113 protein-coding genes, 1 tRNA gene and 1 pseudogene (2 of these 115 only partly in view) are annotated in these 110,852 nt (G+C 64.3%); 48 read left to right on the forward strand and 67 right to left on the reverse strand.

What is annotated here, in order from left to right; all coding sequences use genetic code 11:
• From RFM41_RS04140 to RFM41_RS04150, 3 genes are all read left to right on the forward strand, one after another.
• Positions 1 to 576, forward strand: partial view of an SDR family NAD(P)-dependent oxidoreductase gene (locus RFM41_RS04140; RefSeq protein ID WP_320246758.1) — the 3' portion only. The gene continues 168 nt to the left of window position 1, outside the view; 576 of the gene's 744 nt are visible here — the last part of the coding sequence; the start codon falls outside the window, past its left edge; it ends in the stop codon at positions 574 to 576.
• A 77-nt stretch (positions 577 to 653) separates the two neighbouring features.
• On the forward strand, positions 654 to 1,295 hold the full coding sequence (locus tag RFM41_RS04145; RefSeq protein ID WP_320246757.1) for a hypothetical protein: 642 nt from the start codon (positions 654 to 656) through the stop codon (positions 1,293 to 1,295).
• Between the two features lie 136 nt (positions 1,296 to 1,431).
• Positions 1,432 to 1,656, forward strand: coding sequence for a hypothetical protein (locus RFM41_RS04150; RefSeq protein ID WP_027165524.1), 225 nt, complete (start codon positions 1,432 to 1,434; stop codon positions 1,654 to 1,656).
• Positions 1,657 to 1,819: 163 nt separating this feature from the next.
• Here the strand turns inward: RFM41_RS04150 and RFM41_RS04155 are convergent, their stop codons facing one another.
• Positions 1,820 to 2,323 (reverse strand): OsmC family protein, encoded by a 504-nt coding sequence (locus tag RFM41_RS04155; protein ID WP_320246755.1) that lies wholly within the window; start codon positions 2,321 to 2,323, stop codon positions 1,820 to 1,822.
• Between the two features lie 254 nt (positions 2,324 to 2,577).
• On the opposite strand from RFM41_RS04155, the gene RFM41_RS04160 reads away from it, so the two are divergent.
• The 3 genes from RFM41_RS04160 (at position 2,578) to RFM41_RS04170 (ending at position 6,057) form a co-directional block, all read left to right on the forward strand.
• Complete coding sequence (locus tag RFM41_RS04160) at positions 2,578 to 4,074, forward strand: S10 family peptidase (RefSeq protein WP_320246753.1); 1,497 nt, start codon at positions 2,578 to 2,580, stop codon at positions 4,072 to 4,074.
• Positions 4,075 to 4,214: 140 nt separating this feature from the next.
• Positions 4,215 to 5,108, forward strand: coding sequence for a DMT family transporter (locus tag RFM41_RS04165; protein WP_320246751.1), 894 nt, complete (start codon positions 4,215 to 4,217; stop codon positions 5,106 to 5,108).
• 40 nt (positions 5,109 to 5,148) lie between these two features.
• Positions 5,149 to 6,057, forward strand: a complete 909-nt coding sequence (locus tag RFM41_RS04170; protein WP_430691505.1) for a DMT family transporter — start codon at positions 5,149 to 5,151, stop codon at positions 6,055 to 6,057.
• A gap of 242 nt (positions 6,058 to 6,299) precedes the next feature.
• Here RFM41_RS04170 and RFM41_RS04175 read toward each other — a convergent pair whose 3' ends face one another.
• Positions 6,300 to 6,806 (reverse strand): RES family NAD+ phosphorylase, encoded by a 507-nt coding sequence (locus RFM41_RS04175; RefSeq protein WP_320246749.1) that lies wholly within the window; start codon positions 6,804 to 6,806, stop codon positions 6,300 to 6,302.
• Positions 6,803 to 7,288, reverse strand: a complete 486-nt coding sequence (locus RFM41_RS04180; RefSeq protein ID WP_320246748.1) for an Xre family toxin-antitoxin system antitoxin — start codon at positions 7,286 to 7,288, stop codon at positions 6,803 to 6,805. The genes RFM41_RS04175 and RFM41_RS04180 overlap by 4 nt, the downstream gene beginning before the upstream one ends.
• A 173-nt stretch (positions 7,289 to 7,461) precedes the next feature.
• Here RFM41_RS04180 and RFM41_RS04185 point away from each other — a divergent pair, with 173 nt between their 5' ends.
• Positions 7,462 to 9,684, forward strand: coding sequence for an AMP-binding protein (locus tag RFM41_RS04185; protein WP_320246746.1), 2,223 nt, complete (start codon positions 7,462 to 7,464; stop codon positions 9,682 to 9,684).
• A 28-nt stretch (positions 9,685 to 9,712) separates the two neighbouring features.
• Here RFM41_RS04185 and RFM41_RS04190 read toward each other — a convergent pair whose 3' ends face one another.
• The 6 genes from RFM41_RS04190 to RFM41_RS04215 all read right to left on the reverse strand — a co-directional run bounded on the left by RFM41_RS04190 (position 9,713) and on the right by RFM41_RS04215 (position 15,851).
• Entirely contained in the window at positions 9,713 to 10,528 is an 816-nt protein-coding gene (locus tag RFM41_RS04190) for a CDP-alcohol phosphatidyltransferase family protein (RefSeq protein ID WP_430691504.1), read from the reverse strand.
• A 3-nt stretch (positions 10,529 to 10,531) separates the two neighbouring features.
• The gene (locus RFM41_RS04195) at positions 10,532 to 11,257 is read right to left on the reverse strand and encodes a phosphatidylserine decarboxylase (RefSeq protein ID WP_320246963.1); all 726 of its coding nucleotides are present in this window, start codon (positions 11,255 to 11,257) and stop codon (positions 10,532 to 10,534) included.
• Between the two features lie 188 nt (positions 11,258 to 11,445).
• Positions 11,446 to 11,787 carry an antibiotic biosynthesis monooxygenase family protein gene (locus RFM41_RS04200; protein WP_320246745.1) on the reverse strand — a complete coding sequence of 114 codons (342 nt, stop codon included), beginning with the start codon at positions 11,785 to 11,787 and terminating at the stop codon, positions 11,446 to 11,448.
• Positions 11,788 to 11,949: 162 nt separating this feature from the next.
• Positions 11,950 to 13,833: an ABCB family ABC transporter ATP-binding protein/permease gene (locus tag RFM41_RS04205; RefSeq protein WP_320246743.1), complete on the reverse strand. Its 1,884-nt coding sequence runs from the start codon at positions 13,831 to 13,833 to the stop codon at positions 11,950 to 11,952.
• Entirely contained in the window at positions 13,833 to 14,162 is a 330-nt protein-coding gene (locus tag RFM41_RS04210) for an ArsR/SmtB family transcription factor (RefSeq protein WP_320246741.1), read from the reverse strand. The genes RFM41_RS04205 and RFM41_RS04210 overlap by 1 nt, the downstream gene beginning before the upstream one ends.
• A gap of 144 nt (positions 14,163 to 14,306) precedes the next feature.
• Positions 14,307 to 15,851: a LysM peptidoglycan-binding domain-containing protein gene (locus RFM41_RS04215; protein WP_320246739.1), complete on the reverse strand. Its 1,545-nt coding sequence runs from the start codon at positions 15,849 to 15,851 to the stop codon at positions 14,307 to 14,309.
• 120 nt (positions 15,852 to 15,971) lie between these two features.
• Here RFM41_RS04215 and RFM41_RS04220 point away from each other — a divergent pair, with 120 nt between their 5' ends.
• A complete protein-coding gene (locus RFM41_RS04220) occupies positions 15,972 to 16,583 on the forward strand; it encodes an LOG family protein (RefSeq protein ID WP_320246738.1) in 612 nt (203 codons plus the stop codon).
• Positions 16,584 to 16,667: 84 nt separating this feature from the next.
• Here the strand turns inward: RFM41_RS04220 and RFM41_RS04225 are convergent, their stop codons facing one another.
• Entirely contained in the window at positions 16,668 to 17,552 is an 885-nt protein-coding gene (locus RFM41_RS04225) for a LysR family transcriptional regulator (protein ID WP_320246736.1), read from the reverse strand.
• A 111-nt stretch (positions 17,553 to 17,663) separates the two neighbouring features.
• Between RFM41_RS04225 and RFM41_RS04230 the strand changes: the two genes are divergently transcribed.
• The gene (locus tag RFM41_RS04230; protein WP_320246734.1) at positions 17,664 to 17,954 is read left to right on the forward strand and encodes a hypothetical protein; all 291 of its coding nucleotides are present in this window, start codon (positions 17,664 to 17,666) and stop codon (positions 17,952 to 17,954) included.
• 134 nt (positions 17,955 to 18,088) lie between these two features.
• Positions 18,089 to 18,859, forward strand: coding sequence for a pyrroline-5-carboxylate reductase (locus RFM41_RS04235; protein ID WP_320246733.1), 771 nt, complete (start codon positions 18,089 to 18,091; stop codon positions 18,857 to 18,859).
• A gap of 1 nt (position 18,860) precedes the next feature.
• On the opposite strand, the gene RFM41_RS04240 is transcribed toward RFM41_RS04235, so the two are convergent.
• From RFM41_RS04240 to RFM41_RS04255, 4 genes and pseudogenes are all read right to left on the reverse strand, one after another.
• Positions 18,861 to 22,079 (reverse strand): efflux RND transporter permease subunit, encoded by a 3,219-nt coding sequence (locus RFM41_RS04240; protein WP_320246732.1) that lies wholly within the window; start codon positions 22,077 to 22,079, stop codon positions 18,861 to 18,863.
• Entirely contained in the window at positions 22,076 to 25,177 is a 3,102-nt protein-coding gene (locus RFM41_RS04245) for a multidrug efflux RND transporter permease subunit (RefSeq protein WP_320246961.1), read from the reverse strand. Before RFM41_RS04245 ends, RFM41_RS04240 begins: the two co-directional genes overlap by 4 nt.
• A gap of 29 nt (positions 25,178 to 25,206) precedes the next feature.
• Positions 25,207 to 26,718 carry an efflux RND transporter periplasmic adaptor subunit gene (locus RFM41_RS04250; RefSeq protein WP_320246731.1) on the reverse strand — a complete coding sequence of 504 codons (1,512 nt, stop codon included), beginning with the start codon at positions 26,716 to 26,718 and terminating at the stop codon, positions 25,207 to 25,209.
• A gap of 398 nt (positions 26,719 to 27,116) precedes the next feature.
• Positions 27,117 to 28,347, reverse strand: a pseudogene (locus tag RFM41_RS04255) (FAD-binding oxidoreductase).
• Between RFM41_RS04255 and RFM41_RS34390 the strand changes: the two are divergent.
• The 3 genes from RFM41_RS34390 to RFM41_RS04270 all read left to right on the forward strand — a co-directional run bounded on the left by RFM41_RS34390 (position 28,268) and on the right by RFM41_RS04270 (position 30,988).
• Positions 28,268 to 28,600 carry a hypothetical protein gene (locus tag RFM41_RS34390; protein ID WP_320246729.1) on the forward strand — a complete coding sequence of 111 codons (333 nt, stop codon included), beginning with the start codon at positions 28,268 to 28,270 and terminating at the stop codon, positions 28,598 to 28,600. The pseudogene RFM41_RS04255 and the gene RFM41_RS34390 overlap by 80 nt on opposite strands.
• 379 nt (positions 28,601 to 28,979) lie before the next feature.
• A complete protein-coding gene (locus RFM41_RS04265) occupies positions 28,980 to 30,008 on the forward strand; it encodes an isopenicillin N synthase family dioxygenase (RefSeq protein ID WP_320246727.1) in 1,029 nt (342 codons plus the stop codon).
• A gap of 224 nt (positions 30,009 to 30,232) precedes the next feature.
• Positions 30,233 to 30,988 (forward strand): glucose 1-dehydrogenase, encoded by a 756-nt coding sequence (locus RFM41_RS04270; protein ID WP_320246957.1) that lies wholly within the window; start codon positions 30,233 to 30,235, stop codon positions 30,986 to 30,988.
• 33 nt (positions 30,989 to 31,021) lie between these two features.
• On the opposite strand, the gene RFM41_RS04275 is transcribed toward RFM41_RS04270, so the two are convergent.
• The 13 genes from RFM41_RS04275 to RFM41_RS04335 all read right to left on the reverse strand — a co-directional run bounded on the left by RFM41_RS04275 (position 31,022) and on the right by RFM41_RS04335 (position 41,930).
• The gene (locus RFM41_RS04275; protein WP_320246725.1) at positions 31,022 to 31,150 is read right to left on the reverse strand and encodes a hypothetical protein; all 129 of its coding nucleotides are present in this window, start codon (positions 31,148 to 31,150) and stop codon (positions 31,022 to 31,024) included.
• Positions 31,151 to 31,215: 65 nt separating this feature from the next.
• Positions 31,216 to 32,226, reverse strand: a complete 1,011-nt coding sequence (locus tag RFM41_RS04280; RefSeq protein ID WP_320246723.1) for a sugar-binding protein — start codon at positions 32,224 to 32,226, stop codon at positions 31,216 to 31,218.
• Positions 32,227 to 32,329: 103 nt separating this feature from the next.
• Positions 32,330 to 33,334, reverse strand: a complete 1,005-nt coding sequence (locus RFM41_RS04285; protein ID WP_052467914.1) for an ABC transporter permease — start codon at positions 33,332 to 33,334, stop codon at positions 32,330 to 32,332.
• 20 nt (positions 33,335 to 33,354) lie between these two features.
• On the reverse strand, positions 33,355 to 34,095 hold the full coding sequence (locus RFM41_RS04290; RefSeq protein WP_041008552.1) for an ATP-binding cassette domain-containing protein: 741 nt from the start codon (positions 34,093 to 34,095) through the stop codon (positions 33,355 to 33,357).
• Entirely contained in the window at positions 34,092 to 35,051 is a 960-nt protein-coding gene (locus tag RFM41_RS04295; RefSeq protein WP_320246719.1) for an ROK family protein, read from the reverse strand. Before RFM41_RS04295 ends, RFM41_RS04290 begins: the two co-directional genes overlap by 4 nt.
• Positions 35,048 to 35,866 carry an alpha/beta fold hydrolase gene (locus RFM41_RS04300; protein WP_320246717.1) on the reverse strand — a complete coding sequence of 273 codons (819 nt, stop codon included), beginning with the start codon at positions 35,864 to 35,866 and terminating at the stop codon, positions 35,048 to 35,050. The genes RFM41_RS04295 and RFM41_RS04300 overlap by 4 nt, the downstream gene beginning before the upstream one ends.
• Entirely contained in the window at positions 35,863 to 36,690 is an 828-nt protein-coding gene (locus RFM41_RS04305) for a sugar phosphate isomerase/epimerase family protein (protein ID WP_320246716.1), read from the reverse strand. Before RFM41_RS04305 ends, RFM41_RS04300 begins: the two co-directional genes overlap by 4 nt.
• Positions 36,690 to 37,769, reverse strand: a complete 1,080-nt coding sequence (locus RFM41_RS04310; RefSeq protein ID WP_320246714.1) for a Gfo/Idh/MocA family protein — start codon at positions 37,767 to 37,769, stop codon at positions 36,690 to 36,692. The genes RFM41_RS04305 and RFM41_RS04310 overlap by 1 nt, the downstream gene beginning before the upstream one ends.
• Positions 37,770 to 38,001: 232 nt before the next feature.
• Positions 38,002 to 39,075 (reverse strand): ROK family protein, encoded by a 1,074-nt coding sequence (locus tag RFM41_RS04315; protein ID WP_320246713.1) that lies wholly within the window; start codon positions 39,073 to 39,075, stop codon positions 38,002 to 38,004.
• Positions 39,076 to 39,272: 197 nt separating this feature from the next.
• On the reverse strand, positions 39,273 to 39,755 hold the full coding sequence (locus tag RFM41_RS04320; RefSeq protein ID WP_320246712.1) for a DoxX family protein: 483 nt from the start codon (positions 39,753 to 39,755) through the stop codon (positions 39,273 to 39,275).
• Between the two features lie 187 nt (positions 39,756 to 39,942).
• Positions 39,943 to 40,404 carry a tetratricopeptide repeat protein gene (locus tag RFM41_RS04325; RefSeq protein ID WP_320246711.1) on the reverse strand — a complete coding sequence of 154 codons (462 nt, stop codon included), beginning with the start codon at positions 40,402 to 40,404 and terminating at the stop codon, positions 39,943 to 39,945.
• 36 nt (positions 40,405 to 40,440) lie between these two features.
• Positions 40,441 to 41,412, reverse strand: coding sequence for an MBL fold metallo-hydrolase (locus tag RFM41_RS04330; protein ID WP_320246710.1), 972 nt, complete (start codon positions 41,410 to 41,412; stop codon positions 40,441 to 40,443).
• A gap of 296 nt (positions 41,413 to 41,708) precedes the next feature.
• Positions 41,709 to 41,930, reverse strand: a complete 222-nt coding sequence (locus RFM41_RS04335) for a DUF680 domain-containing protein (protein ID WP_320246708.1) — start codon at positions 41,928 to 41,930, stop codon at positions 41,709 to 41,711.
• Positions 41,931 to 42,176: 246 nt separating this feature from the next.
• On the opposite strand from RFM41_RS04335, the gene RFM41_RS04340 reads away from it, so the two are divergent.
• The gene (locus RFM41_RS04340) at positions 42,177 to 43,172 is read left to right on the forward strand and encodes a transporter (protein WP_320246707.1); all 996 of its coding nucleotides are present in this window, start codon (positions 42,177 to 42,179) and stop codon (positions 43,170 to 43,172) included.
• A gap of 11 nt (positions 43,173 to 43,183) precedes the next feature.
• On the opposite strand, the gene rarD is transcribed toward RFM41_RS04340, so the two are convergent.
• The 7 genes from rarD to cysS all read right to left on the reverse strand — a co-directional run bounded on the left by rarD (position 43,184) and on the right by cysS (position 50,247).
• Positions 43,184 to 44,113 carry an EamA family transporter RarD gene (gene rarD, locus RFM41_RS04345; protein ID WP_320246705.1) on the reverse strand — a complete coding sequence of 310 codons (930 nt, stop codon included), beginning with the start codon at positions 44,111 to 44,113 and terminating at the stop codon, positions 43,184 to 43,186.
• Between the two features lie 306 nt (positions 44,114 to 44,419).
• Positions 44,420 to 46,036 carry a citramalate synthase gene (gene cimA / locus RFM41_RS04350; protein ID WP_320246703.1) on the reverse strand — a complete coding sequence of 539 codons (1,617 nt, stop codon included), beginning with the start codon at positions 46,034 to 46,036 and terminating at the stop codon, positions 44,420 to 44,422.
• 52 nt (positions 46,037 to 46,088) lie between these two features.
• The gene (pip, locus tag RFM41_RS04355) at positions 46,089 to 47,084 is read right to left on the reverse strand and encodes a prolyl aminopeptidase (protein WP_320246702.1); all 996 of its coding nucleotides are present in this window, start codon (positions 47,082 to 47,084) and stop codon (positions 46,089 to 46,091) included.
• Positions 47,081 to 47,557, reverse strand: a complete 477-nt coding sequence (locus RFM41_RS04360; protein ID WP_320246701.1) for a GFA family protein — start codon at positions 47,555 to 47,557, stop codon at positions 47,081 to 47,083. The genes pip and RFM41_RS04360 overlap by 4 nt, the downstream gene beginning before the upstream one ends.
• On the reverse strand, positions 47,554 to 48,045 hold the full coding sequence (locus RFM41_RS04365) for a GFA family protein (RefSeq protein ID WP_320246700.1): 492 nt from the start codon (positions 48,043 to 48,045) through the stop codon (positions 47,554 to 47,556). Before RFM41_RS04365 ends, RFM41_RS04360 begins: the two co-directional genes overlap by 4 nt.
• A 38-nt stretch (positions 48,046 to 48,083) precedes the next feature.
• Positions 48,084 to 48,470 carry a VOC family protein gene (locus RFM41_RS04370; protein WP_320246699.1) on the reverse strand — a complete coding sequence of 129 codons (387 nt, stop codon included), beginning with the start codon at positions 48,468 to 48,470 and terminating at the stop codon, positions 48,084 to 48,086.
• Positions 48,471 to 48,801: 331 nt separating this feature from the next.
• Positions 48,802 to 50,247, reverse strand: coding sequence for a cysteine--tRNA ligase (gene cysS, locus RFM41_RS04375; protein ID WP_320246698.1), 1,446 nt, complete (start codon positions 50,245 to 50,247; stop codon positions 48,802 to 48,804).
• A 391-nt stretch (positions 50,248 to 50,638) separates the two neighbouring features.
• Here cysS and RFM41_RS04380 point away from each other — a divergent pair, with 391 nt between their 5' ends.
• Positions 50,639 to 50,794, forward strand: a complete 156-nt coding sequence (locus tag RFM41_RS04380; protein WP_140755187.1) for a hypothetical protein — start codon at positions 50,639 to 50,641, stop codon at positions 50,792 to 50,794.
• Positions 50,795 to 50,905: 111 nt separating this feature from the next.
• Here RFM41_RS04380 and RFM41_RS04385 read toward each other — a convergent pair whose 3' ends face one another.
• Positions 50,906 to 51,667 carry an SOS response-associated peptidase gene (locus RFM41_RS04385; protein ID WP_320246697.1) on the reverse strand — a complete coding sequence of 254 codons (762 nt, stop codon included), beginning with the start codon at positions 51,665 to 51,667 and terminating at the stop codon, positions 50,906 to 50,908.
• Between the two features lie 116 nt (positions 51,668 to 51,783).
• On the opposite strand from RFM41_RS04385, the gene RFM41_RS04390 reads away from it, so the two are divergent.
• The 4 genes from RFM41_RS04390 (at position 51,784) to RFM41_RS04405 (ending at position 54,197) form a co-directional block, all read left to right on the forward strand.
• Positions 51,784 to 52,209, forward strand: coding sequence for an NUDIX hydrolase (locus RFM41_RS04390; protein WP_320246696.1), 426 nt, complete (start codon positions 51,784 to 51,786; stop codon positions 52,207 to 52,209).
• 71 nt (positions 52,210 to 52,280) lie between these two features.
• Complete coding sequence (locus RFM41_RS04395) at positions 52,281 to 52,658, forward strand: TIGR02301 family protein (protein WP_320246695.1); 378 nt, start codon at positions 52,281 to 52,283, stop codon at positions 52,656 to 52,658.
• A 356-nt stretch (positions 52,659 to 53,014) separates the two neighbouring features.
• A complete protein-coding gene (locus RFM41_RS04400; protein WP_320246694.1) occupies positions 53,015 to 53,272 on the forward strand; it encodes a hypothetical protein in 258 nt (85 codons plus the stop codon).
• Between the two features lie 133 nt (positions 53,273 to 53,405).
• On the forward strand, positions 53,406 to 54,197 hold the full coding sequence (locus tag RFM41_RS04405; RefSeq protein ID WP_320246693.1) for a hypothetical protein: 792 nt from the start codon (positions 53,406 to 53,408) through the stop codon (positions 54,195 to 54,197).
• Positions 54,198 to 54,204: 7 nt separating this feature from the next.
• On the opposite strand, the gene RFM41_RS04410 is transcribed toward RFM41_RS04405, so the two are convergent.
• From RFM41_RS04410 to RFM41_RS04420, 3 genes are all read right to left on the reverse strand, one after another.
• Entirely contained in the window at positions 54,205 to 54,918 is a 714-nt protein-coding gene (locus tag RFM41_RS04410) for a nucleotidyl transferase AbiEii/AbiGii toxin family protein (RefSeq protein ID WP_320246692.1), read from the reverse strand.
• A 66-nt stretch (positions 54,919 to 54,984) separates the two neighbouring features.
• Positions 54,985 to 55,209: a hypothetical protein gene (locus tag RFM41_RS04415; protein ID WP_320246691.1), complete on the reverse strand. Its 225-nt coding sequence runs from the start codon at positions 55,207 to 55,209 to the stop codon at positions 54,985 to 54,987.
• A gap of 49 nt (positions 55,210 to 55,258) precedes the next feature.
• The gene (locus tag RFM41_RS04420) at positions 55,259 to 56,590 is read right to left on the reverse strand and encodes a dihydroorotase (protein ID WP_320246690.1); all 1,332 of its coding nucleotides are present in this window, start codon (positions 56,588 to 56,590) and stop codon (positions 55,259 to 55,261) included.
• A gap of 85 nt (positions 56,591 to 56,675) precedes the next feature.
• Here RFM41_RS04420 and ygfZ point away from each other — a divergent pair, with 85 nt between their 5' ends.
• The 3 genes from ygfZ (at position 56,676) to RFM41_RS04435 (ending at position 60,397) form a co-directional block, all read left to right on the forward strand.
• Entirely contained in the window at positions 56,676 to 57,554 is an 879-nt protein-coding gene (gene ygfZ / locus RFM41_RS04425) for a CAF17-like 4Fe-4S cluster assembly/insertion protein YgfZ (RefSeq protein WP_320246689.1), read from the forward strand.
• Positions 57,554 to 58,192 (forward strand): YfbR-like 5'-deoxynucleotidase, encoded by a 639-nt coding sequence (locus RFM41_RS04430; protein WP_320246688.1) that lies wholly within the window; start codon positions 57,554 to 57,556, stop codon positions 58,190 to 58,192. Before ygfZ ends, RFM41_RS04430 begins: the two co-directional genes overlap by 1 nt.
• 63 nt (positions 58,193 to 58,255) lie before the next feature.
• A complete protein-coding gene (locus tag RFM41_RS04435; protein WP_320246687.1) occupies positions 58,256 to 60,397 on the forward strand; it encodes a putative bifunctional diguanylate cyclase/phosphodiesterase in 2,142 nt (713 codons plus the stop codon).
• A gap of 97 nt (positions 60,398 to 60,494) precedes the next feature.
• Here RFM41_RS04435 and RFM41_RS04440 read toward each other — a convergent pair whose 3' ends face one another.
• Positions 60,495 to 61,412, reverse strand: a complete 918-nt coding sequence (locus RFM41_RS04440; protein ID WP_320246686.1) for a fatty acid desaturase family protein — start codon at positions 61,410 to 61,412, stop codon at positions 60,495 to 60,497.
• 84 nt (positions 61,413 to 61,496) lie between these two features.
• Here RFM41_RS04440 and RFM41_RS04445 point away from each other — a divergent pair, with 84 nt between their 5' ends.
• Complete coding sequence (locus RFM41_RS04445; RefSeq protein WP_320246685.1) at positions 61,497 to 62,417, forward strand: LysR substrate-binding domain-containing protein; 921 nt, start codon at positions 61,497 to 61,499, stop codon at positions 62,415 to 62,417.
• Positions 62,418 to 62,659: 242 nt separating this feature from the next.
• Positions 62,660 to 62,890, forward strand: a complete 231-nt coding sequence (locus RFM41_RS04450; RefSeq protein WP_320319252.1) for a RidA family protein — start codon at positions 62,660 to 62,662, stop codon at positions 62,888 to 62,890.
• A gap of 39 nt (positions 62,891 to 62,929) precedes the next feature.
• Here the strand turns inward: RFM41_RS04450 and RFM41_RS04455 are convergent, their stop codons facing one another.
• The 5 genes from RFM41_RS04455 to RFM41_RS04475 all read right to left on the reverse strand — a co-directional run bounded on the left by RFM41_RS04455 (position 62,930) and on the right by RFM41_RS04475 (position 67,438).
• Positions 62,930 to 63,202: a DUF3303 domain-containing protein gene (locus tag RFM41_RS04455; RefSeq protein WP_320246684.1), complete on the reverse strand. Its 273-nt coding sequence runs from the start codon at positions 63,200 to 63,202 to the stop codon at positions 62,930 to 62,932.
• 153 nt (positions 63,203 to 63,355) lie between these two features.
• A complete protein-coding gene (locus tag RFM41_RS04460) occupies positions 63,356 to 64,819 on the reverse strand; it encodes a RimK family ATP-grasp domain-containing protein (protein WP_320246682.1) in 1,464 nt (487 codons plus the stop codon).
• A 4-nt stretch (positions 64,820 to 64,823) separates the two neighbouring features.
• Positions 64,824 to 65,921, reverse strand: a complete 1,098-nt coding sequence (locus tag RFM41_RS04465) for a peptidase C39 family protein (protein WP_320246680.1) — start codon at positions 65,919 to 65,921, stop codon at positions 64,824 to 64,826.
• A 207-nt stretch (positions 65,922 to 66,128) separates the two neighbouring features.
• Complete coding sequence (locus RFM41_RS04470; protein ID WP_320246679.1) at positions 66,129 to 66,923, reverse strand: anti-sigma factor family protein; 795 nt, start codon at positions 66,921 to 66,923, stop codon at positions 66,129 to 66,131.
• Positions 66,920 to 67,438 carry an RNA polymerase sigma factor gene (locus tag RFM41_RS04475; RefSeq protein WP_040984221.1) on the reverse strand — a complete coding sequence of 173 codons (519 nt, stop codon included), beginning with the start codon at positions 67,436 to 67,438 and terminating at the stop codon, positions 66,920 to 66,922. The genes RFM41_RS04470 and RFM41_RS04475 overlap by 4 nt, the downstream gene beginning before the upstream one ends.
• A 213-nt stretch (positions 67,439 to 67,651) precedes the next feature.
• Between RFM41_RS04475 and RFM41_RS04480 the strand changes: the two genes are divergently transcribed.
• On the forward strand, positions 67,652 to 67,903 hold the full coding sequence (locus RFM41_RS04480; protein ID WP_320246678.1) for a type II toxin-antitoxin system Phd/YefM family antitoxin: 252 nt from the start codon (positions 67,652 to 67,654) through the stop codon (positions 67,901 to 67,903).
• The gene (locus RFM41_RS04485; protein ID WP_320246676.1) at positions 67,896 to 68,291 is read left to right on the forward strand and encodes a hypothetical protein; all 396 of its coding nucleotides are present in this window, start codon (positions 67,896 to 67,898) and stop codon (positions 68,289 to 68,291) included. The genes RFM41_RS04480 and RFM41_RS04485 overlap by 8 nt, the downstream gene beginning before the upstream one ends.
• Positions 68,292 to 68,319: 28 nt before the next feature.
• Here RFM41_RS04485 and RFM41_RS04490 read toward each other — a convergent pair whose 3' ends face one another.
• Entirely contained in the window at positions 68,320 to 71,094 is a 2,775-nt protein-coding gene (locus RFM41_RS04490; protein WP_320246674.1) for a DUF2339 domain-containing protein, read from the reverse strand.
• A gap of 245 nt (positions 71,095 to 71,339) precedes the next feature.
• Between RFM41_RS04490 and RFM41_RS04495 the strand changes: the two genes are divergently transcribed.
• Positions 71,340 to 71,804, forward strand: coding sequence for an NUDIX hydrolase (locus RFM41_RS04495; RefSeq protein ID WP_320246673.1), 465 nt, complete (start codon positions 71,340 to 71,342; stop codon positions 71,802 to 71,804).
• Between the two features lie 14 nt (positions 71,805 to 71,818).
• On the opposite strand, the gene recO is transcribed toward RFM41_RS04495, so the two are convergent.
• The 7 genes from recO to RFM41_RS04530 form a co-directional block, all read right to left on the reverse strand.
• Positions 71,819 to 72,577, reverse strand: a complete 759-nt coding sequence (recO, locus tag RFM41_RS04500) for a DNA repair protein RecO (protein WP_320246671.1) — start codon at positions 72,575 to 72,577, stop codon at positions 71,819 to 71,821.
• 81 nt (positions 72,578 to 72,658) lie between these two features.
• Entirely contained in the window at positions 72,659 to 73,552 is an 894-nt protein-coding gene (locus RFM41_RS04505; RefSeq protein WP_320246670.1) for an aminoglycoside phosphotransferase family protein, read from the reverse strand.
• A 42-nt stretch (positions 73,553 to 73,594) separates the two neighbouring features.
• Complete coding sequence (era, locus tag RFM41_RS04510) at positions 73,595 to 74,527, reverse strand: GTPase Era (protein ID WP_320246668.1); 933 nt, start codon at positions 74,525 to 74,527, stop codon at positions 73,595 to 73,597.
• Complete coding sequence (gene rnc / locus RFM41_RS04515; protein WP_430691508.1) at positions 74,512 to 75,246, reverse strand: ribonuclease III; 735 nt, start codon at positions 75,244 to 75,246, stop codon at positions 74,512 to 74,514. The genes era and rnc overlap by 16 nt, the downstream gene beginning before the upstream one ends.
• Positions 75,233 to 75,982: a signal peptidase I gene (gene lepB / locus RFM41_RS04520; RefSeq protein WP_320246665.1), complete on the reverse strand. Its 750-nt coding sequence runs from the start codon at positions 75,980 to 75,982 to the stop codon at positions 75,233 to 75,235. The genes rnc and lepB overlap by 14 nt, the downstream gene beginning before the upstream one ends.
• 79 nt (positions 75,983 to 76,061) lie before the next feature.
• A complete protein-coding gene (gene acpS / locus RFM41_RS04525; protein ID WP_320246663.1) occupies positions 76,062 to 76,475 on the reverse strand; it encodes a holo-ACP synthase in 414 nt (137 codons plus the stop codon).
• The gene (locus RFM41_RS04530) at positions 76,472 to 77,059 is read right to left on the reverse strand and encodes a DUF2062 domain-containing protein (RefSeq protein ID WP_320246661.1); all 588 of its coding nucleotides are present in this window, start codon (positions 77,057 to 77,059) and stop codon (positions 76,472 to 76,474) included. The genes acpS and RFM41_RS04530 overlap by 4 nt, the downstream gene beginning before the upstream one ends.
• Before the next feature lie 216 nt (positions 77,060 to 77,275).
• On the opposite strand from RFM41_RS04530, the gene RFM41_RS04535 reads away from it, so the two are divergent.
• Positions 77,276 to 77,806: a GNAT family N-acetyltransferase gene (locus RFM41_RS04535; RefSeq protein ID WP_320246659.1), complete on the forward strand. Its 531-nt coding sequence runs from the start codon at positions 77,276 to 77,278 to the stop codon at positions 77,804 to 77,806.
• Here the strand turns inward: RFM41_RS04535 and RFM41_RS04540 are convergent.
• From RFM41_RS04540 to rpoZ, 4 genes are all read right to left on the reverse strand, one after another.
• Positions 77,784 to 78,167: a VOC family protein gene (locus RFM41_RS04540; protein WP_320246658.1), complete on the reverse strand. Its 384-nt coding sequence runs from the start codon at positions 78,165 to 78,167 to the stop codon at positions 77,784 to 77,786. The two genes, RFM41_RS04535 and RFM41_RS04540, sit on opposite strands and share 23 nt — an antisense overlap.
• A 75-nt stretch (positions 78,168 to 78,242) precedes the next feature.
• The gene (gene pyrE / locus RFM41_RS04545) at positions 78,243 to 78,821 is read right to left on the reverse strand and encodes an orotate phosphoribosyltransferase (RefSeq protein ID WP_320246657.1); all 579 of its coding nucleotides are present in this window, start codon (positions 78,819 to 78,821) and stop codon (positions 78,243 to 78,245) included.
• A 23-nt stretch (positions 78,822 to 78,844) separates the two neighbouring features.
• Positions 78,845 to 81,076, reverse strand: coding sequence for a RelA/SpoT family protein (locus RFM41_RS04550; protein ID WP_320246655.1), 2,232 nt, complete (start codon positions 81,074 to 81,076; stop codon positions 78,845 to 78,847).
• Between the two features lie 172 nt (positions 81,077 to 81,248).
• The gene (rpoZ, locus tag RFM41_RS04555; protein ID WP_040984249.1) at positions 81,249 to 81,650 is read right to left on the reverse strand and encodes a DNA-directed RNA polymerase subunit omega; all 402 of its coding nucleotides are present in this window, start codon (positions 81,648 to 81,650) and stop codon (positions 81,249 to 81,251) included.
• A gap of 302 nt (positions 81,651 to 81,952) precedes the next feature.
• On the opposite strand from rpoZ, the gene RFM41_RS04560 reads away from it, so the two are divergent.
• Complete coding sequence (locus RFM41_RS04560) at positions 81,953 to 82,534, forward strand: LabA-like NYN domain-containing protein (RefSeq protein WP_320246652.1); 582 nt, start codon at positions 81,953 to 81,955, stop codon at positions 82,532 to 82,534.
• Positions 82,535 to 82,546: 12 nt separating this feature from the next.
• On the forward strand, positions 82,547 to 83,203 hold the full coding sequence (locus tag RFM41_RS04565; protein ID WP_320246650.1) for a uracil-DNA glycosylase: 657 nt from the start codon (positions 82,547 to 82,549) through the stop codon (positions 83,201 to 83,203).
• On the opposite strand, the gene RFM41_RS04570 is transcribed toward RFM41_RS04565, so the two are convergent.
• The 3 genes from RFM41_RS04570 to dapA all read right to left on the reverse strand — a co-directional run bounded on the left by RFM41_RS04570 (position 83,172) and on the right by dapA (position 85,406).
• On the reverse strand, positions 83,172 to 83,915 hold the full coding sequence (locus RFM41_RS04570) for a glycoside hydrolase family 25 protein (protein ID WP_430691503.1): 744 nt from the start codon (positions 83,913 to 83,915) through the stop codon (positions 83,172 to 83,174). The genes RFM41_RS04565 and RFM41_RS04570 overlap by 32 nt on opposite strands.
• Before the next feature lie 104 nt (positions 83,916 to 84,019).
• Positions 84,020 to 84,499: an SsrA-binding protein SmpB gene (gene smpB / locus RFM41_RS04575; RefSeq protein WP_041002108.1), complete on the reverse strand. Its 480-nt coding sequence runs from the start codon at positions 84,497 to 84,499 to the stop codon at positions 84,020 to 84,022.
• A 25-nt stretch (positions 84,500 to 84,524) separates the two neighbouring features.
• Positions 84,525 to 85,406: a 4-hydroxy-tetrahydrodipicolinate synthase gene (gene dapA, locus RFM41_RS04580; RefSeq protein WP_320246637.1), complete on the reverse strand. Its 882-nt coding sequence runs from the start codon at positions 85,404 to 85,406 to the stop codon at positions 84,525 to 84,527.
• Positions 85,407 to 85,697: 291 nt separating this feature from the next.
• Here dapA and RFM41_RS04585 point away from each other — a divergent pair, with 291 nt between their 5' ends.
• Both RFM41_RS04585 and RFM41_RS04590 read left to right on the forward strand, forming a co-directional pair.
• Positions 85,698 to 87,731: a lytic transglycosylase domain-containing protein gene (locus RFM41_RS04585; RefSeq protein WP_320246635.1), complete on the forward strand. Its 2,034-nt coding sequence runs from the start codon at positions 85,698 to 85,700 to the stop codon at positions 87,729 to 87,731.
• A 297-nt stretch (positions 87,732 to 88,028) separates the two neighbouring features.
• On the forward strand, positions 88,029 to 88,928 hold the full coding sequence (locus RFM41_RS04590) for an alpha/beta fold hydrolase (protein ID WP_320246634.1): 900 nt from the start codon (positions 88,029 to 88,031) through the stop codon (positions 88,926 to 88,928).
• Between the two features lie 77 nt (positions 88,929 to 89,005).
• Here RFM41_RS04590 and RFM41_RS04595 read toward each other — a convergent pair whose 3' ends face one another.
• Positions 89,006 to 90,082: a tyrosine-type recombinase/integrase gene (locus RFM41_RS04595; protein ID WP_320246633.1), complete on the reverse strand. Its 1,077-nt coding sequence runs from the start codon at positions 90,080 to 90,082 to the stop codon at positions 89,006 to 89,008.
• A 243-nt stretch (positions 90,083 to 90,325) separates the two neighbouring features.
• Entirely contained in the window at positions 90,326 to 91,498 is a 1,173-nt protein-coding gene (locus RFM41_RS04600) for a porin (RefSeq protein ID WP_320246632.1), read from the reverse strand.
• 449 nt (positions 91,499 to 91,947) lie between these two features.
• Between RFM41_RS04600 and RFM41_RS04605 the strand changes: the two genes are divergently transcribed.
• The 3 genes from RFM41_RS04605 to RFM41_RS04615 all read left to right on the forward strand — a co-directional run bounded on the left by RFM41_RS04605 (position 91,948) and on the right by RFM41_RS04615 (position 93,642).
• Positions 91,948 to 92,038 (forward strand) — tRNA-Ser (locus RFM41_RS04605).
• Between the two features lie 94 nt (positions 92,039 to 92,132).
• Positions 92,133 to 92,384 (forward strand): GIY-YIG nuclease family protein, encoded by a 252-nt coding sequence (locus RFM41_RS04610; RefSeq protein ID WP_041008868.1) that lies wholly within the window; start codon positions 92,133 to 92,135, stop codon positions 92,382 to 92,384.
• A gap of 97 nt (positions 92,385 to 92,481) precedes the next feature.
• The gene (locus RFM41_RS04615; RefSeq protein ID WP_320246631.1) at positions 92,482 to 93,642 is read left to right on the forward strand and encodes a porin; all 1,161 of its coding nucleotides are present in this window, start codon (positions 92,482 to 92,484) and stop codon (positions 93,640 to 93,642) included.
• A 475-nt stretch (positions 93,643 to 94,117) separates the two neighbouring features.
• Here RFM41_RS04615 and RFM41_RS04620 read toward each other — a convergent pair whose 3' ends face one another.
• A complete protein-coding gene (locus RFM41_RS04620) occupies positions 94,118 to 95,797 on the reverse strand; it encodes a tetratricopeptide repeat-containing sulfotransferase family protein (protein ID WP_320246630.1) in 1,680 nt (559 codons plus the stop codon).
• Positions 95,798 to 95,917: 120 nt separating this feature from the next.
• Here RFM41_RS04620 and RFM41_RS04625 point away from each other — a divergent pair, with 120 nt between their 5' ends.
• The 4 genes from RFM41_RS04625 to RFM41_RS04640 all read left to right on the forward strand — a co-directional run bounded on the left by RFM41_RS04625 (position 95,918) and on the right by RFM41_RS04640 (position 99,353).
• On the forward strand, positions 95,918 to 97,030 hold the full coding sequence (locus tag RFM41_RS04625; protein WP_320246629.1) for a pyridoxal phosphate-dependent aminotransferase: 1,113 nt from the start codon (positions 95,918 to 95,920) through the stop codon (positions 97,028 to 97,030).
• Between the two features lie 84 nt (positions 97,031 to 97,114).
• Positions 97,115 to 97,396 carry an acylphosphatase gene (locus RFM41_RS04630; protein ID WP_320246628.1) on the forward strand — a complete coding sequence of 94 codons (282 nt, stop codon included), beginning with the start codon at positions 97,115 to 97,117 and terminating at the stop codon, positions 97,394 to 97,396.
• 96 nt (positions 97,397 to 97,492) lie between these two features.
• The gene (locus RFM41_RS04635) at positions 97,493 to 98,140 is read left to right on the forward strand and encodes a TetR/AcrR family transcriptional regulator (protein ID WP_320246627.1); all 648 of its coding nucleotides are present in this window, start codon (positions 97,493 to 97,495) and stop codon (positions 98,138 to 98,140) included.
• Positions 98,141 to 98,189: 49 nt separating this feature from the next.
• Positions 98,190 to 99,353 carry an isovaleryl-CoA dehydrogenase gene (locus RFM41_RS04640; protein ID WP_320246626.1) on the forward strand — a complete coding sequence of 388 codons (1,164 nt, stop codon included), beginning with the start codon at positions 98,190 to 98,192 and terminating at the stop codon, positions 99,351 to 99,353.
• Here RFM41_RS04640 and RFM41_RS04645 read toward each other — a convergent pair.
• Positions 99,350 to 99,718, reverse strand: coding sequence for a type II toxin-antitoxin system HicB family antitoxin (locus RFM41_RS04645; RefSeq protein WP_140807565.1), 369 nt, complete (start codon positions 99,716 to 99,718; stop codon positions 99,350 to 99,352). The genes RFM41_RS04640 and RFM41_RS04645 overlap by 4 nt on opposite strands.
• Entirely contained in the window at positions 99,715 to 99,969 is a 255-nt protein-coding gene (locus RFM41_RS04650) for a type II toxin-antitoxin system HicA family toxin (protein ID WP_320246623.1), read from the reverse strand. Before RFM41_RS04650 ends, RFM41_RS04645 begins: the two co-directional genes overlap by 4 nt.
• Positions 99,970 to 100,072: 103 nt before the next feature.
• Here RFM41_RS04650 and RFM41_RS04655 point away from each other — a divergent pair, with 103 nt between their 5' ends.
• From RFM41_RS04655 to RFM41_RS04670, 4 genes are all read left to right on the forward strand, one after another.
• Positions 100,073 to 101,680 (forward strand): carboxyl transferase domain-containing protein, encoded by a 1,608-nt coding sequence (locus RFM41_RS04655; protein WP_320246621.1) that lies wholly within the window; start codon positions 100,073 to 100,075, stop codon positions 101,678 to 101,680.
• Positions 101,681 to 101,682: 2 nt separating this feature from the next.
• Positions 101,683 to 102,213, forward strand: a complete 531-nt coding sequence (locus RFM41_RS04660) for an O-acetyl-ADP-ribose deacetylase (protein ID WP_320246619.1) — start codon at positions 101,683 to 101,685, stop codon at positions 102,211 to 102,213.
• A gap of 119 nt (positions 102,214 to 102,332) precedes the next feature.
• Positions 102,333 to 102,710: a hypothetical protein gene (locus tag RFM41_RS04665; RefSeq protein ID WP_320246617.1), complete on the forward strand. Its 378-nt coding sequence runs from the start codon at positions 102,333 to 102,335 to the stop codon at positions 102,708 to 102,710.
• 48 nt (positions 102,711 to 102,758) lie between these two features.
• The gene (locus tag RFM41_RS04670) at positions 102,759 to 104,723 is read left to right on the forward strand and encodes an acetyl/propionyl/methylcrotonyl-CoA carboxylase subunit alpha (protein ID WP_320246615.1); all 1,965 of its coding nucleotides are present in this window, start codon (positions 102,759 to 102,761) and stop codon (positions 104,721 to 104,723) included.
• A gap of 152 nt (positions 104,724 to 104,875) precedes the next feature.
• Here RFM41_RS04670 and RFM41_RS04675 read toward each other — a convergent pair whose 3' ends face one another.
• From RFM41_RS04675 to RFM41_RS04685, 3 genes are all read right to left on the reverse strand, one after another.
• Positions 104,876 to 105,997, reverse strand: a complete 1,122-nt coding sequence (locus tag RFM41_RS04675; protein ID WP_320246614.1) for an ABC transporter substrate-binding protein — start codon at positions 105,995 to 105,997, stop codon at positions 104,876 to 104,878.
• A 425-nt stretch (positions 105,998 to 106,422) separates the two neighbouring features.
• Positions 106,423 to 106,689, reverse strand: coding sequence for an SEL1-like repeat protein (locus RFM41_RS04680; protein WP_320246613.1), 267 nt, complete (start codon positions 106,687 to 106,689; stop codon positions 106,423 to 106,425).
• Positions 106,690 to 106,813: 124 nt separating this feature from the next.
• Complete coding sequence (locus tag RFM41_RS04685) at positions 106,814 to 107,119, reverse strand: hypothetical protein (RefSeq protein ID WP_320319247.1); 306 nt, start codon at positions 107,117 to 107,119, stop codon at positions 106,814 to 106,816.
• Position 107,120: 1 nt separating this feature from the next.
• Here RFM41_RS04685 and RFM41_RS04690 point away from each other — a divergent pair, with 1 nt between their 5' ends.
• The 5 genes from RFM41_RS04690 to RFM41_RS04710 form a co-directional block, all read left to right on the forward strand.
• Complete coding sequence (locus tag RFM41_RS04690) at positions 107,121 to 107,462, forward strand: DUF2147 domain-containing protein (protein WP_320246953.1); 342 nt, start codon at positions 107,121 to 107,123, stop codon at positions 107,460 to 107,462.
• A 192-nt stretch (positions 107,463 to 107,654) separates the two neighbouring features.
• Positions 107,655 to 107,789, forward strand: coding sequence for a hypothetical protein (locus RFM41_RS04695; RefSeq protein ID WP_320246611.1), 135 nt, complete (start codon positions 107,655 to 107,657; stop codon positions 107,787 to 107,789).
• 66 nt (positions 107,790 to 107,855) lie between these two features.
• Positions 107,856 to 108,050 (forward strand): hypothetical protein, encoded by a 195-nt coding sequence (locus tag RFM41_RS04700; protein WP_320246609.1) that lies wholly within the window; start codon positions 107,856 to 107,858, stop codon positions 108,048 to 108,050.
• A 126-nt stretch (positions 108,051 to 108,176) separates the two neighbouring features.
• Positions 108,177 to 109,637 (forward strand): AMP nucleosidase, encoded by a 1,461-nt coding sequence (locus RFM41_RS04705; protein WP_320246608.1) that lies wholly within the window; start codon positions 108,177 to 108,179, stop codon positions 109,635 to 109,637.
• Between the two features lie 231 nt (positions 109,638 to 109,868).
• Positions 109,869 to 110,852 carry the 5' portion of an endonuclease/exonuclease/phosphatase family protein gene (locus RFM41_RS04710; RefSeq protein ID WP_320246607.1) on the forward strand. The gene runs 27 nt beyond the window's last position, so 984 of the gene's 1,011 nt are visible here — the first part of the coding sequence; the start codon lies at positions 109,869 to 109,871; the stop codon falls past the right edge of the window.

The raw sequence follows: 110,852 nt of genomic DNA on the forward strand, positions 1-110,852 counted from the left end.
GGACAGGCGACGCTGGTGCCGCTCGACCTGACCGACATGGCCGGAATCGACCGGCTGGGCGGCGCCATCCACGAGCGCTGGGGCAAGCTCGACATACTGGTGGCCAACGCCGGCGTGCTCGGCGTGATCTCGCCGATCGGCCATGTCGAGGCCAAGACCTTCGAGAAGGTGATGACCATCAACGTCACCTCGACCTGGCGGCTGATCCGTTCGGTCGACCCGCTGCTGAGGCTCTCCGACGCCGGCCGCGCCATCATCCTTACGTCCGGCGCGGCGCATTCGGCGCGCGCCTTCTGGGCACCCTATGCGGCTTCCAAGGCCGCTGTCGAGACGATGATGCGGTCCTGGGCACATGAGACCGAGAGCCTGCCGCTGAGGGTGAACGCCGCCGATCCGGGCGCGACCCGCACTGCGATGCGCGCCCAGGCCATGCCCGGCGAGGATCCGGAGACGCTGCCGCATCCGTCCGAGATCGCCAGGCGCATCGTGCCGCTGGCAAGTCCGGACCTGAAGGAGACGGGCCTGATCTTCAGGGCCAAGCACAACCGCTTCGTCTCCTACCGGCAGCCGGAATAAAAGAAAGCTCAGACCGGATTAAACCGGGCTCCGGCAACGTTCTTCGAATGCAAGGCATTCGAAACCGGAGGACCGACATGCGTAGACTTCTTCTCGTTGCCGCCGCCGCCATTGCCGCGGCACTTGCCGCATCTGCCGGCGTGGCCTTCTCGCAAGACAAGACCATGAGCTTCTTCGTCACCAGCGTCGGCTCCGGCAAGGGTGCCGATCTCGGCGGTCTGAAAGGCGCCGATGCCCATTGCGCGTCGCTGGCGGAAGCAGCCGGCGTCACCGGCAAGACCTGGCATGCCTATCTTTCCTCCGGCACCGAAGATGCGCGCGACCGCATCGGCAAGGGCCCGTGGTTCAACGCCAAGGGCGAGAAGATCGCCGACGACGTCGCCTCGCTGCACAGCGACGCCAACGGTATCACCAAACAGACGGCGCTGACCGAAAAGGGCGAGGTGATCAACGGCCGCGGCGACATGCCGAACCGGCACGACATGCTGACCGGCTCCAAGCCCGACGGCACGAAGATCGCCGACCAAACCTGCGGCGATTGGACAATGAGCGGGGCGGAAGGTGCCGCCATGATGGGACACCACGACCGCACGGGGCTTGACGATTCGACGGCGGCGAAGTCGTGGAATTCCTCGCATGCCTCGCGCGGCGGCTGCAGCCAGGAGGCGCTCAAGGGCACCGGCGGCGACGGCCTGTTCTACTGCTTCGCCGTCGAGTGAGCCGAAGCCTGATCGGTCCATTCACGGGTCTGTGAACGGGGCGGTGGAAGCGTGTGCGGCCGCCCTGCTTTCGCCATCCGCGGGGAGTTGCTAGGATCAATCCGACTCCGACATTTAAGCAAAGCGAGGAACTCCCATGGCTGCTACTCCCAGCGTAGCGTTGGTCTGGTATCTTGTGATCGCCGGCCCGCAAGGCGGCATGGTGGTGCTGCCTAGCACCTTCGACACCCGCGAACAGTGCACCAACGCCGTCACCGAATATCAGAAGCAGCCGACCCCGCAGGGCTGGGCCGTGCAGTGCGTCCCGAGCGCTTCGCCTTTCACCGATGAAGGGGATGCCGAGACGCCGTCGGCGCAGTAGCGCCAGTTAATCTCCCCCCTTGAGGGGGAGATGGCCGCGAAGCGGTCAGAGGGGGGCGTTGCGCGTGAAGCGCCGACTCCTTCCGCCGACAAACGACGCTGGCGCCCTACGTGAGACGACCCCCTCTGTCGCCTTCGGCGACATCTCCCCCTCGAGGGGGAGATTAGCTGGCGCTCACCGTCAACGCGGGCTTGTTGTTGATCGTCTGGAACACCACGCAATAGCGCTCGGTGAGCTTCATGAGCGAATCGATCCGCTCCTGCGGCTCGTCGGTATCGAGGTCGAATTTCAGCCTTATCTCGCGGAAGCCGACCGGGGCGTCGCGGGCGACGCCAAGCGTGCCGCGAAAATCGAGGTCGCCCTCGGCCTCGACGGTGGCGTTGCCGAGCTTGAACTCCAGCGCCGTCGCCACCGCTTTCAACGTCACGCCGGCGCAAGCGACCAGCGCCTCCAGCAGCATGTCGCCCGAGCACAGCTCAAGGCCCGAGCCCCCGGTGGCGGGATGAAGCCCGGCAACCGCAAGCGCCCTGCCCGTCTCCACCTTGCAGGCGATCGACTGGTCGTCGAGCGTTCCGCGGGCTCTCAGCGTGATCAGCGCCTTGGCGGCGTCGTCGCGGTAGGCGTCCTTCAGCGGAGCCTGCATGGCCTTGAGTGCGGTCGCGTCCATAGCTCGAGATTCCTTTCGGTGGTGTTGGGGGATTGATAGCACATAATTCCAGCTTGGGTTCCTCGCCCCCATGAAATGAGGGAAAGGTGGCTCGGCGAAGGAGAGGGAGCGCCCTACGAAGGTCCCCTCTCCGTCCGCTTCGCGGGCACCTCTCCCCCACCTTTGGCGGGGCGAGGAACCCAAGTCTTGAGACGGCCCCTTTGACTTCCCTCGCCCCGACCATATTTTGCGGATGCCATCCAAGCGGAGCCTTCATGCGATCCAAGCTCGTCCCCCTTATCTTCCTGGCGCTCGCCGCCTTCGCGCAGCCGGTCCTTGCCGAAACGCCCGAGCGTCCCGTCCCCCAAGGCGGCGTGCTGTCGCTGCTGCCGCCGCCGCAGGTGACCGAGCATTCGATCACGCTTGGCGGGCACAAGCTGGATTACCAGGCCAAGGCCGGCACGCTGTCGCTGCTTTCGGCCAAGGGCGAGGTCACGGCCGAGATCTTCTATGTCGCCTACACCCAGCAGTCGCCGGCGCCGGCGAAGGATCGGCCTATCACCTTCGTCTTCAACGGCGGACCGGGCGCGGCATCGGCCTATCTGCATATCGGCGCCATCGGACCGCGCATCGTCGAGACCGCCGCCGACGGCGAATTCCGGCGGCCGCCACAAAAGCTCATCGACAATCCCGACAGCTGGCTCGACATGAGCGATCTCGTCTTCGTCGATCCCGTCGGCACGGGTTACAGCCGCGAAGCGCCGGGGCACGAGCCGAAGGAATTCTGGAGCGTCGACGCCGACGCCAGCTCGGTCGGCGCCTTCATCCGGCTCTATCTGGCCCAGAACGGCCGCGCCGGATCGCCGCTGTTCCTCGCCGGCGAGAGCTATGGTGGCTTTCGCGCCGCGCTGCTTGCCCGCACGCTGCAGGAGGATGTGGGCCTCTCGCCCAGCGGCGTCGTGCTGATCTCGCCGGCGCTGGAGTTCATGCTGGTGCGGCCCGACCAGTTCGACCAATTGCACTGGGCGCTGGAATTGCCTTCGCTGGCGGCGACGCGGCTCAAGGCCGATGGCGTCAGCGGCGACGCGCTGCGCGACCGGCTGGCCGAAGTCGAGCATTATGCGCTCGGCGATTACCTGACGGCGCTGAACAGCGGACTGGAGCAAGGCGGCAAGCAGGCAAGCGGACGCGTGTCGGAGATCACCGGCCTGCCGCTCGAGCTTGTCCAACGCAATTTCGCCCGCATCCCCACCGGGCTTTTCGCCAAGGAATTCCAGCGCGCTACAGGCAAGGTGCTGAGCCCCTATGACGCCACCATCGGCACCGCCGACATCGCGCCGCAAAGCGCGCATGACGCCGGACCCGATCCGGTGCTCGACCGCAGCGTGCCGGTGCTGACCTCCGCCTTCGTCGCCTACGCCCGCGACGAGCTCAACTACCACACCGACGTCAGCTACCGGCTGCTCAATGGCGAGATCAGCCGCAGCTGGGATTACGGCACCTCGGGCCAGGGCTATGCCGGCGTGATGAACGACCTGCAGCGGGCACGCTCGCTCAACCCCGCCCTCGGTGTCGTCATCGTCAACGGCTATACCGACCTCGTCACGCCCTATCTCGCCTCGCGCTACCTGGTGAACCAGGTTCCTTCGCTATCAGACGCCAAGCCGATCCGCCTCGACGTCGTCGAGGGCGGTCATATGATGTATCTGCGGCCAGACGGGCGACGCGCGCTGAAGGATGCGGCATCGGAGCTTTATCAGGCGACGCAGTAGCCCCCAACCGGTCCCCCGCAAAAGACCTGCGCCAACGCAAGCGCCGCGCTGGAGCAGCGCCGTGCAAGCTTTCGCCCGTATAGCTGGAGCAACGGTCCCGACTGGGGCGGAACCGCCTCACGCAAGCACGCTGAAACCGCATGGCCGAAGTCGTCGTCCTCGAAAGCCGCGAAAGGGTGCTGGCCGGCATCCTGTTCACGGCCGCCGCCTATTTCCTGTTTTCGGCGCAGGATGCCTCGATCAAGCTTCTGGTCGTCGGCATGACGGTCTGGCAGATCATGTTCGTCCGCTCGATCACCGTGCTCCTCGCCTGCGCCGCGATCGGCGGCAAGCGACTGCTTGCCGACACGATCGATTCGCCGATCGTCAAGCCGATGCTGGTGCGCAGCGCCTTCACGCTGGCCGCCTGGCTTTGCTACTATAACGCCGCACGCTCGCTGCAGCTCGCCGAGCTCACCACCATCTATTACGCCGCGCCGATCATCGTCACCGTGCTGTCTGTGCTGATCCTGGGCGAGACGGTGCCGCTCTTACGCTGGCTGGCGGTGCTCATCGGTTTCGTCGGCGTCTTCATCGCCTGCGATCCGACGCGCCTCGGCCTCTCCGCGCCGGTGCTCCTGGTGCTGGCGGCTGCCGTGCTTTGGGGCATCGCCGTGGTGCTGTTGCGCAAGACGGCGCTGCAGGAGCGCACCCTGATCCAGCTCGTGCTCAACAATTTCTATTTCCTGCTCTTCTCGGCCGTGCCGGCGCTGCTCTGGTGGCGCATGCCCGATTGGCGGCAGCTTCTTTTGCTTGCCAGCGTCGGGGCACTCGGCGGGGTGGCGCAATATGTGCTGTTCGAAGGCATGAAGCGCGCGCCGGTGTCGATCATCGCGCCGTTCGAATACACCTCGCTGGTCTGGGCCTTCGCGCTGGGCTACGCCATCTGGGGCGACGTGCCGCGCACGGAAGTGTTCATGGGCGCGGCGCTGATCGTCGGCGCCGGCCTGCTCATCGTCGGCAATGAGCATTTCCGCAGGCGGGAGCAGACCTGATGACAGAAGGCTGTCAGGAGCGACCGGGTAGGCTGGCGCCATGACCGACACGCTCGACATGCCGGAAAAGCTTGCAGCCGACGTGGCGGCCGAGCGCACGCTCGGCATCATCCTGGTGTCGGCATCGGCCATCGCCTTCGCGCTCACCGGCGTGCTGACCAAGTCGATCCACGCTGATCCGCTGACCATCACCTGCTGGCGCGGTTTTTTCGGCTCGATCCTGATCACGCTCTATGTGCTGTGGCGCCGGCGCCGCTCGGGCGGGCGCGAGAGCCTGAGACTGGGCTGGCGCGGCTGGCTGCTGGCGGTCGAGGGTGCTGCCGCCAGCATCGCCTTCATCTCGGCCTTCAAATTCACCTATGTCGCCAATGTCGCGGTGATCTACGCGACCTCGCCCTTCATCGCCGCACTTCTTGCTTTCCTTCTGGTGCGGGAAAAATTCCGGCTGCAGACGATGGTCGCGGCCGCCGTATCGCTTTGCGGCGTCGCCATCATGGTGGGCGCCGGCCTCGGCAGCGGCCATCTTTTCGGCGACGGGCTGGCGCTGCTGATGACCGCCGGCAGCGCGCTCTACATGATCATGGTGCGCGCCTTCCGCGACTCGCCGGTCGTCTGGGCGGGCGCCGTCTCGGCTTTCCTGCTTTTCGTGCTCGGCTGGTTCGTCACCGACCCGCTGGCCGTTTCAGCCCGCGACGTGGCGCTGCTTGCCACATTCGGCTGCTCCTTCGCGCTGGCCTCGATCCTGTGGACGGAGGGTTCCCGGCTCATTCCGTCCGCCGAAGCCGGCCTGCTCGGCTCGGCTGAAGTGCCCTTCGCTATCCTGTTTGCCCTGCTGTTCCTCGACGAAATCCCGCCGCTGGCCAGCATCATCGGCGGCGCCATCGTGCTTTGCGCGGTCTTTGCCCATGCCGGGCGCGACTGGATGAAGGCGAAATCGGCGCGTTCCTAAAGCGCGTCGCGCTGAACGGATTCAAGCGACCCGCTTTTAGGTCTTTGTTTCATGCATGTCGCTTCCCCAAAAACCGCCGCGCACTTTTGGGCGACATGCATTAAATTATTTTCGCGGTCACGGAACCATCATCCGACTCAGGCATTGTTGGATCGACGGGTCACCCCCCAAGTCCCCCCAAACCCCTCGACCCGTCCGACTAGAAGCCGACCCGCAAAAAGGTCGGCTTTTTCTTTGGAAGGCTACCTCGAGGGAGGATGAAGCCTCGTATCGAGCGCGAAATCCTCCTGGAGGCGCAGCTTGTAAAGCCCGGCTGCCCTGACGGGGTCGAGCACCAGGTTCCAGCTATGCTGCGATACCGTGCTTGGAATGAGAAACAAGGGATGCTCCGCCAGCAGACTGTCGCCAAACTGCTGTTGTCCCGCGCTGGGAATGCCGGGGCGCAGCCAGTTTGCATTTGGAACGTCGCCCGTTTGCACGACATAAATCTTGGACGGATCGATGATGTCGAATGCCGTTAGCGCGTGAGGAACGGTATCGAGCGTGCGGAATCCCTTGTGGACCGCCACCTCGAGAATGGCGGTCGAGGGGTCGATGGACGCGTATACGGCCCTGACGCCTTTGCTGTTCCATCTTCCCCCGAGTTTGAAGGCTCCCTCGCCGCTGTCCCAATTTGTCTCAAAACGTTTGTGGTCAAGCCTCCAGCCGAGGACTTCTCCCGCCCCAAGAGAACCCGGCAAAGGCGTCACGCGTAGACACCGTAGTCGAGCCGCTCCAGAAACTCCTGTACAAGGATAGTGCCCGCCGCCGTGGCCAAGAGATCGATCGGCCGGCGGTTTTCCAGGCCCATAGCGGGCTCAATCATCCATTTTTCCGCCGCTTCCTGAGTCCCAAGAACGGACGTGGCCTTGGTGAGAACCCTGGCGAAATTCCAGGTCCTGGAGCCTTGCTCCCGATTAAGGGTCCTGGAGTGATCCGATTTGTGCCGCTGAAATGTCCGCTCGCTCATGCCGAAAGCCGCCTCGAAGGCATCTGCATCAATGACGGTCAGCTGCCCGACAAGGCTTTCCAAGGCCTGGCTTGGAATTCCATGCAGGATCATTTCATGGGCATCAAGCGGACTGGATATGGAAGACCCAAGGACCTTCGGCCCGCCAAACAGGTCAACCAGCCGTTCGAACTCCGGCTCTATGTGGGGTGCCTCTGCAAACCCCGTTGGAAAACTGGCCATGCTTACTTCTCCGTCACGTGTCACATTATTTACGACACGTGACGCGGCTTTTCAAGTAGGCTGGAACCGAAGCGCTGCATCACCCCACATTGACCTTGCCCCGACTTCCGCTACCCTCTGCCACCAAAGCGGCCGCTCAAGAGCCGCAGCGGAGGAGACTGGGAGAGAGCGGCATGATCCTGACCCTGGCGCTGCTGGCGGGCCTCGTCCTTGCCTGGCTGCTGATCGCGGTGATCGAACGGTTCCGGCTCGACCTGCGCTTCACCCAGGCGCTGCTTTATGTGCCGTTCAAGCTCGCTTACCGCATCGCCGATAACCGTATCCGCATTGCCCGCAGCGCCAAGACGCCGGTGATCTATGTGGTCTCGCACCAGTCGCGCATCGAGCCGGCGCTGATGCTGTCGCTGCTGCCCGATGACACGCTGCACATCCTGGACGAGGCCTCGGCGCGCTCGCCATGGCTCGAGCCATGGCGCGAGCTTGCGCGCACCATCGCCTTCAACGCCGAGCATGTCTTCGTCAGCCGCCGGCTGGTGCGCGTGCTCAAGGGCAAGGGGCGGCTCGCCGTCTATCTGCCGGATAATGTCGAGCCGGACGTCAAATCCTTCCGGCTGTTTCGCGCCATCACCCGGATCGCGATGCAGGCCGATGCCCGCATCGTGCCGATCTTCGTTGCCGGCACACGCGACCTGCCGGTGTCGCTGACGCCGGAGGACAAGGCGCCGCGCCACTGGTTTCCACGCCTGTCGCTGAGCCTGCTGGAGCCGATGACCATCGCCGAGCTGATGGCGCGCAACCCCGACATGGCCTCCAACACCAACGCGCTGTTCGACCGTTTCGCGGAGGCGCGGCTCTACGGCACCAATCTCGACCGCGGGCTCTTCCTTGCCATGCGCGACGCCGCCGATCGCATCGGCCCTTCGCGCCCGATCATCGAGGACGTGATCTCGGGTTCGCTCAGCTACCGCAAGCTGTTCATCGGCGCGCGCGTGCTTGGCCGCCATTTCGAGGCGGTGTCGGCGCCCGGCGAGGCGGTCGGCGTGCTGTTGCCCAACGCCAATGGCGTGGTGCTCACCTTCGTCGGCCTGATCTCGGCGGCCAGGGTCGCCGCGATGATCAACTACACCGCCGGCCCGGCGAGCGTGACCGCGGCAATCCGCACCGCCGTCATCAGGACGGTCGTTTCGTCCCGCGCCTTCATCGAAAAGGCCGCCATCGACGACGTTGTTGCCGCAGTCGAGGCGGGCGGCGCGAAGATGCTTTGGCTGGAGGATGTACGCGCCAGCGTGACGACTCTGGACAAGGTCGCCGCCGCGCTTCTGTGGGGTTTCCCGCTGCAGCGGCAGCAAGCCTCGAGGCCAGCCGTCATCCTGTTCACCTCCGGCTCGGAAGGCACGCCGAAGGCGGTGGTGCTGTCCAACCGCAACCTGCTTGCCAATGTCATGCAGGCCGAGGCGCGCGTCTCCGTCTCGCCTGCGGACATCCTGCTCAACGTGCTGCCGGTGTTCCATTCCTTCGGGCTGACCGGCGGCACCATCCTGCCGTTGGTGCTGGGGATAAAGCTGTTCCTCTATCCCTCCCCGCTGCACTACAAGATCATCCCCGAGATCGCCCGCAAAGTGAAGCCGACCGTGATGTTCGGCACCGACACGTTCCTCGCCAACTATGCGCGCACCGCCAAGGATGGCGACTTCTCCAGCCTGCGCTTCGTGGTGGCCGGCGCCGAAGCCGTGAAGCCGGAGACGCGGCGCACCTATCGCGACCGTTTCCAGGCCTCGATCGTCGAAGGTTTCGGGCTGACCGAGGCCGCGCCCGTCGTGGCGGTCAACACCGCCATCCACGGCCGCGACGGCACGGTCGGTCGGCCGCTGCCGGCCATCCGCATGAAGCTGGAGCCGGTCGAGGGCATCGCCGAGGGCGGCCGGCTATGGCTCGAAGGGCCGAACATGATGATGGGCTACATGACCGCCGACAGGCCGGGCGAATTGCAGCCGCTGGAAGGCTGGCACGACACCGGCGACATCGTCTCGATCGACCGCGAGGGCTTCATCACCATCCGCGGCCGGGCAAAGCGCTTTGCCAAGATCGCCGGCGAGATGGTGTCGCTGGGGGCCGTCGAGATGCTGGTGCAGTCGCTATGGCCGGAAGAGCGCCACGCGGCGGTGGCGGTGCCGGACAAGAGGCGGGGCGAGCGCATCGTGCTGGTCACCACCGCGGGCGATGCCAACCCGGAGGAACTTCGTCAGTTTGGCAAGAAGGCCGGCGCAGCGGAATTGATGGTGCCCAATGACATCATCAAGGTCGAAGAAATCCCGGTGCTGGGCTCGGGCAAGACGGACTACATCTCGGCCCGCAAGCTGGCGATCGACCGGTTGGGGTTGAGCGCGGCGGCTTAATCTCCCACCTTGAGGGAGAGAGTACCCGTTACCCGATATCCGACGGCGGCACCTTCTCGCCTTCGCGCATGGCCCGTTTCGAATAGGCGCGCACCGAGAACGGCAGGAAGAGCAGATAGCCGGCGACCGAAGCTGTCAGCGTGTACCAGGGATAGGTCATCAGCAGGAGGATATAGAGCACCACGCCAAGGATGACCGGCAGCACCCTGTCGCCCGGCACCTTGACGCTCTTGCCCGAATAGACCGGCAGGCGGCTGACCAAAAGGAAGGCGATGAGCACGGTGAAGCCCGTGGCGACGAAGGCTGCCGGCCGGGTGGGCTCCAGCCCCAGCCGCAGGAAATAGAGATAGAGCGGCAGCATCACCAGCACGGCGCCGGCCGGCGCCGGCACGCCGACGAAATATTCGGTCTGCCATGCGGGCTGGTCGTGGTCTTCGGCGAGCACGTTGAAACGGGCGAGCCGCATGCCACAGGCGATGGTGAACAGAAGCGCGGCGATCCAGCCCGGCGAGCCGGCGCGATCGAGCAGGAAGGCGTAGAGCACCAGGGCCGGCGCCACGCCGAAATTGACGATGTCGGCCAGCGAATCCATCTGCGCGCCGAATTTCGAAGTGGCCTTCAGCATGCGCGCCAGCCGCCCGTCGATGCCGTCGAGGAAGGCGGCGAGCAGCACCATGACCACCGCGATCTCGAAGCGGTTCTCGAAGGCGAAGCGGATGCCCGAAAGGCCGGCGCAGATGGCGAGCACCGTGACCAGATTGGGCAACACCATGCGCATCGGGATCTCGCGGATGCGCGGACCGCCGCTGGCATGGGCCTCGAATTTCTTGAACGGCGCGCCCAACGGTTAGGAAATCCTGACCAAGGGCGTGACCGCCGTGCCGCCGAATTCGGCAAGCACGGTCTCGCCGCCGACCGCCGTCTGGCCGACCGCAACGCGCGGCACGGCGCCCGACGGCAGGAAGACGTCGACACGCGAGCCGAAGCGGATCAGGCCGAAACGCTCGCCGATGGCGATCGAGCCGCCGGCCTCGGCCCAGCAGACGATGCGGCGCGCCACCAGGCCGGCGATCTGGACGGCGGCGATCGTGCCGTTCGGACTGTCGATGACCAGGCCGTTGCGTTCGTTCTCCGCGCTTGCCTTGTCGAGCTCGGCATTGAGGAATTTGCCCGGCTTGTGCTCGATGCGGGTGATCCTGCCCCGCACCGGAGCGCGGTTGATGTGGCAGGAAAACACGTTCATGAACACCGAGATGCGGGTCATCTCGCCCGAGCCCAGGCCAAGCTCGCTCGGCGGCACGGCCGGACCGACCGCGGAAATCACGCCATCGGCCGGGCTCACCACCAGCCGGTCGTCGACCGGCGTGACGCGCTCGGGATCGCGGTAGAAATAGACGCACCATGCGGTGAGGATCAGCCCGATCCAGAACAGGATCGAGGAGAAATAGCCGAGAAACAGCGTCGCCGCGGCGAAGGCCGCGATGAAGGGATAGCCTTCGCGATGGATCGGGACGAACGTATTCTTGACCGAGTCGAGAAGCGTCATAGGGCTTGGGGGCGATCCCTGTTTCAGGTTGCGCCTCAATAGCGGAAAGCCCCCCTCCCCGCAACGCAACAATATACCCCCGTGATCCCGATCACTGCTGACGCCGGCGGGACAGCGCCCCCCTCTGTCCTGCCGGACATCTCCCCCACTTGGGGGGAGATTGGGCTGTCACGTCCGCTTTCGCCAATCGTCAGCCTCGGCGGAATATCTGCGCCTTACACCTCCGGCACGCGCTGGTAGTTGGCGATGTCGGCTTTGACGCCGAGGCGCGCGATGGTTTCCTGGGCGCTGAAGGCGATGCGCTCATGCGCTGCCTTCACGATCGGCACCACCTTGTCGACAGCCGCCTGGCTTTCCCACTCGACCACGGTGACGATGTTGAACTCGCCCGGGCCTGAAAACTGTTCGAGCAGGAAGTCCTGCACGAAGCCTTCCTGTTGGCGCAGCAGCTCGTGCGTCATCCTGGCCTTGCTGAGGATTTCGTCGCGCGCTTGTGCCGGCACGACGAATTTGTCGACGCGGAACACGCTGCCGGTGCGGTGGTTTGTCTGGCTCATTTCGATCTGTCTCCATTTGGAAAGGTTGCCCGACAGGTGGCTCGGAGACGGTTTGCAAGCTCAAGATAGGTTGAGGTCAAGGGGGATTTTCGACTACCAAGGGGGTGCGGCGCCGATGCTGCTGATCTCCCCCCTTGTGGGGGAGATTAACGCTCGATCGCCTCAGCTCACCTCCGCCGTCCTTCTCCTCACGACCACCCCGAGCTCGTCGCTCTCGCGCGCGATGCGCAGGCGCTCTTCGGCTTCGGTCGCTTCGCGCTGGCGGTCCCACATCGAGGCGTAGAGGCCGTGCTTGGCGAGCAGCGCCGTATGGGTGCCGCGTTCGGCGATCTGGCCGTCCTTGAGCACAATGATCTCGTCGGCCGAGATCACCGTCGACAGGCGGTGGGCAATCACGATGGTGGTGCGGCCCTTGCTGACGAGGTCGAGGGCGGCCTGGATCTCCTGCTCGGTCTGGGTATCCAGCGCCGAGGTCGCCTCGTCCAGCATCAGGATCGGCGGGGCCTTGAGGATGGTGCGGGCGATCGCCACGCGCTGCTTCTCGCCTCCCGACAGTTTCAGCCCGCGCTCGCCGACCATCGCGCGATAGCCTTCGGGCAGCTTGTCGATGAACGGGCCGATCTGGGCGAGCTCGGCCGCCTTGCGCACCTCCTCCTCGCTGGCGCCGACGCGGCCATAGCGGATGTTGTAGGCGATGGTGTCGTTGAAGAGCACGGTGTCCTGCGGCACCATGCCGAGCACGGCGCGCAGGCTTTCCTGTGTGACGTCGCGAATGTCCTGGCCGTCGATCAGCACCTGGCCGCCCTGCACGTCGTAGAAGCGGAACAGGAGCCTGGAAATGGTCGACTTGCCGGCGCCGGAGGGGCCGACGATCGCCACCGTCCTGCCGGCCGGCACCTCGAAGGAGACGCCTTTCAGGATCTTGCGGTTCGGATCATAGGAGAAGTGCACGTCGCGGAACTCGACCTTGCCGGGGCCGACCTTCAGCGGCTTGGCGTCCGGCTTGTCGACGATCTCCTGCGGCACGTCGAGCAGGTCGAACATGTGCTCGATGTCGGTCAGCCCTTGCCGGATTTCGCGGTAGATGAAGCCGATGAAGTTGAGCGGCACCGAAAGCTGGATCAGCATGGCGTTGATGAAGACGAAGTCGCCTACGCTCTGGGTGCCAGCCTGTACTTCCAGCGCCGACATGCACATGACGACGACGGTTCCCAGGCCGAAGATGAGGCCTTGGCCGAAGTTCAGCCAGCCGAGCGAGGTCCAGGTCTTGGTCGCGGCGATCTCGTAGCGCGCCATCGAGCGGTCGAAGCGCTCGGCCTCCATGCGCTCATTGGTGAAGTATTTGACGGTCTCGAAATTGAGCAGCGAGTCGATCGCCTTGGTGTTGGCGTCGGTATCGCTGTCGTTCATGTCGCGGCGGATCGAGATGCGCCAGTCGCTGGCCTTCACCGTGAACCAGACATAGAGCCAGACCGTTACGGCGACCACCGCGACGTATTTCCAGCCATAGGTGAAGGCGAAGATGCCGGCCGTCAGCGCGAATTCGAGGATGGTCGGCGCCGTGTTCAGCATGATGAAGCGCACGATCGTCTCGATGCCCTTGGTGCCGCGCTCGATGATGCGCGACAGGCCGCCGGTGCGCCGCTCGAGGTGGAAGCGCAGCGACAACTGATGCATGTGAACGAAGGTGCGGAAGGCGAGCTGGCGCACCGCATATTGGCCGACACGGGCAAACAGCGCGTCGCGCAGCTGGTTGAAGCCGAGCTGTACCAGCCTCAGCACGTTATAGGCGACGACCAGCATCACCGGCGCAAGCATGAAGGCGGGCAGCGGCGGCGGCGTCTTGGCGGCGTGGGCCAGCGCATCCGTTGCCCATTTGAAGAAATACGGTCCGGCGACCAAGGTGACCTTGGCGACCACGAGAAGCAGCGTCGCCCAGGTGACGCGGGCTCTGAGATCGGCGCGCTCGGCCGGCCACATATAGGGCCAGAGGTTGCGCAGGGTCGTGAGGGTGCCGGCTTCGGCGGATACGGTCTTTTCGGCCACTAGTCTTGCCTTTTGGGTGGGGGGCAGCAGGAGTTGACGAGTTGGGTGAGCGAGGCCGACACACTGGCCAGCGCGGCGCGGTCAACCGCATAGCGCGAGCGCTGCCGATCGGCCTCGAAGCGGACCAGCCCCGCCTCGACCAGCACCTTCAGATGTTGCGAGACGGTCGACTGGGCGAGGTCGAGATGATCGACCACCTCACGGCAGGAGCAGCAGCGGCTGGCCGAAAGGCGCTTCAGGATCTCGATGCGCGCCGGATGCGAGAGCGCCGCCAGGCGGAGCGCCATGGCATGGCTGTCGCTGCAGCGGATTTCGGGGGATTCGGTCATCGTCCATCGGCGATAGACGATGGACGATGAGAGGGCAAGCTAGGCGGATGGGTAGAATGAGATGCTGGCGAGACAGCCACCCCCTCTGCCCTGCCGGACAGAGGGGGTGTGACGGAACGCGACGATGGCGACTACACTGCCGCTCTACTGCGTCTTCGTCGGAGTGGTCATCTGCTCGCCCATCGCCTTCATGTCGGCATCCTCGCCTTCCTTCGACTTGGACGGCACCTTGAAGACCTGGCCCGGCCAGATGCGGTCGGGATCGCGGATCTGGTCCTTGTTGGCGAGATAGATGGTCGAGAAGCGGGTGCCGTGACCGTAGACCCGGCGCGAGATGCGCCAGAGCGTGTCGTTGCGGCGGATGATGACGGCGCTGTCGGCATGTTCGAGCTTCGGCGCGACGGTTTCGGGCACGTCGGTGGAAGGCGTCGCCTCGGCAACCTTGGCGGGCGCCCCGGCAGCCGGGGCCGCAGACGTCTCAGCGGCCGGCTGCGTGGCGTCGGCGGTCTTGGTCTCCGCCGGCTTGGCCTCGCCGGTCTTTTTTTCATTCGGTGCAACGGCGGCGATCGACTCGCCAGGCTCGCGCTCGAACGGCACGGCGGCGCGGGCGACGACCTTGACGCCGTCATCGTCCAGCCCATCGACATGGATGGTGTAGCTGCCGACCGGAATGTCGCGCGTCGCCTCGATCAGGAAATGCCCGTCAGGCGAGGTTTTTGCATCGCCGAGCAGGATGGCATCGGCATAGGCGCGCACCTTGCGACCGGGGTCGGCCGTGCCGGCGACGAAGATCTTGCCGCCGTCGATCTCGACCGCTTCGACGGCGATCTTGGGCTCCGCCGCAGCAGCCGCAGCCGGCGCGGTCGCCTGGTCCGTGGCGGCCGGGGCGGTCGCAGCCGGCGCCGTGTTGGATGCAGCCTGCGCGGTCGTGGCTGGGGCCTGGGTCGCAGGCGCTGCCGCCTGATCGCTAGCGGCCGGCGCCGCCGGCTTGCTCTCGGCCTGCGGCACGGTGATCAACTGCGAGGCCTTGCCGGGCTCCTCGACCATGGCCAGAACCTGGCCCGTCGGGCTCTGCGGCACCGAGACGACGGCGGTCTGCGCCGAGGCGACGGCCGTGCCGCCAACCGTCTGACGCAGCGTGATCGTATAATCGCCGGGCTTCAGCGGGTTGTCGAGCACGATGGCGAAGGCGCCGTCAGGCCCGGAATCGGTCGAGCCGAGCACGGTGCCGCCACTCAGGATCTCGATCTTGGCATTGGGCGCGGCGCTGCCGGCGACGACGATCGAGCCATTGCCCTCGACGCGCACGACATCGAAGGTCGGCAGTGTCGGCCCTGCCGCAGCGGCGGGCGCCTGAGCGGGCGTTGTGGCGGCCGGAGCCGTCGCGCTGTTGGCCGGCGCCATGGCGTTGTTGGCCGGCGCCATCTTATTGGCGGGTGCCATGGTGTTGGCAGGCGCCATCGTGTTGGCCGGAGCCATTGTGTTCGCCGGAGCCTGGGGCACGCGCGCCTCTGTGCTCGTGGTCGAAGATTCAGCTGGTTTCGCATCACCCTGCGGCAGCGCCGCAACCTGCGCCGGCTTCCGGTCGTTGATGTAAGGATCGAGCGCGCCCGACCCGTAGGCGACCGCCGCGACGGCGACGACGCCGCCCGCCGCGAACAAAAACGCCTTAGAAGGATTGATAGCCATAATTCCGTGTTGCCCCCTTAGCCACCTAACGCCCGGTCTAGCGTGTTTTCTCCATGCTCACAAGAAAAAGCCCGTCGACGGGCTTGACCGCGCCAACTGTCCCCATCACCAATCATCGCCATGAACACGATTCGATCCGTCTGCGTCTATTGCGGCTCGTCTCCAGGCCGCGACGAGGCCTATATCAAGGCCGGCCACACATTCGGCCGCTCGCTTGCCAAATCCGGGTTGCGTTTGATCTATGGCGGCGGCACCAAGGGCATCATGGGCGCCGTCGCCGATGGCGCGCTCAAGGCCGGCGGCAAGGTCACCGGCATCATCCCGCGCTTCCTGATCAACAAGGAAGCGACCGAAACTGCGCTCGACAAGCTCGATGAACTTTTGATCACCGACAACATGCACGAACGCAAGCACAGCATGTTCGAAAAATCCGACGCCTTTGTGGCGCTGCCCGGCGGCATCGGCACGGTGGAGGAAATCGTCGAGATCATGACCTGGGCGCAGCTCGGCCATCACCGCAAGCCGATCGTCTTCGCCAACGTCAAGGGTTTCTGGGACCCGATGCTGGCGCTGATCGAGCATATGTCGGAGGAGGGCTTCATCCACACCGCGCACCGGGTCAAGCCGCTGGTGGTCAACGACCCGGAAGCGATCGTCGCCGCCATCATGGTGGCCGGCTCGTCGGTCGACGCACCGACCGAAGGGGTGCAGTCGGTGATCGACAAGATGTGAATTCAGGGGAGTAAGGCAATAGGGGAGTAAGGGAGTATGTTCGAGTGCCGCGAATGACGCGCGGGAAGCGCGTCGCCTACTCCCCTACTCCCCTACTGCCCTTCTCAAATCCCCGACCACCGCCCGCCGGTCATTCCGCCGCCAGGCGAGATGGATCGACACGCTGCGCTTGAACCAGGGCAGGTCGCGGAAGACCACGCCCGGGGGTGCAGCGCTTCGCAGGCTTTCCTGGACCGTGGCAAGGCCGAGGCCGGCGCTGACCAGGCCAAGCGAGGTCAAGGGATCGGCCGTCTCATAGGCGATGTCGGGCATGAAGCCGGATTCGGCGCAAGCCGCCAGAAACTGCGCGCGGTTGGTGTCGCCGGGCTGGCGCACGACGGTGATCCAGACGCGGCCGTCGAGCTGGCCGGGCGCGATGTCGGCGACATCGGCGAGCGGGTCGCCCTCAGGCATTGCGAGCACCAATGGCTCGCGCCGCACCAGCATGCTTTCAAGATCGGGGTCGCCCTCCGGCGCCGGCGCATAGACGAAACCGAGATCGAGCACGCGCTGCCGCAGATCCTCGAACTGCGCGGCCGTGCGGTGGCTGCGCAATTGCAGATGGAAATCCGGCCGGGCCCGGCGGAAATCCCGCAGCATCGCGGCGACCAGTCCGGAATGCACCGCGCCCTCGACATAACCGATGGTGAGGCTGCCGGCAGCGCCGCTGGCAAGGTTGCGGCCGAGCTCTTCCAGCCGCGCCGCATTGGCAAGTAAGGCGCGGGCTTCGGCAAGGAAAGCCCGGCCCTCGGCGTTGAGGTGGACGCGCTGCTTCGCCCGCTCGAACAGGGCGACGCCCAGTTGCTGCTCGAGCTGGATGATCTGCCGGCTCAAGGGCGACTGCGAGATGTGCAACTGCTCGGAGGCGCGGCCGACATTGCCGGCCTCGGCGACAGCGACGAAATATCTGATCTGGCGCAGGTCGAGCATTCTTTCGCCTCCAAGTCCTAAAAGGTCTGAACTTTAGCCTAATCAGTCTTGGACAGTCTGACCAGCGGGCGCGATATCTCCCCCGTCAAACCAGCCACGTAGGAGACCGCCATGCAGTTCTTTGCCCTGCTCACCCGCAACACCGAAAAGTTCAGCGACGCCGATTTCGCGCCGCTGCTCCCGCCTGAATCCGAACAGCGCAAGACGCTCTATGCGCAAGGCGCCGTGCGCCAGATCTGGAACCGCGGCGACGTTCCCGGCACGGGCATAATGTTCGAAGCGATCGACGGGAAGGAAGTGCGCGGACATCTCGCCACGCTGCCGCTGATCGAGGCCGGCATGATGGACATCGCGGCGATCGTGCCGCTCAACCCCTACCCCGGTTTCGGACCGAAGCGCTGAGCAGGCTTCAGGCGAGGCTGTCGCCTGTGCGGCAGCCTCATCGCCTCGGGTCGCCGTCGGCCCCACTCGCCCCTTGCCCGAGAAGAAGCCGTCGCTATTGTCGGCTGCAATCCGAACAAGGGGCGAAAACTTCCATGAAACTTGGCTTTGTCGGCACGGGCGCGCTGAGCTCGGCCATCGTCACCGGGCTGAAATCGCTGCCGGGCGAGACGACGCCGGTGGTGATCTCGCCGCGCAACGAGGAGATCGCCGCGGAACTTGCCGCGCGCTATCCGGACGTGCGCATTGCCGCCGACAACCAGGCCGTGCTCGACCAGTGCGACACGGTCATGCTGGCGGTGCGGCCACAGATCGCGCACGAGGTGCTGAGGGAACTGCGATTCCGCAAGGACCATCACGTCGTCAGCCTGATAGCCACGATATCGCGCGAGGAGATCGCCGGCCTCGTGGCGCTGGCGGCGCAGGTCGGCAAGGCCCTGCCCATGCTGATGATCGCCCGCCTGCAGGGCGCGACGATCATCTGCCCGCCCGACCCGATCGTGGCGGTGTTCTTCGGCAGGCTTGGCGGGGTGATCGAGGTCGAGGATCAGAACGAGTTCGACGCACTCAGCGTCGTCACCGCGACCTACGCCAGTTATTTCAGATATCTCGATACCATCGATGACTGGGTGCGCGGCCAGGGCGTGGCCGACGAAAAGAGCCGCGCGTATATCACCAGCATCTACAAGGCGCTGGCCAATGCGCCCGACACCGCGCCGGACGAAGATTTCATGCATCTTTCGCAGAACTATGCGACGCGCGGCGGCATCAATGAACAGATGCTGCGCGAACTGACCGAGCGCGGCACGTTCGAGGCTGTCACCGACAGCCTTCGCCGCGTGCACAGGCGGATTACCGGCCAATAGCTCACTCAGCCGGCGCAACCCGCAACGACGGTCGGCGGGCGCTCAGCCGGTCCAGATAGAGATAGACGACCGGCGTGGTGTAGAGCGTCAGCAACTGCGAGACGATGAGGCCGCCGACGATCGCCGCGCCGAGCGGTTGGCGGAGTTCGGCGCCGGTTCCGGTTTCGATCGCCAGCGGCAGCGCGCCAAGCAGCGCCGCGAAGGTCGTCATCATGATCGGACGGAAGCGTTGGACGCTGGCCTTGTGGATGGCCGCGCGGGCCGAGAGCCCTTCTTGTCGCTCGGCCTGCAAGGCCATGTCGATCATCATGATGGCGTTCTTCTTGACGATGCCGATCAACAGGATGATGCCGATCAGCGAGATCACGTCGAATTCCATGCCGGTGACGATGAGCGCGAGCAGCGCGCCGATGCCCGCCGAGGGTAGCGTCGACAGGATGGTGATCGGGTGGACGTAGCTTTCATAGAGCACGCCGAGCACGACATAGATGGTGGCAAGTGCCGCGGCGATCAGAAGCAGTTCGTTGAGCAGGTTGGTGCGGTAGGCGAGCGCGGTGCCGGCCAGGGAGCCGTGGATCGTGACCGGCATCTTCAACTCGGCCATGGCGCGGTCGATCGCGGACGAAGCGTCGCCGAGCGTCGCGCCGTCGGCAAGGTTGAACGAGATCGTCGTGGCGACGAAATGGCCCTGGTGGTTGACCGAGAGCGGCATGGTCGCCGGGCCATAGGTGCTGAAGGCGGCCAAAGGCACCATCTTCTCGGCCGAGGTGCTGACCGCCGCGCCGCTGGAGGCGCTGCCATGGCCGGTGACGGCAATGGCGTTGGTGGCCTGGTTCCGCAGCGAGCCCGTCAGGCTGCCGGCCAAGGCGTTGGTTGCCTGCGTGCCGCTGGCCGTGGCGCCGGAGGTGCTGACATAGATGCCGTTCAACGCGCTTGGGTCCTGCAAATAGCGTGGCGCCACCTCCATGACGACATGGTACTGGTTGCGGGCGTTGAAGATGGTCGACACCTGGCGCTGACCGAACGCGTCATAGAGCGTGGCGTCGATGCTGGCGGGCGTCAGGCCGAGGCGTGCCGCACTCTCGCGGTCGACCGTGATGTTGGTCTCGAGCCCGGCCTCGTCGCGGTCGGAATTGACGTCGGTTAGCTCGGGCGCCCGCTTGAGGAGATCGACCAGCTTCGGCGTCCATTCGTCGAGATCGGCGGTCGTGTCGGCCTGCAGCGTGTATTGATAGGTCGCCAGGCTCTGGCGGCCGCCGACCCTGATCTCCTGGCGCGGATTGAGGAAGAGCTGCGCGCCGGGCAGTTGCCCGAGCTGCGCGCGCAGGCGCGTCAGCACCTCTTGCAGCGGCGCCCGCTCGCCCTTCGGCTTCAGGGCGACCTGGACGAAGCCGGAATTGGTCTGACGGCCGCCGATAAAGCCGACGACGTTCTCGACCGCCGGGTCGCTCTTCAGGATCTGCTCCAGTTGCTCGAATTTCTGCCGCATCAGCTGGAAGGAGATGGCCTGGTCGGCGCGCAGTCCGCCCATCAGCTCGCCGGTGTCCTGCTGTGGGAAGAAGCCCTTCGGCACCACCGTGTAGAGATAGACGTTGAAGACGATGGCCGCGAAAAGCACCACCAGCATGATTTCCGAATTGTCGAGCGACCAGGCGAGCGAACGTCCATAGCCGGCGCGGACGCGCTCGAAGACACCCTCGCCGAAGCGGGCAAGGAACGAGCGCCGTGTCGATGCACTCGCGCCCGGGCGCAGGAAATGCGCGCACATCATCGGCGTCACGGTCAGCGACAGCACCAGCGAAATGGCGATCGACAGCGACAAGGTCAGGGCGAATTCCTGGAACAGCCGGCCGAGTATGCCGCCCATCAACAGGATCGGCAGGAACACAGCCACCAGCGAGGCGCTCATCGACAGCACGGTGAAGCCGACTTCCCTGGCGCCGACGAGTGCCGCCTTGCCGCGCGGCATGCCCTCCTCGATGTGGCGCGTGATGTTTTCCAAGACCACGATGGCATCGTCGACGACGAAGCCGGTGGCGATGGTGAGCGCCATCAGCGACAGATTGTCGAGCGTGAAGCCGAGCAGGTACATCGCCCCGAACGTGCCGAGGATTGAGACGACCAGCGCCACGCTCGGGATCAATGCCGCGCGCCAGTCGCGCAGGAAACAGAACACGACCAGGATGACCAGCAGCACCGCCAGCAGCAGTGTCAGCTCGGTATCGTGCAGCGAACCGCGGATGGTGGTCGAGCCATCGGTCGCAATGCTCAAACGCGCATCGGCCGGCACGGAGGCCTGCAGCGTCGGCAACAGCGCACGCACGCGGTCGACGGTGTCGATGATGTTGGCGTTAGGCTCGCGGTAGAGCACCAAGAGCACCGCCGGCTCGCCATTGGCGAGGCCGAGATTGCGCACGTCCTCGACGGAATCCTCGACATCGGCGATGTCGCGCAGCCTGACCGCCGCGTTGTTGCGCCAGGCAATCACCAGATCGCGAAAATCGGCGGCGTGGCTCGCCTGGTCGTTGGTGTAGAGCTGGTAGCGCTGCGCGCCGTCCTCCTCGAAGCCTTTCGGGCTGCGCGCATTGGCCGACGCAAGGGCCGCGCGCACGTCCTCCAGGCCAATGCCGTAATGGAACAGCGCGCCGGGATTGAGCTCGACCCTTACGGCCGGCAGCGACGAGCCGCCGAGATCGACATTGCCGATGCCCTCGACCTGCGACAGGCGCTGCTGCAGCACCGTCGCGGCCGCATCGTAGAGCTGGCCGGGGGTCAAGGTGCGCGAGGTCAGCGCCAGGATCATCACCGGCGAGTCAGCGGGATTGTATTTGCGATAGGTCGGGTTGCTGCGCAGGTCCGACGGCAGATCGGCGCGGGCGGCATTGATCGCCGCCTGGACGTCACGCGCCGCGCCGTTGATGTCGCGGTCGAGGTCGAATTGCAGCACGACATTGGTCGAGCCGGTGCCCGAGCGCGAGGTCATCTCGGAGACGCCGGCGATCTGGCCGAGATGGCGCTCCAGCGGAGCGGCGACATCGGTCGCCATCGTGTCCGGGCTGGCGCCCGCCATCGAGGCCTGCACCGAGATGGTGGGGAAATCGACCTTGGGCAGCGGCGCCACGGGCAGGTTGAAGTATGCGATCAGGCCGGCGGCGGCCAGGCCGATCGCGAGCAGCGTGGTGGCGACCGGCCGCGCGATGAACGGCGCAGAGAGGTTCACGGCGATGACCCGCCGGCGGAGGCTTCGGCAACGCCGGAGCCGCGCCGCGTCAGCCGGTCGAAGGCAAGGTAGATGACCGGCGTGGTGAAGAGCGTCAGCACCTGGCTGACGATCAGCCCGCCGACAATGGTGATGCCGAGCGGCTGATGCAACTCGGAGCCGGCAAGGCCGCCGACGAGAAGCGGCAGCGCGCCGAACAGCGCGGCAAAAGTCGTCATCAGGATCGGGCGGAGCCTGAGCAGGCACGCCTCGTAGATCGCCTCGCGCGGATCGAGCCCCTGGAGCCGCTCGGCCTGCAGCGCGAAGTCGATCATCATGATGGCGTTCTTCTTGACGATGCCGACGAGCAGCACGATGCCGATGATGCCGATGACATCGAGGTCATGGCCGGCGAGCATCAGCGCGACCAGCGCGCCGACGGTGGCCGAGGGCAGCGTCGACAGGATGGTCAGCGGGTGGATGAAGCTCTCATAGAGCACGCCCAGCACGACATAGACGGTGGCGACAGCCGCCAGCACCAGCAGCAGTTCGTTGGACAGCGAGCTCTGCAGCGCAAGGGCGGCGCCCTGGAAGCCGGTCGTCAGGCCGGCGGGCGGCTGCATGTTCCGCTCCGCGGCGGTGATCGCCGCCGTGGCGTCGCCGAGCGAGACGCCTGGAGCAAGGTTGAAAGAGATGGTCGCGGCCGGGAACTGCGCCAGATGGTTCACCAGCAACGGCGCCTGGCGGACATTGATGCTGGCGATCGCCGACAGCGGCACCTGGCCCGAGCCCGAGGACGGCAGATAGATCGAGCCGAGCGAGGCCGGCGTCTGGCCGACAGACGGATCGGCCTCGAGGATGACGCGGTATTCGTTCGACTGGGTGAAGATGGTCGAGATGATGCGCTGGCCGAAGGCATCGTAGAGCGCATTGTCGACCGTTGCCGGCGTGATGCCGAAGCGCGCGGCGGTAGCGCGGTCGATGGTGACGTCGACGGCGAGCCCGGTCTGCTGGCTGTCGCTCGCGACATCGGCAAGCTCCGGCAGCGCCGACAGCCTGTCGGTGAGCTTGGTCGTCCATGCCGCCAGCTCGACCGGATCGGAATCCTGCAGCACATACTGGTATTGCGAAGCGCTGATCGTGGAATCGACCGTCAGGTCCTGCACCGGCTGCATATGCAGCGCTATTCCCGTGACTTGCGCCGTCTCCTGCGTCAGCCGCCTGATGATAGCGCTGGCGTCGGCTTGGCGCTCGTCGCGCGGCTTCAGGTTGATCAGCATGTGGCCGCTGTTGGCGGTCATGTTCTGGCCGTCGACACCGATGAAAGACGACAGGCTGGCGACGTCCGGGTCCTTCAGGATCGCGTCGGCCAGCGCCTGCTGGTGCGCCGCCATGTCGGCATAGGAGGCCGAGCCCGCCGCTTCGGTGATCGCCGAGATGGCGCCGGTGTCCTGCACCGGGAAGAAGCCCTTCGGGATGACGTCGTAGAGATAGATGGTGAGCGCAAGAGTCGCGACCGCCACCAGCAATGTCAGCGCCTGGCGGTCGAGCACCCAGCGCAGCGCGGCCGCGTAACTATTGGCGATCGCATCGAAGGCGCCCTCGCTCCAGCGCGCCAGCGCGCCTGGCTTGCGCTCGGCCGGCGGCTTCAGGAGCCTGGCGCACATCATCGGCACCAGGGTCAGCGAGACGATGGCCGAGATGACGATGGCAATGGCCAGAGTGATGGCGAATTCGTGGAACAGGCGGCCGACCACGTCGCCCATGAACAGAAGCGGGATCAGCACCGCGATCAGCGAGACGGTGAGCGAGATGATGGTGAAGCCGATCTGGGCCGAGCCTTCGAGCGCGGCTGTCACCGGGTCGTCGCCATGCTCGATGAAGCGCGAGATGTTCTCGATCATGACGATGGCGTCGTCGATGACGAAGCCGGAAGCGATGGTCAGCGCCATCAGCGACAGATTGTCGAGGCTGAAGCCCCACAGATACATGACCGCGAACGTGCCGACCAGGGACAGCGGCACCGACAGGCTGGGGATGATCGTCGCCGGAATGTTTCGCAGGAATAGGAAGGTGACGAGCACGACCAGGAGCGCGGCCATCGCCAGTTCGAACTCGACGTCGTTGACTGAGGCGCGAATGGTGGTGGTACGGTCCGTCAGCGGCTCGACGGTGAGCGCCGCCGGCAGGCCAGCGCGCAGTTGCGGCAGCAGCGCCTTCACCCCGTCGACGACACGAATGACATTGGCGCCCGGTTGGCGCTGGATGTTGAGGATGATCGCGGGGGCGCGGTTTTCCCAGGCGCCCAGCCTGGAGTTCTCGGGCCCTTCGATGATGTCGGCCACCTCGCCCAGCCGCACCGGCGCGCCGTTGCGATAAGCGATGACCATATCGGCATAGGTCTTGGGATCGGCGACCTGGTCGTTGGCGTTGATGGTGTAGGAGCGCGCCGGCCCGTCGAAGCTGCCTTTCGGTGTGTTGACGTTGAGCGTGCCGATCGTGGTGCGCAGATCGTCGATGTTGAGGCCCATGGCGGCGAGCGCCTTGAGCTTGACCTGCACGCGCACGGCCGGCCGCTCGCCGCCGGAGATGTTGACCAGGCCGACGCCAGGAAGCTGCGAGATCTTCTGCGCCAACCGGGTCTCGGCATAGTTCTCGACCTGCGTCAGCGGCAGCGTCTTGGAGGTGATCGCCAGCGTCAGGATCGGCGCGTCGGCCGGGTTGACCTTGGCGTAGATCGGCGGCGCCGGCAGGTCGGCGGGCAGAAGGTTGCCCGACGCATTGATCGCTGCCTGCACCTCCTGCTCGGCGATGTCGAGGCTGATGTCGAGGCTGAAGCGCAGCGTGATGACGGAGGCGCCGGCGGAGGAGCCCGACGACATCTGCTCCAGCCCCGGCATCTGGCCAAACTGGCGCTCGAGCGGCGCGGTCACCGAGGTGGTCATCACCTCGGGGCTGGCGCCGGGATAAAAGGTCTGAACCTGGATCGTCGGATAATCGACCTCAGGCAGGGCCGAGAGCGGCAGGAACAGATAGGCGATCATGCCGACGATCAGGATGGTGGCCATGATCAGCGTGGTCGCCACCGGCCGCAGGATGAACGGCCGAGACGGGTTCAGCCAGCCGGCAACGAGACTGCTGGGCGCGTTCATTGGCCTTCGCCGGAAGCGCCGCTGCCGCCATTGTCGGCAGCGCCGGCACTGCCGTCGCGGCGATGGCCGTTGCCGTCATGGTGGCGGCGATGACCCTGCTTGCGGCCGAACGCGTCGGCCGCACCCGCGCCGCCGCCTGCCGAACCATTACCGGCCGAACCATTGCCCACCGCGCCGTTGCCCTGACCCGTCGACGTTGCCGGTGCGCCGCCGGAATTGACGGCCGGCGTGTTGTTGCCGGTGCCGGCGGCCGGAGTTCTGCCGCCCTCGCTGCCGGCAGCCTGCGGCTGCCCAGGCGCAGCGCCGGCGGCAGGCGCTGCTCCCGAGGCCGGCGCGGCATTGTCGGGCACCGTGACCTTGGCCCCATCCTTCAGCCGGTCGACGCCGTCGACCACCACCTTGGCGCCCGGCGCCAAACCGGAGAGAAGCTGCGTGACTGTTGCGTTGCCCGGGCCGAGCGTAACAGTCTTCACCGAGACCGTGTTGTCGTCATTGAGCTGGTAGACGAAGGTGCCCGGCGCGCCATGCTGGATGGCCGCGTTGGGCAGCACGCTGACGCCGGTCAGTGTGCGCACCAGGAGATGCACGTTGACGAACTGGTTGGGATAGAGCGCGCCGTCGGTGTTGGGGAAAACCGCGCGTAGCTTCACCGTGCCGGTGGTCGGATCGATCTGGTTGTCGATCGTCTGCAGCGTGCCTTCGGCGATCTGCTTGGTGTCGTTGCGGTCGAACAACGTGGCCTTGAGCCCGATATTGCCATGCGTCTGTTCCAGCACTTGCGCCAGGCTGTCCTCGGGCAGCGAGAACAGCACCGAGATCGGCTGCATCTGCGTGATCACCGCAATGCCGGTGCCGTCGCCGGGCGTGACATAATTGCCCTGGTCGACGAGGCGCAGGCCGATGCGGCCGTCGGCGGGCGCCGTGATATGGCTGTTGGCGATGTTGACCTGCACGGCCTCGATCTGCGCTTGGTCGGACATCACCGTACCCTCGTCGGACTGCACCGTGGCGCGCTGCAGGTCGACCGCCTGCTGGGTGACCGCGTTGTTGCTGACCTTCAGGTCGCGGTCGAGGTCGAGCTTGGCATCGGCAAGCAGCGCCTGGTCGCGCTGCAACTGCCCCTGCAACTGGTGCAGAGAAGCCGTCAGCGTGCGATCGTCGATCTGGGCGAGGAAGTCGCCCTTCTTCACCATCTGACCCTCGGAAAAGCCGATCCCGGTGATCTGGCCGCTGACCTGGGACCGCACGGTGACGGTCGATAGCGAGGTGACCGTGCCCAACGCCTCAAGCACGATCGGGATATCGGCCTGCGCCACGGGCGCCACGGCGACCGGCTGCGCAAGATCGCCGCCGCCACGGAAACGGCCGCCGCCACGGTGACCGCCCTGCTGCTGGACCTGAATGGGATGCAGCCAGAACGCGGCGCCCGCGGCAGCCAGGACGACGAGCAGCGCGACGATCCAGCCGCGCCGCGACCGGCGCACGACCACAGGCTGGACTTCGGTCATGGGCTCACTGCGGGTCGGGGGCTCACTGCGGGTCACGGGCTCTCTGGAGGGCACGCGATCGCTGCGTGGCTTGCGCCGGCTGACGACTTCGTCGTCCACTTCTCTCACCTATTCATCAAGCCGCATCCAGGAAGGTTCGCCGCGCGGAGCCGCCCGTGGAACCGTCGCCGATCGCGCTGTCGGGCATGCGCTGGTAGCCGTAGATAGCGTGACCTTGCCCGAAGCATAGGCGCGTGAATTTAGGCGCGCAATTCCGGCGCACATTAAATTCCGGTAATAAATTGAATGGGTTAGACGTCAAAAATAGACGAAAGAGCGAAGAAAAAGCATATGGTTTCTCAGCGCTTTTTGCCTGCCGACTGTCGGTAGAGGGCGGTGCTTGAACACCAGTGACAGGCCTATGCTTCCTTCTTGCGCCGCTTAGGCAGAGCCTCGATCTCTTCGGCGGACAAGTCCTTCACCTCGTTCCAGAAGCGCGATTTCGCCGCGTTGAGCAGGCCCTCCGGGTCGAGCCGCTTCTTCCACGCCAGATGCTTGAAATCCGGCTTCATGCTGCCGCCTTCGACATAGGGTACGTGCGGGCTCGAGGTGCCCAGTCCCTGCGCCTCGTAGACGGCTGTGATTTCCGCCAGGCGCGCGTCGGTGGTGTAGCGAACGATCGGCAGGTCAAAGGCGACAAGCCTGTCATCGAGCAGCGCGAATTCGTGATGCATCAGCACCTCGTCGCCGAAGATTTTTTGCAGCGGATCGATCAGGGCGCTGTCGGGCGGCGCCGGATAAGTCACCTGCAGGTTGGTCACTGTGCGGTCCTGTTTCAGCACCTGCAACGTGGTGTGGTTGTAGGAAAATTCAGAGAGCGCCGGCAGGCCGGAAGCCGCGATACCTTGATCGTCGAGATCGATATCGATCGTGCCGCCATGGTCGCGCAGCACATCGCGAACCGCTGCGGCATCCCCCTCGGCCACGATGACGATGGCGAGGTCGCGCCGGCGCTTTGCGAGCTCGCCGAGCTTGGTGATCGAAGCGGCGATGCGGCCGTCCACCGTGGTCAGCAGCTTCAGGTTCAGCGCACGCGCGTTGCCGAGCGCGATGCCAGCCTCGAAGGCCTGCTGGTAAGTGTCGAACGAGGCAATGATGTTGCGCCAGCGCGGCGAGGCGACGGTGCCGAGCGTGACTTCCGTGATGACGCCGTTCAGCCCCCAGGCATGATGGATGGCGAGGATTTCCAGGCCGGTGAAGACATGGCGTTGTGGTTGCCTCTCCATTGACAGCACGGCGATCGCCTGGATGTTCTTGCCGTCGCGCAGCATGCCGTGGCGGATCGAGCCGATGCCGCCCGAGCCGCCGGCAATGAAGCCGCCTATGGTGGCGATGGCTTCGGTCGAAGGCACGATCGGCAGCTCGCGACCATATTTGGAGAGCGCGGCGTTGATGTCGCCGATGCGGGCGCCTGCCTCGGCGCACGGTGTCCGGGCCGATCTCCAGGACGCGCGAGATGCCGGTCATGTCGATGATCAGCCCGCCATCCATCGGCACGGCCTGGCCGTAATTGCCGGTGCCGCCGCCACGGATCACGACCGGCACCCGCCATTCGACCGCGACCGACAGGCAGCGCGCCAGCTCGTCCACCGTGGCAGGTGCCGCGACGAGGTCGCCGAAACAGGACGACAGCTCGCGGCTGAGGATCGGGCTGTACCAGAAGAAATCGCGCGAGCGCTTCTTCACGATCGAGGGCGTGTCGAAGGTCTCGATGCCGTCAAGCGCTTTGGCGAAGGCCTGCCAGTCTATGTCGTTTTTGCCGGAGATGGACATGGACCGCCTCGCCTACCGTCGGCTCGTGGCGCAACGAGCAGGCACCAATGGGCGTCCGCGAAAATCATAGTTGGTAGGATGAGTCCGGCTTTCGTCGAGCATCTCGCTTCTCCGCTGGTCGCATCGCGACCGGTCGAATTTGCGGCTCGTTTCTTGAAAGCCCTGTGCCATGGGGTGGCGCGACTGTCGTCGAGCCTGGGTCATCTGTCAACCGCCAGTCCGCGCTTGACAAAGCCAACTGCCTGTCGGACGTTTCCCATCACCATGGCACCGGGTTCGAGCCGCTTTTCTCCGACCGGCAGGGCGTCGGAACGAAACGAACCCGCGATGCCAGCCAATCCAGAAATCCTTCCCGACAATGAGCAAAGCCCGCACCTCATGGCGTGCGCGCGTCCGTCGACGGATGCGATTGCGGCACGCCGGTTCCCAAGCATCGCAAGGATCGAGAAATGAGTGAGACCATCCCCGCCATCGACATCGCGCCGCTGTTCGACCCGCCCTCGCCCGCCCGCAACGAGGCCGACCGCCAGATCTTCGCTGCCGCCTCCGGCATCGGCTTCATGACCGCGCGCGGCTTTCCGGGCGCCGAGCTTCTGACGCGCGAGCGGCGCGGCGAGCTGCTGAAGATCTTCGAATTGCCGGATGCGGAAAAGCAGAAGCTGCTGCGCTGGAATTTCGATCCGTCGAAATCCAACTACTACCGCGGCTGGTTCCCGCTGCAGCCGACCGCGGTGTCCTACAAGGAAGGCATCGACATGGGGCCGGACATCGCCCATGCCGGCGCCGAGTTCGCGGCCGACGATCCGCTGCTCGAACGCACGCCGCTGCCGGCCGAGGGTGACGTTCCAGGCTGGAAGGCGGCAGCCGCGCATTACTACCGCTCGATGGAGAAGGTCGGCGCGGCGCTGATGGCCTCCATCGCGCGCAGCCTCGGGCTCGGGGACGACATTTTCGACGGCCACTTCCAGGGCGGCATCTCGACGCTCAGGCTGATCCGCTATCCGCTGCGCACCGAGGACGGCGCGGTCGACCTGTCGAAGCCTGAATATTCGGTCATGCACAAGGGCGAGCGACGCCTGGTCATCGGCCGCGAGCACGCCGATTCCGGCTTCGTGACGCTGCTTGCGCAAGACGGCGTCGAAGGCCTGCAGGCCAAGAACCATGCCGGCGAGTGGATCGACGTGCCGCCCGCGGATGGCACGCTGGCGGTGAATTTCGGCCAGTTGCTGGAGCGCTGGACAGGCGGTGTGGTGCAGGCGACGCGGCACCGGGTGATCGCGCCGAAGACGGCGCGCTACTCCATCCCCTTCTTCTATGAGCCGCGCGTCGACGCCGAGATCGCGCCGCTGCCGATCAAGGGCGCCAGCGACTTCGCACCCTTCCTCTATGGCGACTATCTGTGGGAGTCGGCGACCAACTTCGTCGAGATGGCCGGCGTCAAGACCCTGCGAAAGCCCAAGCGCCCGGCGGCCGCCTGATCCTCATCGACCAACAAGGGGGAGCGAACGATGAGCACCGACACGCGCAAGCTGCCTTCCATCCTCGGCGGATGGGAGACGGCCGTGAGACAAGGCAGGGTCGACCGCCGCTTCCTCGCGTGACAACGTCGAACGCCTTGCACTTCATCAAGCCGCGCGGCACGCTGGCGGCCGGTCGCAATCGATGAAGGTGCAAATTGCGTTCGACTGATTATCTCGGCCGCATGTTCGGCCTCGAAGGCAGGCATGCCTTCATCACCGGCGCCAGCCGCGGGCTGGGCCTTGCCTTGGCGGAAGCGCTGGCCGCCGCCGGCGCGCGCGTCACCATAGGCGGCCGCAAGGCCGACGAGCTCAAGGCCGCCGGCGAGCGCCTGCGCGCCGAAGGCTATACGGCGGCGGAAGCGGTGATCGACGTCACCGACACGCAGTCGGTCGACGAGGCAATCGCGGCGAGCGAAGCCGGTACCGGGCCGATCGATATCCTGGTCAACAATGCCGGCATCCAGCGCCGCGCGCCTCTCGAAACGTTCAGCGACGCCGACTGGGACGCGCTGATGGCGACCAATCTCGACGGAGTCTTCAAGGTAAGCCGAGCCGCGGTGAAGGGCATGATTTCGCGCCGCAAGGGCGTGATCATCAACGTCTCGTCGGTGCAAAGCGTGCTCGCCCGCCCCTCGATCGCGCCTTACGCCGCGAGCAAGGGCGCGATCACCATGCTGACCAAGTCGATGGCCGGCGAATGGGGCCAGCACGGCGTGCGCGTCAACGCGATCGCGCCCGGTTACTTCAAGACGGAGATGAATGCCGCTCTCGTCGCCGACGAGAAATTCTCAAGCTGGCTCACCGGCCGCACGCCGATGCGGCGCTGGGGCGATGTGGAGGAGTTGGCGGGTGCAGCGGTTTTCCTGGCGTCGGACGCCGCAAGCTTCGTGACGGGACAGACGCTGCTGGTGGATGGCGGGATCACCAGCGTGTTGTGACCAAAGTGGCGGAGGCTGTTTGCCGCTGCAGGGCTAGCCCATGCCGGACTGTCGGTAGACCGGGTCGATGCTCTCATGCACGGCCAGGGCGCTGTCGACGCGCGGCAGCGCACGCCGCACGATCATTCCGGTGCCGAGGACGGCAACCTTCAGCTTCTTCACTGCGCTATCCTGGAAAAGGGCCGGCGGATTCCCGCCGGCCTGTCTGACGATCGGTTCTTTGCGGATCAGTTCTTGCCGCAGGTGTCGGCCATGTCGGGCGTGCACTTGACGAAGCCGGTGTCGATATAGGGCGGCACCGTCTTGCCCTGCTTCAGGTCATGCAGGGCCTCGATCGACTTGTAGCCCATATTGTATGGGCTCTGGCCGACCAGGTAGTGGGCAAGCCCATCCTTGAGCAGCGGCAGCTGCGGCGCGAAGGCGTCGCCGAAGGAGATGACGAGGTCCTTGGAATCGACGCGGTCCTTCACCCGGCCAACTGCTTGGCGATAGGCCGACGGCGCGTACTGCGCCCAGCCGCCGACGGCGACGAAAGCGTCGAGCTTGGGATTGGCGACCAACACGTCGTTCATCTGCTGGGCAGCGAGGCTGATGTTGTCATTGTTGTAGATCGGGCAGCCGTCGACCTCGGTCCAGCCGTTCTCGCCGGCAAGACGCTTCACCGGCTTGTCCTTGGAGACGTTGGCCAGCGTGTCGCGAATGCCCTGGACGCGCAGGTCGAGATTGAGCGAGCCGGCCGTGCCGGTCTGGATGCAGACCGTGCCGCCCTTCGGCTTGTACTCGACGACCTTCTTCGCCAGCTCGACGCCGAAATTGTAATTGTCGGTGCCGATGAAGGTCGAACGCAGGCCGGCGTCTTCCTGCAGCAGATCGCCGTCGAAGGTGACGATCGGGATGCCGGCGGCCTTCGCCTTCTCCAGCAACCGGGCGGCGGACTTCGGATTGGTTGCGGAGACCGCGATGCCGTCGACGCCCTTGGTCAGCACGTCGTTGATGACCTGAAGCTGCTGGGCCTCGTTCACCTCCGAAGGACCGATATAGTAGCACTCGACGCCGAGGTCCTTGGCGGCCTTCTCGCAACCTTCCTTGACCGGGGCGCTGAAGACGTCGTTCACCGTCTTGACGATCACCGCATAAGTCTCGGCCGAAGCCGGAGCGACCGTCGTGCCGGCGGCAAGCGCTGCCGCGATTGCGGTCGCGGCCAGCCGCAAGGTCAGTCTGTTGATGATGCCTGTCATGATGTTTTCTCCTCTCTTTGATGTCTTGTCTGCACGAATTGCGCGATCCCTCCCGGACATGATCTGCGGACCGGGCGCATAGCCTGGTCTGTCCGGGACGGTGCTAGGCGCGGGTGGAGCGGAACCGTTCAAGCAGCACCGCGAACAGGATGAAGAGGCCGACGAAGGTGCCCTGCCAGAAGGGATTCACGCCGGCGAGCAGCAGGGCGTTGCGGATCACTTCGATCAGCACCGAGCCGATGACGGCGCCGAAGGAGGTGCCGAAACCGCCGAGCAGGTTGGCGCCGCCGATGACGGTCGCGGCGATAACCTGCAGCTCCTGGCCCTGGCCGAGCGCGTTGGTGGCGGCGCCCATCCAGCCGACGAGGAAGATGGCGGTCATGCCGGTCATGGCGCCGAGCAGCGCATAGGTCGAAACCTTGACGCGATCGACCGGGATGCCGGAGAGACGCGCGGCATTTTCATTGCCGCCGATGGCACGCACGTAGCGGCCCCACTTCGTCATCGATAGGAGCCACTGCATGACGACGGCCGAGACGATCACGGCCCAAAGCACGTTCGGCACGCCGAGGAAGGAGCCGCTGCCCAGCGCGAGCAGCGTGTCGCCGGCCTTGCCGAAATCGTAGACTACCTGGTTGTTGGTGACGACCAGCGTCTGCGAGCGCACCAGGCTCATCATGCCGAGCGTGACGATGAAGGGCGGCAGCTTCAGGTATGAGACCAGCGCGCCGTTGACGATGCCGACGAATGTGCCGACGAGAAGCACGAACAGCACGACGACGGCGAAAGGATAGCCGCTGGCGCAGAACAGGCCGAGCAGCACGCCGGTCAGGCCAAGCGTGGAACCGACCGAGATGTCGATGCCGCCGGTCATGATCACCGGCGTCATGCCGATCGCCATCAGCGCCGTGAAGCAGAAATTCTGCAGGATGTTGGCCATGTTGGCACTGGTCAGGAAGCGCGGCGCGATCATGCCCACCACGGCACCGATGATCAGCACCGCGACGACGATCCAGAATTCCTGGCTGCGCAGCATCTCGCCGAGCTTGCTGCGTTCCGACAGGCTGAAGACCGAATCCAAATTGCTGGCGTCTGGAGACTTGTTCATCTCATCCTCCCCTGTTGCCTTCAGGCCGCGGCCTTGGCGCCGACGATCAAGGCGGTGATTTCCTCGGGCGAGCTGGTCGAAGCGAGCTTGTTGGCGACCAGATGGCCGCGCCGCAGCACCATGATCCGCTCGCACACGCCGAACACGTCGGGCATGCGGTGCGAGATCAGGATGACGGCGACGCCGCGCTCCTTGAGGCGTTTGATGAGCGCCAGCACCTCGGCGACCTGGCGCACGGAGATCGCCGCGGTCGGCTCGTCCATCAGCACCAGCTTGGCGTCGGCCAGGCGGGTGCGGGCAATGGCGACCGCCTGGCGCTGGCCGCCCGACATGCGCTTGACCACGTCGCGCGGCCGCGTCTCGGACTGCAGCTCGCGGAACAGCTCTGCGGCGCGCTCGCGCATCTTGCGGTGGTCGAGGAATTTGAAAGGGCCGACCGAGCGCATGATCTCGCGGCCGAGGAAGACATTGGCGGCGGCGCTTAGATTGTCGCAGAGCGCCAGGTCCTGGTAGACGATCTCGATGCCGGCGCGGCGAGCGTCGGACGGCTGGCTGAACTGCACCTCCTTGCCGTCGAAGATCATCTTGCCGGACGAGGCCGGGAAGTTGCCGGCGATCATCTTGACCAGCGTCGACTTGCCGGCGCCGTTGTCGCCCATCAGGCCGACGATCTCGCCGGGCTCGATCTTGAACGACACGTCCTCGACAGCGTGGATGGCGCCGAACTGGCGCGAGATGTTCTTCAGCTCCAACAGGCTCATGGCAGGGACTCCCGTTCTTGCTTGGCTTGCGATGCCGGCATCGATCGCGCCGCGGCATAGTCGTAGGCGGCCTTGAGGCCGCCATAGAGGACGGCGCGCCAGCCGAGCCCGGCCCAGCGCAGATCCATCGGGCGACCCGTCTCGGCGAAAGGCGCCCGCAGCGCCACCAGCTCTTCCAACTGCCGGCGCGGGAATCCTTCGATCGCGCAAACCCCTCCCCCGAGCACGATCGTGGCCGGCGAAAAAAGCGCCACCGCCGTGCCGATCGCGAGCGCCTGATCGCGCACGAAGCGGTCGACATCCGCACGAAGCCCGGGGTTGCGCCGGGACTGGACAAAGACCTCGGTGACGGGGACGCTGTGCCTGGCGGCGATCACTTCCAGGGCGCGGCCAGAAACGTAGGTTTCCAGGCAGTCGGTGCGCAGCCCTTCCAGCGCCCTGCCCTCATTGCCGAAAGGCATATGGCCGATTTCCAGCGCCCAGCCGCCGCCGCGAAAGGCCTCTCCGCCCTGCAGGAAGGCGCCGCCGACGCCGGTGCCGAAGAACAGGCCGAGCACGCTGTCGGCGCCTTTGGCAGCACCCGCGATCGCCTCGCCCGCCAGCACCAGCACGGAGTCGCGCTCGATGATGACGGGGAAGCCAAGCAGCGCGCCGAGCTCGCTCGCCAGGCGATGGCCGTTGAGTTCGGGGACATTGCCGGCGAAGAGCACGCGGTCGCCATCGGTATCGATGAAGCCTGGAACGGTCGAGACCATCAGATCGGGGGTGAGGCCTGCCTCGACGCAGAACTCCCTGACGAGCTTCGCGAAGCTGCCGACGGGATCGGCGTTGCGCAGCAAGGCGGACGGGAAGAGCCGCTCGCCGGCCTGCGGAACACGGTCGACGACCATGCCGCATTTGACCGACGTGCCGCCGACATCGACGACCAGGATCGACCGGATCGAACCAAGCGTCATCGGTCGCCTCCGCTGTCCGGAAGGAAGCCTGCCAGGGCGTCGCGGAACTCGGCGACATAAGCGACGCGGTCGATCGTCTTCGACGTGATCTCGGTCAGCCGGGCGCCAGGGATGAGGCCTGCCAGCTCGCGCGCATAAGCGAGCGGATGGACGTAATCCTGGTCGTTGCCGATGACCAGCGCCGGCTGCCGGATCGTCGCGATTTGGGCGCGGCTGATGCCCGGCCAGTCGAGCGGGATGCGCGACAGAAGCGCGATCGTCGTGCCCGGCCGCGAGCGCTTGAAGAAACCGATGAGCGAGGCCGCATTGTCGGGCGAGGCCGCAAGGACCTCAAGGAACTCCGGCGAGGCGAGAAAACGCTCCGCACCTTCATCGGCGCCGTATTGTTCGAGATATTGCGCCGCGACGTGGTAGCCATGCTGGCGCGCGACTGAAGGACCGTCCACCCATGCCGGCCGTGCCAGCATCAGCTTCGCGACGCGCGCGGCATCGAGGCTTGCAAGCCTGAGCGCAATCGCCGCGCCCAGCGAGATGCCGCCGACCGCCGCCTGCTCGACGCCGAGATGGTCAAGCAGCGCCAGGGCATCGTCCGCGAATTGCGCGATCGAGAGGCGCGCCGGATCGCCAAGCGCGGATGCGCCATGGCCACGGCACATCAGCGTGATGCGCTGCAGGCCTGCCATGTCGGGGAACACCTCGACCGGCTGGTCGAGCGGCGCGCCGAGCCCGTGCTGCCATAGCACCGGCCGTCCTTTGCCCGCGACATCGAAGGTCAGCGCGCAGCCGTCGGCGGTGGTGAAGGTTCCGGCTGTCACGACACGTCCTTGAGAAGCGCGCGCAAGGCCACGCCCGAGGCGGCCGCATCCTTGTGCTCGAAGCCATGCGCGACGACCGCCTGGCCGTAGCCGCAGGAGCGCAAGAGCCGCAGGAAACGATGGAGGTCGACGGCACCGGCGCCGGTGGCAACAATCTTGCCGGCGCGGTCGATGTCCTTGGCGTGAGCCAGGATGATGTTCTCGCCGAGCAGGTCGACCGCCTCTTCCATGACGCGGGCCTGGTCGCTCAGCCTGTCGCCGACGAGATTGGCGGCGTCGAGGATGATGCCGAGGCGCGGGTTCCCGACCTCGTCGAGGATCCGCCGCGCGAGAACGGCATCGGCGACGACATTGCCGGGCTCCGGCTCGATGCCGAGCCGCACATCGTGCTTCTCGGCAAGCTCGAGCGCCGCATCGAGCTCGGCGCGCATGTCGGCCCAGGCGGACGGCGAGGCGTTGTCGGGGTGCGCTGCCCACATGTCGTCGGCATTGCGCGAGCCGGTGCACAGCGTCACGATCGGCGCACCGAGCAGCGGCGCGGCGGCCACGACATTGGCGAAGCGGGCGCGGGCGGCACGGCGCAAGACCTCGTCCGGGTGAGCCATGTTGTAGGTGCCGGAGAGGCCGGCAATCGCCAAGCCCTGTGCGCGGGAGGCCTCGGCAAATGCCTTCAGCTCGGCGGCGGGGACGGTGTCCGGAAGGCTGGGCAATCCCAGGCATGACAGGTTGAACTGCATGCCCTCATAGCCGTCCTGCCCGATCGCCGAGAGCAATTGGTCGACGGGGCCGAGCGGATAGGTCCGGGCAAAGATTGCGGGGTACATCAGACCGGACCCGAGGCGTCGGCCAGATCGACGGGCTTGCCGCTGCGGACCGATTGGCCGATCGCCACCATGGCGCGGACGGAAGCGACGCCATCCTCGATCGAGGCGCCGTTCATCGGCACGCCGGTGAGCACGACGTCGGCGAAGCCTTCGAGCTGACGGCGGTAGAAATGGCCGTCGGCGCCGAGCACGCGCTCGGAGGAGGCGCTGCTCTCGCGGAAGATGTCGACCTCGCTCGACTTATAGTACCAGGGATTGAAGATCTTGCCGGTGGCGCTGCCGTTCTCGCCATAGAGCTGGAAGCCCTCGTGCCAGTCCATCCGGATCGGCAGCGTCAGGTCGAGATGGCCGAGCGCGCCATTCTCGAATTCGGTGTCGACGAACCAGCAATGAGCGCCGAAGCGCTCGAGCAGCCGCGCCTGGACCGATTTGATCGGCCCCGCCAGATAGCGCGCGAGATCGACGAGGTGGCTGCCATGCGCCAGCATGAAATAGCGCTGGCGGTCGGCCTTCTGGTCCCCGGCCGGCTTCAGCGCCTTGGCGCCAGTCCTCGGCACGGGCTGTACCGCATCGGTCATGGTGTAGCGATGGGTGGAATCGCAATACCAGGCCTTCAGCGCCAGCAGCGAGCCCATCTCCTTCGTGACGAACTCGTGCGCCGCCTGGATGCCGGGATCGAAGCGCAGCATATGGCCGATCTGCAGCACCAGGCCGGTGCGCTCGACATGGGCCTTCAGTTCCTCCGCCTCCTCGACCGACATGGCGATCGGCTTTTCGCAGAGAACGTGCTTGCCGGCCGACAGAGCCTTGATCGCCGCCGGAACGTGGAAGGCATCGGAGATGCCGATGACGATCGCCTCGACCTGTGGATCGGCGAGCATGCGGTCATAGTCGTTGTAGATGCGGATCGCGTCGTAGAAGGAGCCGAAACGCTGAGCCAGATCGGCATCGACGTCGCACACGGCCTGCAGGATGACGTTCCTGCCCTTCTGCGCCGATTCCAGATGCGCGAATTGCGAAATCGGTCCGCAGCCGAGGATACCGACACGCAGACAACGGGCGTCTTTTTTTACGGGCACGAGCTCGCTCCCTGATATTTGTTTTTGTCTTATACAAAAACAAATATCACAAACCGCGCCGCGTCAAGGCGGTTGATCAGGATTTCTGCGATTGCTGCCTTGCAGGACGCGAAGATGGCGCGGCTTTACGTACCATCGCCCGCGCTAACCCTTTGATACGGCTTGCAAAAGTCGGCTGCCATGGCCGGATGCCACGCAGCGCAAAAATGGGCGAAAAACGCTGTGGACTGCGTTACATCGTGCCGGCTTCGAGGTCGGGCAGAGCGAAAAGCGTGTCGCGGATGGTGGCCGCCGCGCCGATCGCGGCGCCGTCGGCGCCGAACTGCGCCACCCTGATCTCGGGCATGGCGAAGCCCGCCAGAAGGCGCCGCTTGATGTCGGCCTGGATGCGCCGGCTGAGCTTTGGGTAGAGGCCGGCCAGCGGGCCGCCGAGCACGATGCGTCCCGGGTCGAGCAAATGGATGGCGTTGACGAGACCTGCGGAAAGGCCGCTCACCCAGGCGTCGAGCACCGCGTCCACGTCCTTGTCGCCGACATTGGCGAGCAGCATCTGGACGCCGTCGGCCACCGGCTGGCCCTCTTCGAACAGACGGGTGAAGAGCTTCGCGCCGGCCAGCATCTCGAACGTATCGACGCGCCCGCCGGCGGAAACGATGGTGTGGCCGATTTCGCCGGAATAGCCATGCCCGCCCATCACGACGCGGCCGTCATCGATGATGGCGCCGCCGATGCCCTCGGCCAGGAGAACGACAAGCATGCTGCCGGCCTTCGCCGTGGCGGAGGCAGCGAGCTCGGCATTGGCGAAGGCGAAGGCGTCGTTGCAGACCATGACCGACCAGTCGGCCGGGGACCTTGCCGTCAACTCCGCCTGCAGCGGATAGTTGCGCCATTCCAGGAATGGCGCGTGCACCACGCTGCCGTCGCGACCGACGAGGCCCGGCACCGAAATGCCGATGCCCTCCACCTTGTCCTGCAGAGCGGGATTTTCGTTGAGCAGCAACCTCTCGATCAGGGAAAGCAGCCTTGCCGCAATGTGTTCGGCGTCGCGGTAGCGTGGGCCGGTCGGCTCGACGATCCGGCTGACGACGTTCATCTGCAGGTCGAGCAGCACCCCGGTCAAGGACCGCGTGCCGACATCGGCGCCGACAAAATATGCGCCGGAAGGGTTGAGCGACACGCCGACGCCCGGACGGCCCTTGCGCGCTTCGGGCGACATTTCGGCGCTCTCGACGACAAGGCCGGCGTCGAGCAGGACACGCATGGCGTTGCCGATCGTGGCCCTCGTCAGGCCGAGTTGCCGGGCCATGTCGGCGCGCGAAAGCTGCCGGCCGTTTTGCAGCAGTCGAAGGCAACGCCTTGCATTGATGTGGCGCAGTAGGCTTGTCGTATTCAAGGCGACGTCTTCAGGTTAGGCCCCGAGCAAATAGCATCGGGTGCGAGCAATCCAAAGAAGTTTCCTTGTCGGCACCACTACCGGCGGTTTTGCGCGCCTGGCGCCCCGCCTCAAACAGGCAGGCTCGTCTCCCCCACCGACAGATGCTGTTCGATGGGCGGATCGATCTTGGTGTCCTTGGCTAGGCCGGACAGTACCCTGTCCACCGCCAACCTGCCGGGCCCGCTCAGCGCCAGGATGAACATGCCGCCGGCGATCGCCAGGTCCTTCTCGAAATGCAGCAATTCGTTCTGGCTGGCGAAATTGGTGTGGAAGAGGCTGGCCGTCATCAGGCAGAACAAGCCAAGGCCGATCGCGCCCAGCCGCGCCAGGATGCCGAGCGCCACCGACAGGCCGGCGCCGAGCTGCAGCGCGATGGTGGCGATAAGCAGCGGCGTGCCGACGCCAAGCGCGGCCATCGCCTTCTGAGCGCCCTCGAAATGCGTCGCCAGCTGCAGACCCTCATGCACGAAGATCAGGGACAGCAACAGCCGGCCGGCAAGCAGGACCACATCCCTGGCGTGCAGCTTTTCGGCAAGTTCGATCGGTGTCATGGTCGGCTCCAATCCTTGGGAACAGGCATCTTGGAAATGAGCGAGTGCGCCACGCATCCGGTCGACACGAGCCCGCGCGCTTGGGGTTAAAAGGTCGGAGCCGGCGCGAGGGAGAGGAACGCCGGCTCCGGTTTTCGGGCGCTACCCCGTGGCGCCTAAAAAAGCGAGCCTTACGGGCCGCGTCGGTCTACTTCGTCACCTTGGTGTCGATGGCCTGCTTGAGGTCGGAAAGCTCCTCGCAGCCCGACGGGCAGAGTTTTTGCAGCGAGGCGAGCTGCTCGTTGGCCTTGGCCATGTCGCCGGTCTCGACATAGAGCTCGCCCAGATATTCATGCGCGGCCTTGTGGTCGGGCTTAAGCTCCAGCGCCTTGGTGTAGTAGGTCAGCGAGGTCTGGTAGTCGCCGGTCTTGCGCAGCGTGAAGCCGAGCAGATTGTAGACGTCGGCCTGCTGGTTGTCCTGCGCCAGGTCGCGCAGGTCGGCCAGCGCGCCCTTGTAGTCCTTGGCCTCGATCTTGGCCTTCACGGCCGTCAGATCCGGCGCGTCGGCGCCTTCGATATCGTCCACGGCATAGGCCGGAACGGCGATGACGATCGGGGCCGCGGTCAGCACCGCAATGGCACCGAGCACCGCGAAAAGTGCGTGTTTCATTGGAGTTGTCGCTTTCTGTTCAGGATCCGATTCCGATCAGATCTGGGTTGGAGTGAAGGCGTAGGCGTTGCCGTCCTTGACGAAGCTGCCTGTGCCGGGGAACGGGAAGTGCGAGCCGCAGATGCGGACATTGTCGGCGATCACCTGGTCGATGATCTTGTGGCGCGTGGTGATCGCCATCGGCCCGTCCTGGTCGTAGCTGCCCTGCCATTCGGGATGCGGGGCGAGCAGCGCAGGCACGTACATGGTATCGGCCGAGACGAGGAACTGCTCGGAGCCGGCATCGACATGGTAGACAGAATGTCCAGGCGTGTGGCCGGGCGCAGCCATGAGGCGGATGCCGGGCACCACTTCCGCGCCGTCGTCGACCAGCTTCCAGTTCTTCCATTTCGGGAAGTTCTCGGCGATGCGCTTGCCGGCGGGCTTACGGCCCTCGGGCAGCTTGGCGAGACGGCTCGGATCCGTCCACCAATTGTACTCGGTGGCGTTGACGATCAGCTCGGCATTCGGGAACACCGGTGCGTTGGTGCCCTTCTCCATCAGGCCCCAGACATGGTCCGGATGGAAATGCGAGATCAGAATAGTGTCGATCGCCTTGTAGTCGATGCCGGCGGCCTTCATGTTGGCCGGCAGATGCGTGGCGTTGGCCTGCCACTGGCCAACGCCGGAGCCGGCATCCATCATGATGGTGCGGCCGTTCATCTGGAGCACCACGACGGTAAGGGGGATCGGCATGAACTCGGTGGTCAGCCCCGCCTTGGCGAGCGCTGCCTTGGTGTCGTCGACCGACACGTCCTTGATGAAGGCCGGGTCGTGGGGCTTGCGCCAGATGCCGTCATAGACGGCGGTGACCTCGAGCGAGCCGACCTTGTATTTGTAGAAGCCGACCAGCGGTTCGACCGGGGTTTCGGCGTAAGCCGCGGGCGCGAATTCCAGCTTGCCGGCAATGCCGAAGGCGGCAGCGGCGGCGGCGGAACCGAGCACCATGCGGCGTGTCATGTTGAACATCAGAAATCTCCTCTTGTGGCTGCAAATCTGCTTCAGGTTTCAGGCGGTATGAGAGAATGGCGGAGGGCCCGGTGCGACCCTCCGCCGGCTGCGGGACCGGAGCCGGCCGGTCTGACTGAAGACCGGTCGGCGCCGGGGAGATCGAGACTTCCGGTCGTTGATCCCTTTGAGGCGTGCCTTCCTCGCCGGGATCAGCACCTTTGGTTCCGAACTCCTGGATGAGGACCGTCGGTCCCACCGGGGATCAGGAGCCATGATCCTGGACTCCTGGGTGAGGACCTTTCGGTCCAACCGGCCTAATGACCCCAAATGCCCTGGCCGGGCTCTTCCGCAGCAATCCTGGCCGCCGGCTTCATGTCGTGGCGGTCCATGTCGGGCGTCGCGATGGAAGCGGTGGTGGTGGTATCGATGGCGGCGGCCTGCTGGCCGGCATTCGTCACGGAAAAGTGGTCGCTGCCGGCGAAGGCGCCGCCGGTGGCGACGAGAATGGCGGCTGCGGCAAAGACGATCTTGTTCATGTGCGTATTCCTTCCGGTTGGTTGCTGCGTGCCTTGGGAGGATGGCCTCGCTACAGCCAAGACCCGGAAGGCCCGGGCTTTATTCCCGGGGCGCCGAAGAATTTTTTGGCAAAGCACGAAATCAGGACGGAGGCAGTCTGACCGCAGCCGTCATCGAACCGTCACACCCGAACGGGTTACGCATGCTAGAAACGCTGCCTGGCCGCCCCCGCGACCCCGACCGCATCAAGAGCCGGCGAAGCCGCCATGAACATTGCCCTCCCCGCCGAAGGCACCGACCTCTCGCCCTATCTGCCGGACGAGCACGGGCTGTTTTTCATCTACCATTTCAAGGCCGATGGTTCCCGCACCAACGATCCCGCCGAGGCGCATTGGAGCTGGCGCAGCTACCAGATCACCGATATGCGCGCGCGCCAGGAGATCGGCGCCGAAGAGGCCCTGCCGGCGCCGGTGCGCGATGCCTTCCTGTCGCCCAGCCATGGCTGCCAGATCGATTTCGAGGATGACTTCCTCTATGGCGATCTGCCCGACCTCAGGCACGATTTCGCCGAGGCGCGCGGGCTCACGCATTTCCGCTTCGCCTTCAACGACAGGATGCTGGTCGGCGCCCGCAAGCAGCCGCTGGAATCGGTCGACAAGATCCGCAAGCTGGTGGAGAGCGGCACGCGCAAATTCCGCACGCCGGCCGAGCTGATCGAGGCGGTGATGGGCCAGTCGCTCGACGGCATGGCGGCCGAGCTCGACAAGATGGGCGATACGCTCGACGGCATCGAGGACCGTATCGTATGCGATGCATGGCACAATGAGCGCCAGGCGCTGGTCGACGCGCGCCGGCAGCTGGTGCTGATCCACCGGCAGATGGCGACGCTCACCAACCTCTTCCGCCATCTCGACCATTCGCATCGCAACGAGCTGCCCGACCCGATCAACGACATGGCGACGAGGCTGTCGCACCGGGCGCACACGCTGCATCACGACGGCGAGCAACTGCAGGCGCGCACGCGCCTATTGCAGGACGAACTGATGGCCAAGCTCACCGAGCAGTCGAACCAACTGCTCTACATCCTCTCCGTCATGACGGCGGTGCTGTTGCCGATGACCATCATCTCCGGCCTGTTCGGCATGAATGTCGGCGGGCTGCCGTTGGTCGACACGCCGCACGGCTTCTGGGTGGTGACGGCGATCTCGGTCGTCATCGCCGGCATTGTCTATAAGATCGTGCGGCGGCTGGGGCGCGTATAGCGCGCCGATCCCTATCTTGTCGCTGGTGCCGCCGGGCGGATCTCGCGGCCCCTGAACATTGACCAGCTATACATGGCCAGAGCTGCCCAGATCAGCGCGAAGGCGATTGCCTGCGTGGTGCCGAACGGCTCGTCGAAGATCAGCACGGCGATCAGGAACACCATGGTCGGCGCGATATATTGCATGATGCCGATCGTGGACAGGCGCAGCAGCCGGGCGCCGAAGGCAAACAGCAGCAGCGGCACCGCGGTGATCGGGCCACAGCCGATCAGCAGCGCGGTATCTTTTGCGTTGCTAGAGAAAAGATGGTCCTGCCCGGTGGCGATCAGGTAGACGATGTAGCAGAGCGCCGGCACCGACAGCAAAAGCACTTCGAGCAGGAAACCCTGGCTCGGGCCGATCGGCAGCGTCTTGCGGAAGAAGCCGTAGGCGGCGAAAGAGAAGGCGAGCGCCAGCGACACCCAGGGCAGCTTGCCGGCCTCGACGGTCAGCACCACCACGGCGATCGCAGCCAGCGCCACGGCGGCGATCTGCAGCCGGTCGAGCCGCTCGCCGAGCAGCACCGCGCCTACCACGACCACCACCAGCGGGTTGATGTAGTAGCCGAGCGCGGTCTCGACGGTGCGGTCGACGGCGATCGCCCAGACATAGATGCCCCAGTTGATCGAGATCAGCACCGCCGTCAGCGCCGCCATGGCAAGGCTCTTCGGCGAGCGGATCGCCGCCTTGAAGTCGGCGGTGCGGCCGGCCCAGATGAGCACCGCCGCCGCGATCGGCACCGACCAGACGACGCGATTGGCAATCACCTCGGCAAGCGGCAGGTGCGCCACCGCCTTCATGTAGAAGGGCAAGAGCCCCCACAGGAAATAGGCGCCAAGCGCTAGGAGGAAGCCGCGGCGGGCCTTGGCGTCCTGATCGAGATCGGCTGTAGCGGTGACCATGGCCCAACGCTATGGCCCAGTAGGCCGCCCAAGGCCATCACAAAATTATGATGGATCAACGGACTTTTTGTGATGGTTCAAGCGAGCGGGGCACAAGTTCCTCGCCCCACGCCGTGGGGAGAGGTGGCCCGGCGCGGCCGGGACGGAGAGGGGATTTCGTAAAGCGGGAGCGGGCTGCGATTGAGAGATTCCGATCGAGTCCTATCCTGCTCTGACTCTGGTTTCGTGGAGGGCGTCCCCCTCTCCGTCCCGGCTTCGCCGGGCCACCTCTCCCCCGCTTCGCGGGGGCGAGGAAGGGCGGCGGTGCTACTCCGCCGCCACCAGCCCCGCCATCTCGCGGTTCTTCATCAGCTTGTAGACGATGGAATCCATCAGCGCCTGGAAGGAAGCGTCAATGATGTTTTCCGACACGCCGACCGTCCACCAGCGGGCGCCGGTGGAATCGTGCGACTCGATGAGAACGCGGGTGATGGCTTCGGTGCCGCCATTGAGGATACGCACCTTGAAGTCGGCGAGCTCGAGGTCGACGATCTCGCTCTGGTATTTGCCGAGGTCCTTGCGCAGCGCGATGTCAAGCGCGTTGACCGGGCCGTGGCCTTCGGCCACCGACATCTTCTCCTCGCCGTCGACCAGCACCTTCACGATCGCTTCAGAGACCGTCTTCAACTGGCCGTTGGCGTCGAAGCGGCGCTCGACCATGCAGCGGAAGGAGGTGACGTTGAAGAATTCCGGCAGGCCGTGCAGCATCTTGCGCGCAAGCAGCTCGAAGGAGGCATCGGCGCCTTCATAGGCATAGCCTTCGGCTTCGCGTTCCTTGACCACCGCGATCAGCGAGTCGAGCCGGTGATCGTCCTTGGGCACCTCGATGCCCCGCCGCTTCAGCTCGGCAAGGAAATTGGCCTTGCCGCCCTGGTCGGAGACCATGACGCGGCGGCGGTTGCCGACGGCTTCCGGCGGGACATGCTCATAGGTCGCCGGCTCCTTGGCAAGTGCCGAGGCATGTATGCCGGCCTTGGTGGCGAATGCGGAGGCGCCGACATAGGGCGCCTGCGCTTCCGGGGCGCGGTTGAGCAGTTCGTCGAAGGCGCGGGAGAGCCTGGATATTCCAGTGAGCGCCTCGGCCGAAATGCCGGTTTCGAAGCGGTCGGCACAGGCAGGCTTCAGCGAAAGCGTCGGGATGATGGTGATCAGATTGGCGTTGCCGCAGCGCTCGCCGATGCCGTTAAGCGTGCCCTGTATCTGGCGCACACCAGCCTCGATCGCGGCGAGCGAATTCGCCACCGCCTGGCCGGTATCGTCATGGGCATGGATGCCGAGATGATCGCCGGGAATACCACCGGCGATCACTTTCGCAACAATGGCGCGCACTTCCGAAGGCTGCGTGCCGCCATTGGTGTCGCACAGCACCACCCAGCGCGCGCCGGCTTCATAGGCGGTTTTCGCGCAAGCCAGCGCGTAATCGGGATTGGCCTTGAAGCCGTCGAAGAAATGCTCGCAGTCGACCATCGCCTCCTTGCCGGCAGCGACGGCCGTCTCAACCGAGGTCTTGATCGACTCCAGGTTCTCCTCATTGGTGCAGCCGAGCGCCACGCGCACATGGTAATCCCAGCTCTTGGCGACGAAGCAGATGGCGTCGGATTTCGACTGCACCAGCGCCGCCAGCCCCGGATCGTTGGAAGCCGAGACCCCTGCCCGCTTGGTCATGCCAAAGGCGACGAATTTCGCGCTCTCAGTCCGCTTCTTCTGGAAGAAGGCGGTGTCGGTTGGGTTCGCCCCGGGATAGCCGCCCTCGACATAGTCGATGCCGAACTCATCGAGCAGTTTTGCGATCGCGATCTTGTCCTCGACGGAAAAGTCGATGCCCGGCGTCTGCTGACCGTCGCGCAGGGTGGTGTCGAAAAGGAAAAGTCTCTGTTTTGTCATGGCTATAGCTCGAAAGGCCGCGATCCTTCACGTAGAGCGCGAACGCGCATCACTATTTCCCCGCGAACCGATCCGTCGCCCGGAATTTCCCCGCGAACCGATCCGTCGCCCGGATCAGCCGGTCCAGAATCCCGGGCTCAGAATAGGCGTGGCCGGCGCCCTCAATGAGGTGGAAATCCGCCTTCGGCCAGGCCTTGTGCAGCGCCCAGGCATATTTCGCCGGGCACGGCATGTCGTAGCGGCCGTGGACGATGGTGCCGGGGATGTCCTTCAGCTTCCAGGCGTCGCGCAAAAGCTGCCCCTCTTCCAGCCAGCCGGCATGGACGAAATAATGGTTCTCGATGCGGGCGAAAGCGACCGCATAGTCATCCTGGGCGAACGGGTCGCTGGTCTCGGGCTCAGGCAGCAGCGTGATCGTCTCGCCTTCCCAGATGCTCCAGGCGCGGGCGGCCTCGACTTGGCGCGCGCGGTCGGAGCCGACAAGCCGCTTGCGGTAGGCGGCCATCATGTCGCCGCGCTCGGCCTCGGGGATCGGCGCCAGGAACCGCTCCCACTTGTCGGGAAACATCTCCGAGACGCCGAACTGATAGTACCATTCGAGCTCGGCGCGGGTGAGCGTGTAGATGCCGCGCACGACGAGCTCGCTGACGCGCTCGGGATGCGTCTCGGAGTAGGCGAGCGCCAGCGTCGAGCCCCAGGAACCGCCGAACACCAGCCATTTGTCGAAACCCGCCGTCTCGCGCAGGCGCTCGATGTCGGCGACGAGATGCCAGGTCGTGTTGGCCTCGAGCGAGGCGTTGGGGGTCGATTTCCCGCAACCGCGCTGGTCGAACAGGATGACATCGTAGAGTTTCGGGTCGAACAGGCGCCGGTGTTTTGGCGAGATGGTGCCGCCCGGACCGCCATGCAGGAACACCGCAGGCTTGGCACCCCTGGTGCCGCAGCGCTCCCAGTAGATGGTGTGGCCGTCGCCGACATCGAGCGTGCCGGTTTCGAACGGCTCGATCTCGGGATAGAGCGTGCGCAACGAACTGCTGTGGATCGTCATAGTTTCAAGCCCTGCTGCGGCCAGTTGGCCGTCTCGTGATCGGGATGCTGGAAGGAGATGATCTGCTCCTGCCGTCGATAGTAGTCGGGGTCGTCATGGATCGGCGCCTCGAAGATCTTCTCCACCCAAGGCAGGCGAACGGCGTAGTTGACCTGGATCTGCGGTGCCAGATCCGAGCGGTCGTCGAAGGCGCCGATGGCGATCTCCAGCGCGCCGGGCTGGCGGTAGGTCAGGGGCGTGCCGCAGCGAGGGCAGAACCCGCGGTCGATGTTGACCGAGGACTGGAAATAGCTCGGCTCCTCATGGGTCCATTCGACGCCGTCCTTCGGCACAGTGACGAGCGCCCCGAAGAAATTGCCGAACTGTTTCTGGCACATGCGGCAGTGGCAGATGGACGGGCGCCCAAGCTTGCCCTTTATGCGGAAGCGCACGGCGCCGCACTGGCAGCCGCCGGTTCGAACTTGATCGGTCATGGTTTTTCCTCCGGCGACCATTGGTCGGTGTCGTGGTCTGGATGCTGATAGGAGACGAGCTCGGCAAGGTAAGACGCCGACGAGACATCGGCCATCGTCTCCTCGGACGGCAGTTTCGAAATGCCGTCGACATAGGGAAGCTTCGCCTCGACGCCCCACTGGATGGTCGGCGCGATTCCGGCCGGATCGTCGAAGGCGGCGATCGCCAGCGCCACGCCGTCCGGCGCCTCGAAGGTCAGCGGCGTGCCGCATTCGGCGCAGAAGCCACGCCATGCGGCATTGGACGAGCGGAAGCGTTTCGGCTCGCCGCGCGTCCAGTCGAGCGTGGCGCCGCGCACCGAGACCAGCGGCAGGTAGAAATTGCCGCTCGCCTTCTGGCACATGCGGCAATGGCAGACCGAGGCATCGCCCAGCGCGCCTTCGACGCGGAAGCGCACCGCGCCGCACTGGCAGCCACCGGTGTAGACCGGCCGGTTATCGAGGCTCATCGTTTGCTCCAAAACACGGGCTCACTCCGCAACATGGCTCACTCTGGGTCATGGCAGACCGCCTCGACATTGTTGCCGTCGGGATCGAAGACGAAGGCGCCGTAATAGTTGGGATGATAATGCGGACGCAGGCCAGGTCCGCCATTGTCCTTGCCACCGGCGGCAAGCGCTGCCTGATAGAAAGCATCGACCTCGGCGCGGCTGCGCGCAGTGAAGGCGACATGTTGGGTGGATCTCGGCTTTTCCGTGCCGTCGCTCAGCCAGAACACCGGCCGGTCGCGGCCATAACCGCCGACCTTGGCGCCGCCGGTATATTCCTGCGGCACCATGTAGAGCAGCGAAGCGCCAAGCGGCGCCATCGCCTTGTCGTAGAAGGTTTTGGATGCGTCGAAATCGGAAACGGTGATGCCGAGATGATCGATCATGGAACGAGCTCCTGCGTTGGTGGCGCAAAAGGAACAAGCGGTGCGCTGCCCCTGTCGATATCGCGGATGGCGGCGCGGTGCCAGAAGCGCAGGGGGCTGCTTCTGACAGTCGAGGTCAGCGCTCTACGGCGCCCCCCTCTGTCCTGCCGGACATCTCCCCCACTTGGGGGGAGATTGGCAGCTTTGGCGCCATGCTCAATTCTGCAACGTCGGAGATTGGCGAAATCGCCGGTGACATCCAATCTCCCCCCTTGTGGGGGAGATGTCCGGCAGGACAGAGAGGGGCGCTGTCCCGCCAGCCTCTCCAATTTTACCTCGCAAGCATCCACCCTCACCTTTTGATCTCCCACGTCGTCACACGTTCGCCCGTCGCCGGATCCTTGCCGTCCTTCAACTGCACGCCCTGCGCCAGAAGCTCGTCGCGGATGCGGTCGCCTTCGGCCCAGTTCTTGGCGGCAATGAATTCCAAGCGTTTGGCGATCGCCTTGCCGATCGCATCCTCATCCACCTTGGCCGCGCCCGTGTCGAAGCCGAGGAAGGCCAGCGCCGCCTTCAATGAAGCCGCGGCTTTCTCGCCGGCGCCGGCATCGACCGCCTCGCCGGCAAGCTGCGTCAACCGCTGGAAGGCGGTGTAGGTAGCGAGATCGTCGGAGAGCGCTTCCACCACCTCGGCCGGCAATTCCTTTGCCGCCGCAGGCGCGAGGTCGGCGGCGCGCTTCCATTTGCGCAATGTGTTCTCCGCCTCCTCCAGCTTGCGCACGGAAAAGTCGATCGGCTCGCGGTAGTGCGTCATCAGCATCGCCAGCCTGAGCACCTCGCCCGGCCAGGTGCGGCCGCCGAAGGTGCTGGTCTCCAGCAGCTCATGGATCGAGAAAAAGTTGCCGAGGCTCTTCGACATCTTCTGGCCTTCGACCTGCAGGAAGCCGTTGTGCATCCAGACATTGGCCATGACCTTGGTGCCGTGGGCGCAGCGTGACTGGGCGATCTCGTTCTCGTGGTGCGGGAAGATCAGGTCCAGCCCGCCGCCATGGATGTCGAAGACCTCGCCGAGATAGGCGGCCGACATGGCCGAGCATTCGATGTGCCAGCCGGGCCGGCCCCTGCCCCATGGGCTCTCCCAGCCGGGCTCTTCGGGCGAAGACAACTTCCACAGCACGAAATCGCCAGGGTTCTTCTTGTGCGCGTCGACCGCGATGCGCGCGCCCGCCTGCTGCTCGTCGAGATTGCGCTTCGACAATTCGCCATAGTCCGGCATCGAGGCGGTGTCGAACAGCACTTCGCCGCCGGCGACATAAGCGTGGCCGCGCTCGATCAGCTGCCGGATCAGCGACAGCATGTCGGCCTTGCCGTCGGCCCGGGGCGCGACGAACTCGGTGGCGCGCGGCTCGTAGGTCGGCTCAAGGCAGCCGAGTGCCGCGACATCCTTGTGGTACTGGTCGGCGGTCTTTTCGGTGACCTTGCGGATCGCGTCGTTGAGCGACAGCTTTCCGGCCGCGATCTCCCCGCCGAAATCGCGCAAGGCACGTGCGTTTATCTTGTCGTCGACATCCGTGATGTTGCGCACATACGTGACGTGGCTTTCGCCGTAGAGATGGCGCAACAGGCGGAAAAGCACGTCGAAGACGATCGCCGGCCGCGCATTGCCGATATGGGCAAAGTCGTAGACGGTCGGGCCGCAGACATACATGCGCACATTGTGCGGATCGATCGGAACGAAACGCTCCTTCGTCCGCGTCAGCGTGTTGTAGAGGCTGAGGCCCTTCGATGCGTCAGACATGCGTGCCCTTCCGATCCCTTAGATTGGTCGGAGCCTTGTCTGCGCCGAGGGCACAAATCAGGCTCCAGCCTGCTGGCCGGGGCGTTTTTCCGATCTGGGGAAAGATGAGGCGAAAACGTCCGGACCAGCGCGAGGCTAGCGAATAATGCAAATGCCACAAATGGCGAAAGACGTTTTCATGGGCGGCTTTATCGCGCCGGCGGGTGTTGCCGTCAAGTCGCTCCACCAAGGAAAGATGTCGCTGGATCACAAGTAAAAACAGGCCGAAACATTTTATTAAACATGTCGGCACAGTGATGAAACATTCGCCGGCTAGACCGCCAGATGTCACGATTTGGTCGGAATCGGCCGCCAAACGCTGAACACGAAGCCGTTACCAGGGAAGAGAACAATGGCCCGCAGCAAGCAGGAACAGAACCGACAAACGCAGCCGGCTCTCGCCAGCCACTACCGCGCGATCGGCCCGGCGGCCATCGTCGCCGCCCTTCTTCACACCGCGAAGAAGAAGAAGCCCGCGCAGAAAATCGTCTCACCGCGCGCTGCCTGAAAAGGCACGACCGGCATGATCCCCGACGACGGGGACACCGGCGATGAGGGCGCCAGAGAGCGCCCTGGAGATGAAGGCCCCAGAGCCGCCTTTCGAGGCAGGCAGCCTTCGCTAGAATAAGCTCATCTGGTTTTCGTCCGCGCCGGGCTTCTGGCGCCTGGGCTTTTCGGCCCGCGGCGAAACGATGCCTCGCTCCTGTATCTCCGGCCCGGTGTTGGCGACCTTGTTGACCAGGTCGGAAACCGGGACAGCCTCGAAGAAATCGGGTCCCGCAGGCTTCAGCAGATCGAGCACGTCGCGCGGCTCCTGTGTGCGGCAATCGAGCCAGCGGGCGAAGTCGCGCTCCTCGATGACCACTGGCATGCGGTCGTGGATATGGGCGATGCCGGCATTGGCCTCAGTCGTGATGATCGCGCCGGTATCCATCTCGGAACCGCCAGGCTCGGCGTAAGTCTCGATCAGGCCGGCGAAGGCGATGACCCCGCCTTGCTTCGGCCGTATCCAGTAAGGCTGGCCCTTCCCGCCACCCGATTGCTGCCACTCGTAAAAGCCCGACGCCGGCACCAAAGCACGGCGGTGGCGCATGGCGGTCTTGAACGAGGCTTTTTGCAGCACGCCTTCGGAGCGGGCGTTGATGAGCAGCGGAAACGCCCTGGTGTCCTCGACCCAGGCCGGAATCAGGCCCCAACGCACCAGCATGGCCTGGCGGTCCGGCAGGTTCGAGCCGGGTTCCCGCTGCGGGCCGGCAAGCGCCATCAGCACCGGCTGCGTCGGCGCGATGTTGTAGCGGGCCGGAAATTCCTCCAGCTCGGCCAAGCCAAGGAAGGCGGCGGTCTGGTCGGGCGTGGCGGTCAGGGCAAAGCGTCCGCACATGGATCTGGCTCGTCGGTTGATATGCCATGAAAGTGGCGGTGGAACCGCCGCGCCGCAACGGGTAAAGCTGGATTCGCCCAATCGGTCCACAAAAGGCTGCAGGAAGATCGGCACGCATGGAACAGCGCAAGATCATACCGGCCGTTTCCGTCGCCGTCGTGCGCGACGGCACCGTGCTTCTGGTCAAGCGTGGGCGGGCGCCGTCGCAAGGGCTCTACGCCTATCCCGGCGGCAAGGTCGAGCCGGGCGAGACGCTGGCGGAGGCCGCCGCGCGCGAATTGCTGGAAGAAACCGGGCTAGAGGCGACCGGCTATCGCCCGCTGCGCGATATCCATATCGACGGCAACGAGGCGAATCACGCTGTCGACTACCTGCTGACGGTGTTCGGCGCCGCCTATGCCGGCGGCGAGCCCGCGGCAAATGACGATGCCGAGACCGCGGCGTTCTACACGCTGGCTGAAATGGCAGGGATGCCGCTTGCCGGCGATGTGTTCTCGGTCGCCGAGGAGTTGCTTGGCCCTGCGCAAGGCGCCAGGCGGTGAGCACCTAGAATGGCCTTGCGGGCGACAAAATGTTTCGCCACAAAGCCCTGCCCTTTCATCGCAAGGCTTTGATGACCCGCGCTTCCGCTTTTCTCGCCGCATGCCTCGCCGTCAGTGTCGCTGTCGCGGCACCGCCGGCGCTTGCCGCAGAGGCGCCTTTCGAGCCAGGGCTCATGCGATTGGCCGAAGTGCTCGGATCGCTGCATTTCCTGCGCAACCTCTGTGGCGAAAAAGGCGACCAGTGGCGGGTCGAGATGGAAAAGCTGCTCGAGTCGGAAAATCCCGATCCCGACCGGCGCGCCCGCTTCATCGCCTCGTTCAACCGCGGCTACCGCTCCTTCAGCGGCACCTATACCCAATGCACGCCTTCGGCGACTGAGGCCATTGCCCGCTACATGAAGGAAGGCGAGACGCTGTCGCGCGACATCGCCTCCCGCTACGGGAATTGAGCCCGGCTGGTCCGGCCGCAATGTTTTACGCAGTTTTTTTGCGGCAATCGGCGCCAATGTGACGTGCCTTATTGTCTCCTGTCCCGCTCTGGTGCAATCATGTGTTGCACTTGCGCAACAGCGTTAATGAAACGTTAGCGTGCAATTGCGGAATTAACTCAAACTGAAGGTTTTGATGCCGCAAGCCGGTCTAATCGGCTAAGCTCCGCATCGGTTAAGGGCAGTCTCGCCGACAATGTAGATTTCGACCGTAAAAATGTCGCATTTACAAAGACTTAAGTGAGATTGCGGACGAACTTGCAGACCAAGCCGGATCCATTCGGTCGGATCGCAGCTTGCAGAAGGTGGACATCGCAATGGAACATGGTGTCAGCGACATCGACGCGTTGGTCAGGGAAGAAAAGCGCCTGACCGCCGTGGAGAGCCACAGCGAAGCCTGGGCGGAAGGCCTGTCGGCTGGCATTGAACCGGAAATCATCGCCGAAGCAGCGCTGGAGACGGCTTTCGGCGAAATATTGCGCGCCAATGGCGAGACCTCGGCGCTGGCGCTGCTCGACCGCATGCGCGAGAAAGTGATCGCCGGCGCCTTCGAGCCGGAACGGCTGAAGCACTAGCCACCTGTTTTGACAGCGACTTTTTGACCACGAGTTTTTGACGGTGACACGCCATTTGGGCATCATGCCCATGCGCTCGGACACTCAGGGCGCCGACCTGCGGCCGAACCCGGGAATCATGGAGAGGCAAGCGGTGAGATTTTCGATGTCAGGCCGGCCACACGGGCTGGCCCTCAGCATCCTGATCGCCGCTTCCTGCCTGGTGCTGCCTCTATGCCTCGCCAGCACACCTTCCTACGCGCTGAGCGAGATCCAGCGCGAGGACCTGCCTTCGCCGGTCACCCCGCCCGCCAATGGCAACAGCGCCGCGCCCGGCACCGCCGTGCCGGTGCCGGAGGCGCCCGGCACCAAACCCGCGGACGGCGGTCAGCCGGCCGACGACACGGACAAGCAGGAGCCGGAAACGCCGCCAGCCAATGGCGGCATCACCAGCCCGCGCGCCGATCCGGACGCTCCGCCGCCCGCGGTCGTCTACGACCTCGACACGCTGCCCGAACCGGTCAAGCGCATGCATGGGCTGATCATCGAGGCCTGCCGGACCGGCGACATCGAGAAGCTGAGGCCGCTGATCGGCAAGGGTGATTCCATGACGCAACTGTCGCTGGGTGACATTGACGGCGATCCCGTCACCTTCCTGAAGGGCCTCTCGGGCGACGGCGACGGCCAGGAGATCCTCGCCATCCTCGAAGAGGTGCTTTCGGCCGGCTATGTGCATGTCGACACCGGCATGCCGCAGGAACTCTATGTCTGGCCGTATTTCTTCGCGCTGCCGCTCGACAAGCTCGATCCCAGGCAGCGCGTCGAATTGTTCAAGCTGGTCACGGCCAGCGACTATGACGACATGAAGCAGTTCGGCGCCTACATCTTCTACCGCGTCGGCATCACGCCGACGGGACAGTGGCTGTTTTTCGTCGCCGGGGATTAAGCCGGAACTATCGCTTGTCGGTCTCCGGCCATATCCGAGCCGCTTCGTTTGTCAGAGCCGAAATGGCGTCGGTTGCTACGACGGGGTCCATTTGCAAGGCTTCGGCGGCGGCGCGGAGTTCGTCTTTGTCCCGGAGTTTGGCCACTACCCAGACGAGTTTGCGTTCGATGTCGGGGCCATAGGCGGTTTGTGCCTTGTCGAGGGCCTCAGTCGGAATCTGCCCGTATGCCTTAACCAGCATCCCAAGGTCGAAGGCATCTCGATATGCGACAGCACGATCCTGGCATCGGTCGGCATTGGCCAGCAGCTTCTCGGCAAACATGTCCGCCGGAGCGAGCGCCGGTATCCCCAAATCCGCGTCGAAATGACCGCGCAAATCGATGCGCCCTTCCCGGACGACTTCGAACCGGATCGGTTGCCCTTTAAGGCTCACAACGGTCCTCAGGCCGTACTGGTCGATCTGGAAATCCCGAACGGCTTCGACGGGCTCAGGGAAAAAGGCTCGAACGCCGAGTTCCGACGCTCGTGTCCGCAGATCACGGTAACCGCTGGCGTCGGCGCAAAGGAAATCCAGATCCAGTGATCGACGATACTCTCCAAGCTTCATGACAATGGCCGTCCCGCCGCCAAACCAGCATCGAGTGGCCGTAAGAAAGTCGCGATCCATCAGTCCGAGGGCTTCGGCAATTATCTTGTGCTCCGGTTTTCCGAACGCCTTCATGATCTTTACCCGCAATATTCCCGTCGGGCACGTCGGCGGCGCGCGACCGGGATAGAAGATGGACTATCACGACGTGGTCAGAAGAATACCTTGGCCGAATTCGTCGGCCAATTTCGTAATAAGCAGCTTCTCACGCTCCGTAAGGCGCTTTTGATCGACAAAGCGCCAGTTGCGCTCATAAAGCGCAAACACTTCCTTGGCGGGGATGGGGCGCGTGATGTCGCGGTTCCAGGCGAGCGCCTGGAGTTCAGGAAACTCCGCGGGAATGATCGGCGCAATATTCGCGGTCATAGCACGCACAAGATAGTGCAGAGCGCTTAACAAATCCAATGTTGGCGGATCAGGCCGGCAGCGCCTCGGAAAACTCCACCGCCCTGCCCTGGCCGGGCGTCACGATCTCGCCCTCCCACATGACGCGCGTGCCGCGCAGGATGGTGCCGACCGGCCAGCCGGTTACCTCTTTGCCGTCATAGGGCGTCCAGCCGGCCTTGGAGCCGGCCTGGGCGTTGGTGATGGCCTCGCGCCGTTTCAGGTCGACGATTGTGAAGTCGGCATCATAGCCTGCGGCGATGCGGCCTTTCCTGGCCATGCCGAAAATGCGCTGCGGGCCATGGCTGGAAAGGTCGACGAAGCGCTGCAGCGTGAGACGGCCGGCATTCACATGGTCGAGCATGATCGGCACCAGCGTCTGCACGCCGGTCATGCCCGACGGCGAGGCCGGATAGGGCTTCGCCTTCTCGGCCAGCGTGTGCGGCGCATGATCGGACCCCAGCACATCGACGATGCCTTGGGAGATGCCGTGCCATACGCCGTCGCGGTGGCGGGCGGCGCGCACCGGCGGGTTCATCTGGATCAGCGTGCTCAGCCGGGCATAGTCGTCGGCGCTCAGCGTCAGATGGTGGGGCGTCGCCTCGCAGGTCGCGACATCCTTGTGCTGCTCAAGGAAGACGATCTCCTCGGCGGTCGAGATGTGCAGCACGTGGATGCGCGCCCGGCTCTGCCTGGCGATGCGCACCAGCCGCTCCGTGCAGCGCAGCGCCGCGACCTCGTCGCGCCAGACGGGATGAGACGACGGATCGCCCTCGATGCGTTCGCCGAGCCGTTCGCGCAGGCGGAACTCGTCCTCCGAATGGAAGGCGGAGCGGCGGCGGGTGTTCTTCAGGATCGAGGCGACGCCTTCGTCGTCCTCGACCAGAAGATCGCCGGTGGAAGACCCCATGAACACTTTTATGCCGGCCGCTCCCGGCAGCCGTTCCAGTTCGCCGACATCACGGGCATTGTCGCGCGTGCCGCCGACCCAGAAGGCGAAGTCGCAATGCATGCGGTTCGTGGCGCGCCGCACCTTGTCGGCCAGCGCTGCCTCGCTGGTGGTGAGCGGATTGGTGTTGGGCATTTCGAAGACGGCGGTGACGCCGCCAAGCACCGCGGCGCGAGAGCCGGTCTCCAGGTCTTCCTTGTGCTCCAGACCCGGTTCGCGGAAATGCACCTGGCTGTCGACGACGCCCGGCAGGATGTGCAGGCCTGTGCAGTCGATGGTTTCGCCGGCCGAAGCCTGGCCGAGATCGCCGATCCGCGCGATGCGGCCGGCCTTCACGCCGATGTCGCGCCTGCCCTCGCCGTCATGATTGACCACCGTGCCGCCTGTCAGGATGAGGTCGAATGTGGTTGCCATGGGCAGGTCCAATCTCTTGCGGGGGGAGTGTGGTCGGCTTACGTAATGGCCGAACGTTTTGCAAGATCAGGCCGATTTTACGCTCATGCCCTTTGCCCAACTCAAAGACCGCGCGCTCGTTTCCGTGTCAGGCCCCGACGCCGAGCATTTCCTGCAGAACATCCTCACCACCGATCTCGACATGCTGAAGCCCGGCGAGGCAAAGCCAGGCGCGCTGCTTTCACCGCAGGGCAAGATTCTGTTCGATTTTTTGATCTCGCGTGCCGGCGACAACGGCTTCCAACTGGAATGCCGGGCCGACATCGTCGACGATTTCGTGCGCCGGCTGATGCTTTACCGGCTACGGGCAAAGGCCGATATTGCCAAGCACGATCAAGTGCTTGTCACGGTCGCATGGGGCGAAGATTCAACCGCCTCGCATTTCGATTCAATCGGGGCTGATTCAAGGGCGCTGGCCGACCTTCGCTTCCGCGATGTGGCGGTGAGGCGCGCTTATGGAGGCGAGGCAAAGGACAGCGGCGATCCTGGCGCCTGGCTGGCGCTGCGCATTGGCCATGGCATCGCGGAGAGCGGTTCAGACTACCAGCTTGGCGACGCCTTCCCGCATGACGTGCTGCTCGACGAGACGGGCGGCGTCGGCTTCAAGAAGGGCTGCTATATCGGCCAGGAAGTGGTTTCGCGCATGCAGCATCGCGGCACCGCGCGGCGCCGCGTGCTGATCGCGTCGGCCGATCGCCCCCTGCCCGCCGCCGGGACCGAGCTCACCGTCGCCGGCCGGCCGGTGGGCGCGCTCGGATCTGCTGGCGGCCGAAACGGTCTTTCGATTGCCCGCATCGACCGCGTGAAGGCGGCGGTCGATGCCGGTGAAACCATCATGGCCGGCGACGTACCTGTGACACTTGCCATTCCCGCCTGGGCGAAATTCTCCCTGCCGCAGGATGCAATCAGCACGGAGGAGGCCTGATGGCGGCCGACCGGGCCGGCGCGCCGCCGCGCGCCTGGCAACGCATGCTGTCGGGCCGGCGGCTCGACCTGCTCGACCCCTCGCCGCTCGACATCGAGATCGCCGACATCGCGCATGGGCTTGCCCGCGTCGCCCGCTGGAACGGCCAGACCAGCGGCGACCATGCCTTTTCCGTCGCGCAGCATTCGCTGTTGGTCGAGGCGCTTTACGGCGAGCTGGCGCCGGAGGCCACGGCCGAAGCGCGGCTTGCGGCGCTGCTGCACGATGCGCCGGAATATGTCATCGGCGATATGATCTCGCCGTTCAAATCCGTGATGGGCGGCTCCTACAAGGACTGCGAGTTGCGCCTGCAGCGCGCCATCCATCTGCGTTTCTCGCTGCCGGCGGAACTCAACGCGGCCTTGCGCAAGGACATCAAGCGCGCCGACCAGATAGCCGCCTATTACGAGGCCACACTGCTGGCCGGCTTCTCGACGGCGGAGGCGACCGAGTATTTCGGCCGGCCGCGCGGCTTCTCCGCCGACCGTTTCGACTTCACGCCAAAATCCGTGACCTGGGCGCAAACGGCTTTGCTGAAGCGTTTCAAGACGCTGGAAGCCGAGCGTCAGTCTCCGCTTGTGGTAAATTCAGTCCCGTAAGAACGCTAAATTAACCGGCTGGCAGGACAGTATTGCGTTCGGTCACGATCCGAAGGCGTGCTCATGCCCGGCGCACATGTCAAGACTGGTTCGGTCTCCGGCAAGCGAAGAGCGACCAGCATTGGCCCGGCCCGACGAATAGCGGAAGAACTTCGTGCCCAGAACGAGCGCTTCGCGGCGGCTGTCGAGAACATGTCGCATGGGTTGTGCATGTTCGACGCCGACGAGCGGATGATCATCTGCAACCGCAATTACATCGACATCTTCCGCCTGGACGCCAAAGTGGTGAAGCCAGGCATTCGTTTCTTCGACATCCTGCAGCACAGCGTCGACATCGGCATCGCCGGGCAGACCGCCAGCGAGCTTTATGCCATCCGCAAGCCTTATATCGACGGCGCCAAGCCTTCGACCTATGAGGAAGTCCTGTCGGACGGGCGCATCGTCGTCATTTCGCACCGGCCGATCGCCGTCGGTGGCTGGGTGTCGATCTATGAGGATGTGACCGAGGAACGGCGTGCCGAGGCGGAGTTGAAGGAGCAGCACCGCCGCTTCGACGCTGCTTTGGCCAACATGTCGCAAGGCCTGCTGATGTACAGCGCCAGGGGCCGGCTCATCGTGCGCAACCAGCGCTTCCTGGACCTGTGCCACGCCAAGGCGTCGGACTTCCCGCTCGGCATGACGCATCGCCAGATGCTGGACAAGCTCATACGCCTCGGCATCTTCACACCGCTCGAAATCGATGTCGAAGTCGGCAAGACGAAGGCCAGCCTGGATGCCGGCCAGTCGCGATCGAGCTATCGCGAGCTGGTCGATGGCCGAACGCTGTTCGTTCTGCGGCGGCCGCTGGCCGGCGGCGGCTGGGTGGCGACTTTCGAGGATGTCACCGAGCGCCGACGCGCCGAGGAGCGCATGACGCATCTTGCGCATCACGACACGCTGACCAATCTGCCCAACCGCTCGATGTTTCGCGAGAAGCTGGATCAGGCGCTTGGCGAGGCCAAGGCCAAGCCGCTGGGAATCCTCTCGCTCGACCTCGACCGCTTCAAGACCGTCAACGACACGTTCGGCCACCCGGCCGGAGACTGGCTGCTGAAATGCGTCGCCAAGCGGCTGCAGCATGCGGTGCGCGGCAGCAAGGATGTGGTGGCGCGCTTCGGCGGCGACGAGTTCGCCATCATCCAGTCGGGCATCAAGAGCGCCGCCGACGCCGAAAAGCTCGCCAAGCGCATCGTCGAGATCGTCGGCAAGCCCTATCGCGACAAGGGGCGCGAAATGCATGTGGGCGTGAGCCTCGGCATCGCGCTCTATCCCGGCGACGGACACGATGCCGACACGCTGCTCACCAACGCCGACATGGCGCTCTACCGGGGCAAGAGCGAAGGGCGCAACGTCTATCGCTTCTTCGAGCCGGGCATGGATGCGCTGATGCGGGAGCGCCGGGCGCTCGAGGCCGACCTCCAAGCAGCACTCTCCAAACGTGAATTCGAGCTGGATTTCCAGCCGATCCTCGACATCGGCTCCGGCAAAATCGTCGGCGCGGAAGCCCTGATGCGCTGGCGCTCGCCATCGCGCGGCCTGGTATCGCCGGAAAACTTCATTGCCGCCGCCGAGGAGACCGGATTGATCGTGCAGCTCGGCGACTGGGCGCTGCGCAAGGCTTGCAACGTGGCCGCGACTTGGCCGCAGGACATGCGCATGGCTGTCAATGTCTCGGCCGCGCAGATCAAGAGCGGCGGCTGCGCCCGCAGCGTGATCTCGGCGCTCGCCTTTTCCGGTCTGCCGGCCGATCGCCTGGAGCTCGAAATCACCGAGACGGTCATGATGGACGAAAGCGACGCGGTGCTGAAGACGCTGAGCCAATTGCGCGGCCTTGGCGTGCGCATCGCGCTCGACGATTTCGGCACCGGCTATTCTTCGCTCGGCTATCTGCGACGCTTCCCCGTCGACAAGATCAAGATCGACCGCTCCTTCATCCACGACCTCGACAAGCGCGACACGGCGGCGATCGTGCGCACGGTGATCGGCCTCGGCGCCGAGCTCGGCATCACCGTCACCGCCGAGGGTGTGGAGACCGAAACGCAGCTCGACATGCTGCGCAAGGCCGGCTGCGGTGAGGCGCAAGGCTATCTGATCGGCGTGCCGACCAAGGCGTCCGACATGAGCCGGCTGCTGCGCTCGCAGGCGCTGCTGCGCCAATCAGGCTGAGTGACACCCGTCCGTTAAAGCGTGTCACGATCTTTCAGGTTCGCTCCATGCGTTTTAGGTTCTTGGTTCTACGCATGTCTCGAAACCGGTTCCCACTTTAGCGTAGCGCCCCGACATATTTCTCGTGGAAGCTCACATAGCCGGGCTCCACCACTTTCAGATGCCGCTCGATCAGCCGGTGGAATTGCGGCAGCTGATGGAACGGCACGCCGGGATAGGCGTGGTGCTCGGCATGGTAAGGCATGTTCCAGGCGAGCTTGCGCACGAACCAGTTGGTCAGCGTCGTGCGGGTGTTTTCCAGCATGTTGGCGACGAAGGGACAGCGGCCGTGCTCGGCCAGTAGATAGAGCCTGAGGAACGGCTGGCCGAGCAGCGCCGGCACGATCCAGACATAGAGCACCACCGATGCCTTGAACCAGACCGCAAGCGCCAGCAGGACGACATAGAAGGCGATCATCGCCCGCGCCTCGGCTTTCACTTTCGGCAAGCCCTTCGGCGGCACGTAACTGTCGCGGCAGCGCCCCATCGCATTGGTGTAGAGCGTCTTGAAGTGCCCCCACCATACCGGCAGGCCGGAGACGTGGACGATGTACTGCCGCATCGTCTCGGGCTTCGGGAAAGCCAGCTCCGGATCGTTTTCGGGATCCTGGGTGAAACGGTGATGGGCGAAATGGAAGTAGCGGAACCAGTCGGCGGGCAGCGCGATCGCCAGGCTGCAGAAGCGCGCGACGGTGTCATTCAACCACTGCGTTTCGAACGCCGTCCTGTGCACGGTTTCATGCAGCAGCGTGAACAGGAAGACGATCAGGATGCCCTGCGGCAGCATCAGGACCGGCCAGAACGGCACCTTGGCCGCGATCAGCGCGCCAAGGATGATGATCGCGCCGAGATGGAGTGCGAACTGGACAAGGCCCGGCCCATCCAATTTGCCGGTCAGCCGGCTGCGCTCCTCATTCGTCAGCGAGGCTATCACGGAGCGATGGTCGACGGCTGCGTCGTGGTCGATTGCGTTCATGAGGCCACGATAGCCAGAAAGAAACCTTTCGAAAAACGAGGATTTCTGCGAAATAGATAAGATCACCTTATCTTTCGGATTGTCATGGTCGCTCTTCCCTCCTTGCGCGGACTTCAGGCCTTCGAAGCGGCGGCGCGGACGGGCAGCTTTGCGGCCGCGGCGGAGGAATTGTCGATTTCGGCCGCGGCCGTCAGCCAGCTTATCCGCACCGTCGAGGAACAGATGGGACGACAACTGTTCCACCGGATCAACCGGCGCGCCGTGCTGACCGAAGCCGGGGTTGAGATGCTGCCGAGGCTTACCATGGCTTTCCGGGAAATCGGCAGCGTCGCGCGCGATCTCGGCGGCGACGCGTTCCGGCCAAGGCTCGTCATCTCGGTGCCGCCTTCCATGGCGATGGGCTGGCTCTCCGAGCGCATCGTCCGCTTTGTCGCATCCCATGGCGCCGCCGACATATCGCTGAGAGGCGACGACGATCCGGTGTCGTTCGATCATGAATTGATCGACATCCGCCTCTCCTACGGCCCGCACTATCGGGAGCATCCGACCGAGGAGATTGTCAGGGACGCCGTCTATCCCGTCTGCGCGCCGACGCTGGCCGGCGCGACCAGATCGGATGGCCTTGCCAGCCTACCGCTCATTCACACCGACTGGGGGCCGACCGGAGCGTCCTTTCCATCCTGGCGCAACTGGTTCGAGGCGGCAGGCGTCGAGACCGGCCGGGCCGCGCAGCGCGGCCTGTCGGCCAACTCGTCGCGGGCAGCGCTGGATCTCGCCATCTCAGGACTGGGCGTGGCGCTGGCGCAAGGCATCTATTGCGCCCAGGCGCTGGAGGATGGCAAGCTGGTGCGGGCCGCCGCGCAATCCCTGGAGCTGCGCCAGCCCTATTGCCTAACGATCCCCGAACGCAGCGCAAGGCGCGATATCGTGGGTGCGTTCCGGGAGTGGCTGATCGGGGAATGCGTGCACGCAGTCAGCTCATCAGCGCTCGGCACCAACAAGTAGTTTAGGGAACTAGGAACGGAGCACCAATCCTTCGTTCCCCCATCGCTTTTTCAGTCAAACGAAGTCGTAGGAGATCCTCTGATGTCGCTCGAACTCATCAATCCAGCCGATCTGCCGGTTCCGGAGATGTACACGCAGGTTGTCGTCGCTACGGGATCCAAGCTGGTGTTCATCTCGGGGCAGCAGCCCGAAGACATAATGGCAAGCTCGTCGGGCATGGTGATTTTGCGGCGCAAGCGCGCCTGTCGTTCGCCAATCTCGGCTGCGCGCTCAGCGCGGCAGGCGCGCGGCCCGACCAAGTCTGCAAGATCACGGTCTATATCGTCGACTACAACCGCGACGAACACGTTCCGATCATCGAAGCCGCGCAGATTTCGCTGTTTGGAGATCACAAGCCAGCGAATGTGATAGTCGGCGTGGCGATCATGTCCCCAGGCTATCTCATAGAGGTCGACGCGATAGCGGTCATTTGACGGGGCCACCAGCAGCTAGCTGGCCATCATCGAAAAGATTCAGAGGTGCCCGGCGAGCGCCGCCACCATGTCCTTGCTGCTGGCTACCGGAACGATCTCGAACTCGACCAGATCCGCCCATTCGATGACCCAGCGCTGCAGCGCCGTCGCATCGTCGGCTTCCACCAGCATGAAGCAGCGGCTCATGTCGCCCGCGATCCAGCTGTGATGCACGACAAGCTCGTCGGGCTTCAGCCGCCCCTTGTCGCGGAAGCGGCGGTAGATCTCCTTGCGGTCAGAGCCGTGGAAATCCTCGATCACGAAAAACAGCATTTTGTTCCCTCAGTTCTAGTGATGGGATCTGGAGAATTGAAGAATTGGAGAACTGGAGAACTGAGGAAATCAGGAGCTGAGTAAGTGAGGGCAGATGGCTCGCTAGACACTTCATTCTTCAATTCCCCAATTCTCCAGTTCCTTCTCCCGCCGCTACTTCTCCGGCCTCTCCAGGCGTTCCAGGAACCACTGCGTCAGCCGCACCCAGAGCTCGTCCTTCTCGCCCGAATCCTCCCAGCCATGGTCGAGATTGGGATTGTCGTTGACCTCGATGACGAAGACGCCGTCCTTGGTCTCCTTGAGGTCGACGCCGTAGAGCCCGTCGCCGATGCATTTTGCCGCCTTGACCGCGGTTTCGACGACATGCGGCGGCGTCTGTTTCAGCGTGAACGTCTTGATCCCGCCCTGGTCGGGCTTGCCGCTGGCCTTGTGGTTGACGATCTGCCAGTGCTTCTTCGCCATCAGATAGTGCACGGCAAAGAGCGGTTGGCCGCCGAGCACGCCGACGCGCCAGTCATATTCGGTCGGGATGAATTTCTGCGCGATCAGGAGATCGGAATCTTCCAGCCATTCGGTCGCGAGCTTGGTCAGCTCCGCCATGTTCTCGCATTTCTTGACGCCCCGCGAGAAGGACGAATCCGGGATCTTCAGCACCAGCGGGAAGCCCAGCGTCTGCGCCGCCACTTCGAAGTCGGACGTGCCGGCAATCATCACTGTCGGCGGCACCGGCACCTTGTTGTAGGTCATCAGCTCGTTGAGATAGACCTTGTTGGTGCAGCGGATCATCGACAGCGGATCGTCGATCACCGGCATGCCTTCCTGCTGGGCGCGGCGCGCGAAGCGGTAGGTGTGGTTGGAGATCGACGTGGTCTCGCGAATGAACAGCGCGTCGTAGTTGGCGAGCTTGGCGAGGTCCTTCCTGGTGATCGGCTCGACCTCGACGCCCATCTTCTCGGCGATCCTCGCCCAATAGCGCAGCGAGGAAATCTCCGACGGCGGCAATTCCTCGTGCGGGTCGACCAGCGTCGCGAACGTATACCGCGCCGGCGTGCGGCCCTTGGTGTCGCGCCATTCGCGGTTGGTGTAGGTGTCCAGGCACTGCAGGAAGAACTCTTCCTCGTCCTCGGTCATGCGGGCCAAAGGCAGGAAGCCGATCTTGCGGATCGAGGCCCATTCGGCGCTGTCCTTGATGTGGACCTCGAGCGCCGGTGCGCGGAACCAGTCGAACAGCAGCTTGGCGAAACGGTCCCACACTTTCGACGGACCGATGCCGAAGAAGATCGCGACCTTGGCCGGAAACGCCCCGCCAAGGTCCTTGCGGCATTTGTTCAAGGCAAGCTCGAGCTCCGGCAGCGCGTGCTCGTAGAGCTTGCGCTCCGACAGGTCGATCATCGTCTCGACCGTCGGGATGACCCTGTGGCCGCGCGAGCCGGCCAGCAGCGAGGCGTAGTAGCCGCGGCTCTGGTAGCCGTAATTGTTCGACAGGTTAATCACCTTCGGCCGCTGGCCGCGGAACAGCGCCGGATGCGCGAGATAGTCGCGGTTGGTGATGATCTTATGGGGCGTCGCCACTTGATCGATGTCGTTCTGCCTGCCTGTCAGGATAACCCAGGTCATTGTCTCAGCGTTTTCCCAGAGTGATGGCGGCGCGCAAGCCGTCGCGACCGAACTGCGCCATGTTCATGAAGATGTCGTAGGGCACCGGAATGTTCGCGGCATCGAGGATCGTTTCCTGCCTCTCATCCTCAACCCAGGGGTCGTGGATCAGGATATGGTCGCCATCGTCGCCGATGGCCAGCACCCAATGCGGCACCTTCTTGCCGAACATCAGGAAGCCGCTGATCAGCACCACCACAAGCTTGCCCTCGGCCAGGGCGTCACGGATGTCGCCGATGCCGAACGGACGGTAGTTGACGGGGATGCCGTAGAGATCGGCGCGGTGGCGGAAATCGACCTGGGCGAGCTCCATTACCCGGCGCTTTTCCTCGCTCCGCACCGACTGCAGGAACAGCGCTCCGTAGAAGGAGACGAATATCTCGGCGGCGAGCCCGCTCTCGTAGCCGGCGACGGCCAGACCGAATGGCTCGCAGCCGCCGGGACCCGACATCATGAAGACCGTGGTCGCCTCGCGCCACAGGCGTATTTCCATGACCGGATCGGGCACGAAGCCACGGTCGAAATTGGCCATCGCCATCATCAGGCAGCAAGGGCCGCAGGTGAACTCGCAGGTCTGCTGGTAGAACGGCACCTTGGTCGCGGTCGGCGTGTCGCCGCGCAGCGTCTTTTCATACCGCAGCGCCGTCGCGCCATCCTCGTAATAGTCGGGCTCGCGGCCCAGTTTCCGATAGCCGGCCTCTTCGTAGATCCGGATCGCGCGCTCATTGTCCTCGCGCACCTCGAGGCGAAGCAGCAGCCGGTCGTGCTCGAAGGCCGCTTCTTCGGCGGCCGCCAGCAGAAGGCGGCCGATGCCGAGCCTGCCGAAGAAGGGGCCGACAGCGATGGAATAGAGCCGCGCCACGCCGCTGCCCTTGCGAAACAGCACCACCGCATAGCCGGCGACACGGCCCTCGCTCTCGGCCACCAGCATCTCGGCGGTTTCGCGTTCGATGAACTGGCGGAAGGAGCGGCGCGAGAGCCTGTCGCCCGGAAAAACAGCCTTCTCGATGGCGGCGAGGTCATCGACGTCTGACGCGCGGGCCTTGCGGATCTCGGCAGGCATGCGGGCTAGGGAGAACCTCGATTGGGTTTAAGAAACGGCCCCGGTGGATGCGTCGCGAATACTGGCCGAAGCGCCAGTATCCATCAAGCGCTATCGCTCCTTGATTAGGGCCGAATTGTGACAGTTTCCGTCACGGCAGGAAAGGGCCAAGCCTTTGAACAGAATTGCCGTTCAAAGGACTGCCGGCCGCCGAAAAACGCAGCCGGTTCAGCTTGATATGCCGGCCACGAGCTGGCCGTAGGCGCTCTTTGCGACGTCCGACAGCCGCTCCGGCGGCAACGAGCCGACGACGGCGCAAGCGTAGCCCTTGTCCAGCCAGTAGACCGCCTCCGGCCCACCCCCCTCGGCCGTATAGGTGCCCTTGGAGGTCGCGGACGATTCGGCGGTGACGAAGAGCGAAATGCGCTCGCCCTTGGCATCCTCGTAGAGCAGCATCGCCGCCTTGCCCTGGCTGCCCGCCGGCAGCAACCGGCCGCCGATCAGCTCGAAACCCTCGGACGCAAGGTCGGGCGCAACCAGCTTCAGCCCGACGCGGTTCGACAGCCAGGTCTGGAGATGATCCTTGTCGCTCGCCGGAACCTCGACCGCATGGCGCTTTTCAGCGGCATAGACGACATGGGCGGCGATCGCCTGTTCGGCAAGCTGGTCGTCGCTGTCGCCGCCGCGGCCGATGCCGTCGATGCCTGCGACATAGCCGCCGAGCCCGCCGACCACGAGCATCACGGCGGCGGCAGCCGACAGCCACCAGCGCGAGCGCCAGGCCGACGCCTTTGCAGGCGCCTCGCCAAACACCGCCTGCCGCAGCCTCGCCGGTACCGGTTCATCCATCACGCCCGCGAAGGCGGCGCGCATGGCGGCGCGATCGGCAATGTAACGCGCGGATCGCGCTTTCATCTCGGGATTGGCCTCGAGCCAGGCGTCATAGGCCATGCGCTCGTCGCCCGGCAACTCGCCGTCGAGGGCCATATGGATATCGCGTTCGGAGAAATCGTGGCGGGTCATTTCTCGACGATCCTTATCGAGCGGCGGCGCGACGTGTCGTCGAGCAACCCTCGCAATTCCTCGCGGCCGCGCGCGATGCGCGACATCAGCGTGCCGGCCGGCACGCCAAGGATGTTGGCGGCCTCGGCATAGGAAAAGCCCTCGATGGCGACCATCACCAATGCCGCGCGGCGATCGGGGCTGATCGCCTGCAGGGCATCCATGATCTCGCGCGAGGCGATGGTCTCGACCTGATCGGCGGGCGCGGCTTGGGCCTCACCGGCTTCGAGAGGCAGCATCGCCGCCTCGCCTCGCCGGTTGACCTTGCGCATCTGGTCGATGAACAAGTGGTGCATGATCGTAAACAGCCACCTCCGGGGGCTCTCTCCAGTCTGCCAGTTGTCGAGCCGCACAAGCGCCCGCTCCAGGCAATCCTGGACGAGATCGTCGGCGGAATCGCGCTCGCGCAGCAACGAGCGCGCATAGCGCCGCAACCGCGGTATTTCGCTCAGGATCGCTGCCTTCTTGTCGTCCATGACCGCTTGTTTCGAGGTCGCTTCCATCCCGATAGAACGCGCCTTGCGGGCGCGGTGCAAGCGGTCAGCGCAAGGCGGCGAACCGCTGCGGTTACCCAAGCACATGAACAACGCCGGCGGCGGGTGGTTTATTCCCGGCTCGAAGCCGCGCGGGATTGATTGTTTGATTACGAAATATAGCTATAATACGTATATTACGTATGAGGCACTCCCATGAAGCAATTCACCTTTTCAGACATGAACCGTGCATCGGGCGAGATCCTCGAAACAGCGATGATCGAGCCCGTCGCCCTGACAAAACGCGGCAAGGAGAAGCTGATCATCCTTTCGGCTAGGCAATACCGGCAACTCGTTGGCTCGTCTCATACCGACGCTTACACGCTCGAGAATGCGCCTGACGTGGTCCACAATGAACTGATGTCGGGGTTGGAAGCCATCATAAGCGACGATGAGTCGGATGTTTGAGCCCGGCGACCTGCTTCGGTATTACTATCTATGGGCGCGGCAGGCTGACGCCGGTGAAGAGTCCGGGCGCAATGCGCGCCCTGTCTGCGTCGTGGTCAGAACGCCGACGACGCCGGCGGCGCTGTTCTTGTTCCCGCTCACCTCGCAGAAGCCCGGCCCGACCCGCGCGTCTATTGCCATCAGTGAGATCGAGTGCCGCAGGGGCGGCCTCGATTTTCCGTCATGGCTGATCCTCGACGAGTACAATCGTGTGCGGACCGACGAAGCTTACGATCTCGTGACGACGAAGCCGGTCGGTTCATTCAGTCCGGCATTCGTTCGCAAGATTGCTGGTCTCATCAAAGAGGCAGCCGATCAGCGCCGCCTGCGCGGCGTTGTCCGCAAATAGCAACAGCGGTGCAGGAAACCCAAGCCTCTCACCCCTCCCTCGCCGCCCTCGTCAGCAGCCGCTGGTAGAACAGGCCGATGCCGATCAGCACGGCGCCGAGGCCGATGAAGGAGAGCGCGCGCAGCACGCCTTCCAGCTCCGACATGTCGAAGAGGAAGACCTTGACCACCGCGACCGCGATCAGCACCGCGGAGGCGATGCGCAGCACCTGCGATTTCAACCAGACGCCGGCGGTGAGAAGCGCCACGCCGATGACCAGCCAGAGCGCCGAGTAGGTGTAGGTCTCGACCTGGCCGAGCCCGCTCCACAAGGCGATGAACTCGCCTTTGAACAAGCGGCGCACCGAAAGCGTGGCATAGGCGAAGGCAAGCAGCGCGGCGATCAGCGCCAACGTAGCTGCATACCACCGCGGACGCTTATCGCGGACATAGAGCGCCAGGGCGCCCGCAGCGATCGCTGGCAGCAGATAGGCCAGGAACAGGAGGTTGAAGACCGGGATCCTGCCGGTCGACTCGTCCGTCAGCAGCGGGTTCAACACCACGAAATGCTGAACCGCGATCAAGCCTGCCGAGACCACGCCGGCAGCCATCGAGCCATAGCGCAGAACCGAGCTCGGCGAGCGCATGTCGATGGCGACCAGTATCGCACCGGCACCGAGCGCGATCAGCGTGTAGATCGCCTGTTCGGCAAGGGTCACCGTGCCGGTGTCGATGACGCCGCCATGCATGGCGTGGCGCACCAGCATGGCAATGGTGAGCAGCACGAACAGCGCCGAGGCCGCCTCCATCGCAAGGCGCGGCCTGCCGTTGGTCGTGCGTGCGAGCTGCCAGGCGGCGAAGCCGAAAGCGAGCGCCGGCACGCCATAGCCAAGCAGCAGCCAGTTGAAGACCGGCGCCCTGGAGAGGAACGCCGCGCCGACGATGGTCGGATCGAAGGCGACGCGGCCGAGCACGGCGACCGCCGCGCCGACCGCGATCCAGCCCAGCACGGGGTAGGACCGCCAGCGCGTGGCCAACGCCGGGACGATCGCGGCGGCGCCGAGCAGCACGGTCGTCCAGCCTGAGCCGAAGGCCATATGCAGCATAAGCAGGCCGGCGACGCCGGCGCCGCCCAGCGCGAAGGAGACGGCCGCGCCGCCCACCAGCGGCGGCTCCTCAGCGCGCGCGATCCATTCGCCGCCAGCGGCAAAGGCGAGCGCCAGCAACAGCGCCGGTAGCGCGTAGCCGAGATCGCGGTCGATATCGCCGAAGGTCAGCCACAGCGCCAGGAGCACCACCAGCGGGACGATGACACCCCAGGCCGCCCAGCAGGCCGCGCGCCGCGGAGCGGTGCCGGCGAAGCGGCGCGCGGCCCAGAAGCCGGCGGCAAGGAAGGCCAGGCCAAGCGCGACGCCGATGCGGAACGTCAGGGCGTCGGACGACGCCAGGGGCTGGGCGTCCAGCCCGACGTCGAGCGCATTGGCGCCGATCGTGGCGGGCGGGATGATGCCGAGATAGATCAGTACGGTGGCGATGCCGGCGGCGAAAGCCAGCGGCAGCGCGCGTGGCCGGTAGAGCGCCGCCGCGACCAGCGCGGCCAGGAGGACCGCGCCATGCAAGGCATCGCCGGCGCTGGCAAAAGCCGGATCAACGGACAGGCCGACCGCGCTCAGGGCGATGAAGAAGCCCGGCGCTATGGATGGCCAGTCGAAGCCGCGCGCCGCGCCGTCGCGGCCAGTAACCAGGAAAAGGCCGAGCCAAACGAAGGCCAGCACGGCAAGCGTCGCCAGGCTGATGAACAGGACGGCGGCAATGTTCACCTCCGGCGCGTCGACCATGTAGAGAATGGTCCAGATGCCGGTACCGGCGAACGCAGCCGCCACGAGCGCCTTCCAGTCGCGGATGCGGGCGATTGCCGCGGTGGCGGCAAGCACGATCGCCAGATAGACGAACAGCGCCCAGGGATTGGGCGCCCGCGAGGCAACCAGCGCCGGCGTGACCATGGCGCCGACGAGGCCGATGCCGGCCAGCGCCAGGCCATGCACGAGCGAAGCGCCGATGGTCGCGACGCCGATGAGGCCAAGCAGGACGAAGGCCGTCGCTGGACCGATGAAGCCATAGATGCCGTGCGCCGCGTAGACCGTGCCGAACAGGATGAAGACGCCGGCGGCCGTGAGAATCGCGGGAATATAGGCACCGGTCGCGCCCTGCACCGGCACCCTGAAGCCGGTGCGGCGGATGAATTCGGCGCCGACTATCAGTGCCAGGCCGAGGATGCCGGCCATGGCGAGGCGCACGCCCGGGCCAAAGATACCGGCCTCGATGGTGTAGCGGATCAGGAACAGGCCGCCCAGCGCCAGCGCGATGCCGCCGACCCAGACCGCCCAGCGCGTGCCCAGCGCCGTCTCGACATCGCTCTGGCGCGCCGCCTTGGCGGGCGCGGGCGTGCCAGCAGCGGGCGTCTCGGCCGCGGTGCTGGGTTGCGGCGGCTCAGACTGCCCGGCGGATTGCGCCGCGGCCGCCTGGGTTTTCGTCCAGGGTCCGGCCACCGCCTCGTCTTCGGCGGCCTCGGGCTTCGCGGCGATCTCCTCGGCTACGCTCATGCCGTCAGCCAACGGCGCGACAGGCGCCGCGGCTGCCTTGGCCTCCTTGGGAAGACCTTCCTGCGCAGCGTCCGCTTTGGGCGCGGACAGCGAAGCTCCCGACTGCACCAAGCCGCGCAGGACGCCGAGCTCGCGCTCGACCAGCGCGATGCGGCTCTGCTGTCGGGACACGATGACGAAAAGAGCTATGACGGCGGCAATGGCAATCAGGCTGAAAAACATGGCGGTTTCCCTCAAAACCAGACCAGTCGTGGCCAACAAATGCGGCAATGAGACGACTGGTGCAAATCAGCGGCTCGTCGGCTAACAAGATCGAGCATGTTTCGTCGCCGATAGCCAGCAACTTGCCGGCTTGTCCAATGTCAGACCGCTGGGGCTGCCGGCACTGCCGGCGAGATTGTGTGACTTCGGGGTCGAAATACTCGTGCTATTCTCGCGCGAGCGAAGAAAATGCCGCGAGGTGACCGATGCCGCAGAAAAGCGCGGGCCTGCTGATCCACAGGCGCATTGCCGGTGTGCTCGAATTCCTGCTCGTCCATCCCGGCGGACCGTTCTGGGCAAGAAAGGATGAAGGCGCGTGGTCGATCCCGAAGGGACTGATCGGCGACAATGAGGACGAGCTCGAAGCCGCCAAACGGGAAGCCGAAGAGGAGCTCGGCGTCGCCGTCAACGGCGATTTCCGGCCGCTCGGCAGCTACAAGCAGCCCGGCGGCAAGATCGTCGTCGCGTGGGGTGTCGAAGCGGACATCGATGCAAATGCTGTAAGGAGCAACATGTTCAGCATGGAGTGGCCGCCGAAATCTGGACGCATGAAGGAATTTCCCGAGGTGGATCGAGCCGGCTGGTTTTCGTTGCCCGAAGCGGGGCTCAAGATCCTGAAGGGCCAGCGCGCCATGCTCGACGATTTCCTGGAGCGGCGCGGCGCCGAGTAGGCACGCCCGCCTTGCTATCCTGCCCCGCCCGCAATCGCCTTCACCGCTGCATGATGCCGGCGCAGCGCGGCGAGGAAGCCGGCGCGAGCGTCGGGCGGCTCGAGGCCGCGCGGCTCATAGACATGGCGGGTGAAGAAGAAGCCGCTGAGCCGGAAGGCGTCTTCCAGCGCTGCCGCATCGGCGCGCAGGCCGGAGCCACGCTGCAGGAAGGCCGGCAGCGCCAGCATCTTGTCGTGCCAGGCAGCACCCGCTTCGCGCGATACGGCTCGCCCGGTTTTCGGCGAGACATAGACGAGATCCTGCCTGGTGCCGGTAGCCGCGCATTGGCTAAGATCGAGGCCGAAGCCCAATTCATCGAGGATGAGCAGCTCGAAGCGCGCGACCAGCTCGCCCGCCGCATCGGCATCGTCGAGATGCGAGATCATCACGGCAAGCGCCTCATAGAGGCCGCCATGGGCATCGCGCTCCGGCAGGAGCCTCAGATGCGCGGCCATGGTCTGCAGGCCGTAGACGGCCACCGCGCTGTCCATCAGCCGCGCGGCGTTCATCTCGATCGCTTCGGCCTGGAAGACGCCGAGATGTTCGTCAAGCCGCGCCCGCCACAGAAGATCGACGCGGTTGCCGGGCTGCAGCACCGGCTGCTGCTTGCGCGAGCGCCCTCCTCGCACCAGGCCGAGATGGCGGCCATGGGCGCGCGTCATCACCTCGAGGATGGCGCTGGTTTCGCCATGCTTGCGGGTGCCGAGAACGATTCCCTCGTCGCGCCATTCCATGAACGGGAGCTATTCACCCGTTGCGCGGCGAAATCAAGATTTTGGCACCTCGGACCCAACACGTCCTGACATTCGCCGGTATCACGCCCATTTCCGATGATCGGCAACCACCTCGTTGATTACCTGGCGCTGCCTTGCCGCCTCGGCCTGGTTGGCGTCGTGGCCGGCGACGGTGATCAGCGCCTTCCACAGCGCCCAGCCGCGGCCGCGCGCCCAGGTGGGGTCATCGACGGCGATGCGAGTCCGAAAAGCCTCGCGGCTTTCGCCTTCGAAGAATGTCCAGGCGATCGCCAGGTCGCAGGACGGATCGCCGACGCCGGAGGTGCCGAAATCGATGACGGCACTCAAGTTGCCGTTCTCGGCCAGCAGATTGCCCGAGGCGACATCGCCGTGGAACCAGACCGCCGAGCCATGCCAGGTCGCGGCAAGCGCGGCTTCCCAGGCGGCAGTCGCGGCATGGGCGTCGATCCGGCCCTCCAGCGCGGCAATGGCTTGCCTTGCCTCGCCGTCATAGACGGTCAGCGGCCCGCCACGGTGGAAATTGTGCCGGCCGGGCGCCGGCCCGTCGGTCGCATCGATGGCCCGCAACGCGACGAGGAAATCGGCCAGCGCGACCGCGAACGTGCCAAGATCTCTGATGGGCGCTGTCTTCGCCGTCTCGCCCTCGATCCAGCGATAGACAGACCAACGCCAGGGATACCCCTCGCCCGGCTCGCCCATGGCGAGCGGCGTCGGAATGGGCAGCGGCAGGAGCGGCGCGAGTTTCGGCAGCCAGCGCTGCTCCTTCTCGACCTGCAGCGAATAGGCGGCCGCGCTCGGCAGCCTGACCGTCATCTCGTCGCCAAGATGGAAGGTACGGTTGTCCCAGCCGCCGGAAGCGACCGGGCTGATCGGCAGATGCCGCCATTGCGAAAACTGCTCATCGACCAGCCGGCGCACGAGACCGGCGTCGATGGTCGGTTTCGGATCATCCATGCCTTCGTCCCAAAGCCGCTTCGCGCTTTTGGGCGACAGGCATCAATGGGGAAACTCCAGCCCCATCTCGCGGTAGCGCTCGGGGTCGTCGCCCCAGTTCTCGCGCACCTTCACGAACAGGAAGAGGTGCACCTTCTGCTCGAGGATCTCGGCGATCTCTCCCCGCGCGGCCTGGCCGATGGCGCGGATCGTCTCGCCCTTGTGGCCGAGCACGATCTTCTTCTGGCTGTCGCGCTCGACATAGATGACCTGCTCGATGCGGACCGAGCCGTCCTTCTTCTCTTCCCATTTCTCGGTCTCGATATGCGAGGAATAGGGAAGTTCCTGGTGGAGCCTGAGATAAAGCTTCTCGCGGGTGATCTCGGCCGCGAGCTGGCGCATCGGCAGGTCGGAGATCTGGTCCTCGGGATAATACCAGGGGCCGGCGGGAAGCGTCTCGGCGAGATAGTCGAGCAGGTCCTTGCAGCCGGAGCCGGTGAGCGCGGAAACCATGAAGGTGCGCTTGAACGGCACGCGTTCGTTCGCGGTCGCGGCCAGCGCAAGAAGCGTCTCAGGCTTGACGCGGTCGACCTTGTTGAGGACGAGCAGCATCGGCTGCCGGACGTCCTTCAGCCGGTCGAGGATGGCGTCGGCATCGCCCTTGATGCCGCGCTCGGCGTCGATCAGAAGCACCACGACATCGGCATCCTTGGCGCCTCCCCAGGCGGTGGTCACCATCGCGGTGTCCAGCCGCCGCTTCGGCTTGAAGATGCCCGGCGTGTCGACGAAGACGATCTGCGCGTTGTCATGCGTTGCGATGCCGCGCACGATGGCGCGGGTGGTCTGCACCTTATGGGTGACGATCGACACCTTGGCGCCGACCAGCTGGTTGACCAGCGTCGACTTGCCGGCATTGGGCGCGCCGATCAGCGCGACGAAGCCGGAGCGCGTCGCAGGGGCTTCAGGGGTTTCCGTATCGCTCATGCCGCGCTCCATACGCCTTCGCGCAGCAAAAGAGTAGCCGCGGCGGCCTGCTCGGCCTCGCGCTTGGAGCGGCCGCTGCCGGTGGCCGGGGCAAAAGAGCCGACCTTGACGCTGACGGTGAACAGCGGGTCGTGGTCCGGCCCCTCGCGACCGTCGACGCGGTAGGCGGGCACGGCGCCGGCCGCGGCTTGGTGCGCCCATTCCTGCAATTCGGTCTTGGCGTCGCGCCGCGCGGCGCCGATCGCCTGCGAGCGCGGCTGCCAGTAGCGGTGGATGAATGCGCGGGCAGCCTCAAGGCCGCCATCCAGATAAAGGACGGCAATCAGCGATTCCAGCGCATCGGCGCGCAGATTGGTGCGCTTGCGCCCTTCGAGATTGCGCACATCGGAACCGGCGCGCACCAGCTCGGGCAGACCGATCTCCTCGGCGATCTGGGAGAGCGCCTCGGCGTTGACCAGCGCATTGAGGCGCAGCGACAGCTCGCCCTCGGCGGCATCGGGAAAGGTCGCGAGCAGCATGTCGGCGACGACGAGGCCGAGAACACGGTCGCCCAAGAATTCAAAGCGCTCATAGTCGACGCCGGCATGGGTCGAACGGGCGCTGGCATGGGTCAGCGCCCGCTGCAGGCGCTGGCGGTCGGCGAAGGCATGACCGGTGCGCTCGACAAGCGCTTCGGCCAGGGCATCGGCGGTCAAACGCTTGCCGGCCGCCATCGCTCTAGTGGACGAAATGGAACAGGCGCCCGGCGCGCATCAGCGACGGCCACTTCCAGATCTCGAGCGGGCTCGCCTTGCCGGCGATCGAGAAGAAGATGAGGTTGGCGCGGCCGACAAGGTTCTCGGCCGGCACATAACCGACGGCAAAGCGGCTGTCGGAGGAATTGTCGCGATTGTCGCCCATCATGAAATAGTGTCCGGCCGGGACGACGAATTCGCGCGTGTTGTCGCCGATCGAATCGGAATTGATGTCGAGCGTGTCGTAGCTGACGCCGTTCGGCAGCGTTTCACGATAGACGTCGATTGGCCGGTTTTCCTCGGTAACGTCGGGATTGTCGATCTGACCGGTCTTCACGCGCGGCACGCCGACGTCATTGATGAAAAGCTGGCCGTCCTTCATCTGGATCTTGTCGCCGGGCAGGCCGACGACGCGCTTGATGTAGTCGACCGACGGATCCGGCGGGAACTTGAACACCACCACGTCGCCGCGCTTGGGCTCCGAGCCCCAGATGCGGCCCGAGAAGAGATCGGGACCGAAGGGCAGCGAATAACGCGAATAGCCATAGGCCCATTTGGTGACGAAGAGATAGTCGCCTTCGAGCAGCGTCGGCCGCATCGAGCCGGACGGAATGGAGAAGGGCTGGAAGAGCAGCGTGCGGATGACGAGCGCGAGCAGGAGAGCCTGGATGATGACGGAGAAGGTTTCACCAAGCCCGCCGGATTTCTTCTGCGATTTTTCAGCCACGCTCATGTCGTCCTCGATTGTGCGATGTTGGTATAGAGTCTCGGCGCGCGCTGGGCAACGTCATGCCGCTCGTGGTCAGATGGAATCAATGTGGCGCTTGTTCGGCGGGCACTGCCTCGATGATCACAAAGGCTTGAGCAAGGGGGAAATCGTCGGTGATGGTTAGATGGATGAGTGCGCGGTGGCCTTTCGGCAGGATTTTGTCCAGCCTGGTCGCGGCGCCGCCGGTCAGCGCCATGGTCGGCGCGCCGCTCGGCAGGTTGACCACGCCCATGTCGCGCCAGAACACACCCTCGGCCATGCCGGTGCCCAACGCCTTGGCGCAGGCCTCCTTGGCGGCGAAGCGCTTGGCATAGGAAGCCGCGCGGGCGGCGCGATTGTCCGATTTGGCCTGCTCGACCTCGGTGTAGATGCGCTGGATAAAACGCTGGCCATGCCGTTCCAGCGACTTCTCGATGCGTCTGATGTCGATCAGGTCGCTGCCGATGCCGATGATCATTCCGCCGGCACTTCCCGTCCGCCCTGCCGCGCCTTCTTCTCGGCTCGCTCGGCCATGCGCTTCCGGCGCTGCTCGCGAAACACGGTCATGCCCCAGCGCGTGATGCCGTAGAACACCAGCCCGAAGACCAGGCCGAGCAGCACCGCGCCGATCAGCATCGGTTCCAGAACAGGCGCCCAGAGCTTGTCGAAGGAGAGCTTGTGCATCATCTCGCCGAGATGCTCGGGCGGCCCGTGCCTCGGCAGATGCTGACGCAGTATCAGTTTGCCGGTTTCCCAGGAGGCGCCCCATAGCAGCGGGGCGGTCAGCGGATTGCCGAAAAATACCGCGCCGAGCGCCGCCGCGACCAGATTGCCGGCGATCACCCAGCAAAGCACTGCGGCAACCACGAAATGGACGCCAAGCGGAAAGAAGGATGCAAAAACACCCGCGGCGACGCCAGCGGCGACCGAATGCGGCGTCGCCTTCAGCCGCAGGATGCGTTTTGAGAAATACTGCACGGAACGCGAGAACGAGCGGCGCGGCCATAGATAAGTACGCACCCGCTCCAGGAGGCCATCAGGCTCTCGGCGTCGAAAAAGCACTCTGTTCCAGTTCCCGGTCCAACATGCGCTGCCCCTGCCACCACCGGGTCGCGCCACAGATATCTTGCGCTTCGATGGCGCAGAAAGGCAACAAGTCTTTGATATAGCGACGACCAGGCCGCGCAACAACGAAACGCCGCCGCGATGGTCTGCCGCAGGCTGTAAAAGAGCGTCATTCTGGCGAAACTGAGGAAACCAACCGGGATGCAGAGCCAAATGATCACCATTCGACCGGCGCGGGTCGAGGACGCCGAGGCACTGCCGCAGATCGAACAGTCCGCTGGGTTAGCGTTCCGCGCCATCGCGGAACTGGCATGGCTCGCTGATGGCGACAATGTCAGCGTCGAACGACACCGCGCGCTGATCACCGCGGGCGCATGCTGGGTTGCCGCAGACGAGAAGGACCGGCCGGTCGGCTTTCTGAGCGCCGGGATCGAGGACGATGCACTGCATATCTGGGAGTTGGACGTGCGCCTCGACCGGCAGGGCCAAGGCATCGGTCGCGCCCTGCTTGAACGGGCGGTCGCGGACGCCAGGCGGCGCGGCGTGGCCGCGGTGACGCTGACCACGTTTCGCGCCGTACCCTGGAACGCGCCCTTCTACCGCAAGTTCGGATTTCGTATCCTGGAAGACGCCGAGATCGACGGGCGGCTGGCCAGCCTGCTCGGTGATGAAGCCGAGCACGGCATGACTTTGGACCAGCGCTGCGCCATGCGGCTCGATCTCAGTCGAGCCGGTACTCGCTGACTTCGACCAGATTATCGTCGGGATCGCGGAAATAGACCGACATCATCGCGCCGCGCGCGCCCGTGCGTGAGACCGGGCCGACTTCGACCGCCACACCGTTGGCTTCGAGGCTGGCCTGGATCTCGGCAAGCGGTACCGCCGCGACGAGGCAGAAATCGCCGGAACCCGGCGTCGGCGTCTTTGCCTTCGGCTCGAAAGTGCGGTCGATCTCGTGCAGGTTGATCTTCTGCGAGCCGAACAGAAGCGCGGTCGGCCGGTTTCGTTCATCCAGCCGCCGCATGCCAAGCACGCGCTCGTAGAATTCGCAGGTCGCTTCGACCGAGCGAACCGTCAGCACGAGATGGTCGATACCGGCGATCATCGCGACCCCGGGGCAGGTCGCTGCCAGAGAGATTCAAGCGACGCGCTCAAGTGCTTGTTTTCATACATTGGGAAGTCAGATGTTGCGGCTTCCCGGCTTAACGGCTGGAATGGCGGCAAGTTCCGGCGGCAGGCGGTCGGCGGGATAGGCAGGCACTTCATATTCGGCAAGCGCGATCAGCGGCACGCCGACATCGGTCTTGCCGGCCGAGCGGTCGATGATGCAGGCTGCCGCCACCACCTCGGCGCCAAGCTCGCGCAGGCAATCGATGGTCTCGCGGATCGACAGGCCCGTTGTGACGATGTCCTCGACGATGACGACGCGCGCGCCCTCGGCGATCTCGAACCGGCGCAGCCTGAACTCGCCCCCTTCCCGCTCGACCCAGATCGCCGGGACACCGAGATGGCGCGAGGTTTCATAGGCCGGGATCAGGCCGCCGATGGCCGGGCCGACGACATAGTCGATCTTTCCGGGCACCGCCTTGCGAATCTTCCCGGCCAGCGCCTTGCACAGGCGCTCGGTCTTGTCGGCATGCATGAAGACGCGCGCCTTCTGCAGGAAGACCGGGCTGCGCAGGCCGGACGTCAGGATGAAATGGCCTTCGAGAACGGCGCCGGCCTCGCGGAAAATGCCCAGCACTTCGTCGGTGTTCATTTCGTCCCCCGTTCTATCTTCATTTAGCCGTTGACGCGCCGCGCATCGCTGACGCTCGAATTGTCCTTGAGTTGCGACAGCAGCCGGTTGAGATGCTTCAAATCCCAGACTTCGAGGTCGATCAGCATCTCGGTGAAATCGGGCGCCGTGCGTATCATCGACAGCGTGTGGATGTTGGCGTCGTTGGACGCGACGACCTGGGCTATGTCGGCCAACGAACCGGGCGCATTGATGGCGGTGACCGAGATGCGCGCCGGGAAACGTTCCTTGGTGCGTTCGTCGATGTCCCAGCGCACGTCGATCCAGCGCTCGGGCTGGTCGTCGAAGGCCTGCAGCGCCGGCGACTGGATCGGATAGATGGTGATGCCGGTTCCCGGCTGGATGATGCCGACGATGCGGTCGCCGGGCACCGCGCCTTCCGGCGCGAAGCGCACCGGCAGGTCGCCGCGCACGCCGCGGATCGGCACCGCGCCGTCGCGCGGCTGGTCCTTGCCCTTGCGCGCGGCGCGCGTGCCGGGCATCTGGAACAGCATGCCGGCAGCATTGCGTATCTTCGACCAGCCTTCCTCGCGCTGCTTGGGCGGAGCGACAGTGACTCGCTCGTCCTTATAGTCGGGGAAGACAGCCTTCATGACATCGGTGGAGCTCAGCTCGCCGCGGCCGACCGAGGCCAGCACATCCTCGATGTCCTTGCGCGCCAGCCGGTGCAGCACCGGTTTCAGGCTCTCCTTGGTGAAGGTCTTGCCGGCACGCTCGAAGGCGCGCTCCAAAATCCGGGCGCCGAGGCCGGAATATTGTTTACGGATGGCGTTCTTGGTGGCGCGGCGGATGGCAGCGCGCGCCTTGCCGGTGACCACGACCGATTCCCAAGCGGCGGGCGGCACCTGCGCCTTGGAGCGGATGATCTCGACCTCGTCGCCATTCTTCAGTTCCGTCATCAGCGGCATGATGCGGCCATTGACCTTGGCGCCGACGCAGGTGTCGCCGACATCGGTATGGACCGCATAGGCGAAGTCGATCGGGGTGGCGCCGCGCGGCAGCGCGATCAGCATGCCCTTGGGCGTGAAGCAGAACACCTGATCCTGGAACAGCTCCAGCTTAGTGTTCTCGAGGAAATCCTCCGGATTGTCGCCTTCGGCCAGTTGCTCGATGGTGCGCCGCAGCCAGGCATAGGCGTTGGTTTCCCTGGAGATTGCATGGCCGGCGCCGTTCATCTTGCCGCCGCTGTCCTTGTAGATGGAATGCGCGGCGACGCCATATTCGGCGATCTTGTTCATCTCCTTGGTGCGGATCTGCAATTCGACGCGCTGGCGCGACGGGCCGACGATGGTGGTGTGGATGGAACGGTAGTCGTTCTGCTTCGGCGTCGAGATGTAGTCCTTGAAGCGGCCAGGCACCATCGACCAGGTGGTGTGGATGGCGCCAAGCGCGCGGTAGCAGTCGTCGACCGTATCGACGACGACGCGGAAGCCGAAGATGTCGGAGAGCTGCTCGAAGGAAAGCGCCTTGGCCTCCATCTTGCGGAACACCGACCACGGCTTCTTCTGCCGGCTCTTCACGCTCGCCTTGATGGCGTGTTTCTCGAACAGGCCCGACAGCGCCGTCTCGATCTCCTGCAGGACGCCCTTGTTGCGCTCGAAAATCTCGGCAAGCCTTGCGGTAACGGCGCGATAAGCCTCCGGATTGATGTAGCGGAAGGCGATTTCCTCCAGCTCCTCGCGCATGCCCTGCATGCCCATGCGCCCGGCCAGTGGCGCATAGATGTCCATCGTCTCCTCGGCGATGCGCAGCCGCTTGGACTCCGGCATATGGTCGAGCGTGCGCATGTTGTGGAGGCGGTCGGCGAGCTTGACCAGAAGAACGCGAATATCCTCGGAGATCGCGAGCAGCAGCTTGCGCAGGTTCTCCGCCTGCTCGGCCTTCTTGGAGACCAGGTCGAGCTTCTTCAGCTTGGTGAGGCCTTCCACCAGCTTGCCCATCTCGGGGCCGAAGAGCTCGTCGATCTCGGCGCGGGTCGCCGTCGTGTCCTCGATCGTATCGTGCAGCAGGGCTACGGCGATGGTCGCCTCGTCCATGTGCATGTCGGTGAGGATGGCGGCGACTTCGAGGGGATGCGAGAAATAGGGATCGCCCGAGGCGCGCTTCTGGTGGCCATGCTTCTGCATGGCATAGACGTAAGCCTTGTTGAGCAGCGCCTCATTGACGTCAGGCTTGTAGCGCTGCACGCGCTCGACAAGCTCATACTGACGCATCATGGGCGGGATCTCGCGGTGCTGAAATGATTGATGCGCCGCACCGACGTGCGACGCATCCCATAGATAGCCACGAAACTTACGAGACGGAAGTACCGGATGCTTGATCCAGGCAAACTCGGAAGCTTTTTCAGAATCCGCTCAACAACCGGCTGAGCAGAGCCATCAAAAGCTCTTAGTAGTCGTCGCTCTTTTCCGGCGGCACCAGACCTTCGATGCCGGCGAGCAGGTCTTCCTCGCTCATGCGGTCGAAAGCGATGTTCTCCTCAGCGTCGTCGGTGTCGGCTGCGACAGCGGTCGCGCCGGTCTGGTCGGTGATCGCCTCGCCCTCGGCCTCCGGCTCGTCGACCTCGACATGCTTCTGCAGCGAGTGGATCAGATCCTCCTTGAGGTCGTCGGGCGACAGCGTCTCGTCGGCGATCTCGCGCAGCGCGATGACCGGATTCTTGTCATTGTCGCGCGGAACGGTGATCTGCGCGCCCTGGCTGATCTGGCGGGCGCGATGGCCGGCGAGCAGCACGAGCTCAAAACGGTTGTCGACCTTGTCGATGCAATCTTCAACGGTTACGCGGGCCATGGACTGCCCCTTTCATGCGATGGATTTGATGGAAAGCTGGCGCGCTCCATAACGCGGGCGCGGGCGAAATACAAGCTTTATGGCGCCGGCGCCAACTTTGCAGCCCCTTGCCTGGCTCATCATCGGAGCGCGCCATGATGGCGCTTACATAGTCGCGATCACAATTGCTTGCAATGCGGGCCATGCCCTTGGATATCCATAAATCTGGCGTTATCTCGAAAGAGACGGCAAAGGGGACCATTATCGGGCCTGCCCGTCACGTCCTTTTAGACGACAGAAATTTTCGAAAGGGATATTTTTCAATGTTCGATCCCCGTGAAAAGATCGCTCTTTTCATCGACGGCGCCAATCTCTACGCCACATCGCGGGCGCTGGGCTTCGACATCGACTACCGCAAGCTTCTCGCGAGCTTCCAGAAGCGTGGCTACCTGCTCAGGGCCTACTACTACACCGCGCTGGTCGAGGATCAGGAATATTCCTCGATCCGACCACTGATCGACTGGCTGGACTACAATGGCTTCAAGGTGGTGACCAAGCCCGCCAAGGAGTTCACCGACTCGACCGGACGGCGCAAGATCAAGGGCAACATGGATATCGAGCTCACGGTCGACGCGCTGGAGCTTGCCGATGTCGTCGACCACTATGTCATCTTCTCCGGCGACGGCGACTTCCGCACGTTGGTCGAGGCGCTGCAGCGGCGCGGCCGCAAGGTGTCGATCATTTCGACCATGGCTTCCCAGCCGCCGATGATCTCCGACGATCTGCGCCGCCAGGCCGACCATTTCATCGACCTGATGACGCTGAAGAGCGAAGTCGGCCGCGATCCGTCCGAACGGCCGGTGCGCCGGCCGGAACCCGCAGAAGCCGACGAGGACGATTATTGACGGGCGGCGGCCTTGAGCGCGGCGCCCTCCCCCGAACCCGGCCGTGACTGCCCGCTTTGCCCGCGGCTGCATGATTTCATCGCTGCATGGCGCGAGCGCGAGCCGGGCTGGTTCAACGCGCCGGTGCCGACCTTCCTGCCGCCGGAAGGCGAGAACTCGGTTAAACTCCTGATCGTCGGGCTGGCGCCCGGCCTGCGTGGCGCCAATCGCACGGGCCGCCCCTTCACCGGCGATTATGCCGGGGACCTGCTCTATGGCACGATGATCGCGAACGGCCTGGCACGCGGCGAATTCAAGGCGCGGCCGGACGACGGGCTCGAGCTTGTCGGCACGGCCATCACCAATGCGGTGCGCTGCGTGCCGCCGGAGAACAAGCCGGTGGGCGCCGAGATCGCCACCTGCCGGACTTTTTTGAAGCCCACCATCGCTCGCTTCCCCAATCTGCGCGCCATACTGACGCTGGGTTCGATCGCGCATCAGTCGACGGTGCGGGCGCTGGGCGGGCGCGTCGCGGCTTTGCCGTTCCGTCATGGCGGGCGGCAGGAAGCCGGCGGCGTCGCGCTGTTTTCCAGCTATCACTGCTCGCGCTACAACACCAACACGGGCGTGCTGACGGAGGAGATGTTCGTCAACGTGTTCAACGAGATTGCGGCGTTCCTGAAGAACTAGATTCAGGTGCGAACAACGCGGCCAGCGTCTCGCGGCTGCCCTTCAGAACGTTCAGATCGACATCGCCTTCGATGCCGTCGACGCGGCCCATATTGTGATATTGCCAGTAGATCCAATCGTTCTCGCGCGGCCTCAGCGCCAGCGAACGCAGCCAGCGCTGACGGGTCATGATGCTGCCGGAATAGGCGCCGGCCGCCTCGTCGGTCAGATAGAAGATCGCCTGCTTGCCGAACGCCGCCTCGACCGGGCCGAGGAAAGCGGCGAGCTCGACGTTCAATTGTTCCGGAGACGGGCGCTGCGGGCAGTTGCCGCCGAATTCGATGTCGACCACCGGCGGCAAGAGCGGCGCGTCGTGCGGCACCACCGACATGAAGTTCCTCGCCTGGTCGGCGCCTGGCCTGCAGAAGGTGAAGAAGTGATAGGCGCCGACCGCCAGGCCAGCCGCGCGGGCTTCGCGCAGGTTAGTGGTGAATTGAGTATCGACATGGGTGCCCCCCTCGGTCGCCTTGATGATGGCGAAGGCTACATCGTCGGCCGCGACGCGTTGCCAGTCGATCCTTCCCTGATGGTGGGAAACGTCGATGCCCCGGATGGGGAATTCCTCGCGATCCGGCGAAAAGCCACGGAACCAGAAATAGGCGCCCGCCGCGACAGCGCAGGCGACAACCACGCCCGCAAGGCCCCAGAAAACAATCCGCTTGCCCAAGACCATCCCCCTGTCCGAACTTTGTTTCTGGCGCAATTCTGGACGGAAGGCTACGGCGAAGGGCACCGAGCCCAACCGCAGGGAGCGAATCTGGAAGATCGCGACGCGCTTTAGCCGCGCTCCTTCAGCAGCCGGCCCTTCTCGCGCGACCAGTCGCGTTGCTTTTCGGTCTCGCGCTTGTCGTGCAGTTTCTTGCCGCGGGCAATCGCGAGCAGCAGCTTGGCGCGGCCGCGATCGTTGAAGTAGATTTTCAGCGGCACCAGCGTCATGCCCTCGCGCTCGACGCTTTGCGAGAGTTTCGCCATCTCGCGCTTGGAGACCAGCAATTTGCGGCGCCGGCGCGGCTCATGGTTGAAGCGGTTGGCCTGCAGATATTCCGGCAGATAGGAATTGATAAGCCAGATCTCGCCGCCCTCGGCCGAGGCGTAGCTTTCCTGGATGTTGGCCTGGCCCTGGCGCAGCGACTTGACCTCGGTGCCGGTCAGCACCAGGCCGGTCTCGATCGTGTCGAGCACCTCGTAGGAGAAGCGCGCCTTGCGGTTTTCGGCGACCGTCCTGTTGTTGGGGTCGGCTTTCTTGACTTGATTCATAATGCGGAGAGGTGGCGCCTGATCCCTAGTTTATCAAGCCGGCGTGCTTCAGCGCCGCGTCGAGCTTCTCGGCGGTCGAAGCATCGACCGTCACCAGCGGCGAACGCACCACGTTCTCGACCTTGCCCAGCTTCGACAGCGCGTATTTGGCGCCGGATACGCCGGGCTCGATGAAGATCGCCTTGTGCAGCGGCAGGAGACGATCCTGCAGATCGAGCGCCCTGGCGCTGTCGCCGGAGAGCGTGGCTTCCTGGAATTCAGCGCAGAGCCGCGGCGCGACATTGGACGTCACCGAGATGCAGCCAACGCCGCCATGGGCGTTGAAGCCAAGCGCGGAAGCATCCTCGCCGGAGAGCTGGATGAAGTCCTTGCCGCAGGTCATGCGCTGCTCGGAGACACGCTCGACCTTGCCCGTGGCATCCTTGACGCCGACGATGTTCTTGAAGTCGTGGCGCAGCTTGCCCATGGTCTCCGGCGTCATGTCGATCACCGAGCGCGGCGGGATGTTGTAGATGATGATCGGCAGCCTGGTCGCGCGGGCAACGGCGGCGAAATGCTCATAAAGGCCGCGCTGCGTGGGCTTGTTGTAATAAGGCGTGACGACAAGGGCGGCGTCGGCGCCGGCCTGTTCGGCATACTTCACCAGGCCGACCGCTTCCTCGGTGTTGTTGGAGCCTGCGCCGGCCACGACCGGCACCCTGCCCTTGGCCACCTCGATGGCGACCTTCACGACATGGCGGTGCTCCTCATGCGAGAGCGTCGGCGACTCGCCGGTGGTGCCGACGGGAACGAGGCCCTTGGTGCCCTCGGCAATCTGCCATTCGACGAAAGCGCGAAAGGCTTTCTCGTCGAAGCGCCCGCTCTTTTCGAACGGTGTCACGAGCGCGGTGAGCGAGCCTCTCAGCATATCGTCCAAACTCCTTGGAACTTTGTTCGTTTATGCATGTCGTACCGCAAAACCGGTTCCCACTTTTGGGCGACATGCGTGGGCATGTTATTTGCGCGCCTTCTAACCGAAAGCGAAGCCGCGCACCATAGTCTCGACATTGTTCAGCGGCAAGCATCACCATGGTGCCAGCAAGCGCAATTCGAACGGCCTCGATAACCTTTTGTTTACGAGCCCTTCACGACCTAAGTTTAGGCTCCGCACAGGGTTCTCAAGTGCCCGCGCCTGCTGACAATGTGCTAGGATCGTAAAATGCCGACGAGGCGGCCTCATCTCTTCGCGCTTTTGGGCGCGATCGTCGCGCTGACGCCAGGCATGGCGATCGGCGGCAGCGTCGACGCGCGCATGACGGCCTCGATCCCGGCTCCCGATGCACCGCAGGCGCCCAGCCCCGCCGCTCCGTCTACCGACATTGCGCAATTGAAGAGCGGGCTCGACGCGCTTGCCGCCAACAACATTGCCGGCGCGCGCAATGCGCGCGACACGCTGCCCGCCACTTCGCTCGACCGGCACATCCTGGCCTGGGCGATCGCGCTTTATGGCGGCGACAAGGTGCCGAGCGGCGAGATTGCCGATGCCGCCAAGATGCTTCCCGGGTGGCCCGGCACGATCGCGCTGCGAAAAAACAGCGAGCGTGCGCTCTATCGCGAGAACCCGCCGCCGCAAGTGGTGGTTCAGGCTTTCGGCCGCAGCCAGCCGCTGACACCCGAGGGCGTCATCATGCTTGCCCGCTCGCAGATGGCGCTGGGCAACCAGGCGGCCGCGCGCGCGGCGCTGGTGCCGCTCTGGCGCAGCGAAAAGCTGGAAGCCAAGGATGAGAATGCCATCATCAAGGAGTTCGGCACGCTGATCCCTGCGGCCGACCATCGCTACCGCATGGAGCGCATGTTCTATGCCGACCGGCCGTCCTCGGCGCTGCGGGTCGCCGGCCTCGCCGGCGCGCAGCCCCTGGCGGATGCCTGGGCGGCCGCCGACAAGGGCGACAAGAACGCCGCCAAGCTGTTGAAGGCGGTGCCCGCGGCGCAGCGCTCGGCAGGCTATTTCTTCGCCGAGGCGGAATATCTGCGCAAGCAGCAGAAATTCGCCGATGCCGCTTCCGTCGTGATGAAGGCACCGACCGACCGCGATTCGCTGGTCGACCCCGATGCCTGGTGGGTCGAGCGCCGCGTGCTGTCGCGCGAGCTGGTCGACCAGGGCGACATGAAGACCGCCTACAAGATCGTCTCCTTGCATGCAGCCGAAAGCCCGGCCAATGCCGCCGAGGCCGAATTCCACGCCGGCTGGTACGCGCTGCGCGGCCTCAACGACCCGGCGACCGCGGCGAGCCACTTCAAGCGCATTACCGAATTCGCCCAGGGACCGGTGTCGCTGTCGCGCGCCTATTACTGGCTCGGCCGCGCGGCGGAAGTCGGCGGTCCGGGCAGTGCCAAGGATTATTTCACGCGCGCGGCCAGCTACGGCACGACCTTCTACGGCCAGCTCGCGGGCGAGCGCGTGGGGCTCAGGACCCTCAACATCGTCTATCCGAAACCGAGCGCCGCCGACCGCCAGAGCTTTGACAACCGAGAAGCAGTCAGCGCGATCAAGCGGCTTCAGGAGGCGGGTTATGACCGCTACGCCGAAACGCTCTACCGCGACCTTGCCGGGCAGCTGACCAGTCCTGGCGAACTGGCGCTGCTGGCGGTGCTGGCCGAAAAGCAGGGCAACCATTTCATGGCGCTGAAGGTCGGCAAGATCGCCGCCCAGCGCGGCATCGATGTCGGCGCGCTGTCGCATCCGCTGGGTGTCATTCCCGATTCGGCCAATATTTCGGGGTCCGGCAAGGCGCTCGCCTATGCCATCGCCCGCCAGGAGAGCGAGTTCAATGTCGGCGCCGTCTCCAGCGCCGGAGCGCGCGGCCTGCTGCAGTTGATGCCGGGCACCGCCAAGCAGCTGGCGAAGAAGGCCGGCATGAGTTTCTCGCAGGCGCGGCTGACGACGGATGCCGGTTACAACGCGACGCTGGGCTCGGCCTTTCTCGGTGAGCAGCTCGACCGCTTCGGCGGCTCCTATGTGCTGACCTTCGCCGGCTACAATGCCGGCCCCAACCGCGCCGCCCAGTGGGTGGCGAAGTATGGCGACCCGCGCGGCAAGGACGTGGACGCCGTCGTCGATTGGATCGAGCGGATTCCCTACACGGAAACGAGAAGCTACGTGCAACGCGTGATGGAGAATTACGAGGTCTACAAGATGCGTATTTCGGGGAAATACGACATCGTCGGAGATCTCGTGAACGGACGGGGTTGAGGTAGCGTCCTCAAGGCGTTCGAGGTCGAGTTCCTTCGCGCCCCCCTCTGTCCTGCCGGACATCTCCCCCACTTGGGGGGAGATCAGCTGTCGCGCCGGCTTTCGCCAATCTCCAGCGCCGCAGAATAGGCGAGGCGTGCGAACTGCCAATCTCCCCCCTCGTGGGGGAGATGTCCGGCAGGACAGAGGGGGGCGCTGTCCCGCCGGCGTGAGATACTTCCATGCGCCGCTCCCCCATTTGACGATCCCTGCCCTCGCCTGTAGCTGTCGATCACCCCAACGAGGAGCGGCATTGCGATGGCGAGCGGCGTAGGCTTTTCCGACTTTTTCTACGCCTCACCTGACGGCCTGAAACTCCATGCCCGGATTTATGGCGAAGCGAATGCCGAAGGCTGGCCGGTCGTCTGCCTGTCCGGCCTCACCCGCAATGCCCGCGACTTCCATGAGCTGGCGCTCCACCTTTCGAGCAAGGGGGAAAGGCCGCGGAAAATCATCGCCTTCGACTACCGTGGCCGCGGGCAATCGGACCACGATCCCGATATCGGCCACTATAATGTCGGGGTCGAAGCCGGAGACGTGCTTGCCGGGCTGTCTGCGCTCGGCATCGAGCAAGCCGCCTTCATCGGCACCTCGCGCGGCGGGCTGATCATCCATGCGCTCGGGGCATTGAAGCCGGGCGTGCTGAAAGCCATCGTGCTGAACGATATCGGCCCGGCGATCGAGGCGGAGGGCCTCGCCCATATCCGCTCCTATCTCGACCGTGCGCCGAAACCGAAGACATTCGCCGAAGCGGTGGATGCCCAGCGGCGCGTGCATGGCGCCGATTTCCCGGCACTCACCGAAGCCGACTGGGCGCGAATGGTCCGGGCAATCTGCCGTGAGACGGAGGCCGGCTGGGTGCCGGATTTCGATCCGGCCCTGGTCGACACGCTGGCCGGCATCGACTTCGGCAAACCGCTACCGGACCTGTGGCCGCAGTTCGACGCGCTCGCCGCCATTCCGCTGCTTGCCGTTCGCGGCGCAAACTCGAAACTGTTTTCCACGGCAACGCTTAAAGAGATGCAGGAGCGGCACCACGGCATGGAATCGATCACCGCCGAAGGCCAGGGCCACGCGCCCTTCCTGGAAACCGGCGAGTTGCCGGAGAAGATCGCCGCATTTTTCGATCAGGTCGAATATCGAGTAGAAATGAAGTAAAGCCCGAGACTACATCAGCCCCGGGCTTACCATCGAAATACAGATTTGCGTCAGCCAGCGGGGTCGATCCGACCGGCCTATTCGCCCTTCGAGCGCTTGCGGGACACATTGACCGGTTCCGACCCCCGCGCTTTGCGAGACGACGGAGCGGAGGTCGGCGTGGGGAGGGGCGAAGCGAACACGGAGCTCCCAGCCGATCGCGACGACGCTTCATCGCCGCGCGGCTTCTCGAGAACGACGACGCAGCCATCGAGATCGTTGGTGGCCAGATGGGCGTAACGCATGGTCATCGACAATGTCTGGTGGCCCAGCCACATCTGGACGCGCCTGATGTCGATACCGCCCTGGACGAGACGTGAAGCGCAAGTGTGACGCAGGATATGCGGCACCACCTGTTCATCGGCGCCGAGACCGACTTCCGTCTTCGCTTCGTTCCAGATCGCGCGGTATTGTGCCTGGGTCAGCATGGCGAACGGGCCTTTCGGCCGGCGTCCTTCCGTGTTCGGCGGCAGCTTGATGACTTCCTTGACGCGTTCGGTCATGGGAATGGTGCGGCTGCGGCCGGATTTGGTGATCCAGAAGGAGACCCGGTGCTCCTGGATGTCGTTCCAGATCAGGCCGAGCGCCTCGCCGAGACGGCAGCCGCTATCGACCAGGAAAACGGAAAGCCTGTAGGCATCCTCGCTGCGGCTCCTGATCGCGGCGAACAGCCTCGCTTCTTCGTCCCTTTCGAGGAAACGAATCCGTCCCGCCCGCTCCTTCTGGCGGCGGAACTCGGGCAGGCTGTGGATATCTCCCATCTTATGCGCCTTACGCAGCAATTTGCTGAGGGCAGCCATCTTGCGATTGATGGTTGCGTTGCTGTTGCCGCGCTGGCGCAATGTTCCGATAAGATTGTCCAGGGTGTTCTGGTCAAAGGTGCTGAAACGTTCCCCGAGTAGGATCTCGTCTATTTCACCGATGAAAGAGCTGACATTGTATTTATGCCGCCCATCATCCCAGAGTATATCTCGATAAGCTACAAAAAGCTCCCCGATCCTATACGATTTTACTTCTCTGATCTTGTTGTATGTGTAGTTAAACTTCGAATTCTGAGAAGAAAAGAACGCAAAATGACCGGAGACCTCGGCCTCTTGAACCGCTTCGTTCGACATTTCTAGCCACACCCCCTGTGGTTAAGGGACCAGCCCTAACCGCTCGGGAGCATCCTTTCAAGAGTTTTGATCACGTATTTGTGATTTCATCCGCCAAGAGGCGGATTCCCACGAAACCGTCCTACGGGATCATCAGCTTACCGTTTCACCCCCATCCTTTCGTTGAATTGCAGCAATCGCGAAAACAAAACGGCCCGGGCGTGGAAGCGCCCGGGCCGGATTTTACCTGTAGGATTCCAGCCCTTAGAAGTCGCGCTGGAAGCGGATGATGCCGCCCCAGTTGTTCTTCTTCTCGGCACCAGCCCACACTGAGCCATTGTCGATGGCGCCCTGACCGACGCGCTGCCAGTCCACTTCCGCCGTGACGGTGAAGCCCGGAACGACAGTGTAAGCGATGTTCGCAGCCAGACCGATGTCCTTCCAGTCGTCATACGAGGCCTGGAGGTTGAACGAGGTCTTCTCGTTGAACTTGTAAGTACCGCCGCCCCAGACAGCCCAGTTGCCGCCCCAGAGCTTGTACATGCCACGACCGTGCGCCGGGATAGCGAAGGATGTGTCGTTGTAGTGGTCGTCGCTGCCATAGCCGCCCATGACCCAGAGCGAGAAAGCGTCGTTGACGTTTACGTCCAGGCGAACCTTGCCGGCGACTTCTTCGTAGTTGCTGTCGTAGGCGACGACGCCAGCGATCGAGCCCCAGCCCTGCGTCCACTTCACGCCGCCGACGACATGCGGAACATAGCTGTCGATCGTGAAGGGGCCGTAACCCTCTTCAAGCGAGACCACAGCCGAGAAGCCGTTACCCGCATCGAAGTAATACTGCACAACGTTTGTGTCGAAGCCGCCATAGGGAACCAGCGTATCCTGGATGACGTTGCCGGCGTAGCCGATGAAGGTATCGAACGCCGATTCGTCCTTACCGACGCGGAGGCCACCAAGCTGAACCCAGGCGAAGTTCAGCGAGACGCCGCTGTTGTGGGCACCAGCGCCGGCGTCGAAGTATCCAGTGGCAGGATTGTAGGTAGCACGACCGCTGGTGGCGCTATTGCCAAAGTTGAAGCGAGTCTCGGTGTAGGTCTTCAACGTGCCGAGCTCGGTTTCTTGACCGGTCCAGGTCTTCAGCGTGAATCGGGCATTCTTCTTCCAAGTGCCCTGGTCGCTGCCGTCACGCACATCGGTTGCGCGAGCGCCATCGAACGAGCCGATGTCACCGAAGCCAGCGTCATAGCGAACATAGCCGCCGATGCGCAGGCAGGTCTCGGTGCCCGGGATATAGAAGTAGCCGGCGCCGTAGACGTCGCAGATCTTGACGTATTCGGCCGGTTCCGGCTCGGCGACGGTCACCGCGTCGGCGGCGCGAGCACCGGAAACTGCGATCAGGGCCGCAGCTGAGCCGAGAAGAAGGCTCTTGATGTTCATTTTCTGACCTCCAGTCAAAAGTTAAAAAACGGGTCTGGGTATTTTTTGCTGAAGGACAGCGTTCCCTGCCCCATCCCCACTACCGAAAAAGATGCGCACCGCGCCGCTCCTTCGAAGCTGACATTACCCATGAGCCGGCGCCGTTCAACCACGATCGTATCGCCGCAAGGGCTGTCCGGGCGCTATCGCCGGGCGTTGTTGCACAAATGACACGATTTGGCCTCACTCAGAAAGCTCTCATTAACCATCGAGGTCCTTGAGGCCCTTGAATCCGAACGAATCCGGCAATGGGTCGACCAAATTGCGGCGCGCCGGCGAGTCGGCCGCCAGCCGGCTGCCGCAGAATCGCCATTTGCGATGACAGGAGTGTGCAGGCTTGCCGATTTTTCGCCGATTATCGCGCCGGCTTGTTGATTGTGCCGGCGCTTTTCTTTATCCAGCGGCGCGACGGAGAGGTGGCCGAGTGGTCGAAGGCGCTCCCCTGCTAAGGGAGTAGAGGTCAAAAGCTTCTCGTGGGTTCGAATCCCATCCTCTCCGCCACCCTACGCCCTGCGGGCTTCGGGTGGCAGGCCACCCGGAACCGCATTTGGGCGTAGGAGTGTCGCCCGAAGCTACGAAGTAGCGTAGGGGGACCATGTGGTACGTCTATTTCCTGCGGCTCCATAATGGCGATGTCTATGTCGGATCGACAAACGATCTTCGACGTCGTTTCGAATCGCACCAATCAGGACAGGTGACTTCGACCAAGGCCTATTTGCCTGTCGCCTTGAAGGCCTACATCGCGGTTGAAACCGAGGCCAACGCCCGGCAACTCGAGCAATATTTCAAGACCGGATCCGGCAAAGCCTTCGCCAACAAACGGTTTTGGCAGACAGAGCGTTACTGACTGATCCACGCTTATCTCCTTGAAACAAAATGGAGAACCGATCAGAGAACTGCCTTCGCTTCGACCTCCTCGTTCGATTCTGACTGGAGGTCAGAAAATGAACATCAAGAGCCTTCTTCTCGGCTCAGCTGCGGCTCTGGTCGCAGTTTCCGGTGCTCGCGCCGCGGACGCGGTGACCGTCGCCGAGCCGGAACCGGCCGAATACGTCAAGATCTGCGACGTCTACGGCGCCGGCTACTTCTATATCCCGGGCACCGAGACCTGCCTGCGCATCGGCGGCTACATCCGCTATGACGCCTCCGGCGGCGATATTGGTTCGTTCGACGGCGCTCGCACGAGCGATGTCGTGAGCGGCAAGGACCAGGGCACCTGGCTGAAGAACACCCGCTTCACGCTGAAGACCTGGACCGGCCAGGAAACCGAGCTCGGCACGTTGAAGACCTATACCGAAATGCGCATGAATTTCGGCAACCACAACACAGACTCGGGCATCGATGGTACCGGGACGTATGGCGTCAACGCTGCCGGCAACAAGGCCTTCGACATCCACTTCGCCTGGATCCAGCTCGGCGGCCTGCGCGTCGGTCTCGACGAATCGGCCTTTGACACGTTCGTCGGCTATGCCGGCAACGTGATCCAGGATACGCTGGTTCCCTATGGCGGCTTCCAGACCAACGAGATCCAGTACAACTTCGACGCCGGCAACGGCATCTCGGCGGTGGTCTCGCTGGAACAGGGTTCGGGCACTTATGCCGGGGCTATCGGCACGATCGACAGCTATGTTCCGCATGTCGTCGGTGGCTTGAAGTGGACGCAGGGCTGGGGTTCAATCTCCGGTGTCGTTGCTTACGACAGCAACTATGAAAACGTGGCCGGCAAGGTTCGCTTGGATGTGAACGTGACCAACGAACTGTCGCTGTTCGGCATGTTCGGCTACGGCAGCAATGGTAAGCTTCACGACGTCGGGCTCGAACGCTCCTTCTACAAGCCGTGGGGCGGCCACTGGGCCTTCTGGGCCGGCGGCACCTACAAGTTCAGCGACAAGGCTTCGTTCAACCTCCAGGTCTCGGGCGACCAGTTCAAGAACTACGGCCTTGCAGCTAACGTTGCCTATACCGTCGTTCCCGGTCTCACGATCACGCCGGAAGTTGATTTCCTCCACGATGGCAGGTTCGGCGATCTGGACAATTCCAACTGGACCGGTGCTAACAAGAAGAACAGCTGGGGTGGTATCATCCGCTTCCAGCGCGACTTCTAAGACCAGATATTTCTGGGGAGACAGGAGAACCCGGCGGGCAACCGCCGGGTTTTTCATTGGACCCGACACCTCATACCAGCTTGCCGCACGCCCTGCGGCTAAGTCGCCTTTTCCGCAAACCGCTTGGCGATCGTGTTTGATTGCTTTGGGGCAGCTCCGGCCGAAACCGTCGGGAATCACAGACTTACCGCATACCACGCGTCCATTCGGACGCAAGACAGCTGCGGCGCTCGGTTAGAGCGATTTTGGAAGATGGACCGCTTCAGGTCGGGCGCAGCCGATACCTGTTTGCAGCAACCGGCCTCACGCGATGGCAGCATCCATGCTAAAGCGCATCGCGATCTTTCAGATTCGCTCCATGCGCTTTAGGTTTTTGATTTTGCGCATGTCTTTGCCCCGAAACCGGTTACCACTTTCGGGAGACACGCTTTAATTCATGAAAATAGCCATGCCAATACCGCGGCCTAACCGAAGATCAGGTGTCGGCGAGGTCGCCCAACGCCTCAATCAAAGGCTGGATCTCAGTTTCGTAATTCTTCCAGCGCTTCACGGAGGATTTGTAGATCGGCTGACGAACCTGCCAGCGGCTGGGCGTGGTGACCGCCCCTTCCCTGTCGAAGAAGCGCAAGCAGGCATCATCCCACGGCAGCCCCAGATAATCGATGAGCCGGCGCGACTGTGCCTCCTGGTCCTCGACAAGTGTCTCGTAGCGATTCTCCAAGATACGGCCTGGGAACACCTCGTTCCAGTGACGCATCAAGCGGTCGTATTCGCGATAGTAGAGGCCAAGCGCCTGCAGGTCCGTATTGTAGCTGTGCGCCGAGCTGAACGGCAGGACGTAACACGATACGCAATTGTCGATTGCATCGCGGCGGCAGTGAATGATGCGCGCCTTGGGGAAGAAAAGGGTGAGAAGGCCGATCAATTCGAAATTGTGCGGCATCTTGTCGATGATGCGCTGCGCGGTCGGGGCACGCTCCCGCAGATAGGAAAGGTGCTCTTCGGCCAACGTCTTGGATAAGTCCTCGGTGATCGTCGTGATCGGCTTGTTGAAATCGGAGGCTGAGGGTTTCAGACCGATCGCATTCGCCACCCGCCTCAGTTTGCTCAGCTCGCCCGCCCCGTGAACCTCGGGATGACTGGCGCATATCTGTTCGGTAAGCGTGGTCCCCGAGCGCGGCATGCCCACCACGAACGCAGGTGTTTCGGAAGGGTTGCCATAGCCAGACCTTGCGGCAAACAGCTCCGGCGTGAAGGTCTCGATCGTCAGGTCTATGAAACGACGATACTGGTCGATGTCGAATTGGTAGCCTTGCGCTTGCTTCGCCTTCTTGAAGTGGTCGAAGGCCTCCGCATAACGCTTGAGGTCGTTCTCCACCTTACCGGCGGCGTAGTTGAGACTTGCTTTGGCCTCCGGCTTAAGCCCGGGACTGTTCAGCTCGCGAAGGATCGCCTGGAATTCGGCGGGCTCCTCAGTGAATTTGCGGGTTTGCACAAGGTCGTAGTAGGCGGCCGCCACGTCGATGCGGCGTTCGATGGCCTCCTTGAGATAGGAAGCCGCCTCATCCATGCGTCCAAGGCCAGTGAGCGCAGCCGCTATTCCGATCCGCGCCTTGGGATGGTCGCGGTTAATCTTCAGCGCCTTGTCATACAGCGGCAACGCCAGATCGGGCTTGTCGAACTCGGTATAAACGCGCCCCAAGGCACAGAGGGCCTCCACAAGATCGGGCTGCACCTCCAATGCGTATTGCATGTGCTTTATGGCCGCTGAGAATTCACTCAGCTTCCCGTAGGCCTCACCTAGACTAAGATGGTAGTAGGGGTTTCCGGGCTCCTCGCCGACTGCGCGTCCGAAATAGCGCAGGGCCGCTTCGTCGTCGTAGCCCAGACAAACGGTGCCCATGATGTAGAGCGCCAGCGGATGATTTGGCGTTCGAGCCAGCACCTCCAAACACAGGTCCTGTGCTTCATCGAGCCGCTTGGCTTGCTGATGCTCGTAGGCTTTCTTCAGCAACGCGTCATCGGCCTGCGCGCGGGCAAACGAACTCGCTTTCTGGAGAGTCGGTTGCGGCGGACTTGCCTGTGGCCATCTGGGTTTTGGCGCAGGGCCGGATTTGAGATGTTTGGACCAGGCAGGCGGCAGACGGGTGCTCATGGCATCTGCTAGCAAAAAGAACCCGGGGAATCCAGCCCGAGCCGCCGCCATGCTGCACCAGCCTTGCACCCCTGCTCTGCCCGAGCTAGCAAGGAGCTTTCTCACAAGCGAGCTTTTGCCATGCGCCAGCGCCCTTCCCTCACGCCGATCATCGGCGCGCTTCCCACCACGGTGCCCTTCGTCGGCCCGGAGGCGCAGGAGCGCGAGCGCGGCCGGCCGTTTCGCGCCCGCATCGGCGCCAATGAAAGCAGTTTCGGACCTTCGCCGCGTGTCATCGCCCGCATGGAGAGCGTCGCCCGCGATCAGTGGATGTATTGCGATCCCGACAACTACGAACTGAAAGTGGCGGCCGCTGCGCATCACGGCGTGGCTGTCGAAAATGTGGTCGTGGGCGAAGGCATCGACGGGCTGCTCGGCCTGGTGGCGCGCATGTATGTCGGCCCCGGCGATGCCGTAGTCACCTCGCTCGGCGCCTACCCCACCTTCAATTTCCACATCGCGGGCGTCGGCGGCCGGCTGGTGACGGTCCCCTATTGCGATGACAAGGAAGACCTGGACGGTCTTCTCGCCAAGGTCGCGAGCGAAAAGGCGCCGCTGGTCTATCTCTCCAATCCCGACAATCCGATGGGAAGCTGGTGGGAGGCGCCGGATGTCGTGCGCTTCATCGAGGCGCTGCCGGAAACCACCATGCTGGTGCTCGACGAGGCCTATGGCGAGCTGGGACCGGCCTCGGCGCTGCCGGCGATCGATGTCTCGCGGCCGAACGTCATCCGCATGCGCACCTTCTCCAAGGCCTACGGCCTGGCCGGCATACGCTGCGGCTACGCCGTGGCGGAGGCAGAGGTGATCCGCGACTTCGAGAAGATCCGCAACCATTACGGCGTCAGCCGCATGGCGCAGATCGCCGGCCTCGAGGCGCTTGCCGACCAGGACTACCTGCGCTCGGTGGTGGCGCGCGTGGCGGCGGGCCGCGAGCGCATTTCGGAGATCGCCAGGCAGAATGGCCTGAAGCCATTGCCGTCGGCGACCAATTTCGTCACCATCGACTGCGGCCGCGACGGCGCCTTCGCGCTGAAGGTGATGCAGAACCTGTTGTCGCGCGACGTGTTCATCCGCAAGCCGATGGCGCCACGGCTCGACCGCTGCGTCCGGGTGAGCGTCGGCCTCGACCATGAGCTGGACATCTTCGCCGAGGAACTGCCGGGCGCCCTGGCGGCGGCGCGGGGGAATTAAGTTCCACCGCATCTGACGGCGTCCAGCCTGTTGCCTTTGACTGGTCCTGTGCCAGATTCCGGTAAGATGCATGGAGTGTGAGTGATGCCGGGCCAACAACGTGCCGTTCGGGCGCGCATTTCCGGTATGGTGCAAGGTGTGAGCTACCGTGTCTGGACGCGCGGCGAAGCCATGCGTCTCGGGCTTACGGGTTGGGTGCGCAATGAGCGTGACGGCTCGGTCACCGCGCTGATTGCCGGCGCCGATGCCGCGGTCACGGCGATGATCGAACGCCTGTGGCAAGGGCCGCGGGGCGCGCTGGTCTCGAAGGTCGAGATCGAGGAAGCGGCCGACGAGGCGCCTGCGGATTTCAGGATCATCGTCTAATCTCATTTGACCTCCGCAAGCCAAGGCGAGGAGCGAGTGTATGATCCATCTTGAATTAATTGAACGTTCGTTTTATTAATGCCGCTGGAGGCGATCATGGCGCGCACAACTGGCTCCGATGGGGAAAAAACCGAAGCGGCCGTCCGCGAGGCGGCGGTCAGCCTGATCGCGCGGCTGGGCTATGAGGCGATGTCGATGCGGCAGCTGGCGGCGGAGGTCGGCGTGCAGGCGGCTGCGCTCTATCGCTATTTCCCGACCAAGCAAGACCTTCTGTTCACGCTGATGCGCGAGCATATGGAAGGCCTGCTCGATGCCTGGAGCACGGCGCGGCCGGCCACCGCCGATCCGGTGAGTCGGCTCGCCGCCTATGTCGAGAACCACATCGCTTTCCACATCGAGCGGCGTCACGCCACCCATGTCTCGAACATGGAATTGCGCAGCCTTTCGCATGAAAGGCTGACGCAGATCCTCAAGATGCGCACGGCCTACGAAAAGGAGCTGCGCACGATCCTGCGCGACGGCACCGAGGCCGGTGCGTTCAGCATCGACGACACCGGGCTCACCGCGATGGCGCTGATCCAGATGATGACCGGCGTCATCGTCTGGTTCCGGCCAGGCGAGCGGCTGTCGGTCGCTGAAGTCACGGCATCATATCTTTCGATGACAATGCGCCTGGTCGGCGCGACAATCAGCCATGGCACCGCGCGTCCGTACGGGCGCGCCGGAGACGCCGTGGCACTCTGATACAGCCATGATCCCCGCGAAGACCGGGGCGTGCGCAGGGAGGAACGGCATGTATACCAACACGCTCAGCTTCGGACTTGATCCCGACATCGAGGCGCTGCGCGATACGGTGCGGCGCTTCGCCCAGGACAGGATTGCGCCGATCGCGGCCGAGATCGATCGCTCCAACGAGTTCCCGGCGCATCTGTGGGGCGAGATGGGCGCGCTCGGCTTGCTCGGCATCACCGCCGATCCGGACTTCGGTGGCAGCGGCATGGGCTATCTCGCACATGTGGTTGCAATGGAAGAAGTCTCCCGCGCATCGGCCTCGGTCGGCCTCTCCTACGGCGCGCATTCGAATCTCTGCGTCAACCAGATCAATCGCTGGGCCACGCCGGCACAGAAGGAGAAGTACCTGCCTGCCCTTTGCTCGGGCGAAACCGTCGGCGCGCTGGCGATGTCGGAACCGGGCGCCGGCTCGGACGTGGTATCGCTCAGGTTGCGCGCCGAAAAGCGCAACGACCGCTACGTGCTCAACGGCTCGAAAATGTGGATCACCAACGGCCCGGACGCCGGAACGATGGTGGTCTATGCCAAGACCGATCCGGAACGTCATTCGCGCGGCATCACCGCTTTCATCGTCGAGAAGACGATGGCCGGCTTTTCGGTCGCGCAGAAGCTCGACAAGCTCGGCATGCGCGGCTCCAACACCGGCGAGCTCGTCTTCGAGGATGTCGAGGTGCCGTTCGAGAACGTGCTGCATGAGGAAGGGCGCGGTGTCGAGGTGTTGATGTCGGGGCTCGACTATGAGCGAGCGGTGCTTTCCGGTGGCCCGATCGGGCTGATGGCTGCCTGCCTCGACGTCGCTGTGCCTTACGTGCATGAGCGCAAGCAGTTCGGCCAGCCGATCGGCACGTTCCAGCTGGTGCAGGGCAAGCTCGCAGACATGTACTCGACGATGAACGCCGCCCGGGCTTACGTCTATGCGGTGGCCGCCGCCTGCGACCGCGGCGAGACCACGCGCAAGGACGCCGCCGGCTGCGTGCTCTTCGCCGCCGAAAAGGCGACGCAGATGGCGCTCGACGCCATCCAGCTGCTCGGCGGCAACGGCTACATCAACGACTACCCGACCGGCCGGCTGCTGCGCGACGCCAAGCTCTACGAGATCGGCGCCGGCACCAGCGAGATCCGCCGCTGGCTGATCGGCCGCGAGATCATGGCGGAGGGGGTTTAGTGCGCCCGGCTCGTCACCTTCGTCGAGCTTTCATCAACCCGCTTGCGGGCAGCTTCGGCGAGCGTGTCCGACACCCACTGATTGATCGATTTACCGTCGCTCGCCGCCGCCTTGCCCAGCAAGGCATGAATTTCAGGCGTGGTGCGAAGCGCGAGCTTGCCGGAATAAGGCTTCTGCGGATCGACGCCACGCTCCTTGCAAAAGGCGAGGTAATCATCGACGCTGTCGTGAAACGACTTCACCAGTTCCTCGGCGGTTTCGGCTTCGAAAGTGACAATGTCTCGGATACCGAGGATGCGGCCGTGGAACACCATGTCCTCATCATCGAATTCGATCGATCCGGCATATCCCTTGTAAAGCTTCATGGCCTTATCCCAACGTTTGTCAAAATTCGCGGATGTTCCCTGATCAACCACCGCTTGGTGTCGGGCGATGGATGGGGCCGGTGCAGGAACAGCGTCTGGTCGGCAATGGTGAACCGGAACCGCGAGCCGCTACCTTCCGAAACCTCAGCTCCAAGCGCGATCAGCAACGCTTCAACATCGCGCCATTTGATCGAGGCGCTGACCGGGTTCGCAAATATCTTGTTCAGCGTCTGCCGGTGCGCTGCTTTCATGGCTTTCGCTCTCCCCAATCGAATACCTTTGTGGTCGGTTCCTTTGGGGTTAGGGCAACAGCCCGAAGTGATACTAAAATATGATATCATTTGAGGTTCGTCAATGCCCGCCTTGACCTCCCAAATCTCCCCCTCCTCCGACACCTTCCGCGCCAATGCCGAGCGCATGCGGGCGCTGGTCGCCGACATCGCCGAGAAAGCGGCAAGCGTCGAGCGCGGCGGCTCCGATGAAGCCCGCGAACGGCACGTCTCACGCGGCAAGCTTTTGCCGCGCGAGCGGCTGGCGCAACTGCTCGACGCCGGCTCACCCTTCCTCGAGGTCGGCCAGTTCGCGGCTTGGTCGATGTATGGCGAGGACATTGCGTCGGCCGGCATCATCACCGGCGTCGGCCAGGTCGAGGGCACGGAGGTGATGGTCGTCGTCAACGACGCCACGGTGAAGGGCGGCACCTATTATCCGCTGACGGTCAAGAAGCATCTGCGCGCGCAGGAGATCGCGCTGCAGAACAATCTGCCCTGCGTCTATCTGGTCGACAGTGGCGGCGCCAACCTGCCGAACCAGGACGAGGTCTTCCCGGACCGAGAGCATTTCGGCCGCATCTTCTACAACCAGGCCAACATGTCGGCGGCAGGCATACCGCAGATCGCTTGCGTCATGGGTTCCTGCACAGCGGGCGGCGCCTATGTGCCGGCGATGTCGGACGAGACGATCATGGTGCGCAACCAGGCGACCATCTTCCTCGGCGGCCCGCCGCTGGTGAAGGCCGCCACCGGCGAGGATGTCAGCGCCGAGGAGCTCGGCGGCGCCGATGTCCACACCAGGCTTTCCGGTGTCGCCGACCATTATGCGATGGACGACGAGCATGCGCTGGCCATCTGCCAGCGTATCATCCGGAATCTGAATCGGAACAAGACCCTGAGCCTGAATTTGCGGAAGCCGATTCAGCCGCTCTACGATCCGCAGGAACTCTATGGCGTCGTGCCGACGGACCTGCGCCAGCCCTATGACGTGCGCGAGGTGATCGCGCGTCTTGTCGACGGTTCGGAGTTCGACGAGTTCAAGCAGAATTACGGCACGACCCTAATCACCGGCTTCGCGCATCTGCATGGCATGCCGGTCGGCATCATCGGCAACAACGGCGTGCTCTTTTCGGAAAGCGCGCTGAAGGGTGCGCATTTCATCGAGCTCTGCTGCCAACGCGGCATTCCGCTGATCTTTTTGCAGAACATCACCGGTTTCATGGTCGGCCGCAAATACGAGGCGGGCGGCATCGCCAAGGACGGCGCCAAGCTGGTGATGGCGGTCGCCACCGCGAAGGTGCCGAAGCTCACGGTAATCATCGGCGGCTCGTTCGGCGCCGGCAATTACGGCATGTGCGGCCGTGCCTATTCGCCCCGCTTCCTGTGGATGTGGCCCAACGCGCGCATCTCGGTGATGGGTGGCGAGCAGGCGGCGACCGTGCTTGCCATGGTCAAGCGCGAAGGCATCGAGCGCAAGGGCGGTGAATGGAGCGCCGAGGAGGAAGCAAAGTTCAGGAAGCCGATCCTGATGAAATACGAACATGAAGGTCACCCGCTCTATTCCTCGGCCAGGCTCTGGGACGACGGCATCATCGATCCGGCCAAGACCCGCGAGGTACTGGCGCTCAGCCTCTCGGCCGCGCTCAATGCCGAGGTCGAAGAGACGAAGTTCGGCGTGTTCAGGATGTGACGATGGGCGCTCTCGGCGACAGGATCCGCATCCATACCGGCGACATCACGAAGCTCGCGGTCGATGCCATCGTGAACGCCGCCAATTCCTCGCTGCTCGGCGGCGGCGGCGTCGACGGCGCCATTCATCGCGCGGCCGGACCGGAGCTCGTCGCCGAATGCCGCATGCTGCATGGCTGCAAGACCGGCGATGCCAAGCTGACCAAGGGCTACCGGCTGCCGGCGCGCTATGTCATCCACACGGTCGGCCCGGTCTGGCAAGGCGGCGGCAAGGGCGAAGCCGAGCTGCTCGCCTCCTGTTACCGGCGCTCGCTCGAAATCGCCCTCGGCCATAATTGCCGGACGGTGGCATTTCCGGCGATCTCGACCGGTATTTACCGCTTTCCGAAAGACAAGGCGACCGGCATTGCCGTCGACACCGTAACTGACTTTCTGCAACAAGACCCGCTGCTCGAGACCGTTACTTTCTGCTGTTTCGACGAACAAGTGGCCGAACTATACCGGCATGCCGTTGCTGTTCTTGGGGAAGGCTGAATTTATGGATCAAAAGATTCCTCGGCCCAGGCAAGGGTGGATTACATCCGGATGGCTAGCACGGGCGAAAAATATTCGTTACTCCTCATCCCGCATTTTCAAATGGGGACGGGGTCAAAATGAGATCGAAATACTCACGGCAAGCGATCGTTTCGATACTTGCGGGATTGCTTACGTTCGTCGCGCCAAGCGTCGGCTCGGCGGAATCGCTGGCCGGCAAGATCGGAGACAAACGCTTTGCCCCGACTCTCTCGCTCGATCCGAAGGAAGCCTGCTACAAATCCTACCTTGCCTATATCGCGGCGAGCGGCCATTCGGCCTATGCCACAACGTTCTACTCGCGCGTCGTGGATCTGCACATTTTCTGCAGCGTAAAGCTGAACGCCCCCTCGCAGAAGGCCGCAGAGGATATTGCTTTGCGCGCCTGTCAGAGCGGCTTCAAAAGGTGGAAGGTCAAAACCGCGAGCGGCGGCTGCGCGATCGCGGTTTCGAAGTAAGCCGGCGCCTGCTGGACTGGCGCCACCCGCAGAAAAACGGGAGGCTCCATGTTCGGTAAGATCCTGATCGCCAATCGCGGCGAGATAGCCTGCCGCGTCATCCGCACAGCCCGCAAGCTCGGCGTGCGGACCGTTGCCGTCTATTCCGACGCGGACGCCAAGGCCCTGCATGTCGAGATGGCCGACGAGGCGGTGCATATCGGCCCCTCGCCCGTCGGTGAAAGCTATCTGCGCGGCGACAGGATCATTGCGGCGGCACTTGCCACCGGCGCCGAGGCGATCCATCCGGGCTACGGCTTCCTGTCGGAGAACCCCGATTTCGTCGATCAGGTGACGGCGGCCGGACTCGTCTTCATCGGTCCGTCCGCCGCCTCGATCCGCGCCATGGGGCTGAAGGACGCCGCCAAGCGGCTGATGGAAAAGGCCGGCGTGCCGGTGGTGCCCGGCTATCACGGCGAAGCGCAGGAGATCGTGCTGCTTGCCTCCAAGGCGCGCGAGATCGGCTATCCCGTTCTGATCAAGGCGCGCGCCGGCGGCGGCGGCAAGGGCATGCGGCGCGTCGACCATCCCGACGATTTCTCGGAGGCGCTTTCCGGAGCGCGGCGCGAAGCGAAAGCGGCGTTCGGCGATGATCGCGTGCTGGTGGAAAAATATGTCGACAAGCCGCGTCATATCGAGTGCCAAGTGTTTGGCGACAATTTCGGCAACGCGGTTCATCTTTTCGAACGCGACTGCTCGGCGCAACGACGCCACCAGAAGGTGATCGAGGAGGCGCCCGCCCCCGGCATGACGCCCGCGCTGCGCAAGGCGATGACGGAGGCAGCCGTGAAGGCCGCCAAGGCGATCAACTATTCAGGCGCCGGCACGATCGAGTTCATCGTCGATGCCTCTGAAGGGCTGAAGGTCGACCGCTTCTGGTTCATGGAGATGAACACGCGGCTGCAGGTCGAGCACCCCGTCACCGAGATGGTCACCGGCGTCGATCTCGTCGAATGGCAACTGCGCGTCGCGGCCGGCGAAAAGCTGCCGAAGACGCAAGGCGAGATCGCGCTTGCCGGCCACGCTTTCGAGGCGCGCCTGTATGCCGAGGACGCGGCGAAAGGGTTCTTGCCGGCGACCGGCACGCTGTACCATCTCCAATTCCCCGACGCGGCGCCGGAAGGCGCCGCGATGCGCATCGAGACCGGCGTGCGCGCCAGCGATGCGATCTCGCCTTTCTATGATCCGATGATCGCCAAGCTGGTGGTGCACGGCAAGGATCGGACCACGGCGCTCAGTGCGCTGCGCGAGGCGCTTACCCGGACCGAAGTGGCCGGCTCGACCGTCAACACCGCCTTCCTGGCGGCGCTTACCGCCGACGCCGATTTCGCGGCCGGCGATGTCGATACCGGGCTGATCGGCCGGCATCAGGAGGCGCTCACCGCCATTCCCGCGCCGAGCGACGAGACGATCGCCGCGGCGGCGCTTGCCGCTATGGACGCCGGCGCCCCGGGTCCCGCCGCCGATCCATGGTCCACGCTTTCAGGCTATGCGCATTTCCATACGCTTAAGCGCCGCATCGGCCTGCGCCATGGCGAGGAAAACATCCTGGCCAGGGTTTCGGCAAGGCCGGACGGCCGCTTCCAGGTGGCGCTGGAGGCGCCACATGATGCGGTGAACACGCATGATTTGCGAACCATGCCGCATGCTGTCCGCTGGCCGGGCCACGTCACCGTCTTCGAGGGCGCGGTCGGCTATACATTCACCGTTCCCGATCCGCTTGCCAAGGCCGACGAGGCGGAGGCCGCCCCGGGCAGCCTGCGCGCGCCGATGCCGGGGCTGGTCAAGCTGGTGCGGGCAGAAGCAGGCGATGCCGTGATCAAGGGCCAGCCGCTCTTGATCCTCGAGGCGATGAAGATGGAGCACACGATCGTCGCTCCGCATGACGGGGTGATCGCCGAGATCGCTGCCGAGGGCGCGCAGGTCAGCGACGGCACGGTGCTGGTGCGGTTCGCGGAGGACGGTCAGGGCTGAGGCGACCGTTCAATTGTCTCGTTAACGAGACAAAATAGTTAGGTATGGCGGGACGGCGCCCCCCTCCGTCACACGTCCTGCCAAGGAAGACCCTTCGCACAAGCGAAAATGGCCGGGACAAGCCCGGCCATTTCCTCGATTGCGGAACCGACTTACGGCTTGATCGGCGCGTATTTGCCGTCGTGCCACTGGTTGATGTCGTAGCTGGCGTTCTTCAGGTCGCCCTTCTCGTCGAAGATGACGTCGCCGACGACGGTGCTGATCGGCTTGCCGTCCTTGAGCGCCGCAGCGACCTTAGCCGGATCGTCGGTGCCGGCGCGCTTGACGCCTTCGGCGACAGCCTGGATCACGGCATAGGAGAACAGCGTGAAGCCTTCCGGGGTGAAGCCGCCAGCCTTGATCTTGGCGACGGCGTCCTTGGCTTCAGGCTTGGCCTGCGGGTCCGACGGGAACACGAACAACGTGCCTTCACCGGCCGGGCCAGCGACCTGCCAGAATTCCGGCGAAGCGATCGAGTCCGGCATGATCAGCTGGAACTTGACGTTCTGCTCGGCCGACTGACGCAGGATGAGGCCCGCCTCCGGATGGTAGCCGCCGAAATAGACGACGTCTGCCTTGAGCTCCTTCAGCTTGGTGACGAGAGCCGAATAGTCCTTCTCGCCGGCATTGATGCCTTCATAGTCGACCTCTTTCAGGCCGCCGGCATTCATCGTCGCCCTCACGGCATCGGCGACGCCCTGACCGTAGGCGCTCTTGTCGTGCAGGATGACGACGTTCTTGCCGGCGTATTTCTTGGCGATCCACGGGCCGATGAAAGCGCCCTGCGCGTCGTCACGCGTGTAAAGGCGCATGATGGTCGGCCAGCCGGCCTTGGCGGCGGCGTCGGTCAGCACCGGGTTGGACGAGGCGGGGCTCATCATCAGCGTGCCGGCTTCGGCATAGACGGCCGAGGCCGGAATGCTCGAGCCCGAGCAGGCATGGCCGTCGACGAACTTGACGCCGTTGGCGACGATGCGGTTGGCCACCGAGACCGCCTGCTTCGGATCGCACTGGTCATCCTCGATGTCGAGCTTGATCTGCGAGCCGTTGACGCCGCCGGCGGCATTAATCGCGTCGGCAGCAGCCTGGGCGCCCTGCTTGAACTGGTCACCGATGGTGGCGAGTTGGCCGGTCATCGGGCCGACCACCGAAATGGTGATGTCGTCGGCGAAGGCAACCGGCGCGCTCATCATCAGGCCAAATGCGGCCGCGCTCAAAATACCCAATTTTTTCATGACTATAAGAACTCCTCCACTTGCGCATGGCCATCCGGCCGCGCTTCTTCCACAGAGCCGGGACAATTTCACCCTTCGCTGAAACTGTCGAGAGGACAATTCGGAAGGTTTTGGTTCATTTCGGCCGGGATTGCTTGGGCCACGCGCCCGCTTGATTACCATGCGTAATGCAAAAAAGCCGCGCCGGCCTTGTTTCGGTCGGTCACGGCTTTTTGCAGTCGAGCTCCCCAGACGCCCCCGCGCCTGAACCCGCTCGCTTCCCTGTTTCTAGTGGACCATGATCTTATCCGAAAACCGGACTCCACTTTTCGGGATCATGGTCGGCGCGGCTTGGTTCGTTGACCTGCCGCGTTCTTGGTCTTGTCTACCGGCCGTCTTATCGCGGCCTTGTCTCCTGAAGACTTTCGGGTGCTGCACCCACAGGATCAGTGCATCGTCATCCATTCGCGCGCTTCGCGCAGCGCCTGGGCGATCTCGGGCTTCGACATCGAGGCCGACAGTTCCGAGCGCAGCTCGGCGGCGCGGGCCGAGCCCTTGATCGCTGCGATGTTGAACCATTTATGGGCGGCAACGACATCGGTCTCGCAGTCGCGGCCGGTCGCATACATCATGCCCAGTTCGAAAAGAATATCGGCCTGGGCGGTTGCCCCCATGGCGCCGAAGCCGTCTTCAAGCATTTCAAAACGTGCCATTTCAATCCCCTGTCTGGCTCCCGAGAGCCGCCTCCTTTTCCCGTTGGTGTCCCTCGGGGCGGGCCGCTCTTTCGATGCTTTCGAGGATGACGGCTGGCCTTGAATCCGTCGTTAAATGGCTTGCTTAATTTGAGGAAAACAAAGCTAAAACAAGAAGTAAACGTAGAAAACTGTTAAGCATGGGAATCCAGCGTTTCAGCCCTTTTGCTTCAAATTCGATGAAAATTGTCGAGAGCGGAATCAAGACTTCGCTAACCACGGAAACCGAAGCGTTTTTCCGGTCGCGTTTATTTCCAGCCATCGGCGCGGCGAAAATCCTTGCAACCTTCCGTGGCGGCACCGCTTTCGTTTTGGCCGGAGCTGGATTAGCTTTACCTGTGCGTAAGGGGCAGGAAGGCGGTCCCGTCGCGGCCCACAGGGAGGAGGACAAGATGTTTCGAAAGATGAGCCTGGCCCTGGCGGCCACCTTGATCATGGCGGGCGCCGCATGCGCCGACCCGATCGAAGGCAGTTGGAAGACGCAATCCGGCGAGACGGCGACGATCGGCGGCGGCGGCTCGTTCTCCATCACGCTCAAGACCGGCAAATATGCCGGCAAGACGATCGGCTCGCTGAAAGCGGCCGGCGACAACAAATATGCCGGCTCGATCACCGACCCGGCAAACGACAAGACCTATTCCGGCAAGGCGACGCTCTCGGGCACGACGCTCAAGATGAGCGGTTGCGTGCTCGGCGGCCTGATCTGCAAAAGCCAGACCTGGCACAAGCTCTGATCGCCAAACTCCAGATCGTATGAGACGGGGCCGAACGGCCCCGTTTTCTTTTGGAGCGGCAGCGCTCCGCCGGATTCGTGCTGCCAGTGTTGTTCAAACCCTCGTCAATCAATTTGAACCGCGGATGAATACCGATCTCAGAACCGGTTCAGAGGCATTCCGGCATTCTCTCCCGCATTGAAGGAGAGAGAAATGCTTGCCCGTCGCTTCACCATCGTCTGCCTGCTGATGAGCCTGTTCGGCATGTTCTTCGCCATCCTTGTGGCCGAGGGCGGCCATTCCGCCCGCTTATGGGAACGCCCCGTGGCTGCGTTCTCGGCTCCGTGAACCAAATGAAGCGCTGAAACGACAAAGCTGAAACGCGACCAAGCCGAAATTGGGGACACCATCAAAATGAACCGCATCGCCGCCACCGCAACGAAGATCCTCAGGCTGCTGCCGCGGGCGACGCTCATCCTGATGCTGCTCGCCGCCCCGGTGCTGGCGGTGCCGATGATGCGGGCCGACACGGGCCACAGGATCGAGGCGCCGGCGCACAGGAACACCAGCGTGGGCTTTGTGCTGCTGATCAGCCTGCAGCGCGGGTAACGCCATCGAAGAAAAACGACGCTTGCGGCGGCTTGACGCCTGCCTCCCCCTCCCAACCGCTCTTCCAAATCTCTATATTGAGCCATGGAAAAGCGAATCTACCCCCAAGCCATCGAATCGGTCGTCATGCCGGAGCCTTTCGGCAAGCAGGACTTCCATGACGCCAAAAAGGCCGTCGCGGCGCTGCAGGCGCTCTATGACCGCAACACCAAATTCCTGCGCGATTCCTTCGCAGCCCTTGCCGCGGGCGGCGACGAGAGCAAGCGCTACCGGGCATTCTATCCGCAGATCGGCGTCACCACGACCTCGTTCACGCAGATCGACTCGCGCCAAGCCTACGGCCATATGCCGACGCCCGGCCATTTCGCCACCACCATCACCCAGCCGCAACTGTTCGAGAACTATCTCGTCGAGCAGCTTCGGCTCATCATGCGCAATCACGGCGTGCAGGTGACGGTGTCGGAGTCGACCACGCCGATCCCGCTGCATTTCGCCTTCCTGGAAGGCACTTATGTCGACGGCTCGGCCGCCGAGCGCATCAAGCGGCCGATCCGCGACCTGTTTGACGTGCCGGATCTCGACGGAACCGACGACCAGATCGCCAACGGCACCTTCGAGGTGGCGTATGGCGAGCCGCGGCCGCTGGCGCCGTTCACCGCGCAGCGCATCGACTATTCGCTGCACCGCATGACGCATTACACCGCGACCAGCCCGCAGCATTTCCAGAATTTCGTGCTGTTCACCAACTACCAGTTCTACATCGACGAATTCGTCGCGCGCGCCCGCGAATTGATGGCCGATGGCGACAGCGGCTATGTCGAGTTCGTGGAACCCGGCAATGTCGTGACCCGGAACGGGTCGACGGTCCCGGAGGAAGGCACGCCGCCGCAGCGCCTGCCGCAGATGCCGGCCTATCACCTGAAGAAGCCCGGCCATGGCGGCATCACCATGGTCAATATCGGCGTCGGCCCGTCCAACGCCAAGACGATCACCGACCATATCGCGGTGCTGAGGCCGCATGCCTGGGTCATGCTCGGCCATTGCGCGGGCCTGCGCAACACGCAGGCGCTGGGCGACTATGTGCTGGCGCATGCCTATGTGCGCGAGGACCATGTGCTGGACGACGACCTGCCCGTCTGGGTGCCGATCCCGCCGCTGGCCGAGATCCAGGTGGCGCTGCAGGAAGCGGTCGCCGAAGTTACCGGCCTGTCCGGCTACGACCTCAAGCGCATCATGCGCACCGGCACCGTCGCCACCATCGACAACCGCAACTGGGAGCTGCGCGACCAGCGCGGACCGGTGCAGCGCCTGTCGCAGTCGCGGGCCATCGCGCTCGACATGGAATCGGCAACCATCGCGGCCAACGGCTTCCGCTTCCGCGTGCCGTATGGGACGCTGTTGTGCGTCTCCGACAAGCCGCTGCATGGCGAACTGAAGCTGCCCGGCATGGCGACCGAGTTCTACAAGCGGCAGGTGGCGCAGCATCTCACGATCGGCATCAGGGCGATGGAGAAGCTGGCCGAAATGCCGATGGAGCGGCTGCATTCGCGCAAGCTCAGGAGTTTTTCCGAGACGGCGTTCCAGTAGCCGCGCGCTTGCCAGCTACTGGCGAGGCAATCCGTCGTCTTGCTTGGGCCGCAATTTGACCGATAAGCGGTCCGGATGGAAGACTGGAGCAATTTCAGGAAAAGTGCGAGGCGGTTTTCCGTCCGAAATTGCGTCGGAACAAAGAAGGCAGGGCATTTCGGCGTTTCCGTGAAACGATGAAATGTCCTTGGGCAGTCGGAGCAGATGACTAGGGGCGGGACGCGCTTGAGCATGATGGCTCAGCTGACATTCCTGGCGATGATGGCATGCTCGGCCGCGTTGCTGGCCGGGTTCTTCGGCGCGCTGCATCCGGCCTTCGATTCCTTCTCGCATTTCCGCATGCATCTGAGTCTGCTTGCGGCCTTGCTGGCGCTGGCGCTGCTTGCCGGTCCCTACCGGCTGCAAGCCGTCGCGGCCCTGGTCTTCGCCATCGCCTGCTTCGCCACGACGACGAGCGCGTTGCCCAGATTGCCGACGCAGCAGGCGGTCGCAAAACCGGCCGACCGGATCGTCTACAGCCTGCTGCAGATGAACCTGCGGTTCAACAATCCGACGCCGAAGAAGGTGCTGTCGCTGATCGGCCGGACCAATCCGGACGTCATCACGCTCGACGAGGTGTCGGGGATGTGGTCGAAGGAGCTCAGCTATATTGCGAGCGCCTACCCCTATCGCATCCTTTGCGACTATCCCAACGGCATATTCGGCGTCGCGCTGCTCTCGCGCCGCCCCTTTGCCGCCGGCACGGCGCCACGGTGCGAGCCGCGCGGGGCGATGGCGATCGCCACGATCGATTTCAATGGCGTTCCGGTCGACGTCGCCGCGATCCATCTGAGCTGGCCTTGGCCGAAGGAGCAGTACTGGCAGATCGGCGAGCTGACGGAACCGCTGGCCGGGCTCGGCGAGACCGCCATCATGGCGGGCGACTGCAACGCCGTGCCGTGGAGCGCGGCAGTGCGGCGGGTGGCGCGGCTCAGCGGCATGACGCTGATGCCGTCGGCCGGCCCGACCTGGATCCACCGCACGCTGCCAGACTTCCTGCGCCGCTATGCGGGCCTGCCCATCGACCAGGTGTTCAGCAAGGGCGGGGTGACGATCCTGTCCTCGGCCCGGCTGGAGGATACCGGCTCCGACCATCTGCCGGTGATGGTCGAATTCACGTTGCCGACCGACAGCAACCCGCCCGAGGACGAGCATAAGTCGGCGTTGGCGGCGAAT

Origin of the sequence: Mesorhizobium vachelliae, from assembly GCF_033977325.1 — a bacterium.
Taxonomy (GTDB): domain Bacteria; phylum Pseudomonadota; class Alphaproteobacteria; order Rhizobiales; family Rhizobiaceae; genus Mesorhizobium; species Mesorhizobium vachelliae.

Coding starts and splice junctions, on each gene's coding strand:
- RFM41_RS04265 (WP_320246727.1), top strand. CDS start 28,980: ATGAGTGAGACCATCCCCGCCATCGACATCGCGCCGCTGTTCGACCCG.
- RFM41_RS04625 (WP_320246629.1), top strand. CDS start 95,918: ATGCGCCAGCGCCCTTCCCTCACGCCGATCATCGGCGCGCTTCCCACC.
- RFM41_RS04655 (WP_320246621.1), top strand. CDS start 100,073: ATGCCCGCCTTGACCTCCCAAATCTCCCCCTCCTCCGACACCTTCCGC.
- RFM41_RS04150 (WP_027165524.1), top strand. CDS start 1,432: ATGGCTGCTACTCCCAGCGTAGCGTTGGTCTGGTATCTTGTGATCGCC.
- RFM41_RS04705 (WP_320246608.1), top strand. CDS start 108,177: ATGCCGGAGCCTTTCGGCAAGCAGGACTTCCATGACGCCAAAAAGGCC.
- RFM41_RS04390 (WP_320246696.1), top strand. CDS start 51,784: ATGGAACAGCGCAAGATCATACCGGCCGTTTCCGTCGCCGTCGTGCGC.
- RFM41_RS04550 (WP_320246655.1), bottom strand. CDS start 81,076: ATGATGCGTCAGTATGAGCTTGTCGAGCGCGTGCAGCGCTACAAGCCT.
- RFM41_RS04420 (WP_320246690.1), bottom strand. CDS start 56,590: ATGGCAACCACATTCGACCTCATCCTGACAGGCGGCACGGTGGTCAAT.
- RFM41_RS04600 (WP_320246632.1), bottom strand. CDS start 91,498: ATGAACATCAAGAGCCTTCTTCTCGGCTCAGCTGCGGCCCTGATCGCA.
- RFM41_RS04495 (WP_320246673.1), top strand. CDS start 71,340: ATGCCGCAGAAAAGCGCGGGCCTGCTGATCCACAGGCGCATTGCCGGT.
- RFM41_RS04480 (WP_320246678.1), top strand. CDS start 67,652: ATGAAGCAATTCACCTTTTCAGACATGAACCGTGCATCGGGCGAGATC.
- smpB (WP_041002108.1), bottom strand. CDS start 84,499: ATGAATCAAGTCAAGAAAGCCGACCCCAACAACAGGACGGTCGCCGAA.
- RFM41_RS04165 (WP_320246751.1), top strand. CDS start 4,215: ATGGCCGAAGTCGTCGTCCTCGAAAGCCGCGAAAGGGTGCTGGCCGGC.
- RFM41_RS04370 (WP_320246699.1), bottom strand. CDS start 48,470: ATGATCGATCATCTCGGCATCACCGTTTCCGATTTCGACGCATCCAAA.
- RFM41_RS04690 (WP_320246953.1), top strand. CDS start 107,121: ATGTTTCGAAAGATGAGCCTGGCCCTGGCGGCCACCTTGATCATGGCG.
- RFM41_RS04650 (WP_320246623.1), bottom strand. CDS start 99,969: ATGAAAGCAGCGCACCGGCAGACGCTGAACAAGATATTTGCGAACCCG.
- RFM41_RS04645 (WP_140807565.1), bottom strand. CDS start 99,718: ATGAAGCTTTACAAGGGATATGCCGGATCGATCGAATTCGATGATGAG.
- RFM41_RS04385 (WP_320246697.1), bottom strand. CDS start 51,667: ATGTGCGGACGCTTTGCCCTGACCGCCACGCCCGACCAGACCGCCGCC.
- RFM41_RS04445 (WP_320246685.1), top strand. CDS start 61,497: ATGGTCGCTCTTCCCTCCTTGCGCGGACTTCAGGCCTTCGAAGCGGCG.
- RFM41_RS04615 (WP_320246631.1), top strand. CDS start 92,482: ATGAACATCAAGAGCCTTCTTCTCGGCTCAGCTGCGGCTCTGGTCGCA.
- RFM41_RS04610 (WP_041008868.1), top strand. CDS start 92,133: ATGTGGTACGTCTATTTCCTGCGGCTCCATAATGGCGATGTCTATGTC.
- RFM41_RS04285 (WP_052467914.1), bottom strand. CDS start 33,334: ATGAACAAGTCTCCAGACGCCAGCAATTTGGATTCGGTCTTCAGCCTG.
- RFM41_RS04670 (WP_320246615.1), top strand. CDS start 102,759: ATGTTCGGTAAGATCCTGATCGCCAATCGCGGCGAGATAGCCTGCCGC.
- RFM41_RS04280 (WP_320246723.1), bottom strand. CDS start 32,226: ATGACAGGCATCATCAACAGACTGACCTTGCGGCTGGCCGCGACCGCA.
- RFM41_RS04335 (WP_320246708.1), bottom strand. CDS start 41,930: ATGAACAAGATCGTCTTTGCCGCAGCCGCCATTCTCGTCGCCACCGGC.
- RFM41_RS04180 (WP_320246748.1), bottom strand. CDS start 7,288: ATGGCCAGTTTTCCAACGGGGTTTGCAGAGGCACCCCACATAGAGCCG.
- RFM41_RS04505 (WP_320246670.1), bottom strand. CDS start 73,552: ATGGATGATCCGAAACCGACCATCGACGCCGGTCTCGTGCGCCGGCTG.
- RFM41_RS04305 (WP_320246716.1), bottom strand. CDS start 36,690: ATGTACCCCGCAATCTTTGCCCGGACCTATCCGCTCGGCCCCGTCGAC.
- RFM41_RS04560 (WP_320246652.1), top strand. CDS start 81,953: ATGTTCGATCCCCGTGAAAAGATCGCTCTTTTCATCGACGGCGCCAAT.
- RFM41_RS04200 (WP_320246745.1), bottom strand. CDS start 11,787: ATGAGCCAGACAAACCACCGCACCGGCAGCGTGTTCCGCGTCGACAAA.
- RFM41_RS04475 (WP_040984221.1), bottom strand. CDS start 67,438: ATGGACGACAAGAAGGCAGCGATCCTGAGCGAAATACCGCGGTTGCGG.
- RFM41_RS04635 (WP_320246627.1), top strand. CDS start 97,493: ATGGCGCGCACAACTGGCTCCGATGGGGAAAAAACCGAAGCGGCCGTC.
- RFM41_RS04325 (WP_320246711.1), bottom strand. CDS start 40,404: ATGAAACACGCACTTTTCGCGGTGCTCGGTGCCATTGCGGTGCTGACC.
- RFM41_RS04595 (WP_320246633.1), bottom strand. CDS start 90,082: ATGTCGAACGAAGCGGTTCAAGAGGCCGAGGTCTCCGGTCATTTTGCG.
- RFM41_RS04320 (WP_320246712.1), bottom strand. CDS start 39,755: ATGACACCGATCGAACTTGCCGAAAAGCTGCACGCCAGGGATGTGGTC.
- RFM41_RS04700 (WP_320246609.1), top strand. CDS start 107,856: ATGAACCGCATCGCCGCCACCGCAACGAAGATCCTCAGGCTGCTGCCG.
- lepB (WP_320246665.1), bottom strand. CDS start 75,982: ATGAGCGTGGCTGAAAAATCGCAGAAGAAATCCGGCGGGCTTGGTGAA.
- RFM41_RS04360 (WP_320246701.1), bottom strand. CDS start 47,557: ATGACCGATCAAGTTCGAACCGGCGGCTGCCAGTGCGGCGCCGTGCGC.
- RFM41_RS04470 (WP_320246679.1), bottom strand. CDS start 66,923: ATGACCCGCCACGATTTCTCCGAACGCGATATCCATATGGCCCTCGAC.
- RFM41_RS04540 (WP_320246658.1), bottom strand. CDS start 78,167: ATGATCGCCGGTATCGACCATCTCGTGCTGACGGTTCGCTCGGTCGAA.
- RFM41_RS04430 (WP_320246688.1), top strand. CDS start 57,554: ATGGCGGCCGACCGGGCCGGCGCGCCGCCGCGCGCCTGGCAACGCATG.
- dapA (WP_320246637.1), bottom strand. CDS start 85,406: ATGCTGAGAGGCTCGCTCACCGCGCTCGTGACACCGTTCGAAAAGAGC.
- RFM41_RS04460 (WP_320246682.1), bottom strand. CDS start 64,819: ATGACCTGGGTTATCCTGACAGGCAGGCAGAACGACATCGATCAAGTG.
- RFM41_RS04185 (WP_320246746.1), top strand. CDS start 7,462: ATGATCCTGACCCTGGCGCTGCTGGCGGGCCTCGTCCTTGCCTGGCTG.
- RFM41_RS04675 (WP_320246614.1), bottom strand. CDS start 105,997: ATGAAAAAATTGGGTATTTTGAGCGCGGCCGCATTTGGCCTGATGATG.
- RFM41_RS04365 (WP_320246700.1), bottom strand. CDS start 48,045: ATGAGCCTCGATAACCGGCCGGTCTACACCGGTGGCTGCCAGTGCGGC.
- RFM41_RS04220 (WP_320246738.1), top strand. CDS start 15,972: ATGAACACGATTCGATCCGTCTGCGTCTATTGCGGCTCGTCTCCAGGC.
- RFM41_RS04155 (WP_320246755.1), bottom strand. CDS start 2,323: ATGGACGCGACCGCACTCAAGGCCATGCAGGCTCCGCTGAAGGACGCC.
- RFM41_RS04435 (WP_320246687.1), top strand. CDS start 58,256: ATGCCCGGCGCACATGTCAAGACTGGTTCGGTCTCCGGCAAGCGAAGA.
- RFM41_RS04620 (WP_320246630.1), bottom strand. CDS start 95,797: ATGAGCACCCGTCTGCCGCCTGCCTGGTCCAAACATCTCAAATCCGGC.
- rarD (WP_320246705.1), bottom strand. CDS start 44,113: ATGGTCACCGCTACAGCCGATCTCGATCAGGACGCCAAGGCCCGCCGC.
- RFM41_RS04630 (WP_320246628.1), top strand. CDS start 97,115: ATGCCGGGCCAACAACGTGCCGTTCGGGCGCGCATTTCCGGTATGGTG.
- era (WP_320246668.1), bottom strand. CDS start 74,527: ATGGAGCGCGGCATGAGCGATACGGAAACCCCTGAAGCCCCTGCGACG.
- RFM41_RS04485 (WP_320246676.1), top strand. CDS start 67,896: ATGTTTGAGCCCGGCGACCTGCTTCGGTATTACTATCTATGGGCGCGG.
- ygfZ (WP_320246689.1), top strand. CDS start 56,676: ATGCCCTTTGCCCAACTCAAAGACCGCGCGCTCGTTTCCGTGTCAGGC.
- RFM41_RS04590 (WP_320246634.1), top strand. CDS start 88,029: ATGGCGAGCGGCGTAGGCTTTTCCGACTTTTTCTACGCCTCACCTGAC.
- RFM41_RS04640 (WP_320246626.1), top strand. CDS start 98,190: ATGTATACCAACACGCTCAGCTTCGGACTTGATCCCGACATCGAGGCG.
- RFM41_RS04440 (WP_320246686.1), bottom strand. CDS start 61,412: ATGAACGCAATCGACCACGACGCAGCCGTCGACCATCGCTCCGTGATA.
- RFM41_RS04225 (WP_320246736.1), bottom strand. CDS start 17,552: ATGCTCGACCTGCGCCAGATCAGATATTTCGTCGCTGTCGCCGAGGCC.
- RFM41_RS04695 (WP_320246611.1), top strand. CDS start 107,655: ATGCTTGCCCGTCGCTTCACCATCGTCTGCCTGCTGATGAGCCTGTTC.
- pip (WP_320246702.1), bottom strand. CDS start 47,084: ATGACGATCCACAGCAGTTCGTTGCGCACGCTCTATCCCGAGATCGAG.
- RFM41_RS04210 (WP_320246741.1), bottom strand. CDS start 14,162: ATGACCGAATCCCCCGAAATCCGCTGCAGCGACAGCCATGCCATGGCG.
- RFM41_RS04680 (WP_320246613.1), bottom strand. CDS start 106,689: ATGGCACGTTTTGAAATGCTTGAAGACGGCTTCGGCGCCATGGGGGCA.
- RFM41_RS04490 (WP_320246674.1), bottom strand. CDS start 71,094: ATGTTTTTCAGCCTGATTGCCATTGCCGCCGTCATAGCTCTTTTCGTC.
- pyrE (WP_320246657.1), bottom strand. CDS start 78,821: ATGAACACCGACGAAGTGCTGGGCATTTTCCGCGAGGCCGGCGCCGTT.
- recO (WP_320246671.1), bottom strand. CDS start 72,577: ATGGAATGGCGCGACGAGGGAATCGTTCTCGGCACCCGCAAGCATGGC.
- RFM41_RS04170 (WP_430691505.1), top strand. CDS start 5,149: ATGACCGACACGCTCGACATGCCGGAAAAGCTTGCAGCCGACGTGGCG.
- RFM41_RS04400 (WP_320246694.1), top strand. CDS start 53,015: ATGGAACATGGTGTCAGCGACATCGACGCGTTGGTCAGGGAAGAAAAG.
- RFM41_RS04585 (WP_320246635.1), top strand. CDS start 85,698: ATGCCGACGAGGCGGCCTCATCTCTTCGCGCTTTTGGGCGCGATCGTC.
- cysS (WP_320246698.1), bottom strand. CDS start 50,247: ATGTCTGACGCATCGAAGGGCCTCAGCCTCTACAACACGCTGACGCGG.
- RFM41_RS04290 (WP_041008552.1), bottom strand. CDS start 34,095: ATGAGCCTGTTGGAGCTGAAGAACATCTCGCGCCAGTTCGGCGCCATC.
- RFM41_RS04535 (WP_320246659.1), top strand. CDS start 77,276: ATGATCACCATTCGACCGGCGCGGGTCGAGGACGCCGAGGCACTGCCG.
- RFM41_RS04660 (WP_320246619.1), top strand. CDS start 101,683: ATGGGCGCTCTCGGCGACAGGATCCGCATCCATACCGGCGACATCACG.
- RFM41_RS04250 (WP_320246731.1), bottom strand. CDS start 26,718: ATGACCGAAGTCCAGCCTGTGGTCGTGCGCCGGTCGCGGCGCGGCTGG.
- cimA (WP_320246703.1), bottom strand. CDS start 46,036: ATGACAAAACAGAGACTTTTCCTTTTCGACACCACCCTGCGCGACGGT.
- acpS (WP_320246663.1), bottom strand. CDS start 76,475: ATGATCATCGGCATCGGCAGCGACCTGATCGACATCAGACGCATCGAG.
- RFM41_RS04215 (WP_320246739.1), bottom strand. CDS start 15,851: ATGGCTATCAATCCTTCTAAGGCGTTTTTGTTCGCGGCGGGCGGCGTC.
- rpoZ (WP_040984249.1), bottom strand. CDS start 81,650: ATGGCCCGCGTAACCGTTGAAGATTGCATCGACAAGGTCGACAACCGT.
- RFM41_RS04455 (WP_320246684.1), bottom strand. CDS start 63,202: ATGCTGTTTTTCGTGATCGAGGATTTCCACGGCTCTGACCGCAAGGAG.
- RFM41_RS04340 (WP_320246707.1), top strand. CDS start 42,177: ATGAACATTGCCCTCCCCGCCGAAGGCACCGACCTCTCGCCCTATCTG.
- RFM41_RS04415 (WP_320246691.1), bottom strand. CDS start 55,209: ATGACCGCGAATATTGCGCCGATCATTCCCGCGGAGTTTCCTGAACTC.
- RFM41_RS04145 (WP_320246757.1), top strand. CDS start 654: ATGCGTAGACTTCTTCTCGTTGCCGCCGCCGCCATTGCCGCGGCACTT.
- RFM41_RS04230 (WP_320246734.1), top strand. CDS start 17,664: ATGCAGTTCTTTGCCCTGCTCACCCGCAACACCGAAAAGTTCAGCGAC.
- RFM41_RS04395 (WP_320246695.1), top strand. CDS start 52,281: ATGACCCGCGCTTCCGCTTTTCTCGCCGCATGCCTCGCCGTCAGTGTC.
- RFM41_RS04330 (WP_320246710.1), bottom strand. CDS start 41,412: ATGTTCAACATGACACGCCGCATGGTGCTCGGTTCCGCCGCCGCCGCT.
- RFM41_RS04315 (WP_320246713.1), bottom strand. CDS start 39,075: ATGGCCCGGCAACTCGGCCTGACGAGGGCCACGATCGGCAACGCCATG.
- RFM41_RS04410 (WP_320246692.1), bottom strand. CDS start 54,918: ATGAAGGCGTTCGGAAAACCGGAGCACAAGATAATTGCCGAAGCCCTC.
- RFM41_RS04380 (WP_140755187.1), top strand. CDS start 50,639: ATGGCCCGCAGCAAGCAGGAACAGAACCGACAAACGCAGCCGGCTCTC.
- RFM41_RS04295 (WP_320246719.1), bottom strand. CDS start 35,051: ATGACGCTTGGTTCGATCCGGTCGATCCTGGTCGTCGATGTCGGCGGC.
- RFM41_RS04270 (WP_320246957.1), top strand. CDS start 30,233: ATGTTCGGCCTCGAAGGCAGGCATGCCTTCATCACCGGCGCCAGCCGC.
- RFM41_RS04570 (WP_430691503.1), bottom strand. CDS start 83,915: ATGGTCTTGGGCAAGCGGATTGTTTTCTGGGGCCTTGCGGGCGTGGTT.
- RFM41_RS04465 (WP_320246680.1), bottom strand. CDS start 65,921: ATGCCTGCCGAGATCCGCAAGGCCCGCGCGTCAGACGTCGATGACCTC.
- RFM41_RS04665 (WP_320246617.1), top strand. CDS start 102,333: ATGAGATCGAAATACTCACGGCAAGCGATCGTTTCGATACTTGCGGGA.
- RFM41_RS04235 (WP_320246733.1), top strand. CDS start 18,089: ATGAAACTTGGCTTTGTCGGCACGGGCGCGCTGAGCTCGGCCATCGTC.
- RFM41_RS04160 (WP_320246753.1), top strand. CDS start 2,578: ATGCGATCCAAGCTCGTCCCCCTTATCTTCCTGGCGCTCGCCGCCTTC.